Source organism: Halocynthiibacter sp. SDUM655004, assembly GCF_026015885.1.
Classification (GTDB): domain Bacteria; phylum Pseudomonadota; class Alphaproteobacteria; order Rhodobacterales; family Rhodobacteraceae; genus Falsihalocynthiibacter; species Falsihalocynthiibacter halioticoli.
Genome location: NZ_JAPDUG010000001.1, coordinates 560,168 through 675,510 on the forward strand (window position 1 = coordinate 560,168; position 115,343 = coordinate 675,510).

Annotated in this window: 102 protein-coding genes, 1 tRNA gene and 1 riboswitch; of the genes, 43 read left to right on the top strand and 60 right to left on the bottom strand. The window is 55.1% G+C overall.

Annotated elements, in window-relative coordinates; all coding sequences use genetic code 11:
* Window positions 1-170: 170 nt before the first annotated feature.
* The 6 genes from N9C89_RS02800 (at window position 171) to N9C89_RS02825 (ending at window position 6,780) form a co-directional block, all read left to right on the top strand.
* The gene (locus tag N9C89_RS02800; RefSeq protein ID WP_263952318.1) at window positions 171-1,754 is read left to right on the top strand and encodes an ABC transporter substrate-binding protein; all 1,584 of its coding nucleotides are present in this window, start codon (window positions 171-173) and stop codon (window positions 1,752-1,754) included.
* A gap of 78 nt (window positions 1,755-1,832) precedes the next feature.
* Window positions 1,833-2,927: a M24 family metallopeptidase gene (locus tag N9C89_RS02805; protein ID WP_263952319.1), complete on the top strand. Its 1,095-nt coding sequence runs from the start codon at window positions 1,833-1,835 to the stop codon at window positions 2,925-2,927.
* Entirely contained in the window at window positions 2,927-3,937 is a 1,011-nt protein-coding gene (locus N9C89_RS02810; protein ID WP_263952320.1) for an ABC transporter permease subunit, read from the top strand. Before N9C89_RS02805 ends, N9C89_RS02810 begins: the two co-directional genes overlap by 1 nt.
* Complete coding sequence (locus tag N9C89_RS02815; protein WP_263952321.1) at window positions 3,934-4,848, top strand: ABC transporter permease subunit; 915 nt, start codon at window positions 3,934-3,936, stop codon at window positions 4,846-4,848. Before N9C89_RS02810 ends, N9C89_RS02815 begins: the two co-directional genes overlap by 4 nt.
* Window positions 4,849-4,852: 4 nt before the next feature.
* On the top strand, window positions 4,853-5,830 hold the full coding sequence (locus N9C89_RS02820) for an ABC transporter ATP-binding protein (protein ID WP_263952322.1): 978 nt from the start codon (window positions 4,853-4,855) through the stop codon (window positions 5,828-5,830).
* Window positions 5,827-6,780: an ABC transporter ATP-binding protein gene (locus N9C89_RS02825; protein WP_263952323.1), complete on the top strand. Its 954-nt coding sequence runs from the start codon at window positions 5,827-5,829 to the stop codon at window positions 6,778-6,780. The genes N9C89_RS02820 and N9C89_RS02825 overlap by 4 nt, the downstream gene beginning before the upstream one ends.
* A 99-nt stretch (window positions 6,781-6,879) precedes the next feature.
* Here the strand turns inward: N9C89_RS02825 and N9C89_RS02830 are convergent, their stop codons facing one another.
* The 5 genes from N9C89_RS02830 to N9C89_RS02850 form a co-directional block, all read right to left on the bottom strand.
* Complete coding sequence (locus N9C89_RS02830) at window positions 6,880-7,092, bottom strand: hypothetical protein (protein WP_263952324.1); 213 nt, start codon at window positions 7,090-7,092, stop codon at window positions 6,880-6,882.
* Window positions 7,093-7,244: 152 nt separating this feature from the next.
* Entirely contained in the window at window positions 7,245-8,354 is a 1,110-nt protein-coding gene (locus N9C89_RS02835; RefSeq protein ID WP_263952325.1) for a fumarylacetoacetate hydrolase family protein, read from the bottom strand.
* Window positions 8,351-9,187 (bottom strand): amidohydrolase family protein, encoded by an 837-nt coding sequence (locus N9C89_RS02840; protein ID WP_263952326.1) that lies wholly within the window; start codon window positions 9,185-9,187, stop codon window positions 8,351-8,353. The genes N9C89_RS02835 and N9C89_RS02840 overlap by 4 nt, the downstream gene beginning before the upstream one ends.
* Window positions 9,188-9,189: 2 nt before the next feature.
* On the bottom strand, window positions 9,190-10,212 hold the full coding sequence (locus tag N9C89_RS02845) for an aldo/keto reductase (protein WP_263952327.1): 1,023 nt from the start codon (window positions 10,210-10,212) through the stop codon (window positions 9,190-9,192).
* The gene (locus N9C89_RS02850) at window positions 10,209-11,018 is read right to left on the bottom strand and encodes an IclR family transcriptional regulator (RefSeq protein ID WP_263952328.1); all 810 of its coding nucleotides are present in this window, start codon (window positions 11,016-11,018) and stop codon (window positions 10,209-10,211) included. The genes N9C89_RS02845 and N9C89_RS02850 overlap by 4 nt, the downstream gene beginning before the upstream one ends.
* 212 nt (window positions 11,019-11,230) lie before the next feature.
* On the opposite strand from N9C89_RS02850, the gene N9C89_RS02855 reads away from it, so the two are divergent.
* The 4 genes from N9C89_RS02855 to N9C89_RS02870 all read left to right on the top strand — a co-directional run bounded on the left by N9C89_RS02855 (window position 11,231) and on the right by N9C89_RS02870 (window position 15,452).
* Complete coding sequence (locus tag N9C89_RS02855) at window positions 11,231-12,325, top strand: ABC transporter ATP-binding protein (RefSeq protein ID WP_263952329.1); 1,095 nt, start codon at window positions 11,231-11,233, stop codon at window positions 12,323-12,325.
* Between the two features lie 26 nt (window positions 12,326-12,351).
* Window positions 12,352-13,620 carry an ABC transporter substrate-binding protein gene (locus N9C89_RS02860; protein ID WP_263952330.1) on the top strand — a complete coding sequence of 423 codons (1,269 nt, stop codon included), beginning with the start codon at window positions 12,352-12,354 and terminating at the stop codon, window positions 13,618-13,620.
* 71 nt (window positions 13,621-13,691) lie between these two features.
* Window positions 13,692-14,573, top strand: coding sequence for a carbohydrate ABC transporter permease (locus N9C89_RS02865; protein WP_263952331.1), 882 nt, complete (start codon window positions 13,692-13,694; stop codon window positions 14,571-14,573).
* A gap of 3 nt (window positions 14,574-14,576) precedes the next feature.
* Entirely contained in the window at window positions 14,577-15,452 is an 876-nt protein-coding gene (locus N9C89_RS02870) for a carbohydrate ABC transporter permease (protein ID WP_263952332.1), read from the top strand.
* Between the two features lie 122 nt (window positions 15,453-15,574).
* On the opposite strand, the gene N9C89_RS02875 is transcribed toward N9C89_RS02870, so the two are convergent.
* Both N9C89_RS02875 and N9C89_RS02880 read right to left on the bottom strand, forming a co-directional pair.
* On the bottom strand, window positions 15,575-16,585 hold the full coding sequence (locus tag N9C89_RS02875; RefSeq protein WP_263952333.1) for a GntR family transcriptional regulator: 1,011 nt from the start codon (window positions 16,583-16,585) through the stop codon (window positions 15,575-15,577).
* Window positions 16,586-16,589: 4 nt separating this feature from the next.
* Window positions 16,590-17,867, bottom strand: a complete 1,278-nt coding sequence (locus tag N9C89_RS02880) for an alpha-L-fucosidase (protein WP_263952334.1) — start codon at window positions 17,865-17,867, stop codon at window positions 16,590-16,592.
* A gap of 133 nt (window positions 17,868-18,000) precedes the next feature.
* Between N9C89_RS02880 and N9C89_RS02885 the strand changes: the two genes are divergently transcribed.
* A complete protein-coding gene (locus N9C89_RS02885) occupies window positions 18,001-19,101 on the top strand; it encodes a mandelate racemase/muconate lactonizing enzyme family protein (RefSeq protein ID WP_263952335.1) in 1,101 nt (366 codons plus the stop codon).
* A 133-nt stretch (window positions 19,102-19,234) separates the two neighbouring features.
* Here N9C89_RS02885 and N9C89_RS02890 read toward each other — a convergent pair whose 3' ends face one another.
* Together N9C89_RS02890 and N9C89_RS02895 are read right to left on the bottom strand one after the other, a co-directional pair.
* Entirely contained in the window at window positions 19,235-21,226 is a 1,992-nt protein-coding gene (locus tag N9C89_RS02890) for an alpha-amylase family protein (RefSeq protein WP_263952336.1), read from the bottom strand.
* 169 nt (window positions 21,227-21,395) lie between these two features.
* On the bottom strand, window positions 21,396-22,424 hold the full coding sequence (locus N9C89_RS02895) for a LacI family DNA-binding transcriptional regulator (protein WP_263952337.1): 1,029 nt from the start codon (window positions 22,422-22,424) through the stop codon (window positions 21,396-21,398).
* 314 nt (window positions 22,425-22,738) lie between these two features.
* On the opposite strand from N9C89_RS02895, the gene N9C89_RS02900 reads away from it, so the two are divergent.
* From N9C89_RS02900 to N9C89_RS02930, 7 genes are read left to right on the top strand one after another with little or no spacing between them, the layout of a single operon-like run.
* Window positions 22,739-23,689 (top strand): 3-hydroxyacyl-CoA dehydrogenase, encoded by a 951-nt coding sequence (locus N9C89_RS02900; RefSeq protein ID WP_263952338.1) that lies wholly within the window; start codon window positions 22,739-22,741, stop codon window positions 23,687-23,689.
* Complete coding sequence (locus tag N9C89_RS02905) at window positions 23,682-24,611, top strand: 3-keto-5-aminohexanoate cleavage protein (protein WP_263952339.1); 930 nt, start codon at window positions 23,682-23,684, stop codon at window positions 24,609-24,611. The genes N9C89_RS02900 and N9C89_RS02905 overlap by 8 nt, the downstream gene beginning before the upstream one ends.
* Entirely contained in the window at window positions 24,611-25,486 is an 876-nt protein-coding gene (locus N9C89_RS02910) for an SMP-30/gluconolactonase/LRE family protein (protein WP_263952340.1), read from the top strand. The genes N9C89_RS02905 and N9C89_RS02910 overlap by 1 nt, the downstream gene beginning before the upstream one ends.
* Before the next feature lie 13 nt (window positions 25,487-25,499).
* Complete coding sequence (locus N9C89_RS02915) at window positions 25,500-26,279, top strand: oxidoreductase (protein ID WP_263952341.1); 780 nt, start codon at window positions 25,500-25,502, stop codon at window positions 26,277-26,279.
* Window positions 26,280-26,325: 46 nt separating this feature from the next.
* The gene (locus N9C89_RS02920; RefSeq protein WP_394358467.1) at window positions 26,326-27,369 is read left to right on the top strand and encodes a substrate-binding domain-containing protein; all 1,044 of its coding nucleotides are present in this window, start codon (window positions 26,326-26,328) and stop codon (window positions 27,367-27,369) included.
* Window positions 27,370-27,420: 51 nt separating this feature from the next.
* A complete protein-coding gene (locus tag N9C89_RS02925) occupies window positions 27,421-28,632 on the top strand; it encodes a sugar ABC transporter permease (RefSeq protein ID WP_263952342.1) in 1,212 nt (403 codons plus the stop codon).
* A gap of 13 nt (window positions 28,633-28,645) precedes the next feature.
* Window positions 28,646-29,428 (top strand): ATP-binding cassette domain-containing protein, encoded by a 783-nt coding sequence (locus N9C89_RS02930; protein ID WP_263952343.1) that lies wholly within the window; start codon window positions 28,646-28,648, stop codon window positions 29,426-29,428.
* A 193-nt stretch (window positions 29,429-29,621) separates the two neighbouring features.
* Here the strand turns inward: N9C89_RS02930 and N9C89_RS02935 are convergent, their stop codons facing one another.
* From N9C89_RS02935 to N9C89_RS03000, 14 genes are all read right to left on the bottom strand, one after another.
* Complete coding sequence (locus N9C89_RS02935; protein WP_263952344.1) at window positions 29,622-30,317, bottom strand: RraA family protein; 696 nt, start codon at window positions 30,315-30,317, stop codon at window positions 29,622-29,624.
* Window positions 30,317-31,009: an alpha/beta fold hydrolase gene (locus tag N9C89_RS02940; RefSeq protein WP_263952345.1), complete on the bottom strand. Its 693-nt coding sequence runs from the start codon at window positions 31,007-31,009 to the stop codon at window positions 30,317-30,319. The genes N9C89_RS02935 and N9C89_RS02940 overlap by 1 nt, the downstream gene beginning before the upstream one ends.
* The gene (locus N9C89_RS02945) at window positions 31,006-32,130 is read right to left on the bottom strand and encodes a cobalamin-independent methionine synthase II family protein (protein ID WP_263952346.1); all 1,125 of its coding nucleotides are present in this window, start codon (window positions 32,128-32,130) and stop codon (window positions 31,006-31,008) included. Before N9C89_RS02945 ends, N9C89_RS02940 begins: the two co-directional genes overlap by 4 nt.
* Window positions 32,131-32,148: 18 nt before the next feature.
* Window positions 32,149-33,111 carry a cupin domain-containing protein gene (locus N9C89_RS02950; RefSeq protein ID WP_263952347.1) on the bottom strand — a complete coding sequence of 321 codons (963 nt, stop codon included), beginning with the start codon at window positions 33,109-33,111 and terminating at the stop codon, window positions 32,149-32,151.
* Between the two features lie 152 nt (window positions 33,112-33,263).
* Complete coding sequence (locus N9C89_RS02955) at window positions 33,264-34,238, bottom strand: ester cyclase (protein ID WP_263952348.1); 975 nt, start codon at window positions 34,236-34,238, stop codon at window positions 33,264-33,266.
* On the bottom strand, window positions 34,235-35,251 hold the full coding sequence (locus N9C89_RS02960; RefSeq protein WP_263952349.1) for a LacI family DNA-binding transcriptional regulator: 1,017 nt from the start codon (window positions 35,249-35,251) through the stop codon (window positions 34,235-34,237). The genes N9C89_RS02955 and N9C89_RS02960 overlap by 4 nt, the downstream gene beginning before the upstream one ends.
* On the bottom strand, window positions 35,248-36,015 hold the full coding sequence (locus N9C89_RS02965) for an SDR family NAD(P)-dependent oxidoreductase (RefSeq protein WP_263952350.1): 768 nt from the start codon (window positions 36,013-36,015) through the stop codon (window positions 35,248-35,250). The genes N9C89_RS02960 and N9C89_RS02965 overlap by 4 nt, the downstream gene beginning before the upstream one ends.
* A complete protein-coding gene (locus tag N9C89_RS02970; protein WP_263952351.1) occupies window positions 36,015-37,064 on the bottom strand; it encodes an ester cyclase in 1,050 nt (349 codons plus the stop codon). Before N9C89_RS02970 ends, N9C89_RS02965 begins: the two co-directional genes overlap by 1 nt.
* A 51-nt stretch (window positions 37,065-37,115) precedes the next feature.
* The gene (hisD, locus tag N9C89_RS02975; RefSeq protein WP_263952352.1) at window positions 37,116-38,444 is read right to left on the bottom strand and encodes a histidinol dehydrogenase; all 1,329 of its coding nucleotides are present in this window, start codon (window positions 38,442-38,444) and stop codon (window positions 37,116-37,118) included.
* Between the two features lie 4 nt (window positions 38,445-38,448).
* On the bottom strand, window positions 38,449-38,985 hold the full coding sequence (locus tag N9C89_RS02980; RefSeq protein ID WP_263952353.1) for an ester cyclase: 537 nt from the start codon (window positions 38,983-38,985) through the stop codon (window positions 38,449-38,451).
* Window positions 38,986-39,114: 129 nt separating this feature from the next.
* Window positions 39,115-40,269 (bottom strand): carbohydrate ABC transporter permease, encoded by a 1,155-nt coding sequence (locus N9C89_RS02985; RefSeq protein WP_263952354.1) that lies wholly within the window; start codon window positions 40,267-40,269, stop codon window positions 39,115-39,117.
* 1 nt (window position 40,270) lies between these two features.
* Complete coding sequence (locus tag N9C89_RS02990; protein ID WP_263952355.1) at window positions 40,271-41,293, bottom strand: carbohydrate ABC transporter permease; 1,023 nt, start codon at window positions 41,291-41,293, stop codon at window positions 40,271-40,273.
* Window positions 41,294-41,368: 75 nt separating this feature from the next.
* Window positions 41,369-42,574 carry an ABC transporter substrate-binding protein gene (locus tag N9C89_RS02995; protein WP_263952356.1) on the bottom strand — a complete coding sequence of 402 codons (1,206 nt, stop codon included), beginning with the start codon at window positions 42,572-42,574 and terminating at the stop codon, window positions 41,369-41,371.
* An 82-nt stretch (window positions 42,575-42,656) separates the two neighbouring features.
* Window positions 42,657-43,712, bottom strand: coding sequence for an ABC transporter ATP-binding protein (locus N9C89_RS03000; RefSeq protein WP_263952357.1), 1,056 nt, complete (start codon window positions 43,710-43,712; stop codon window positions 42,657-42,659).
* 127 nt (window positions 43,713-43,839) lie between these two features.
* On the opposite strand from N9C89_RS03000, the gene N9C89_RS03005 reads away from it, so the two are divergent.
* Window positions 43,840-44,838: an ester cyclase gene (locus tag N9C89_RS03005; RefSeq protein WP_263952358.1), complete on the top strand. Its 999-nt coding sequence runs from the start codon at window positions 43,840-43,842 to the stop codon at window positions 44,836-44,838.
* 30 nt (window positions 44,839-44,868) lie between these two features.
* On the opposite strand, the gene N9C89_RS03010 is transcribed toward N9C89_RS03005, so the two are convergent.
* Window positions 44,869-45,636, bottom strand: a complete 768-nt coding sequence (locus N9C89_RS03010; RefSeq protein WP_263952359.1) for an IclR family transcriptional regulator — start codon at window positions 45,634-45,636, stop codon at window positions 44,869-44,871.
* Between the two features lie 151 nt (window positions 45,637-45,787).
* Between N9C89_RS03010 and N9C89_RS03015 the strand changes: the two genes are divergently transcribed.
* From N9C89_RS03015 to N9C89_RS03030, 4 genes are all read left to right on the top strand, one after another.
* Window positions 45,788-47,044, top strand: coding sequence for an ABC transporter substrate-binding protein (locus tag N9C89_RS03015; RefSeq protein ID WP_394358468.1), 1,257 nt, complete (start codon window positions 45,788-45,790; stop codon window positions 47,042-47,044).
* 95 nt (window positions 47,045-47,139) lie between these two features.
* Window positions 47,140-48,072 (top strand): carbohydrate ABC transporter permease, encoded by a 933-nt coding sequence (locus N9C89_RS03020; protein WP_263952360.1) that lies wholly within the window; start codon window positions 47,140-47,142, stop codon window positions 48,070-48,072.
* A gap of 1 nt (window position 48,073) precedes the next feature.
* Window positions 48,074-48,922, top strand: a complete 849-nt coding sequence (locus tag N9C89_RS03025) for a carbohydrate ABC transporter permease (RefSeq protein ID WP_263952361.1) — start codon at window positions 48,074-48,076, stop codon at window positions 48,920-48,922.
* Window positions 48,919-50,268, top strand: coding sequence for an alpha-glucosidase/alpha-galactosidase (locus tag N9C89_RS03030; RefSeq protein WP_263952362.1), 1,350 nt, complete (start codon window positions 48,919-48,921; stop codon window positions 50,266-50,268). The genes N9C89_RS03025 and N9C89_RS03030 overlap by 4 nt, the downstream gene beginning before the upstream one ends.
* Before the next feature lie 150 nt (window positions 50,269-50,418).
* Here N9C89_RS03030 and N9C89_RS03035 read toward each other — a convergent pair whose 3' ends face one another.
* From N9C89_RS03035 to N9C89_RS03080, 10 genes are all read right to left on the bottom strand, one after another.
* Entirely contained in the window at window positions 50,419-51,609 is a 1,191-nt protein-coding gene (locus N9C89_RS03035) for a polysaccharide pyruvyl transferase family protein (protein ID WP_263952363.1), read from the bottom strand.
* 178 nt (window positions 51,610-51,787) lie between these two features.
* Entirely contained in the window at window positions 51,788-52,627 is an 840-nt protein-coding gene (locus tag N9C89_RS03040) for a sulfotransferase family protein (protein ID WP_263952364.1), read from the bottom strand.
* A 331-nt stretch (window positions 52,628-52,958) separates the two neighbouring features.
* Window positions 52,959-53,789 carry an NmrA family NAD(P)-binding protein gene (locus N9C89_RS03045; RefSeq protein ID WP_263952365.1) on the bottom strand — a complete coding sequence of 277 codons (831 nt, stop codon included), beginning with the start codon at window positions 53,787-53,789 and terminating at the stop codon, window positions 52,959-52,961.
* 135 nt (window positions 53,790-53,924) lie between these two features.
* A tRNA-Gln gene (locus N9C89_RS03050) sits at window positions 53,925-53,999 on the bottom strand.
* Between the two features lie 137 nt (window positions 54,000-54,136).
* The gene (locus N9C89_RS03055; protein WP_263952366.1) at window positions 54,137-55,633 is read right to left on the bottom strand and encodes a phosphomannomutase/phosphoglucomutase; all 1,497 of its coding nucleotides are present in this window, start codon (window positions 55,631-55,633) and stop codon (window positions 54,137-54,139) included.
* Between the two features lie 132 nt (window positions 55,634-55,765).
* Complete coding sequence (locus tag N9C89_RS03060; RefSeq protein WP_263952367.1) at window positions 55,766-57,301, bottom strand: capsule biosynthesis protein; 1,536 nt, start codon at window positions 57,299-57,301, stop codon at window positions 55,766-55,768.
* Window positions 57,285-57,944: an ABC transporter ATP-binding protein gene (locus tag N9C89_RS03065; RefSeq protein ID WP_263952368.1), complete on the bottom strand. Its 660-nt coding sequence runs from the start codon at window positions 57,942-57,944 to the stop codon at window positions 57,285-57,287. The genes N9C89_RS03060 and N9C89_RS03065 overlap by 17 nt, the downstream gene beginning before the upstream one ends.
* A gap of 199 nt (window positions 57,945-58,143) precedes the next feature.
* On the bottom strand, window positions 58,144-59,403 hold the full coding sequence (locus N9C89_RS03070; protein ID WP_263952369.1) for a Na+/H+ antiporter NhaA: 1,260 nt from the start codon (window positions 59,401-59,403) through the stop codon (window positions 58,144-58,146).
* Window positions 59,404-59,512: 109 nt separating this feature from the next.
* Entirely contained in the window at window positions 59,513-60,550 is a 1,038-nt protein-coding gene (locus N9C89_RS03075) for a permease (protein ID WP_263952370.1), read from the bottom strand.
* Entirely contained in the window at window positions 60,543-60,890 is a 348-nt protein-coding gene (locus tag N9C89_RS03080; RefSeq protein ID WP_263952371.1) for an ArsR/SmtB family transcription factor, read from the bottom strand. Before N9C89_RS03080 ends, N9C89_RS03075 begins: the two co-directional genes overlap by 8 nt.
* A gap of 74 nt (window positions 60,891-60,964) precedes the next feature.
* Here N9C89_RS03080 and N9C89_RS03085 point away from each other — a divergent pair, with 74 nt between their 5' ends.
* Together N9C89_RS03085 and N9C89_RS03090 are read left to right on the top strand one after the other, a co-directional pair.
* On the top strand, window positions 60,965-61,579 hold the full coding sequence (locus tag N9C89_RS03085; protein WP_263953271.1) for a uracil-DNA glycosylase family protein: 615 nt from the start codon (window positions 60,965-60,967) through the stop codon (window positions 61,577-61,579).
* The gene (locus N9C89_RS03090; protein ID WP_263952372.1) at window positions 61,557-62,351 is read left to right on the top strand and encodes an SseB family protein; all 795 of its coding nucleotides are present in this window, start codon (window positions 61,557-61,559) and stop codon (window positions 62,349-62,351) included. Before N9C89_RS03085 ends, N9C89_RS03090 begins: the two co-directional genes overlap by 23 nt.
* Here N9C89_RS03090 and N9C89_RS03095 read toward each other — a convergent pair.
* From N9C89_RS03095 to N9C89_RS03130, 8 genes are all read right to left on the bottom strand, one after another.
* Window positions 62,348-63,280, bottom strand: coding sequence for a 2-hydroxyacid dehydrogenase (locus N9C89_RS03095; RefSeq protein ID WP_263952373.1), 933 nt, complete (start codon window positions 63,278-63,280; stop codon window positions 62,348-62,350). The genes N9C89_RS03090 and N9C89_RS03095 overlap by 4 nt on opposite strands.
* Window positions 63,281-63,289: 9 nt before the next feature.
* Window positions 63,290-64,429: a rod shape-determining protein RodA gene (rodA, locus tag N9C89_RS03100; RefSeq protein WP_263952374.1), complete on the bottom strand. Its 1,140-nt coding sequence runs from the start codon at window positions 64,427-64,429 to the stop codon at window positions 63,290-63,292.
* The gene (gene mrdA, locus N9C89_RS03105) at window positions 64,426-66,345 is read right to left on the bottom strand and encodes a penicillin-binding protein 2 (RefSeq protein ID WP_263952375.1); all 1,920 of its coding nucleotides are present in this window, start codon (window positions 66,343-66,345) and stop codon (window positions 64,426-64,428) included. The genes rodA and mrdA overlap by 4 nt, the downstream gene beginning before the upstream one ends.
* The gene (locus N9C89_RS03110) at window positions 66,342-66,881 is read right to left on the bottom strand and encodes a rod shape-determining protein MreD (protein ID WP_263952376.1); all 540 of its coding nucleotides are present in this window, start codon (window positions 66,879-66,881) and stop codon (window positions 66,342-66,344) included. The genes mrdA and N9C89_RS03110 overlap by 4 nt, the downstream gene beginning before the upstream one ends.
* Window positions 66,874-67,803 (bottom strand): rod shape-determining protein MreC, encoded by a 930-nt coding sequence (mreC, locus tag N9C89_RS03115; RefSeq protein WP_263952377.1) that lies wholly within the window; start codon window positions 67,801-67,803, stop codon window positions 66,874-66,876. Before mreC ends, N9C89_RS03110 begins: the two co-directional genes overlap by 8 nt.
* A gap of 18 nt (window positions 67,804-67,821) precedes the next feature.
* Window positions 67,822-68,859, bottom strand: coding sequence for a rod shape-determining protein (locus N9C89_RS03120; protein WP_263952378.1), 1,038 nt, complete (start codon window positions 68,857-68,859; stop codon window positions 67,822-67,824).
* A 326-nt stretch (window positions 68,860-69,185) separates the two neighbouring features.
* Entirely contained in the window at window positions 69,186-70,763 is a 1,578-nt protein-coding gene (locus N9C89_RS03125; protein ID WP_263952379.1) for a 2-isopropylmalate synthase, read from the bottom strand.
* A 277-nt stretch (window positions 70,764-71,040) separates the two neighbouring features.
* A complete protein-coding gene (locus N9C89_RS03130; RefSeq protein WP_263953272.1) occupies window positions 71,041-72,462 on the bottom strand; it encodes an MORN repeat-containing protein in 1,422 nt (473 codons plus the stop codon).
* A gap of 273 nt (window positions 72,463-72,735) precedes the next feature.
* Here N9C89_RS03130 and N9C89_RS03135 point away from each other — a divergent pair, with 273 nt between their 5' ends.
* From N9C89_RS03135 to N9C89_RS03150, 4 genes are all read left to right on the top strand, one after another.
* The gene (locus N9C89_RS03135) at window positions 72,736-74,388 is read left to right on the top strand and encodes an NAD+ synthase (RefSeq protein WP_263952380.1); all 1,653 of its coding nucleotides are present in this window, start codon (window positions 72,736-72,738) and stop codon (window positions 74,386-74,388) included.
* A gap of 60 nt (window positions 74,389-74,448) precedes the next feature.
* Complete coding sequence (locus N9C89_RS03140) at window positions 74,449-74,874, top strand: DUF1801 domain-containing protein (RefSeq protein ID WP_263952381.1); 426 nt, start codon at window positions 74,449-74,451, stop codon at window positions 74,872-74,874.
* Between the two features lie 79 nt (window positions 74,875-74,953).
* Window positions 74,954-76,276, top strand: coding sequence for a glutamate--tRNA ligase (gltX, locus tag N9C89_RS03145; RefSeq protein WP_263952382.1), 1,323 nt, complete (start codon window positions 74,954-74,956; stop codon window positions 76,274-76,276).
* Window positions 76,277-76,381: 105 nt separating this feature from the next.
* Entirely contained in the window at window positions 76,382-77,803 is a 1,422-nt protein-coding gene (locus tag N9C89_RS03150; RefSeq protein WP_263952383.1) for an MATE family efflux transporter, read from the top strand.
* Here N9C89_RS03150 and N9C89_RS03155 read toward each other — a convergent pair.
* On the bottom strand, window positions 77,787-78,341 hold the full coding sequence (locus tag N9C89_RS03155) for a gamma-glutamylcyclotransferase family protein (protein WP_263952384.1): 555 nt from the start codon (window positions 78,339-78,341) through the stop codon (window positions 77,787-77,789). The two genes, N9C89_RS03150 and N9C89_RS03155, sit on opposite strands and share 17 nt — an antisense overlap.
* Before the next feature lie 72 nt (window positions 78,342-78,413).
* A riboswitch (glycine riboswitch) is annotated at window positions 78,414-78,510 on the top strand.
* A 158-nt stretch (window positions 78,511-78,668) separates the two neighbouring features.
* Between N9C89_RS03155 and gcvT the strand changes: the two genes are divergently transcribed.
* The 3 genes from gcvT to gcvP are packed head-to-tail and all read left to right on the top strand — an operon-like array spanning window position 78,669 to window position 83,047.
* Window positions 78,669-79,799 (top strand): glycine cleavage system aminomethyltransferase GcvT, encoded by a 1,131-nt coding sequence (gcvT, locus tag N9C89_RS03160; protein WP_263952385.1) that lies wholly within the window; start codon window positions 78,669-78,671, stop codon window positions 79,797-79,799.
* 14 nt (window positions 79,800-79,813) lie between these two features.
* Window positions 79,814-80,173: a glycine cleavage system protein GcvH gene (gcvH, locus tag N9C89_RS03165; protein WP_263952386.1), complete on the top strand. Its 360-nt coding sequence runs from the start codon at window positions 79,814-79,816 to the stop codon at window positions 80,171-80,173.
* A 9-nt stretch (window positions 80,174-80,182) separates the two neighbouring features.
* Complete coding sequence (gene gcvP / locus N9C89_RS03170; RefSeq protein WP_263952387.1) at window positions 80,183-83,047, top strand: aminomethyl-transferring glycine dehydrogenase; 2,865 nt, start codon at window positions 80,183-80,185, stop codon at window positions 83,045-83,047.
* On the opposite strand, the gene N9C89_RS03175 is transcribed toward gcvP, so the two are convergent.
* The 10 genes from N9C89_RS03175 to N9C89_RS03220 form a co-directional block, all read right to left on the bottom strand.
* Window positions 83,048-84,034: a siroheme synthase gene (locus N9C89_RS03175; protein WP_263952388.1), complete on the bottom strand. Its 987-nt coding sequence runs from the start codon at window positions 84,032-84,034 to the stop codon at window positions 83,048-83,050.
* A 10-nt stretch (window positions 84,035-84,044) separates the two neighbouring features.
* A complete protein-coding gene (locus tag N9C89_RS03180) occupies window positions 84,045-85,028 on the bottom strand; it encodes a glycosyl transferase family protein (protein ID WP_263952389.1) in 984 nt (327 codons plus the stop codon).
* On the bottom strand, window positions 85,025-87,631 hold the full coding sequence (locus tag N9C89_RS03185; protein ID WP_263952390.1) for a nitrate reductase: 2,607 nt from the start codon (window positions 87,629-87,631) through the stop codon (window positions 85,025-85,027). The genes N9C89_RS03180 and N9C89_RS03185 overlap by 4 nt, the downstream gene beginning before the upstream one ends.
* Window positions 87,628-87,963, bottom strand: coding sequence for a nitrite reductase small subunit NirD (nirD, locus tag N9C89_RS03190; protein WP_263952391.1), 336 nt, complete (start codon window positions 87,961-87,963; stop codon window positions 87,628-87,630). Before nirD ends, N9C89_RS03185 begins: the two co-directional genes overlap by 4 nt.
* On the bottom strand, window positions 87,960-90,410 hold the full coding sequence (gene nirB, locus N9C89_RS03195; RefSeq protein WP_263952392.1) for a nitrite reductase large subunit NirB: 2,451 nt from the start codon (window positions 90,408-90,410) through the stop codon (window positions 87,960-87,962). Before nirB ends, nirD begins: the two co-directional genes overlap by 4 nt.
* The gene (locus N9C89_RS03200) at window positions 90,410-92,080 is read right to left on the bottom strand and encodes an ABC transporter ATP-binding protein (protein WP_263952393.1); all 1,671 of its coding nucleotides are present in this window, start codon (window positions 92,078-92,080) and stop codon (window positions 90,410-90,412) included. Before N9C89_RS03200 ends, nirB begins: the two co-directional genes overlap by 1 nt.
* A gap of 5 nt (window positions 92,081-92,085) precedes the next feature.
* Window positions 92,086-93,168: an ABC transporter permease gene (locus N9C89_RS03205; RefSeq protein WP_263952394.1), complete on the bottom strand. Its 1,083-nt coding sequence runs from the start codon at window positions 93,166-93,168 to the stop codon at window positions 92,086-92,088.
* 76 nt (window positions 93,169-93,244) lie between these two features.
* Window positions 93,245-94,615: a CmpA/NrtA family ABC transporter substrate-binding protein gene (locus N9C89_RS03210; protein WP_263952395.1), complete on the bottom strand. Its 1,371-nt coding sequence runs from the start codon at window positions 94,613-94,615 to the stop codon at window positions 93,245-93,247.
* 260 nt (window positions 94,616-94,875) lie between these two features.
* A complete protein-coding gene (locus N9C89_RS03215; RefSeq protein WP_263952396.1) occupies window positions 94,876-96,042 on the bottom strand; it encodes an ABC transporter substrate-binding protein in 1,167 nt (388 codons plus the stop codon).
* A complete protein-coding gene (locus tag N9C89_RS03220; protein WP_263952397.1) occupies window positions 96,039-96,623 on the bottom strand; it encodes an ANTAR domain-containing response regulator in 585 nt (194 codons plus the stop codon). Before N9C89_RS03220 ends, N9C89_RS03215 begins: the two co-directional genes overlap by 4 nt.
* A gap of 275 nt (window positions 96,624-96,898) precedes the next feature.
* Here N9C89_RS03220 and N9C89_RS03225 point away from each other — a divergent pair, with 275 nt between their 5' ends.
* Window positions 96,899-97,255 (top strand): BrnA antitoxin family protein, encoded by a 357-nt coding sequence (locus tag N9C89_RS03225; protein ID WP_263952398.1) that lies wholly within the window; start codon window positions 96,899-96,901, stop codon window positions 97,253-97,255.
* 211 nt (window positions 97,256-97,466) lie between these two features.
* On the opposite strand, the gene N9C89_RS03230 is transcribed toward N9C89_RS03225, so the two are convergent.
* Entirely contained in the window at window positions 97,467-97,859 is a 393-nt protein-coding gene (locus N9C89_RS03230) for a hypothetical protein (protein ID WP_263952399.1), read from the bottom strand.
* A gap of 146 nt (window positions 97,860-98,005) precedes the next feature.
* Here N9C89_RS03230 and N9C89_RS03235 point away from each other — a divergent pair, with 146 nt between their 5' ends.
* Window positions 98,006-98,620 (top strand): hypothetical protein, encoded by a 615-nt coding sequence (locus tag N9C89_RS03235; RefSeq protein WP_263952400.1) that lies wholly within the window; start codon window positions 98,006-98,008, stop codon window positions 98,618-98,620.
* Between the two features lie 124 nt (window positions 98,621-98,744).
* Here the strand turns inward: N9C89_RS03235 and N9C89_RS03240 are convergent, their stop codons facing one another.
* Window positions 98,745-99,581 carry a hypothetical protein gene (locus N9C89_RS03240; protein WP_263952401.1) on the bottom strand — a complete coding sequence of 279 codons (837 nt, stop codon included), beginning with the start codon at window positions 99,579-99,581 and terminating at the stop codon, window positions 98,745-98,747.
* Between the two features lie 124 nt (window positions 99,582-99,705).
* On the bottom strand, window positions 99,706-101,361 hold the full coding sequence (gene ettA / locus N9C89_RS03245) for an energy-dependent translational throttle protein EttA (protein ID WP_263952402.1): 1,656 nt from the start codon (window positions 101,359-101,361) through the stop codon (window positions 99,706-99,708).
* Between the two features lie 259 nt (window positions 101,362-101,620).
* Between ettA and mgrA the strand changes: the two genes are divergently transcribed.
* The 4 genes from mgrA to N9C89_RS03265 all read left to right on the top strand — a co-directional run bounded on the left by mgrA (window position 101,621) and on the right by N9C89_RS03265 (window position 104,443).
* Window positions 101,621-102,646, top strand: a complete 1,026-nt coding sequence (mgrA, locus tag N9C89_RS03250) for an L-glyceraldehyde 3-phosphate reductase (RefSeq protein ID WP_263952403.1) — start codon at window positions 101,621-101,623, stop codon at window positions 102,644-102,646.
* Window positions 102,647-102,783: 137 nt separating this feature from the next.
* Window positions 102,784-103,131 (top strand): hypothetical protein, encoded by a 348-nt coding sequence (locus tag N9C89_RS03255; protein WP_263952404.1) that lies wholly within the window; start codon window positions 102,784-102,786, stop codon window positions 103,129-103,131.
* Between the two features lie 70 nt (window positions 103,132-103,201).
* A complete protein-coding gene (locus tag N9C89_RS03260; RefSeq protein ID WP_263952405.1) occupies window positions 103,202-103,723 on the top strand; it encodes a YcnI family protein in 522 nt (173 codons plus the stop codon).
* 117 nt (window positions 103,724-103,840) lie between these two features.
* On the top strand, window positions 103,841-104,443 hold the full coding sequence (locus N9C89_RS03265; RefSeq protein WP_263952406.1) for a nicotinate-nucleotide adenylyltransferase: 603 nt from the start codon (window positions 103,841-103,843) through the stop codon (window positions 104,441-104,443).
* Here the strand turns inward: N9C89_RS03265 and N9C89_RS03270 are convergent.
* A complete protein-coding gene (locus N9C89_RS03270; protein ID WP_263952407.1) occupies window positions 104,440-105,279 on the bottom strand; it encodes a DMT family transporter in 840 nt (279 codons plus the stop codon). The two genes, N9C89_RS03265 and N9C89_RS03270, sit on opposite strands and share 4 nt — an antisense overlap.
* A 161-nt stretch (window positions 105,280-105,440) precedes the next feature.
* Here N9C89_RS03270 and dacB point away from each other — a divergent pair, with 161 nt between their 5' ends.
* Window positions 105,441-106,868, top strand: coding sequence for a D-alanyl-D-alanine carboxypeptidase/D-alanyl-D-alanine-endopeptidase (gene dacB / locus N9C89_RS03275; RefSeq protein WP_317134922.1), 1,428 nt, complete (start codon window positions 105,441-105,443; stop codon window positions 106,866-106,868).
* A 17-nt stretch (window positions 106,869-106,885) separates the two neighbouring features.
* On the opposite strand, the gene N9C89_RS03280 is transcribed toward dacB, so the two are convergent.
* Window positions 106,886-107,308: a tellurite resistance TerB family protein gene (locus N9C89_RS03280; protein WP_263952409.1), complete on the bottom strand. Its 423-nt coding sequence runs from the start codon at window positions 107,306-107,308 to the stop codon at window positions 106,886-106,888.
* Between the two features lie 118 nt (window positions 107,309-107,426).
* Between N9C89_RS03280 and N9C89_RS03285 the strand changes: the two genes are divergently transcribed.
* From N9C89_RS03285 to N9C89_RS03300, 4 genes are all read left to right on the top strand, one after another.
* Window positions 107,427-109,082: a lysine--tRNA ligase gene (locus tag N9C89_RS03285; protein ID WP_263952410.1), complete on the top strand. Its 1,656-nt coding sequence runs from the start codon at window positions 107,427-107,429 to the stop codon at window positions 109,080-109,082.
* 65 nt (window positions 109,083-109,147) lie between these two features.
* On the top strand, window positions 109,148-109,570 hold the full coding sequence (locus tag N9C89_RS03290; protein WP_263952411.1) for a DUF4864 domain-containing protein: 423 nt from the start codon (window positions 109,148-109,150) through the stop codon (window positions 109,568-109,570).
* A 171-nt stretch (window positions 109,571-109,741) separates the two neighbouring features.
* Window positions 109,742-112,036 carry a glycosyl hydrolase family 28-related protein gene (locus N9C89_RS03295; RefSeq protein ID WP_263952412.1) on the top strand — a complete coding sequence of 765 codons (2,295 nt, stop codon included), beginning with the start codon at window positions 109,742-109,744 and terminating at the stop codon, window positions 112,034-112,036.
* A 104-nt stretch (window positions 112,037-112,140) separates the two neighbouring features.
* Window positions 112,141-112,458, top strand: coding sequence for an antibiotic biosynthesis monooxygenase family protein (locus N9C89_RS03300; RefSeq protein WP_263952413.1), 318 nt, complete (start codon window positions 112,141-112,143; stop codon window positions 112,456-112,458).
* Here the strand turns inward: N9C89_RS03300 and N9C89_RS03305 are convergent, their stop codons facing one another.
* Both N9C89_RS03305 and uvrB read right to left on the bottom strand, forming a co-directional pair.
* The gene (locus N9C89_RS03305) at window positions 112,459-112,836 is read right to left on the bottom strand and encodes a hypothetical protein (RefSeq protein ID WP_263952414.1); all 378 of its coding nucleotides are present in this window, start codon (window positions 112,834-112,836) and stop codon (window positions 112,459-112,461) included. It lies immediately after the preceding gene.
* Between the two features lie 72 nt (window positions 112,837-112,908).
* Window positions 112,909-115,080: an excinuclease ABC subunit UvrB gene (gene uvrB, locus N9C89_RS03310; protein ID WP_263952415.1), complete on the bottom strand. Its 2,172-nt coding sequence runs from the start codon at window positions 115,078-115,080 to the stop codon at window positions 112,909-112,911.
* Window positions 115,081-115,343 lie beyond the last annotated feature (263 nt).

The following is a 115,343-nucleotide window of genomic DNA, read 5'->3' on the forward strand; positions in this document are numbered from 1 at the left end:
TGTTGGTCGAGTTGTGTTACCCTAGGAGTGCTTGACTGTAGATTCTGAATATGGATATTGTATCCAAAATCTAGAATTCAGACCCGCCCGTGCATTTTAACGTGACCGTTCGACGGGAGGGGCGCTCTGAAGCATCTGAAAAAACGAACGGATCCATTTGGGAGATAATCATGAAATCAACCTTGACCATGGCTACCGCTGCATTGGCGCTTTCCGCGTCAACAGCATTCGCCAGCAATCTGGTTTACTGCTCGGAAGGTTCGCCTGAAGGTTTTGACCCTGCGCTGTTTACAGCCGGTACAACCTTTGATGCATCCTCGCACCCGATCTATAACCGCCTGCTGGAATTCGAAACCGGCACAACCAACGTTGTTCCTGGCCTTGCCGAAAGCGTAGAGGCGAGCGAAGACGGTCTGGAGTATACATTCAAACTCCGTAAGGGCGTTAAGTTCCACTCCAACGAAGACTTCACGCCAACACGTGACTTCAACGCAGATGACGTGATCTTCTCGTTCCAGCGTCAGGGCGATGAAAATCACCCTTACAACAGCTACTCCGGCGGTACTTGGGAATATTACCAAGCGATGGGTATGCCAGATCTTGTAGAGTCCATCGAGAAAATCGACGACTACACAATCAAAGTTACTCTGACCAAGCCAGAAGCGCCGTTTGTTGCAAACCTCGCAATGGACTTTGCTTCGATCGTTTCGGCTGAATACGGTCAGGCAATGCTTGACGCTGGCACGCCAGAAAAAATGAACACAGCGCCAATTGGTACTGGTCCGTTCAAATTCGTGGCTTACCAAAAAGACGCGGTTATCCGTTATGCGGCGAATGCCGAGTACTGGAAAGAGCCTGCTGATGTTGAAAACCTGATCTTCGCGATCACACCAGATGCCTCTGTTCGTTACCAGAAGCTGAAGGCTGGCGAATGCCACATCATGCCATACCCGAACCCAGCTGACATCGAAGCGATGCAAGCAGATGGCGACATCACCATGATGGAGCAAGAGGGTCTGAACGTTGGCTATTTGGCTTACAACACAACAATGGCTCCGTTTGACAATCCGAAGGTCCGCAAGGCCCTGAACATGGCGATTGACAAAAACGCGATCATCGACGTTGTTTTCCAGGGGTCCGGCGAAGTTGCTAAGAACCCGATCCCACCAACAATGTGGGGCTACAACGACGCAATCGTTGACGATGCTTACGATCCGGAAGCTGCAAAAGCGATGCTTGAAGCTGAAGGCGTAACTGATCTGAGCATGAAGGTTTGGGCGATGCCTGTTCAGCGTCCTTACAACCCGAACGCACGTCGTATGGCCGAGCTGATCCAAGAAGATTTCAGCAAGATCGGTGTTGATGTAGAGATCGTATCCTACGAGTGGGGCGAGTATCTTGACCGTTCCAAAGACCTCAACCGTGACGGCGCTGTTCTTCTCGGCTGGACTGGTGACAACGGCGACCCTGACAACTTCCTCGCAGTTCTTTTGGGCTGTGACGGTGTTGAAGCGTCCAACCGTGCACAGTGGTGCCACGAGCCATTCGAAGAACTGATTCTCAAGGCCAAGCAGGTCACAGATCAGGCCGAGCGTGCTAAACTTTATGAAGAAGCTCAGGTTATCTTCAAAGAGCAAGCTCCTTGGGCAACAATCGCTCACTCGGTTGTTTACATGCCAATGCGCAACGAAGTTAAAGGCTACAAAGTACACCCACTCGGTGGCCACATCTTCTATGGCGTAAGCGTAGAGTAATCACTCTCTTGAAATCGCCGGAGCCGCCCTTTTAACGGCGCGGCTCCGGCTTTTGCTGTTTCTCGTTAAGAGGTTCCGATGTCGTCTTTGTCCGATTACCGTCAGGTTGCGCGCGACCTGTCTGTTGATGCGGTGGCCCTTGTGCCAGGACCGAATTTCAACCGCGCATTCAAAAAGCCATTCATGTCGCATGAGCGACCGTTTCTCGCAGTTATTCCAGCGAACGGCCCCGAGGCCGCTCTTGTTCCGAACCTGGAGTTGGGAAGCTGGGCGCTTGTCGGATTTGAGGGCGAGGTTTTTGATTGGCGCGATCAGGATGGATATCACGCGGCGTTTTCCGCGTTGACCAAACATCTCAACATTCGATCCCTTGCCGTCGAAGGGCAGGTGATGCGGTTCTTCGTATCAGACGCTCTGAAAAAGGCGCAGCCGGATCTTGAGATCATTGACGGGGAAAAGGCAATCTCGGGCCTTCGGGTTATCAAAACCGAAGAAGATATCGCCGCGCTTCAGGTTGCGATTGAAATCTCCGAACGCGCTTTGGCCCGCGTTCTGGAAGGCGTTGAAATCGGCCAAACAGAAAAACAAATTGAACAGGCGCTGGTGCAGGCCTTGTTTGCCGAAGGCGCAGACGATCAGGCCTTCGCGCCGATTGTTGCTGCTGGTGATAACACCGCCCGCCCTCACGCAAAGGCTCGCGCGGACTACCGCGTTAAGAAAGGCGATGCGCTGCTCTTTGACTTTGGAGCGCGCAAGAACGGATTTGCCGCTGACATCACCCGCACATTCTTCGTTGGTGACGTGAGCGATGAGGGGCGTGCTGTTTACGAAACTGTGCTTGCCGCCAACCTCAAGGGTTTTGACGTCACCAAGCCAGGCGTGACGGCGCATGACATTGATGATGCCGTGACCGGTGTGCTTGAGGCGTCGTCTTTTGCAGACCGTATCCGCACGAAAACAGGCCACGGTCTAGGTCGCGAGGTTCACGAGGCACCTTATATCATGCGCGGCAATACAGAGGTCATGCGCGAAGGCATGGTCTGGACCAACGAGCCTGGCCTCTATCAACTCGACAACTTTGGTGTTCGCATCGAGGATGACGTGCTTGTAACCGAAACCGGATGCAGGTCTCTGACCTCCTTCCCCAAAACTCTGACCATCGTGGGGCGCTAATGCTACGATTCTTACTGAGTAAATTGGCCACGTTCGTTCCGACGTTTATCGGCGTGACCCTTATTTCGTTTATGTTCATCAGGGTGCTTCCTGGCGATCCGATCATTGTTATGGCCGGTGAGCGCGGAATGACCGAGGAACGCTATCAGGAAATGGTCGTGAAGCTGGGCTTTGATAAGCCCGTGATCGAGCAATACTGGAGCTATCTGACGGGCGTGCTGCAAGGCGACCTTGGTGAATCTTTCATCACCAAAAAGCCGGTGTGGGACGAATTCTTTGCCCTGTTCCCGGCTACGCTTGAGCTTTCAATCTGTGCGATGATCTTCGCGATTGTCCTTGGACTTCCGGCGGGTGTTATCGCAGCTGTGAACCGCGGCAAATTCTTTGACCGTGCTCTAATGTCGTCTGCGTTGATCGGGTATTCGATGCCGATCTTCTGGTGGGCGTTGCTGCTGATTATCGTCTTCTCCGGCAACCTTGGCTGGACGCCGGTTTCGGGACGCATCAGCTTGATGTTCTTCTTTGACGATGTGACGGGCTTTATGCTGATCGACAGTTTGCTGTCCGGTCAGAAAGGCGCGTTTGCTTCGGCGGTGCATCATCTTGTGTTGCCAACCATTGTGCTTGGTACCATCCCGCTAGCGGTGATTGCGCGCCAAACGCGTTCTGCCATGCTTGAGGTTCTCGGCGAGGATTACATCCGGACCGCCCGCGCCAAGGGCCTCGCTCCTGCGCGGATCAACGGCCTTCACGCGCTGCGCAATGCGCTGATCCCCGTTGTTACAGTGATCGGCCTGAGTGTTGGTACGCTGCTTGCGGGCGCTATTCTTACCGAAACCATCTTTAGCTGGCCGGGTATTGGTAAGTGGATGGTAGATAGCATCTTCCGCCGCGATTACCCTGTTGTGCAAGGCGGCCTATTGATGATCGCGGTTATTGTGATGATCGTAAACCTGACTGTTGATCTGCTCTATGGCGCGATCAACCCTAAAATCCGGAGGCGGTCATGACAGATCAAGTGGCCAACACCACCGAACCCGCAGAGGTCAAGGAGATTCGTCCGAGTGCCCTGCGTGAATTCTGGTACTATTTCAGCGAAAACCGCGGTGCTGTTATCGGCATGTGGGTGTTTCTTGGGTTTGCATTTTTGGCGGTCTTTGGCCCTCTGATCGCACCCTATGACCCGACAGAGCAGTTCCGTGACCATATCCTGCAACCGCCGTTTTGGCAGGAGGGTGGAAGCTGGGCGTTCCCGCTTGGAACTGACCCGCTTGGCCGCGATATGCTTTCGCGGCTCATCAACGGCGCGCGATATTCCTTCTTTGTTGGTATCGTTGTTGTGTCGGTTGCGGCGTCGGGTGGGATTATCATCGGTCTGCTCTCGGGCTTTGCGCCCAAGATCATCGATACCATCATCATGCGTGTGATGGACATTATCCTTGCTTTCCCATCGCTCCTTCTTGCGCTTGTGCTGGTGGCGATCCTTGGGCCGTCGCTGACCAATGCGATGATCGCGATTGCGATTGTGTTTCAGCCTCACTATGTGCGCCTAACGCGGGCGTCTGTTTTGGCAGAGCGTCAAAAGGACTACGTGACCTCGGCGCGTGTTGCTGGGGCCGGAAAATCGCGGCTGATGTTCATCACCGTACTTCCAAACTGTCTCGCACCGATTATCGTTCAGGGCGCGCTCAGTTTCTCGACCGCGATCCTTGATGCGGCGGCGCTCGGTTTCCTTGGTATGGGTGCGCAACCGCCTACACCAGAGTGGGGCACTATGCTCGCTGAAGCACGTGAATTCATCCTGAGGGCGTGGTGGGTTGTGACCTTCCCGGGCCTTGCAATTCTCGTCACTGTTCTGGCGATCAACCTGATGGGCGACGGCTTGCGCGACGCTCTTGATCCGAAACTCAAGCGGAGCTGATGATATGAGCCTGCTGAAAATCCGAAACCTCTCGGTCGATTTCGCAACGGCCTCTGGCCAGTTCCGCGCGGTTGATAGCGTTGATATGACCGTCGAGAAGGGCGAAGTCATGGCAATTGTTGGCGAAAGCGGCTCGGGCAAATCCGTGTCAATGCTGGCGCTTATGGGCCTCTTGCCGTGGACTGCAACAATCACCGCGGACGAGTTGAGCTTCGAGGGCATTGATCTTCGTAGCATCACTCCGCGTGCGCGGCGCAAGATTATCGGCAAAGACCTTGCCATGATCTTTCAGGAGCCGATGTCCTCGCTCAACCCCTGTTTCACAGTTGGTTTCCAGATCAAGGAAGCACTGCGGTTGCATATGGGGCTAAACCGTGCGGATCGTCACAAGCGCGCAATTGAGCTGTTTGAGCATGTGGGGATCCCCGCGCCGGAAAGCCGATTGAATGTTTACCCGCACCAGATGTCTGGCGGGATGAACCAGCGTGTTATGATCGCGATGGCGATTGCCTGTAAGCCCAAACTCCTGATCGCGGACGAGCCGACAACCGCGCTCGACGTGACTATTCAGGCGCAGATTCTCGATCTACTTGTCTCGCTTCGCGATGAAACGGGTATGGGGCTTGTGCTGATTACGCATGACATGGGCGTTGTGGCTGAAACCGCCGAGCGCGTAAGCGTGCAATACGCGGGCCAACGGGCCGAGGAACAGCCAGTTCGCGACCTGTTTGAGCATCCGTATCACCCTTACACATCTGCGCTGTTGAACGCGCTTCCGGAACGGGCAACGAGCAAGCTTCTGCCAACCATCCCCGGCGTTGTTCCAGGGCAATTCGACCGGCCCAAAGGATGTTTGTTCGCGCCACGTTGCGCTTACGCTCAAGAGAAGTGTCACACGACGCCACCTGTCCCAAGTGGTGACGAGTTTGGCCGTGCGCTTTGCCACTTCCCCCTTGAAAAAGAACAAAGAGGTGTCTCATGAATGCTCCGATTGTAAAGGCAAAGGGGCTGGCCCGTCATTATGAAGTGGGCGGCGGACTTCTGAGTAAAGGCAAAATCGTGCGCGCCCTTTCGGGCGTCGATTTTGAGCTAAGTCCTGGCAAGACTCTTGCGGTTGTGGGCGAGTCCGGCTGTGGTAAGTCCACGCTCGCGCGGCTCATTACGATGATTGAAGAGCCGACGGAAGGCACGCTTGAGATCGACGATAATAATGTGACGCCTGACAACTGGGCCTCGCTTCGAAGCTCGGTTCAGATCGTGTTTCAAGATCCATATGGCTCGCTCAACCCGCGTCAGAAAGTCGGTTACATCCTTCAGGAGCCGCTGATCATCAATCGCCCTGATATGTCCAAGCAGGAACGCGAAGCCAAGGCGCGGGAAATGATCGAATTGGTGGGCCTACGTGCGGAACATTACGACCGTTACCCGCATATGTTCTCCGGCGGGCAGCGTCAGCGGATTTCGATCGCGCGCGCGCTTATGCTTGAGCCGCGCGTTGTTGTGCTCGATGAACCTGTTTCAGCGCTCGACGTTTCCATCCAGAGCCAAATTCTCAACCTTCTGGTGGAACTGCAGGAGCGCCTTGGGTTAGCGTATCTGTTCATCTCTCACGACCTTTCGGTTGTGAAGCATTTCGCCGATGAGGTGATCGTGATGTATTTGGGGCGTGCCGTTGAGCGCGCAAGCAAAGAGGAAATCTTTGCCGCGCCAAAGCACCCTTATACCAAGGCCCTGCTCTCAACCACGCCGCGGGCCGATCCTACAGCCACGAAGGAGCGCATTAAGCTTGAGGGCGAATTGCCTTCCCCGCTTGATAACCTTCCCGGATGCGCATTCGCGCCACGCTGCTGGAAAGCAACCGAGGAGTGCCGCACAGGCCGCCCCGCGCTTGAGGGCGATGCGCATGGCGTCGCCTGTTTCCATCCGGAATAAGATCTGAAAGAGCAAGAAAGGGCCCCTGCGAAATTCACAGGGGCCCTTTGTGTATTATCAGGGTCAGTTTTGCTTGTTCGAATAGACGGAAACTGAAACTTACTTAAGAACAAGACCGCCTTTTGTTACGGCGTTGACCAAGCCTTTGCTGGCCTTGTCTGTCTTACCTTTTCCGCCATTGTTTTTCCCGGCGGGTGGGCTCAGGCTATCAACAGTCCAAACAGTTTTGCCGGATTTAGTTTGAACTTCTGCAGCAGTAGCAGGGAGTGCAAGCGCAACGAGCGAAGCGGCGGTAAGTGCGATGATTTTCATAATATCCTCCAAAATGTGTTAACGTAGGGTAGTACGAGGACGAATTCGCTACGGATCAAATCATCACGAAGCTGTGAACTCTGGACTGCTGCTAGCAGTGTTTTTTAGCGCGGGCGAAGTGAAATTGAACCCTGCCCACACCAATCTAAGAGCTAAAGCAACCCGCGTCTTGCGAGGTTGGTCATGAGTGCGCGGGCGCCAAATGTCCACTCGGGGCATTCGGTCGAGAGTTTCACCGTGTTGGTGAGCGCGCCAAGATCATCACAGGAGATTGTCACGACGTCGCCGATTTTGTGGGTGAAACCACCACCGGGTGTGTCGCGGTCTTGGGTCGGAGCAAAGAGCGTGCCGAGGAACAACATGAAGCCGTCGGGGTATTGATGGTGACGTCCGATTGTCTGTTTGACAAGATTTGCGGGATCGCGGCTGATCTGGTTCATCGAAGAATGGCCTTCGAGCAGGAAGCCATCCTCGCCCTCAACACGCAGATCAACTTCGGCATTACGAACGTTGTCGAGCGTGAAGCTATCGTCAAAGAGGCGGATCATCGGGCCGATGGCGCAGGATGCGTTGTTGTCCTTTGCTTTGGAGAGCAAGAGCGCGGAGCGACCTTCGACATCGCGCAGGTTCACGTCATTGCCGAGCGTTGCGCCCTTAATCTCGCCTCGGGAATTCACGGCAAGCACGACCTCTGGTTCTGGGTTGTTCCAGTTGGAGATGGGATGCAGCCCGATATCTGCGCCATGGCCGACCGAGGAGAGGACCTGTGCCTTTGAAAACACTTCTGCGTCTGGGCCGATACCAACTTCGAGATACTGGCTCCACAACCCTTCGGCAATCAAGGCCTGCTTCACAGCTTCGGCTTCTTCCGATCCGGGTGTGATATTTGAAAGGCTGTCGCCAATTCGCGCGCCGATCCGAGCGCGGATGTCTTGTGCTTTAGAAGCGTCGCCTGCGGCCTGCTCTTCGATTACGCGCTCAACCATCGAGCCGGCGAATGTTACGCCGCATGCTTTGACAGATTGCAAATCGCAGGGTGCAAGCCATGTGTGACTGTCATCCAAAGAGCCAACTAGCGAGCCTTTTGCGGATTTCACATAGGCGGCAGCGTCCTCGCGTTCGAGGATATCACGCACGGTCGGGGCTTCTTTGCTGGTGATGTCAAAGAGTTGGCCGTCGCGAAGCGTCACGATAGCTGGGCCAATACCCGCGCGTTCGATGCGCCCGAGCCAAATACCGTCGGGAAGGGAGAGTTTTGTCATGATTTGTCCTTTAATTTGTAGGCGCGTTGGGCGTTGCCACCCATAATCGCGGCTCGCTCTGCTTCAGAGAGCGAGGCCAGAAACTGTTCTGTCATTCCGACCCATTCCTGATAGGTCGTGGCAAGCGTGCAGACCGGCCAGTCGCTTCCCCAGATGAGGCGCGTTGGTCCGAATGTTTCGAGTAGCTGGTCCACATAGGGCTTCACCGCTTCAAACGACCAACGATCATCGGCCTCGGTGGCGAGGCCCGACAGTTTACAAAAGGCCGTGGTGTCGTTGGCGATCTTGGACATACCGTTGGCCCAATCGTCGAATTCCGCGTTGCGGATTTGAGGTTTGGAGGCGTGGTCGATCACACAAGTCAGTCCGCTGTGGCGCGTGAGAAGCGTGTGTAGGTTGTCGAGATGGATTGGGAAGGTCAGCGCATCAAAGGCAAGATTGTGTGCCTGAAGCGCGTCAAACACAGATGTGAATTGCTCAGTTAGCATCCAGTCAGGGTCCGGAATGCTCTGGATCATCGGCCGAACACCCACAAGATGCGGGTCACGGGCGAGCTTCTCAAGCGTAGCGATTGCGTCTTTGGCTTCAAAATCAATCCAGCCGACAACGCCGCTGATCATCTCGTGGGTTGCAGCCAACTCCAGAAGGTACTCTGTTTCGGCCACTGTTGGTGCGGCTTGAACTGCGATTGTTCCGTCTATTTTTGCTGTCTCGAGCATTGGTGCGAGATCGGCCGGGAGAAAATCCCGATAGATATCCGCCAATTCCGGTGTGAGCCAATCATAGTCGCCACGGGCGAGCGCCCAGAAATGCTGGTGTGCATCGATCCGCATATCTATCCCTTCTTGTATGGCGTTGAAGTGGGTGTTGGAGCTTGCTCGTGAAGCAAGCCTTGCGCACGGAGATCAGACCAAAACGCTTCGGGAATGTCGGTAAAGGCCCATTCGAGAGTCTGGTCGAGTTCAGTTGTATTGCGCAGACCAGGGATAACGGACGCCACAAGTGGATGCGCGAGAGGGAACTGAAGCGCTGCTGCAGCGAGCGGGACGCCGTGATCCTGTGCGGTGGCCTTTAGGCGCTTTACGCGGGCGACAACATCTTCAGGGGCCGCGCCATAATTCCATGTATCTCCGCCAGCAAGAATGCCGGAGTTATATGGACCGCCGAGGATGATAGAGGTTTTCGCTTCCTCACATTCGGGAAGCAGATCGTCCAGAGAACCTTGTTCCAGAAGGGTGTAGCGACCCGCGAGGAGAAACGCATCCCAATCACCAATCTTTAGGCAATCGCGGCAGACCTTCGTTTCGTTCACACCGATGCCGATTGCTTTGATCTGACCGTTCTTGCGCAATTCGTCGAGCGCGCGATAACCGCCCTGTTCGAGGTCTTTGAAATGGCGAGCATTGTCCTCGCCGTGGGTCATTTCACCAATGTCATGCACCAACAACATATCGATCCGATCAAGACCAAGGCGCTGAAGGCTATCTTCGAACGAGCGCATAATGGCGTCATACCCATAGTCAAACACTTGATGGAAGGGCAGCGCATCAGGCCAGCCAAGTGCTCCTGCATCCGCAGGGAGACCTGGTTTCATAAGCCGACCGACTTTGGTTGAGAGGATATAGTCTGTATCGCGAATGGCATCGCCGACCATACGTTCCGAGCGGCCAAAGCCGTAAAATGGCGCGGTATCGTAATAGCGATAGCCAACGTCACGTGTTCGGGCCATCATTTCGCGCGCTGCGGTATTGTCGTTCGCTTGCAACAGACCACCAAGCGGCGCGCCGCCAAAACCGAGGACTGGCAAGCTGAGGGCGCCGCTGGCTAAAGTGCGTTCAGGGAGAGAGAGTTTGGTCATTTGGTTTCCATTCCGGTTAAGTGTTCGCCACGGAAATAGGCGCTGAGTTCTTCAGCGATCTTTGAGATTTCGCGTGCGGCGTCTTTGCGCGAGGCGGCTTTGTGGCCGTCAACGCGCTCAAGATAAGGGCAGGTTAGGGCGGCAATAGCATTCCCCGATGGGTCGAATATCGGGTATGTTAGGTTGGTCACGCCATAGAGCGTTTCGGATTTCTTATTATAGTAGCCGCGTCGTTTGACCTCGGCGACTTCGGTCAAGAACTTGTCGCGGTCGAGGGGCGGTTCGCCAGATACCGGCGCATGCCCGCTGATAAGCTCCTCGCGCTCGGCCTCGCTTCTGAAGGCCGCAAGAACACGACCTGCGCCCGAGTTCCAGAGCCCAAGGACAGCGCCGGTTCGAATCATCAGCCCCCAATTGCCAGGTGCCTCTACGGAGAGAATCACAACGATCGCTGCGTCGTTCTCCATGACGATATGACAGGACTGGCGAATGCTGCGCGCGAATTGCCGCATAAGAGGCTGCGCAACCTCCAGAACACGCTCGATTGGTGCGTGCTGCTGGGCCGTGGAAAATAGCTTCAAGCTCAACGAATATTGGTCTTTTGCAACACGCGAGACATAGCCGCGGCGCACCAAAGTCGAGAGCATCCGGTAGATTTCGCCCTGTGATTTATCGAGCGATTTCGCGATTGCGGACTGCGTCATCCCGCTCTCGTGCGCGGCCAGCAACTCAATAATGTCCAACCCTTTCTCAAGGGCTGGAGCGCGATATTTTACTGGGTCTTCGAGCTTCTTTTGCTGGGCCATGTGCCTTCCTTTTGGCCGGACGGTAGAGGGGGCAGGATATTGGGTCAATACAAAATGCAAATAAGAATTATCTATTCATATATGACGAAGCGACCTGTGCCTTGTTTTTGTTGAATAATCGAAAAAAATGTCGATTTCAACAAAAATGCATATTGCATACAGTAATCATTTATGGAAACCTAGTGAGCATCGAAACGACGGATGGAACGAACATGGCTCGAGTCAAAATTGATGCTCTGAGAAAAAGTTATGGCTCTGCACAGGTCATTCACGACATTGATCTTGATGTGCGTGACAAGGAGTTTGTGGCGCTTGTTGGTCCTTCGGGATGCGGTAAGTCGACGACCCTTCGTATGCTGGCCGGACTCGAAGATATTACAGGCGGGACCATCTCGATTGATGATCAGGTGATCAACGATCTTGACCCTGCGGACCGTGGTATCGCGATGGTGTTCCAATCCTACGCGCTTTACCCGCATATGTCGGTTGCCAAGAACATGTCGTTCGCGCTTCGGGTGGCAGGTAAGCCGAAAGCCGAGATTGATGCGCGTGTCAAAGAGGCTGCGCGTATTCTGCACCTTGAAGAATACCTTGATCGCCGCCCTGCGGATCTTTCGGGCGGTCAGCGCCAGCGCGTTGCAATGGGGCGGGCGATTGTGCGTCGTCCGGATGTATTCTTGTTTGACGAGCCGCTGTCCAACCTCGACGCCAAGCTGCGCACCCAGATGCGCACAGAGATTAAGCGGATTCACCAAGAGGTCGGCGCAACAACTGTTTACGTGACGCACGATCAGGTCGAGGCGATGACCTTGGCGGATCGTATTGTCATTATGCGTGGCGGACACATCGAACAGGCCGGTGCGCCTGACGAGGTGTATAACCACCCAGAGTCTGAATTCGTGGCGTCCTTCATCGGCTCTCCGCCCATGAACCTCACGCCTGCTGAGGTCGCCGATGGCGGCCTTGTTCTTGAGGATGGTACCAAGCTCCCTGTCAATCTGGCACGGTTCGAGGGCCTCTCTGCTGGTGACAAGGTGACATTTGGCCTGCGTCCCGATGACATTGTTCTAAGTGGGCACGGTATGGACGTTAACGAGCCTTGGAACAGCAAGGGGACCGTCAACCTATCTGAGCCTTTGGGGGGTGAAACGCTTGTATTCTTCCCCTTCGCCGGAAGCGAGTGGATCGCAAAAATGCTGAAACCACGAGCACTTAAGGTGGGCGAAGCCATCGACCTGCAATTCGACCTGTCGCGCTGTCACCTCTTTGACCGCGCCTCGGGCAAACGCATCAACAACACGAAATAACAGCACGTTCAACGGAGGAGGAACTCATGATTAAGAACGGACTATACGCAACGGGCATCGCTATGTCTGCGTTGCTGGCTAATGTGGCCACTGCGGAAACAACAGTTGTTTTCCAAGGAATGGGCGCAGAGCGCGAAGCCTTTAACAAGGAAGCGATCCGCCTGTTCGAAGAGCAAAACCCAGACATCAAGATCGACTATAGCTGGGTTGCAAACGAGCCATATAAGACCGGCATCAAAGTGATGCTTGAGTCTAACTCTCCGCCCGATCTTTACTTTGTTTGGGCCGGTTCCTTTGCAAATGATTTCGTGGATAGCGGCGTTGCCGAGAATATCCTCGACAGCTATGAGCGTGGCGATGCTTGGGGCGAAGCGCCCGCAGGCGTTGTGGACCAGTTCCGCTATAAAGACGGCCTCTATGGCGCGCCTGGCCAGCTGTACACAAAGTACTTCTGGAAGAACGATGCGTTCTTTGAGGAAAACAATCTAACAGCTCCAGAAACAATCGACGAGCTGATCGGTATGTGTCACCAGATCCGCGAAATCGATCCGCTGATGACGCCCGTTTCTTTCGGTGCATCGGAAAGCTGGACGATCAACCACTACCTGACCATCTTGTTCCAGCGTCATGTTGATCTGGAGACGATGCAAGGTGACTGGCACCTGACCAACGACGAAGAAAACCTTTGGGCGCATCCTGGTTACCTCAACGCGTTGAAAGATTTCAAACGTTTGGAAACCGAAGGCTGCTTCAACGACGGTATCAACTCGGTTGATCCTGGCGTGTCTCGCACAATGTTCGCTACAGAGCTTGCAGCGATGACATTCTGCGGTAGCTGGTGCCCACCGATCTTCAACTCCGAAGGGTTCGAAGGCAAATACTCTGCATTCCCGTTCCCGAAAGTTGAAGGCGGAGCAGGAGACCAAACTGGTGCGCTCGTAGGTGTTCAGGGGTATCAGGTCTCTGCAGCGACCGAAGAGCGTGAGGCAACTCTCAAGTTCCTCAGCTGGTTGCTGAGCCCAGAGATGCACGCCCTTCAGGCGCGTCTTTCCGGTCAGCTCTCTGCGAACGCAACAGCGCTCAAAGAAGGTGATCTTCCGAAAGAGTCGGTTGACCTGCTGAACCGTGTTGCTCAGGCAAACGTATCGGTGCCACCGCTCAACACAATCGTTGAGACTTCGGTAAGCGATGTGATCCTCAAGTCGGGTCAGGATCTGGTTGCCGGAACGGTCACACCAGAAGAGTTCATGGAACGCGTGCGTACTCAGGCTTTGGAAGCAAAGTCGCGGATGTAATCGCGTAAACAGGCGGCGCAGTATCCCTTTATGCGCCGCCACTTACCCCAATTCCCCCAATTCGGAATACGATGATGATTTATAACCGCAAAGTACACGGAACCTACTTCGACCTCGTGATGGTTTTGCCCGCGTTGTTGCTGTTTTCAATCTTCATTGTCTGGCCCGCAGTCGAAGCCATTTTCACGTCGCTTTATGCCTCCCCTAACCGTGGCGGAGATTTTGTCGGCCTTGCAAACTACCGCGAGATGGTTGGCGATCCTGTGTTCTGGATCGCGATGAAAAACAACCTGTTGTTCATCCTCTGCAACCTTGTGTTTCAGGTCGGGATAGGGACGATCTTCGCCGCCCTGCTTGACCGTGGCGTGCGTCGGTTCTCCACAACGATGCGGACAATTATCTTTGCGCCGCTTGTGATTGCGCCCGTAGCGATTGGTGTGGTGTGGTCCATGCTGCTTGAGCCGAACTTCGGTATGGTTCGTCAGCTGGCGAATACCGTCGGTATCAAATTGCCGTCCCAAGGGTTCCTAGGAAATCCAGACCTCGCGTTCTACTCAATCGTGGCTGTTGGTGCGTGGAACTACATCGGTTTCATGATGACAATCATGTTGGCCTCGATGCAGGCGATCCCGCGCGACCTCTATGAAGCTGCGCGCCTAGATGGCTCCTCTGCGATCCAGACGTTCTTTCACATCACATTGCCCGGCGTTAAGGGCGCGCTGATCCTCTGTTCGCTCATCGTGATTGTTGGGTCGTTCAAAACCTTCGAGATCGTCTATGTCCTGACCCGCGGTGGCCCAGGTAACACGACACAGGTCCTTGGTACCTACATCGTCGAGAGCGCCTTTACACTGTTCCGACCAAACTATGCCGCCGGTATGTCAGTGGTCGTGCTCATCGTCGCAATCTTCTTCGGATCCCTTCAGGTCCTCACGTCACGCAAACGGAAATAACCCATGTCAGCAGTCACACACACCGACCGCGCCGTTGTTCGCGCAAGCCACAAGAGCCACCCTGTCGTGCGCTGGCTCCGCCGGAACGTGCCCTATGTTATCCTCGTGTCTTACTGCGTGGTGGTTCTGGTTCCGATCGTTTGGGTTATGTTGGCCTCGGTCAAAACCCGCCGTGAGGTGTTCCTTTCGCCGCTCGGATTGCCAGACAGCATCCAATGGCAGAACTATTTCAACATCTTTGAAAGCGGCTTTCAGCACTACATCTGGAACTCGCTGGTGGTGACGATTGGCTCTGTGGTGCCGATGGTGATCGTGTCGATCATGGCCGCCTATGCGCTGGCGCGGCGTGTGTTTATCGGCCGTAAAACGATCTATCTCTTGATCGTTTTGACCTATGCGATTCCGATCCACTCTATCTTGATCCCGCTTTATCGGATCGTGGATGACTTCGGCATGCTCAACACCTATGCGGGCTTAATCTTGCCGCATATAGCGATTGGTATCCCGTTCTCTGTGGTGATCTTGTATTCGTTCTTCCTCGATTTCCCCGAGGAGTTGGAAGAGGCTGCGCGGCTGGATGGGTGTTCTCCTTGGCGCATCCTGTTTAGCGTAGTCCTTCCGCTTTCTGCTCCTGCGGTGTTGAGTGTCGTGATTTTTCAGACCGTGAGTGTTTGGAACGAGTTCCTTTGGGCCTCTATTGCCACTAGCGGTGAAGAGCGCCGTCTCTGGACCAATGGCATTATGCAGTTCCAAGGCGAATACAGCAGCGATTGGCCCAAAATCCTCGCAGTCGTGAACCTGATGATGGTGCCGCTTCTCGTGATCTACGTCCTGGCCCAGAAGCACTTTGTGCGCGCCTTTGCTGGAATGGGAAAATAGAATTACCTCCCCTAACTGGCCCCCTTTTTTGGAAGGGGGCCATTCTTTTGGGTGACAGTCAGACAACACAAAAAAACGGCGCTCCTATTGGGCGCCGTTTTTTTGTGTTTCGATTTTCAGAGTTAGGAAATCCGCTTCATATAGGGCGGAATGAGCCCTTCAGGTGGTGTTGGTTCTTCTTCGAAATACTCCAGCGTGGCACGCTCCGCCTGTACAAGGTGCGCGCGCATCATGTCCGCGGCCTCATCAAGCCGCCCTTCGCTCAGAGGAAGCAAGACGCGGTAGTGATCGCTGATCAGGCGGTTCATCTCGTTGCGACGCAGGTAACGATCGGTGACGCTGTGCGGAGCAAGCAAGAGGAGCTGGCTTCGATAGAGCGTCTCGCTCATGTGGCGGTTGGGGCAGCCCAAGACCAGCTTGCCGTGCAGGTCGTCTTCAAGCGTCGTAATGTCTTCTTTCTTTGGGCGTACGCCGCTTTGCAGAAGGCGGTCAACAAACTCGAACGCTGGGCCAACCACATCGGGCCCAAGCTCTTTTGCCGCTTCAACGAGCGCAACAGGCTCAAGCAGGCGGCGGATCTGGTAATAATCGCTAACGTCTTTGGACGTGAGAGCAGGGGCGCGCCAACGGCCGTTTGCGCCTTGCTCGATCAAGCCGACCCGTTCCAGGCGGCTTAGCATTTCATGGGATGTTGTGCGTGAGAAACCATAGTGCTCGGCAAGAGCGGTGCTGCCGATCGAAAACGTGCCATAACGCACACAGCCGGCAACAGTGATTTCAACAGTTGGATAGAGTGTGTCGCGCCACGAACGGTTGACCAGCACCTCTCCCTTGTCGACAGGGCTTTTGAGGTCTGTCTGGTCCATTTCCATTCGGATGGGTTTGTCGCGGCCTTTTCCGACCATAAACCCACGGCCGTCAAAACGGCTGATTAGACCAGCCTTTTCCATGCGTTCCAGCGCATCGGCAGCGGGCGCGCGGCTTACGCCGAAAAAGCGCCCGATGCTACTTTGTGTGAGGACAAGCCCCTTGGGTAATGTGCCATCTTTGATCGCTTCGCAAAGGGTGTCGAATACCATTTGGTTGCGCCGCGTGGGTGCATAGGTTTCGGCCTTATCGGAACGATCTGACATAAAATTAACCCTTAAATACTGGGAGCTTATCAAACTCCAGCTTGACGATATTGTCCAGCCCGTCTTGATATTTTAACGGCAAAACAAGGTGGAGATATTCACCTTCAACCGACCAGTTTACGGTGCCGGGTGTTACCATCTCAACAGACTTGACGTTACAGCCGCCGAGATGAAGCTCCAGAAGGTCGCCTTTTTCCGGCCAACGCTTCACGTGAAGGTAAACGGTTGTCCCCGTGTGGGTCGAGCCGCCCCATGTCCAGCGTGGGTATGGGCCGCCGCGTGTGCCATAGATTGTGTGACCGTATTTCTTCATCCAGTCGCCAACGGTGTTGAGCACGCGTTCTTGTTCGGGGGGAACAATGCCGTGCCGATCTGGGCCGATGTTCAGAACAAAGTTGCCGCCGCCTGTGGCGCAATCAACGATGTTGTTGATGCATGTTTCGGGTGTTTTGACGACTTCATTGAAGGAATAGGCCCACTGGTCACCAAGCGTGATTGTGGCTTCCCATGCCTCATCAGGGTTGTAGTCCCCAACGCGCTGCTCTGGTGTATAGAAATCGCAGGGCATTGCGCAACGGTCATTGATAACCATGTCTGGCTGCCATTTGCGCATCTTTTTGATGAGGTTTTCAGCGTCCCAGAGGGTTGGGTCGTGCGGCTTGTAAAACGGCTCTGGCGCTGCGCGACCTGTTACGTTGCCTTCTCCACCAAGGCCATCAAACCACCATGCCGCGATCTTCCCGTATTTGGTGCAAAGCTCTTCGACCTGCGCGTGCAGATAGTCGATGTAGTTTTGGTGATTTTCGGTCCGGTAATCGGGGTGGTGCCAGTCAGGCTGTGAATAATAAACAGCAAAAGCCATACCCGCTTCGTGGCAGGCATCCGCGAGTTCTTTGGTCAGGTCACGACCAGCGGGGCATTCAGGCGCAGTCACCTTGTAGGAGTTGTGCGCGGTATCGAAGTTCGAAAAGCCGTCGTGGTGTTTGGTGGTGAGGTAAATGTACTTGAAACCCCAGTCCTGCGCTTTGGCCACGAGAGCGGGCGCGTCGAAATCGCGAGCGTCGAAATACTTATAGAGCGAATCATATAGCTCGGCGGGAATCATCACGCGTGGAGATACATCGCGACCACGGGTTTTCAGGTAAATTTCGGGCTTATCGCCTTCACGCGACCAGCTGATTTCGTGTCCTGCAACGCTTGACGGGTTCCAATGAAGGAAGAGGCCGTAGCGCATGTCCATAAATTGATCGACTTGGGGGGTGGCCCCGAAAGTATTGGGCATTTTTTTGATCCTGTAGTGTTGTCTGGCAAAAACAGGATAGACTAATATGCATATTGCATGCAATAAGCATAAATGAGCTGATGCCAGAAAATTTGGATCAGCAGCTTTGAATTTAGATGCCTGGAAACGAACTATGCCCAAAATCGAACGTGTCGAGATAACGATGGTGAATCTTGCGCCCAAAACGCTGCGCGAAGATGCCATTCAAACCTTTACTTGTCAGGAAACTCCGCTGGTTACGATCACCGACAGCGACGGTGTCTGCGGAACCGGATACTGCTATACCATCGGCACCGGGGGCCCCTCGGTTGTGGCGCTTCTTGAGAAGAGTTTCGCGCCTGCGCTCATTGGCAAAGACCCTGAGCGAATCGGCGGAATTTGGCACGAACTTCTACTTCAAACGCACGCGACGTCGGTCGGGGCGATCACATCGCTCGCGCTGGCTGCAGTAGACACGGCGCTTTGGGATATGGCGTGTAAACGCGCGAAGTTGCCACTGTGGAAAGCTGTTGGTGGCGCGCGCGAAAGCATCCCTGTTTACTCGACAGAGGGCGGTTGGCTTCAGATCGAAACACCTGCTTTGGTCGAGGATGCGCTGGCGAAACAAGCCGCGGGATTCGGCGGGGCAAAATACAAAGTCGGCCACCCGCATGTGGCAACAGATGCCAAGCGTCTGGCTGCTGTGCGTGAGGCCGTAGGTGATAATTTCGACATCATGACCGACGCGAACCAGTCCTTCTCGCTCTCGGAATCCATTCGCCGTGCGAAAATGCTCGAAGAGCAGGGCATCGCTTGGTTCGAGGAACCCCTCAAGGCCGATAACGTAACGGCTCACGCCGAACTTGCGCGTTCGACATCGGTTCCGATTGCTGTTGGTGAGAGCATCTATTCCCTTAGCCAATTCAAGGAATATCTGGTGCATGGCGCGGCCAGCATCATTCAGGTTGATGTTGCGCGGATTGGCGGGATCACACCGTGGCTCAAGGTTGCTGCATTGGCGGAAGCACATGGCGTTGTAGTATGTCCGCACTTCCTCATGGAGCTGCATTTGCCGCTCGTATGTGGGATCAACAATGCACAGTGGCTGGAGTATATTCCGCAGCTTGATCTGATTACAGAGCACGGCATTACAATGAAAGATGGGCGCGCTTATCCATCAGATGAAGCCGGGCTTGGCATCGCTTGGGACTGGGACGCCATTCAGAAGAATGCTTCCTACGGCGCAGAAATCTAAGTTACTGAAAAGAATTTACTAAAATGAAGGGGCAGCATCCGTGCTACCCCTTTTTTTGTTTGGTATCGCAACACAAAAAAACACCCGCTGGAGTGGAGGCCAGCGGGTGTTTGATTTGACCGTATTGCCGTTGTTAGGCTCGGGTCAACTCGATCATGGCATGTCCTTTTAGGACAGGCACAGTGAATTTCACACGACCGTCTTTGGCCTCGAACGGAAGCTCGCGACCCTCCGGTACGATTTTAACAGCGGAGATATCGTCTGCTTCGACGTCGACTTCGATGTCATGCAGCGGGATGATGTCCTGAATGGGTTGGATCGCATCGCCGCGCAAGTTGCCGCGCTGGACCGGTGTCGCGAACAGCATATGCAGTATATCGCGCCCCTCTTGCGCGCGCAGTGTCGCACGCCCCGCAGTTGGGAGAGATGTCTGGATCATCTGTGGTTGGCCAAGCGCCTGACGCACGACGTTGCCGATAATCTGCAAGAGCGCAACGGCACCCGTTTGGTGATAGATCGAGAATACGGGGTGCGCCAAACGCGTTACCGCCCCATCGCTCGCACCAAATACAAACCCGCTTGGCTCCGGCCGTGCTGGTGTGTGTAGGTGGCCGCTAAAGTATTGTTTCTCGCGGTTAAAGTACGGGTTGAACAGCATTCCGAGGCTTTTCGCATCGTCCGCGGCCAAAAGCTGCGGCGCTTGATACATAAACATCGGATCATTCACGAACTCCGCGCGCAGGCTTTCGATTGGAAGCGCATAATCGCCGCCCGTGAATTTGGAAACACCGTGATGCGTTGCGCCAGCGGGGTATAGCATGCCGTCGTCCGAAATGCCGCTTGCGCCGGTCAACAATAGACGTCCACCGTTTGCGATAAAGGCATCAAGTCGCGTTTTCAGATCTTCTGAAACAGGGATCGCATCGGGCAGGATGATCAGGCGATAAGGTGAGAAATCAGCATCGTCATCCAACAGATCGAACGTAAAGCGGTTTTCCAGAAGCGCGCGCACAGTTCCATCATCCACATTGCTGTGGTGGCTTGGCACGTCAGAGAACAGCGGGTGGCCAACAGCCTCGTGCGAGATTACGCCGATTTCTGCTTTGTTGGTGCTGCCGATCGCCCAAGGCTCACAAGCCTCTACATGGTCATAGGCTTCGCCGATGATTTTATAGGTTGAATGGTCGACGCTGCCAGACGGGTTCAGGTGATCGCCGATGCAAATCCGCGCGCCCTGCGCAAGCATTGCGCCGCATTCATACACAAGCGCTTCAGGCTTTTTATATCCGCCCATTTCGCCCCACATATGGTGGAATTTGCCTGTCATTCCGAGGAATGGCATGCCCAAAGGCTCGACATAACGCGCGGAAACGGGGAAGTGCTCATAGCCCCATTGTCCTGTAGGCAGGCTCTCGATTTCGATGTGGCTAAAGTATTTGCGCAGAACCTCAGAGCGCCCGCGGCGGATGTGACCAAGGTTAAAGAACAGCGGCACATCGCCTTTGTCTGCAATGGCTTTCACGCGCTCAAAGAACCGCATCGATGTCAGTTCGGCGAATTGGTCGCGATGTTCGGCGTCAGTCCAGTCTAGACCTTCGGCCTCCATCCCTTGCTGCGCCCAAACCGAAACCGATGGCTTCTGGAAGCAGATATCGATCCACAATCCATCCATCTGTGGGTAGTGAGTGACGGCTTCGTCGATTTGGGCGCAGAGGTAGTCAGTGTAGGGCGAGGACAGGTCCAGATACTTCCAAACACCTTCGTGTTTATTGTCACCTGGGAACTGAAGCGGGCGGCTGAAATCCGGTGCGACGACGCGCCATTCAGGGTGGCGTTGCGCAGCGAGTTCGTCCCAGATTGCAGAAAGGTAAACCGGTGTCTTGATCCCGACGCCTTGCAACGCTTCGATTTGCGCGCCCATCAGATCGCTGTCCAAATGGGGGTGCATCTCGCCGACTTTGGTCGGGTGATAGGAGTATCCGTGGTGGCATTTGGAGAAAACATTTACCGAATCCACCTTCGCATCACTGAACGCCTTGGCGAAGTCGGCAGGATCAAACTGCGAACCGATATCTGTAATTTGAGGGGCGGTGTGAAAGTCGAGGTGTATTTGGCGAAAGCGCATCTCGTAGTCCTGATTGAGTGGGTATGCCTTTTGCTTACGAATATTGCATGCACTATGCAATAAGTTTCTTCACATGATTTTTCGAATGCCCGAATTCCGCAGATGCGAAGGGGCTAAACAGGTATCGGAGAAATGGCTCTAGGCTATTGGAATGACTTGAAAACGAGCGCTAGGCGCGTTGGATGAGCTCGTACGGCAAAAGTATTTCGCGCGCTGCGCCATTGCCGGTCAGAGTCTGCATTTGCTCCACCGCAGTGCGCGCAAGCTCGACATGTGGAACGCGCACCGTGTTGAGCCACGGGGCAAGCCATTCGTTCATTGGGTTGTCATCAAACCCGTAAATCCGAAGTTGATCCGGAACGGCAATGCCGCGCTCCAAGCAGCGCCGGTAAACGCCATATGCGATCTGGTCGTTGCCGCAAAAAATCGCATCGAGATTCTTGTCATCCAAAAGTGGGCCTGCGCAATCATAGCCGCTTTCCATCGACAGGCGCGCTTCTTTTATGGCATTTGGCGCGATATTCGCGCCCGCATCGCGCGCGGCGTCAAGCATACCACGCAGCCGCCTTGCGCTTGTATCGGAACTTTCTGGCCCGTGAATGATTGCGATGTTGCGAAGGTCTCTTCGTGCGCCAGACCGCATCTGCGCGCGGGCGGCGGCCTCATCATCAATGCCGACGAACGAAATCTCAGGGCAAGACTGAAGTCGGCGGTTGATAAACACAACTGGGTCGTTCTTCGTCAGAGTGGTTAAGCCTGGGCTATCTACGGCGCAGAGAAAGAAAACACCGGAAACCTGCCGTGATCGAATGTCTTCAATGCAGCGGTCTTGCGTCTCGGCATCTTCATTTGACGTATAGACAAGAAGCGCGGACTTTTCGGCAGAGAGAAGGCGCTCCAACTCCCATGCAATTGCGGCATAAAAGTTGTTTTGAATGTTTGAATTGATCAGCGCAAAGGTGTTGGTCGATTGCGATCTTAGCGCGCGTCCTGCCTGGTTCGGGCGATAGTTGAGGGCTTGTGCCGCCGCCGCAACTTTCTCCTGCGTTGCTTTTGATACGCTGCCTGAGCCGGAGTTGAGTGCACGCGAAACGCTGGCAATCGAAACGCCCGCGCGCTTGGCAACATCGCGAATAGAAACCGCACCAGATTCTGACTGGCGTGGATTTCTCGATTTGTCGTCGCGGGATGCTCCCATACGTCCTCCTGTTTAGGCAAAAGAAACGGCGCGGCAGAACAAGTCAAGTGATCAAAGTCTGCGCCGAACGATTCGCCCGTATTTGGCTCCCGACATGTAAATCATATTGGAAACGTTTACAATTGCGAGTTGGTGCGCAAGTGATTGTGGCGCAGCAAGCAGCCTCCAGCTATTCGCCTTATTTTTATGCCAATAATATGATTTTGATTAATCAATATAGGGGCTATGAGGCGACCATCTCTTCATGCGGTAAAGAAAATCCGTTGACAAGTGTAAACGTTTCCTTTGATCATACCGTCAACTGAGGAGGAGCTGTGACAGGTGTTGTTGCGATCATAGGAGCGGGAATTGTCGGCCGATCTTGGGCGATATGTTTTGCGCGTGCGGGCATTTCGGTTCGTTTGTTTGATGCTGCCTCCGGAGTGGCCGAAGCGGCGATTTCTGAAATTGCGCAGCAACTCGTTGGCCTCGAGGAAAAAGGGCTGCTTGGAAGCAGATCCCAATCTGAAATCCTTGAAGCGATTGTTTCCACGGAGGCGTTGGCAGAAGCAGTGGCGCCAGCCGACTATATTCAGGAGAATGGCCCGGAACGCCTTGCGGTCAAACAGGCGCTTACCCAAGAAATTGATGCTTTAGCGCGCTCCGGTGTGCCGATTGCCAGTTCGACCTCTGCGATTTTACCGTCTGAGATCGCGCGGAATACTGCGGGCAAGTCGCGCTGTCTTGTTGCGCACCCGCTTAACCCGCCTCATCTGATCCCCGCTGTCGAGATTGTTCCCTCAACGGACACGGATGCTGAAATTGTTCAGCAAGTTGCAGCCCTCATGCAGTCGATTGGCCAAACGCCAGTCGTGGCGCGGCACGAGGCCGAAGGGTTTATCATGAACCGCCTTCAAGGGGCTTTGCTTGATGAGGCCGTCAAGCTGGTTGCTGAAGGGATTGCTGATCCTGCCGATGTTGACCGCGCAATGAGCGCAGGGCTTTCGCGGCGCTGGTCCTTTATGGGGCCGTTTGAAACCATCGATTTGAATGCGCCCGGTGGCATAGCCGAGTTCTTTGACCGCTACGGAGAGGCTTACCGCGCAATCGGACGCGAACGCCCTGCGCGTTACGATTGGAACGGGCCCGTGGCTGAGCAGCTTGTAGCATCGCGCCGAAACGAACTCCCCGCCAAAGATTTACAAGACCGCCAGAACTGGCGCGACGACAGGCTTGCTGAGCTTGCGGCGTTCTGGACGAACAAAGGAACCGAGATTCATGGCTAAGCCAAGAAAAGTTATCATTAGCTGTGCATTGACCGGCGCGATTCATACGCCTTCTATGTCGCCGCATCTGCCTGTCACGCCTGATGAAATAATTGCGGAAGGACGTCGCGCGGCCGACGCTGGGGCGAGCATTCTGCATGTTCACGCACGCGATCCGGAAACAGGTCGGCCAGATCAATCCGTCGAGGCTTTTTCGCGCATTTTGCCTGCGCTCAAGGAAACCGGAGCCGTCATTAATGTAACGACGGGCGGCAGCCCTTTTATGGATGTCTCCGAACGCGCTGCGCCAGCGCTTCATTATAAACCGGAGCTGGCGTCGCTCAACATGGGGTCGATGAATTTCGGGCTCTATCCGATGCTCGACCGGTTCTCCGAGTTTGAGCATGACTGGGAGCGCTCGCATTTGGAGAATTCGAAGGATGTGATCTTTAAGAACACCTTCGGCGATATCGAATATATTCTTGGTGGCGGCCTTAAGAATGGTACGCGCTTTGAGTTCGAATGCTATGACATAAGCCATCTCTATTCGTTGCAACATATGGCAGCGCGAAAAGGGATCGAAGGCACGCTGTTTGTACAGTCGGTTTTCGGTCTCCTTGGGGGGATCGGCGGACATCCCGAGGACGTTCAAATGATGCGCCGCACCGCGGATCGGCTTTTGGGCGACCGATATGAATGGTCGGTCTTGGGAGCTGGAGCCAACCAGTTGCGCATCGCGGCCATGTCGGCGGCGATGGGAGGGCACATTCGCGTTGGTCTAGAGGACTCGCTCTGGGCTGGACCGGGTGAGAAGGCCACGTCATCCGCACAGCAAGTAGAGCTTGTTGGCCAAATCCTCGCTGGTGTTGGAGCCGAAATGGCAACTCCTGATGAAGCGCGCGATATCCTTGGGCTTAAAGGTGCATCGGAGGTTAATTTCTGATGCAGATTTCCGTTTTCGCAGATGTGAAACCGCTTCTTGGCGAAAGCCCCCTGTGGGATGCCGAGACGCAGCGCCTCTATTTCATAGATGGGCTGGGTAAGCGGATTTTTCGCACAGACGGAAACGGCGCAAACATAACGTCTTGGATTATGCCGTCGGAGATTGGCTCAATCGCACTTGCGCGCGAAGACCGTTTGCTTGTTGCGCTGCGCGACGGATTTCATTGGCTGGACCTTGAGAGCGGAGAGTTGACGTTCATCGCCAACCCTGAACCAGATGCCGCGAAAAACAGGTTGAATGACGGTAAGGTTGATCCCGCTGGCCGGTTTGTTTGTGGGTCAATGGATACGGGCGAAGAGAGCCCGACGGGCATGCTCTGGCAGCTGGGCTCGGGCATGTCTCTTCGCAAGCTTGATAACGGAATAATCTGCTCCAACGGCCCATGTTGGTCGCCCGACGGCACAACGTTGTATTTCGCTGACAGCTTCCAGAGCGAGATTTACGCCTACGACTATGACGTCAAAACAGGCAGTGCCACCAACAAGCGCGTTTTTGTCGAGATGGATAAGTCACGCGGCGGCGCGCCCGATGGAGCAACTGTTGATGCAGAAGGTTTTATTTGGTCGGCGGGCGTTTTTGACGGCAGGATTTTCCGTTACGCGCCAGATGGTTCGGTTGATCGCATTATTGAAATGCCAGTTTGTAAAATCACCAGCCTGAATTTCGGCGGCGCTGATCTAGACCGTCTTTTCGTGACCTCAATGGCCGAACCGCCACTGCCGAAATATCCCGGCGATGGCCCGCTTCGTGGCGCTGTATTCGTGATTGACGGTTTGCCTACGCACGGCATTGCCGAACCACGGTTCGCAGGGTGAGGAGGGGCAGAACGTGACACATCCGAAAACAGCGATCGTAACAGGAGCCGCACAAGGCATCGGCGAGGCGGCAGTGCTTCGGCTCAAGCAAGATGGCGTGAAGCGGTTTTTGTTGATCGATTGGCAATCAGAACCACTTGATGCACTTGCCGCCAAACTCGAAAGCGACGGCGCAGAGGCTCAGAGCCTAAGCATCGACCTGCGCGACATCGATACAGTAACCAGCCAAATTGGCGCAGCGATTCAAAAGCTGGGCGCGGTCGATATTTTGGTGAATGCGGCGGGCACAACCGAACGCGGCGGCCTGGCTGATACAACGCCCGATGCCTTTGATCGCATCTTTGCGCTCAATGTGCGTGCGCCGTTTTTCCTAATGCAGACCGTTGCGCCCGTAATGCGGCGTGGTGGTGTAATCGTGAATATTTGCTCCATGCTTGCCTATGGCGGCCCGCCCTTCCTTTTGGCGTATTCCTCTTCGAAGGCTGCGCTAGCAGGGTTGACCAAGGGCGCTGCAAACACGCTCAAGCGTGATGGTCTGCATGTTTTTGGCATCAATCTCGGCTGGACATGGACGCCTGCCGAACAAGAGGTGCAAACCAAGGTGCATGGCCTGCCGGAGGACTGGGCCGACACTCTCGGGGCAAAACAACCCTTCGGGCGTTTGTTGATGCCCCAAGACCCCGCCGCCCTCATCTCTTTCCTCGCCTCTTCGGACGCGGCGATGATGACGGGGGCAATAATCGATCTTGATCAATACGTTGCAGGCACTGTGGACGACAATCCCGGCGCCTAATGCCAATCGGGGCGGAAAATCCGCCCCTACAATAGGGAGAGAGAAGATGAAGAGAAGATCTGTAATGAGCCTCTTGGCTGGTTTGAGCCTGAGTGCGTTGATGACCGCGCCTGCTTTGGCCGCGGATATCACGGTCGGCATGAGCTGGGCCAACTATCAGGAAGAGCGCTGGAAAATCGATGAAAGCGGGCTGCGCGCCGGACTTGAGGAAGCCGGAGCGGAATTGGTAACCGCAGACGCCCAGAGTTCTAACGAGCGTCAGGCATCCGATATCGACGGTTTGTTGGCACGTGGCGTTGATGTTTTGCTCATCGTTGCTTGGGATTCCGAGGCGATTATCCCATCAGTTGAACGCGCGCTTGCCGAGGGTGTTCCGGTTATCGCCTATGAACGTCAAATCGAGTATCCGGGCGTTTACTATGTCGCGTTCGACCCTGTCGAAGTGGGCCGCATTCAGGCGCGTGAGCTTGTCCGTGCGCAGCCCAAAGGCGATTACGTTATTATCAAAGGCAGCCCAACAGACCAATACGCCCACTATGTTCTGACGGGCCAGAAAGAGATTATCGATCCACTTATCGCAAACGGCGATATCACAATTGTTGGCGAGCAATGGACCGATGGCTGGGTGCCGGATAACGCGCAGAAAAATATGGAAAATATCCTCACCGCTGTGAACGACAAAGTAGATGCTGTTCTCGCGTCTAATGACGGGACTGCAGGCGGCGTAGTTGCTGCGCTTACATCCGTTGGCCTTGAGGGCATTCCTGTGTCTGGTCAGGATGGGGACATCGCGGCGCTTAACCGTATCGCACTCGGCACGCAAACCGTGACCGCGTGGAAAGACGCCCGCGAACTTGGCCGTCTTGGCGCGAAAGTTGCGCTTGAACTGGCCAAGGGCACGGCGCCTGAAGATATTGAAGGCTCTGTTGTTTGGGACAAAGGCCCCAAAGGCACGGCGCAAAACGCATCGGTTCTCGCGCCGGTAACAATCACCCACGAGAACCTCGATGTGGTGGTTGATGCCGACTGGATCTCCAAAGAAGACCTCTGCGCGGGCGTCACGGAAAACGCACCTGCTGCATGTAACTAAACCCCTTGGGTCGGCCTTCAGGCCGGCCCGTTCTGAATTTTGGGAAACGCCATGACCACCGAGACCCTAGAGCCGCCATCGTTGGCAGAACCGACAAACAAACGCGGGTTCAACGTTCGCACGTTGTCGCTTGTTGGTCTGCTCGTCGTTATTGCCGTGACGTTCCATTTCTTGTCAGGAGGTTTGTTCCTCTCGGCGCGGAACCTTTATAACCTCGTTGTGCAGACCAGCGTGGTCGCCATTTTGGCATGCGGCATGACGCTGGTCATTGTGACCCGCAATATTGACCTCTCTGTGGGGTCCGTATTGGGCTGCGTCGGGATGGTCATCGCGTTGCTCCAGATCGAGATTTTCCCACAAGATGCAGCATGGAACTGGCCGCTCACGGTTGCTATCGGCATCGGGCTTGGCGCCTTGATTGGTGCGTGGCACGGTGTTTGGATCGCCTATTTTGGTGTGCCTTCTTTTGTTGTGACGCTTGGCGGTTTGCTTATCTTCCGAGGGGCCGCCTTCGAGGTTGCTCAGGGCAAAACCCTCGCGCCGTTTGATCCCGTTTATCGGCTGTTTGGTGGCGGTATTGATGGCGCGCTCGGCGTTGGCCCGAGTTGGGCGTTGTTTGCGATTATTATGGTGCTTTATGGTCTTGGAGAAGTTCTCGTCCATCGTCGCCAGATGCGGCTTGGGTTTGACTCGACCGTTCGCACCAAATTGCTGCGCTTCCTGGCTGTATTCGTGGTTGCTGCCGCATTCGTTGCCACGATGAACTCCTATATGAAACCTCGGAGCGATATCGGGCGCGGCATTCCGGTTCCTGCACTTGTGCTTCTATCAGTTGTGCTGTTCATGGAGTTCGTTACCCGCTTCACCACCTTCGGCCGTTACATTTTTGCTATCGGTGGCAATATCGAAGCTGCGCGGCTTAACGGCATTCCAACACGTCGCACAGTACTCAAGGTCTTTATCGCGATGGGGGTTCTCTGTGCGATTGCCGCTGTTGTGACCACCGCGCGCCTGAACGCCGGAACGTCAAGCACTGGCGAATTGTTGGAGCTTTCAGCCATCGCGGCTGCGGTGATCGGGGGGGCGTCCCTCTCTGGTGGTCGCGGAACAATCGCGGGGGCGGTTGTCGGGGCGTTGATTATTCAGAGCCTCGAAAGCGGAATGGTGCTGATTGGCGCTTCGAGTTCGCAGCGGATGGTCGCTATTGGCCTTGTCCTGATGGTCGCTGTTCTGGCGGATAAATATCTGTCGGGCGAAGAGTGAGGAGGGCACAATCATGAAACCACTTATTGAAATGCGCGGCGTGTCCAAGGCTTTCGGCGGCGTCCATGCTGTTGAAGATGTAGATGTCGATCTCTATCCAGGCGAGGTTGTTGCTGTTTTGGGGCACAACGGTGCGGGTAAATCCACTCTGATGAAAATGCTCGCAGGAGCCTATCGTCGAGATACGGGCACCGTGTTGGTTGACGGCAATCCAGCAGAGCTATCGTCCCCGGCAGAGGCTTTCGACTTGGGCATTGAAACCATCCACCAGACCTTGGCGCTTGCGGACAATCTCGATGCATCCGCTAACCTGTTCTTGGGGCGTGAAATCGCGTGGAGGGTTGGGCCGTTCAAGATTATGGACAGCGCGCAAATGCGCGACCATGCAGCCAAGGTTATCAACCAGCTAAATCCGCGTTTTACCAACCTGAACACCCCGTGTCGTGATCTGTCTGGTGGACAACGCCAAACGATTGCAATCGCCCGAGCGATCCACTTTGAGGCGCGCGTTTTGATTATGGACGAGCCAACCGCCGCGCTTGGCCCGCATGAAACCGCAATGGTTGGCGAGTTGATCCGCGAACTCAAAGCCAAAGGGATCGGCATCTTCCTCATCAGCCACGATATGCACGATGTGTTTGATCTTGCCGATAGACTCGTCGTTATGAAGAACGGGCAAGTGGTGGGGTCAGCCAAAAAAGATGACGTAACTCAGGACGAAGTGCTCGGTATGATCATCCTCGGCAAGTGCCCTCCCAATGCCGAACCAGGGCCTGGGGCGCGTGTGAGCCAGTAGGTAGATTTTGCAAGCTCGGACTGTTCGGATGTGCCGGAGTAGAAGTTCTATGACAACGGTCTTCGCTGTATTGGTAGCGTGCAGCCGCGGTATGATTTGTATGTCGTCAACAACGGCAACTTACATTGATCAACACAAGCGGTGCCAGATTTGTTGGTGCCCTCAAGTAATCGCGAGGTATTGAAGCGGCGTCCTAAGTTCTCGCGGCTTCGAATTCTGCCCATGCGGCTTCGAAGGCTTCAAAGTCAAAACCCTCTTTGCGCGCGGGTTCAAGGATGAGGCTTTCTGTGTCGAGCAACTTGCGAATTGCAGCTTCCAATTCGGGAATTACTTCTGGTGGGATCACCAGTGCGCCGTGTCTGTCTGCGTGAACCAGATCGCCATCGGCAACACGCATTCCAAAGATTGTTACTGGCTCGCCGATCTCTTTTACATGGACAAATCCATGGCTCGGACCGATGGACCCTGCAACAACTGGGTATCCATCAGGCACATCCCCAAGATCGCGCATAACCCCGTTTGTAAGCGTTCCGGATAGGCCGAGCCCCTTGTGGACGGTGGTGTTTATCTCGCCCCAGAAGGCGCCGATGCAATGTGGGAAATCCACGTCTTCAACCACGGCAATGGCGGGGCGCGGACCTTCTGACATGTGACGATAATAGTCCATGCGCCGTGCTTTTATCACCTCTGGCGCTTCGGTGGGCGGAGCAACTGCGGCAATTCGTGCGGTACGCGCATAGCCGACCATCGCGGGAGCATCCGGATGTGACGTCAACATTGTACTGCGCGTGAAATCATTAAAGCCGCGTTTGCCTTGAGCCACCTCAATGGCGTTGCACACTGTGGGCGTATCGACCTGCTTAAGCAGCTTTAGAAGAGTGTCGTTCATTATGCCTCCAGCCAGCGGGCCAGTGCCGCGTTGGTTTTTTCGGGTTGTTCAAGCGTGGGCAAATGCCCCGCGTTTTCTATAATTTCCAGATGCGCGCCCTCGATCAGATCCGCCATCATTTCGTGTCGCTCAACAGGGCAGAGGATATCTTCTCTTCCGCAGAGAACGAGCGCGGGAATCTTGGCGTTACGCAATGTTTCTGTTTGGTCTGGCCGGTCCATCAACGCGCGCGATTGGGTCAGGAACACATGCGGCCCCAGATCAAGAGCCATATCCATGCAGAGATCGAGCGTTTCATAGCGACGCGGGCCGGAGCTTAGATAGTTAGGCTTCATTTCGTCGCGCATTACGGTTGCGAGCCCACCGTCGCGCACCGCCATCATCTGGGGAAAACGGCGCGCCTTAACCTCCTCAAGTTCGGCAAGCGGGTTGGTGTCGAGAAGCGCTATGCGTTCAACGCGCTCGCCCCCTTGCCGAAGAACCTCCATGGCCACGATCCCGCCCATCGACAGCCCTGCTAGGGCAAATCGGGGTGGGGCGTTGGCCAGAATATCGCGTGCAAGCCCCTCGACGGTGACGCGTTCAACAAGTGGCGCGCAGGCCACCATACGTTGACCGGAAAACGCGGCAAACTGCGGCGCAAAGAGCCGCGCATCACACATCATACCAGGGAGCATCACAAGCGGTGTCATTTAACCAGCGCAGCCCCCTCGGATAGTGCCGCGAGCTTGGCATAGGCAATGTCCGGATCAATGGCACCAAAGCCCGCAAATGTCCCAAACCCACAGTCGCTTCCAGCAATGACCCGCTCCGCGCCAACGATATCGGCAAACCGACCGATGCGCTCTGCGACGAGTTCGGGGTGCTCAACGAAATTGGTGGTTGTGTCGACAACGCCTGGCACGAGGACTTTATCGTCAGGAATATCACCGCGACGGTCACGGAACGTTGTCCATTCATGTCCATGGCGCGGGTTCGAAGTTTCAAACAGCACGTAGCGCGATTTGGTGCTCATCAAGGTATCAAACATCTTGGCCATCGGAATATCGCAGCAATGTGGCCCTTCGTAATTACCCCAGCAAATGTGCACGCGCACCTTTTCTGTAGGTACATCAGACAGCGCGTGATTGAGCGCTTCGACGTGCATATCGGCAACTTTGATAAACTCGTCGTCGCTTAAATCGGTAAAGAGCATATGTCGCGACAAGGCCAGATCAGGGCAGTCCAGTTGCAGATCAAGCCCTGAAGCCACGATGGTTTCGTATTCGGCCTTCATCGCATCAGCTAGAGCCGCAAGATAAGCCTCGCGCGACTTGTAGTAGTCGTTCTGAAGGAACAGAGAGATCACCCCGGGGCTTGCGGCATTCATAAATCCGCGCTCCGCTCCATGTTCTTTCATTGCGGCTTTGAGATTGGCGATGTCTTTTTCGAGTTCGCCCTGACCTTTGGATCGTACCTCGCCAACGCACATAGGGCGTGCGTATTGCGGAGTTCCGCCATCATCGGCCAACCGCTTCAGGAAACCGGGGAACATCTTGAGGTCCGCTGGCGGATTGCGCGGGCTGTCACCGTCAAAGCCGGTGTAGCGATCTTTGACGTATGTGGCGTAGGATATCTTGGATGTCTCGCCGTCAGAGACGATATCAATTCCAGCCTCGACCTGCTTGCGAACCGTTTCGGAAACGGCCTCCGTCATGCAGGTGTCAAAGGCATCTGTGTCAAAGGGCTTGCCATTCTCGCGTGCGAAAATGAAATCGACTACATCCTGCGTGCGCGGCAAGGAGCCCACATGGGTTGTTTTGATACGGGTCATAATGGGCTCCTCTTGAGGTTAGCTTCCGGTCCAGGTCAGGCCGGCGGGATCATCGGTGGTGCGAACGCGGTAGAGGCTCGCTTCGCCGGTCATCGATGGGGCGAGTGCGTGTTCTTCTCCTGGGTTAATCAGGCACGTATCGCCAGGATTAAGAACGGTTTCGCCCCCCTGCCACCGGAGCTTCCAGTGTCCGCGCATTGGCATCAAAACTGTTGGTTTGTCATGGCTGTGCATCTCGTCTGGAATTGAACCTCGGGTTAAGAAATCAATCTCAAAACCCGGCTTGTCCTTGAGCAATGCATCCTCGCCGATCACCTTGGCGGGTTGCTTGCCGGCAAGCGCCATCAGGTCCCAATACCGCGCGACATAATCACGGATGACACCATCGACAGGAACTTCGGGAAATGCCTTCAGCTCTTCTTCCGTCAAAAGCGGCATCGGGTTTACGCCTTGGGGTAATGTCTCGCCTTTTTTAGTGTCGTACAGTGTGCCGTTCTCGCCGAGCACAAGCCCGTGGTTGCTCGCGTCTTCGATAACTTGTGGCGCCCAAGTTACGCCGCCGCCCGCGTCATCTCCGCCGAGGACGGCCATGATCATTCCGTAGTCGGTTCCGATGTTCTCGAACCCGCGGAAAATGCCGGTTGGAATGTTGAAAATGTCACCTTCCTCGGCCACGAATTCACCCGCAGTTCCATAGCGGCCCCAGAAGAACCGCCAGCGGCCCTTGAGAACAAAGAACACCTCTGCCGTTGTATGGGAATGAAGCGAGTTTCGGCATTTGGGCGGCTGACCTGCAGCGCCGATGTTGAAGCCGATTTGGTCGGTGATGTGTACGTGTTGATCGGGGCTTTCGCTGACGCCGCCGCCAATAATGGTGAAGTTTTCCTTTTGATCGGAGCCTGGTGTGTGGGCGTCGATAAAGGCTGTTTTACAGGGGCGCAGATCGCCATAACGTACGATGCGGTCTTGAATAGTTGTCATTGTTTTGTCTCCTATTGGTTCTGATTTGAGCGGGTCAAACCAGAAGGCCGGGCGGACGATTGTTCAGGCGTCGCGCGCGACGCGAAGCGCGAAAGGCATGGAACCTCCGGCTGCCCTGACTTGCGTCTAGATATGGCGTGCGCGCGAGCACCTTAGAGCTCTCCTGTTTGAAGCAGGATCTGCTTCCAGACGGCGGTTTCATCAAAAAGTGTGTATTCGCGGCGCAGCCCCCAAGGGCCAAACTCTGCATGGCTCGCACCAAGGATATATACATCGGCCCCGGTCGGCGCACCAAACACGCCCCAGCCGTCATGCTTGCCATGGAGTGTCCAGCGCAACGCAGCGCGCGGCGGCATCATCGGGTCGTCTCGACCGATTTGGTGCTCGATGGTGAACTTTGCGTTCGGGAATGAGGCACGTAACCCCATCCAGAAGCGATCAACTGGCCCCCAGCTATGCCCCGTCATGCCGCCGGGGTATTCCGATTGCACGGCGCGGTCGTATTCGCGCTCAATGACCGACATGTCTGCATTCATGATACGGTTGAGAATGTCCGCGTATTTAGCGCCCCATTCGTTGTCATTCCCTTTGCCTTTATAAGGGCCGGGCTTGTCGTTGGCGGGGGTGAAAGGCTTTACGCATTTCTCAGGTCCACCTTCGCGCGTAATCAAATCGCGTGCAAAATCCTTGGGGGCCCATCCCATTTGCGCAACGATTGCGCCCTGATCTCGAATGAGCCATTCGTCGTTGATCTGGTTATTGATAGCATGGCAATCAGCGATGATCCGATACGTCAGCGTTTTGCCTGTAGCCTTGCCATATACCCCGTGGCCCAGATGCGTTGCTGTCGACAAAAGGCGGTGCGAAGAGAGCATGCCTTCTTCTGGAGTGCCGGACCAAATCACATCCTCGCCAAGCAGCGTTCTATCGGGAAATTCCGCAAGCGTCGCCATCGTTGCACCGATCACATCTTGATTGCCGACGACAACAGAGGCTGGCGACCGGACGATGATATCCGGTGCGTAGTAATCATGCAGCGTAGCGATGCCGCGATCTTCCCAAATCTCCTTGGTTATCCCGATGATATAGTCGGGAAAGTCCTTGAACTTGCTGTCAAATCCCTTCATGTGCTCCATCCTTCCGGTACACGCGCCGAACCGCGCACGATGAGCGGTCCGTCAATCTCTATTTTCTGTGGTCCTTGCCCCGTTGCGTCGATCTCGGCGAGCAATAACTCGACGGTTTCTGAAACCATTCGGTTTGCGGGTTGGCGGACCGTTGTGAGGCTGTAGGCAGGCCATGCGGCAATCGGCACATCGTCGTATCCAACAACCGAAACATCACCAGGAACAGACAATCCAAGCTCAAAACGCAGCACATCCATAACCGCGAAGGCCATGTGGTCGTTACAAACGAAAATGGCGTCTGGGCGGTCTTCGCCTTGGCACATATTGCGGGCGGCTTCGGCGGCTTTCTCTGATTTGAAATCGCCGTCAGCGCGGGCGAATAGCGAAAGACCGTGCGCGGCCAATCCCGCACAGAACCCTGTTTCACGGTCGCGCTGAGTCGATGCGCCTTCCCACCCTGCGATATAGCCAATTTTACGGTGTCCCCCAGCAATCAGGAATTCCGCAACTTTGCGCCCGCCCTCAACGTTGTTGGATGCCACGGACGAGAGGTCCGGGCCATCTTGCGAGCGGTTGAAAAGGACAATCGGAATGCCTGCTTTGCGGCACCGTTTGGTCAATTCCGATGACATGGCAACAGAAGCCGTGATGATGCCATCGACTTGATAATCAAGAATTTCCTCGACCACAGAGTTGATGTTCTCGGCATTGTTTGACGCCATGAAAATCAGAACGTGATATCCTTGTTCCTGAAGTGCATTTGACAGTTTTTCCAGCGCTTCAGGGTAGAAGTGGTTTTCCAGATACGCGACGACAAGGCCAATGATGCGGCTCTTGCCTGAAACCATCGCGCGGGCAAGTGAGTTTGGGCGATAGCCAAGCTCCTCGGCGGCTTTCTTGACCTTTTCAACGGTCCGTTTGGAGGCCGATGCGCCAGGTGTGAACACGCGGCTAACTGCGGACTGGCTTACGCCTGCGCGCTCTGCGACTTGGGAGGAGGTGACTTTGCTCATTCCGCTGTCCACCCTCCGTCGATCATGAGCGATGTGCCGGTTACAAGGCTTGAGGCATCAGACGCGAGAAACTGCACGGCGCCCATGATGTCTTCTACCTCACCAACGCGGTTGAGCTTGATCTTGTCTTCGATCCACGCGCGTTTTTCAGGCTGCTCAAATGTGGTGCGCGTTAAGTCAGTCAGAATGAACGTCGGACAGATCGTGTTGACCCGAATGCCCGCTTTGCCCCACTCGATCGCCATGGATTTGGTAAATCCCTCAACTGCGTGTTTCGTTGCGCAGTAAACAGCGCGATCTAGCCCGCCCACATGGGCCATCTGCGAGGATATGTTGATAAGGCTGCCGGGTTTTCCGGCCTTGATCAGCCCTTTTGCAACGGCTTGTGTGAGGAAATACGCGCCTTTTATGTTGAGGTCAGCGACCGCGTCAAAATCCGCTTCTGTTGTGTCGATCGCGGGGCTGTGGCGGGCTAATCCTGCGGAGTTGACGAGGATGTCAAATGGGCCGCTCTCCTCAATCGCGGCTCCCGTGCTTTCGATATCAGAGACATCAAGCGGCAGCGCATGCGCCTTCATGCCTGCGTTTGTCATTTTCTCGACCAAAGCCTCTAGCGTTTCTACGCGCCGCGCGGCGAGGGTGACTTCGGCCCCCGCTTCACCAAGAGCCGCAGCACAGGCAAGGCCGATTCCGGCGCTGGCTCCTGCGACGAGGGCGCGTTTGCCATCAAGGCGAAACGAAGGGGTTTTGGGCAATTGCTGCATCAACTCATTCCATCTGGGATATTCAGGCGCTGCATGTGCCGCACCTTGTTGAACTCTCGCAGACGCGCAAACACGTCCACACCGAGTTGATGATACGCATCCAATAGATCAACCAACACCCAATTTTCGCGGATTTTGCCGTTTTCGATGCGCCAGAAATCCAGACTGCGCATGGTGATTTTCTTGCCCGAGGGGGCAATGCCGAGCCAGCCACCGTGAGTGACGGTTTGGATCATGTCCGGCCAGCCAGTGACGGCAGCGTAGTCGCCATCGCCAAAGAAATGATAATCGATCTCGTCCACATATTGACCACGATCCGGCATGCCGGACAGAAAAGGGATTTGGTGCCAGTTGCGGAAACCCCGAATGCCGCGCCCTGTTCCGATGCCAGAAGGGCCATACCAACTCATCTTTTCGTGCCAGAACCGCTCCATCTCCATGACTTCCGGGCCGCCCTCGCTTGGATGGCGCTTCATGTGTTCGAGCATATCGATAATGTGCTGACGCGCTTGGGTCCCTTTTTCCATGTCATACGGGCCTTGCACGATGCCATCGTTTGTTGCAGGGCCCGGAATATGCCATTCGCGCCCAAGAGATGGGGCAAGTGGCCAAGCATTTGCTTGCATCATGACTTCGGGAATGTCCCACAGCGCCTGAAATTCGACGATCTTGCCGTTTTCGACACGGAAGAATTCGTGAAACCGCATATGGACCTGATGACCGGTCGGGGGAATATCAAGCCAAGGGGCCTCGAAGGTTCCGGTGTAGTATCCACCGCATCCAACCCACTCCGCGCCATCTTCGTCTGGGCCAGCCATGACGATGTAGTCGCGCCGCTCAAGGTCTGGCCACGCATCCAATAAATCTCTGTAGGCGGTGTCATAGAATGCGTCACTGCCGACGCTGTCGCCAAAGGGAAAGCACAGATGGAAGACTGCGTCAGGCGCCGATGCATTGGCGAGCGCTTTGCGCACATCGGCTTCGTTGAAATCATACATCGCCGCCCGAATTGGCGCGATCAGCTCTTTGTTCTTGGTTTGAACATCCATTTTAGTTGTCTCGTATCGTTCGGAAGCACGCATGGCCTTCCGGTTGCAATATTAATCTGATGTGTCCTGATGCGGTGCGCCTTCGCCATAAGGTACGTTCACACCGCCATAGCGACGGACACGAAGGTTGCATTGCTCAGCGTGGCCGACGAACCCTTCAAGCATACAGAGCCGAGAGCCATAGGCGCCAATCTCGGCGGCGGCCTTGTCGGTTGTGACCTTCTGGTAGCTGTGTGTTTTAAGGTATTTACCAACCCAGAGCCCGCCGGTGTAGCGACCCGCCTTTTTGGTGGGGAGCGTGTGATTGGTGCCGATCACCTTGTCGCCATTGGCCACATTGGTGCGCGGGCCAAGGAACAGAGCACCGTAGCAGGTCATGTTTTCAAGGAACCAGTCGTCGCGGTCGGTCATCACTTGAACATGCTCTGATGCAATATCGTCGGCAACCTCGAGCATCTCTTCATACGTGTCGCAAAGGATCACTTCGCCATAGTCCTCCCAGCTTACACGCGCGGTGCCGGCAGTTGGGAGAATTTCAAGGATGCGGTCGATCTCGGCTAATGTCTCTTCAGCGAGTTTGCGTGAATTGGTAACGAGAACAGCAGGGGAGTTGTATCCATGCTCTGCCTGACCCAGCAGGTCGGTGGCACACATCTCTGCGTCAACTGTCTCATCGGCAATCACCATAGTTTCGGTCGGACCTGCGAAAAGGTCGATCCCGACGCGGCCGAAAAGCTGCCGTTTGGCCTCGGCGACAAAGGCGTTGCCCGGGCCGACCAACAGATGCACAGGGGCGATGCTTTCCGTGCCGAGCGCCATTGCGCCAACGGCCTGTATGCCGCCAAGTACATAGATTTCATCTGCACCGCCTAAATGCATAGCCGCGATAACTGCCGGATTTGGTTCGCCGTTGAAGGGCGGGGTGCAGGCAATGATCCGCGGAACACCTGCGACCTTGGCGGTTGCCACCGACATATGCGCGCTGGCGACCATCGGGAATTTACCGCCCGGCACATAACAGCCAACAGATTGCACCGGAATATTCTTGTGGCCAAGGATTACGCCGGGAAGGGTCTCGACTTCGATATCTTTCATGCTGTCGCGCTGCGCCTGCGCGAAATTCACAACCTGCTCTTGAGCGAACTTGATGTCCTCCAAATCACGCGGGCTTACCTTGGCGATTAGCGCTTCAATCTCATCTTGCGTCAGGCAGTAGCTCTCGCGGTCATAACCGTCGAATTTGTTGGCCAACTCGCGCACCGCAACGTCGCCGCGCGTTTCGATGTCCTTCAAAGTCGCGGCCACAACCTCTGCGGTTTTCGCGTCATCTTCGGCGCGGTCTGCAGCGGGTTTGCCGTTTTTGAGGTGTGTGATTGTCATAGCTTTATCCTTGCTGGTCTGGCCGTGGGGCAAGACGTTCACCCCGGTCATAGGCTTCCCAGCCTTCTCCGTTAAAAAAATCCACGCCGAGTTGTGCGGCGACATGTGCGAAATCCACGTTCACCCAGTTGTCGACGATTTTGCCGTCCACGACTTTCCAGAAATCCATATAGCGGATTTCAACGCGCTTTCCTGTGGGCGCGATGCCCATAAACGTGCCGGAATGGGTGGCCTCTTGTCGTCCGAAGGCGGCGGCCCATTCGCCCATGTAGAGGCGGGCTTCGTCGATACAGGTCTTGTCGGAAAACGCCGCCTGAAAGGGGCGTTGCCAATTGTCCTGAAACTCTTTCAGGCCTGTTTTCGTGCCGCAGCCTTGATTGCCCATCCATCGAAAACCGTCAGCGAAAAACTCGCCTATGTCGTTGATGCGGTGATCGTTCAACCCGTCGACCATACTCTCGATGACGCGGCGGGTTTCGTCTGTTTTGCTCAAGTCCGTGTCTCGGGTCAGCACCGCTTGTTCGGGGCGGGAACCTTTCATCACTCTTCTCCTGTCAATGTTCCTTGGAATTCTGCTGGGAGAAGGTCACCGAGCAGAAAATCCCGTGGCATCCGGTTTAACGCGGGATGCCGTGACAGGGCGCTATGTCGGGCAACGCGGCTCATCTGATCACCCTTTCACGGCGCCTGCGGTCAGGCCGCTGACGATCTGACGCTGGAACAGCATCACAAGGAAGAACAGTGGAGCGGTAATTGAAACCGCCGCCGCAACCGCCACAACCTGATCGGTGGTGGTTGTTTCGCGGCTGAACATGCCTGCGATTGCGGGCACCATGGTTTGGTTTTGCGCATCAAGCAAAAGCGACGTTACAAGGAAATCGTTATAGCCGAGCAGGAAGGAAAACAGCCCGGTTGTAATCACACCCGGCCACATCACCGGCATAATCACACGGCGGAAGGCCTGAAAATGGCTGCAGCCGTCAACGCGCGCAGCTTCGTCAAGCTCGGCCGGAATGTTTTGGAAGAACGAGCGCAGCATCCAGATGGTGAAGGGTTGGTTGATGGCCACCAAAACCGCGATAACCGCGAATGGCTTGCCGTAGAGGGTCGGGGCGTTTTCACCAAGGATCGGCGCAAGCCATTCTGAAGAGCTGATGAATACGGGAAGATAGCCCGCCACCAATACAGAGTGGGGCAGGGCGCGGAAAATCAGCGCTGTAATGAGGATGGCAAAGGCCAAGCGTGAGCCGGAGCGCGCGAGACCATATCCCGCAAGCGTTCCGAACGTAAGCGAGACGACGACAACGCCGGTGGTAACGATCATCGAATTCTTGAAGTTATTTGAGAACCCGCGTTCCACCCAGACCGTTTTGTAATGTTCGGTTGTAAGGCCAATAATGTCGCGTCCGAGCGGCCCGAGCATCGGGTTAAGAACGTCAAGAATCGCGGGAAGAATTGCAAAGAACGTCACGAGGAAGCCCAGAACCAAAGCAAGCCCGCCGATTACCCAACCGACCCATTTTTGCCCCGCTGGAGAATAGGCTTCGACCATACCTGGCAGCTTCTTGGTTGCGATCCGCACGGTGGCCCAGATCACGATGATGCCGAAGATAATATCAAGCAGCGAAAGCCCGTTGCCGCCCGCTCTGGTGCTTGGTCCGAATATAACATTCAGCGGGTTCGACGAGAACGCATCGACTGGCGATTTGAAGCTCATCACCATGATCCAGAAGATCGGGAAGGCAGCGACAAGGCACCAAACGGCAAGGAAGGTCGCGGAGGTAATTCTTAGGACCAGTGGCTGACGAAGCGCGCGTGATGACATCTTAGTGGCCTCCTTTGTGGTCGTTCCATGTGCGGCGGAGCAGCGGCACCAGAAGTATGGCAATCCCGATCATTGTAATCATCGCGGAGGCCGATGCGCGGCTTACGGAACGGTTGCCCGCTTGGTCCGGCACGAGGAAATCATAGGTGAGCCACTGCAAGCTGATCACGTAACCCTGACTAGAGAAGCCAACGACCTCTTCGAATACTCGATAGGAATCCATCAGGTGGATCATCGATACAAAAACGATAAGTGGCGTGAGGTGCGGAATGACGACGTATTTCAAACGCTGCCAACGACTTGCACCATCGATCACGGCGCTTTCAAGCGCGTCCGTGTTGACTGTCTGAAGCCCTGCATAGAAGACGATCCCCGCGAACGGTGCAACGTGCCAGACCCGATAGAGCATCATCAATAGTTCGATGGTCCAAGCCTGCGCAAATAGGGATACATCGCGCCCGAGGTACCACTCGATGAAAGCAGTCAGAATGCCGTCTCCACGAAAGAGCCAGTTGATGCTCAGCGCGCCAATGACCGGCGTAATGATAAACGGCAGGAGCGAGAGAAAAATGACAGGGCCTTTGATCGCGCTCGTTGCGTTGTTGATCATTAAGGCAATGCCAAGCCCGCCCGCAAGAACGAGCGGCAGGGTGATAAGCGTAAAGGTGAGTGTGAAACGAAGGGCTTTCCAGAAATCAATCGACTGAAGCGCAATCAAACCATCGGTCTTTACCGCGTTCCATGCGCGTTCGAGTTCAAGAACATTGGAGTAGCTTTGCAGCCCGACGAATTCGGTTGTTTCAATAATATTGCCTTCGTCGTCCAACTTCGGGACGGATTTCTTTTCGGTGACACAGATCTGGTCGGGGAATCCCGGAGAGCAGGATTCAACCTCGACTGTCTCGTAAATCGGCTTGGTATTATAGAAGCTTTGCTTCAGGACGCTTGCGAGAGGGAAGGCGATGAAGAGGATCATCATAATGACAGAGGGCCCGACGAAAGCTGCGAAAGTCTTGAAATTCATGGCTCTGCCTTTCTGGTGATCCTAAAGTTTCGTTAAAGCCGGGGGAGGGCCGAAACCTCCCCCCGACAGGGAGTGTTATTCCACCAGACCGGATTCTTTGGCGGCGGTGATGTAGGCAGCTTCGATGTCAGAGAGAGTTGTCTCTGCATCTTTGGCGCCTGTCAGATAGTCGGAGATGCCATTGCCCAGAACCGTGTGCATGATGCCCATCGGGCCAGAGCCAGGGTATGGCGCGGTGCCAGCTTGGGCGGTTTCATAGGCGCCTTTGGCCAGCGGACCAGCGGTAAAGCCATCGATCAGCCACACAGCGGCATCGTTGTTGGCTTGGACCATCTCTGTGTCCATGCCCTCCATGGCAACCTGAAATGCCGCTTCGGCTTCTTCATCGGTCATGTTGGCGGCAAAAACGACGCCATCCCACCATAGCGAAGACGCTGGGCGCTCCGAACCCATCGGTGCAGCGGCCATCACAACCTTGCCAACGACTTGGCTCTCGGCTTCATCATCCATCGCGGCGGCACGGCTGGCCCAAAGGTTCGCCATGGCAATCTTGCCTTGCTGGAACTGCTGCTGAACATAGGTCGAGTCCGACACGAGGTACTCTGGATCCATGTACTCTGTGAGCGCCTTCATAACCTCGAGAGCGGCAACGCCTTTCTCGTTGTTGATGTTGGGCATGTTTCCGTCGGTAAAGAACTCGCCGCCTTCACCAAGGTAGTTGTTGATGAACTCTTCGCCGAGGTTCCAGCCTGTCTTGAAGGTGCCGCCAATCGGGTAATCTACCACGCCCGCTTCTTTGATCTTCTTCGCAGCTTCAATCATTTCGGCGTATGTTGTTGGGACCTCAATGCCCAGATCGTTCAGGATATCTTCGCGGTACATCAGATGTTGAAGGTTCACCATCATCGCGATTGCGTATGTCTTGCCGTCAACTTTGATGAGCTGGTTCGGAGCAAGGTGTTGGCCGTACTTCGCAACAAGATCATCAAGCGGGCGGATTGTGCCTGCATTCAAAAGTGGGATCATGGTCGAGTTGGCAACGCCGCCAATCTGGTATAGCGCGGGTTTCGCGGCAAAGGCTTCGGGCTGTTTCTCGCGGAATTCCTGATCGAGGGATGCTTGGAAATTCCCGCATTCCGCCATGGCGTCTGTGACGGCTTTCCAAGCTTCAAAACCAGCTGAAAGTGATTTCAGAGGTGTCGTGTTTTCATAGGCACATGCTGCCCATGCGCCGCTTGTCATCACCGACAACGCGCCGGCCAGTGCAAGTTTCTTTAACATTGATTATCTCCCTGTTGTGTCAGGTCCGCCGTCGACACACGGACCCCGGTTGTATCGCGCAAGGGCGAAAGAAATACGGGGGTCAGCCCCCGATACGTTTGCCATCTTCGGTTGCTTCAAAGAGGTGGCAGGCTTCGCTTGGCACCGAGATCGAGACCATGTCCCCGATTTCGGCGCGATAGGATTTGTCGGATTTGACAGAGACAAGCGCACCGTTGATCCGCACGGAAATCATCGTTGCATCGCCAAGCAGCTCGAGTGTGTAGATCGGCGCTGTGATCTGGCCTTGGCCGTCAAGGGCAAGAGCGGCGTCCTCGGCACGGAAACCAAGGGTCACAGGGCCATCCGGCACGCTAAGCCCTTGAATTTCGGTATTTTGGGTGCGGAAGGTGCCGCCTTGTATCTCGCCATCCATCAGGTTCATGGCAGGTGAGCCAATGAAACTCGCAACAAAGGTATTGGCGGGTGTGTCATAGATATCGGTGGGGCTGCCAACTTGCTGCACGATTCCGCGCTTCATCACAACGACACGATCCGCAAGAGTCATCGCTTCGATTTGGTCATGGGTCACATAGATGGTCGTCGCCGCAAGATCGTGGCTCAGGTTCTTAATCTGGGCGCGGGTTGAAACACGCAGCTTTGCATCGAGGTTGGAGAGCGGCTCGTCCATCAGGAACACCTTCGGACGACGAACGATGGCCCGAGCAAGCGCAACGCGCTGACGTTGTCCACCCGAGAGCGCCGCCGGTTTACGCTCAAGAAAATCAAGAAGCTCAACGCGTTCGGCCGCTTGCATCACTTGGTCGTGGTGCAACGCCGTATCAACACCGCGCACTTTCAGTGGAAAGCGGATGTTCTCATAAACGTTCATGTTGGGATAGAGCGCGTAGCTTTGGAACACCATCGCAACATCGCGATCTTTGGGTTCCTTGTCGTTCACGCGTTCGCCATCAACGATAATATCACCCTCAGTTGCGTCCTCGAGGCCAGCGATCATCCTCATCGTCGTGGTCTTGCCACAGCCGGATGGACCAAGCAGTACAAGAAACTCCTTGTCGGCGATTGTCAGGTCAAAGTTGTCGACGCCGACGAATGTACCCCAGCGCTTGCTGATATTGCGCAGTTGGATCTCTGCCATCGGGCCTCCTCCCATTCGATTATTTTGCATACGAATGCAAATAGGTTAGACTTAGCTGCGACAATCTGGCAAGACATATTTGCAAGCGTATGCAAAAAACGGCTTAACCCTTTGTAAAGAGAATGAAATGCAGGAACTACAGTCAGCCAAAGAGCTGGTTAAACGCTATTATGCCATGCTGGATGCATCGGGAATCACTGCGCAGGAGACGCTAGAGGCGTTTACCGCCGATACCTATCTTTGGCGCGGTTTCCATCCATTTGGAGAGCTGAATTCAGCCGAGGAAGTTGCTCACAAATTCTGGGGTCCACTTCACAAAAGCCTGACGTCTTTGCAGCGTCGTGAGGATGTTTTCTTTGCGGGATTAAACCAGATCGACGGCTTTAACGGTGTGTGGGTTGTCTCGATGGGTCATTTGCTTGGCCTGTTTGATGAACCGTTCTTGGGTATTCCGCCCACCCAGAAGATTGCGATGCTTCGATACTGTGAATTCAACAAAGTTGAGGATGGGAAGATCGTCGAGACAGCGATGTATTTTGATCTTCCTGATCTGATGGTTCAGGCGGGTTTGCGTCCGTTCCCGAACCAGACGGCGGCGCAATTGGTGCAGCCGGGGCCCAAAACGCACGATGGGTTGCTGACACATCCGCAAGACAAGAGTGCAGGCGAGGCGACCTTGGCGCTTATCAACCGAATGATCGGTGACCTTGGCCAATGGAACAGCGGTTTGAGCCTTGAAGATGAGCTTCGTCAGACATGGGCCGAAGATATGCTTTGGTGGGGGCCTACGGGCATTGGTGCGACATTCACGATTTCGCGCTATGCGAAACAGCATTCCGGACCATTCCGTGCCGCATTCTCCGAACGTTCAAAGACCAATCATATCGCGCGGCTTGCCGAAGGGAACTATGGCGGATTCTTTGGGTGGCCTAATTTCACAGCATGCTTGTCAGGGCCGTTTATGGGGCAGGTTCCCACAGGGAAAACCGGTGAATTTCGCGTGATTGATATCTATCGGCGCGAGGGCGAAAAGCTTGCTGAAAACTGGGTGTTCATCGATTTACTGCATTTCTGGAAATCGCAAGGGAACGACGTATTGCAGCGCCTTGCGAGCGGCGATCTCTAGCCTTGAACGGAGCAATGTTTGCTTGAAGCGTTAACTCGGGAACTGCCAATTTGACGCTTCGGTCGAAATTTGAGCAGCGGTCTGTTTCAACACCGGTTTCAACTGTTCAAGGTCATCGAGCGATCGGCGCGAAGTAGAAGTCGCGATCGAAATTGCACCGATAACAGTATCATTCGCCGCGAGAATCGGCGCGGCGATGCTGATGATGCCCTGTTCGTGTTCTTCGCGATCAAACGCAACGCCTTCAGATTGGACCTGTTTTAGCTCCTTGTTGAGCGTCGCGGCCAGAATGTGCGTAGAAGGTGTATACGCCATGAAACTCTGTTGTTTTAACGCGCGTTCGCGACGGTCTTCGCTCATAAAGGCCAACATAGCTTTGCCAACTCCTGTGCAATAGCTTGGTGCGACCCGACCCGCGCGCGCGAGCGTATCGAATGAGCCGTTGGATTGGCGTTTGTCGACAAATAGAACCTGCCCGTTATCAAGCTGCGCGAGGTGAATCGTTTCGTGCACCTTCTCTGCGAGCTTGTCGATATGAGGCCTGGCAATCGGTGCGAGAGAGGCCTGAGTCCATGCGGAATGCGCGAGACGCACGAGGCGAACTCCCATGGAATATGTCTGGGCATCTTTGTTGTAGGTTAGCATGCCCTGATTGCTCAGGCTTTGCAGAATGCGATAGAGCGTGGCCTTGGGAAATGGGCTGTTTTCAAGGAGTTCGCTATAGCGCACCGGCCTCTGAAAGGCCGCCACCTGATCCAGAACCGCACAGGCTTTTGCTATTGTTCCTTCTCCTGACACAGAGAATGCCTCCCTCAAAATCTCCTGACGTCATTCAGGAATCTGTTGACATGTTAAGCGCGCTGAGGTGTAGTTTTCAATATGTAAAACCTGTTTTCACTATGTGGAAACAAAAATTACACGATAATTGGGAAGCAAAGGGAGGAAAATTATGCGTTCCATGATCAAATGCGCCGTTGCGGCGCTTGTTACCTCGACGGCACTGGCAGGACCTGTCAGCGCTGAACTGAACGGGGATCTAAAAATCTTCCTCGACACATCGAACCCAGCGCCACGGGCGACGATGGAAGCGATGATTTCGCGTTTTCAGGAGCAGCATCCTGACCTCAACATCGAAACCACTGTGATCGACCGTGAGGCCTATAAAACCCAGATTCGCAACTTCCTCACCGCCGATACGCCGGACGTTGCAACTTGGTACGCGGCCAACCGGATGCGCCCATATGTAGAAGCGGGTCTCTTCGAAGATGTGTCTGATCTTTGGGCAGAGCCCGAAATCGCCGAGAACCTTGCTTCCACAAAAGGCGCGATGACGATCGATGGTAAACAATGGGGCGTGCCTTATACCTACTACCAGTGGGGTGTTTACTACCGTAAGGATATCTACGAAGAGTTGGGCTTGTCCGAGCCTTCGAACTGGGAAGAGTTCAAAGCAAACTGTCAGGCTATCGTTGATTCGGGCCGCGCTTGCTTCACAATCGGTACAAAGTTCCTCTGGACGGCTGGCGGATGGTTTGACTACCTGAACATGCGCACCAACGGCTTTGATTTCCACATGGACCTCGCTGCTGGCAAGGTATCCTGGGAAGACGAGCGCGTTAAGCAAACGTTCATGAACTGGAAAGAGCTTATCGACATGGGGGCTTTCGTTGAAAACCACCAGACGTACAGCTGGCAGGAAGCGCTACCGTTCATGGTGAATGGCGAAGCTGCGGGCTACCTGATGGGTAACTTTGCTGTGGCGCCTCTCCGCGAAGCTGGCCTGACTGATGATCAGCTTGATTTCTATCAGTTCCCAGCCATCAATGCAGACGTAGAACTGGCAGAAGATGCGCCGACAGACACCTTCCATATCCCGGCAAATGCTTCGAACAAAGAAGCCGCACGCGAGTTCCTTCGCTTCGTGGTTTCTGCGGATGAGCAAACCGAGATTAACAATGGTGCAAACCTTGGTCAGCTTCCAGTGAATGCGAAGTCCTCTGTAGATGATGACAAGTTCCTAAACCAAGGTTTTGAAATGCTGTCGTCCAATTCGCCAGGTGGTGTCGCTCAGTTCTGGGATCGCGATGCACCAGCAGAGATGGCTAAAGTCTCTATGGAAGGTTTCCAAGAGTTCATGGTTAAACCAGATGAACTTGACAAAATCCTTGCCAAACTCGAGCGCGCACGCGGTCGTATTTATAAGTAAATACCAAGAGGAGGCTCAGAAAGTCTGGGCCTCCTTTTCGTCGATATTGAATTAAAGGGCGGGCAACTGCGCGCCATATCAAAAGAGACACCCCTATGAGCGTCACGCCCACCACCCCAACCGAAACGAGGAGCTGGTATTATCGCAACCAGCAAGCGATAACACCGTGGCTGTTCCTCGCACCCGGAATTTTGTTTTTCGCAGTCTATGTGATCGTTCCGATTTTCCAGTCCTTCAGCATTTCGCTTTATGAATGGGATGGGCTTGGTACTGCGGAGTATGTCGGGCTGCGCAATTACGAAGACCTGTATTGGGAGTTTGTTGACCGCGACGCTTTCTTTGTGTCTCTCAAGAACAACGTCATTTGGCTGGTAATGTATTTGCTGGCCATTCCTGCAGGCTTGTTCATTGCGCTGTTCTTGAACCAGACGGTGACAGGCATCCGCCTTTATAAATCCCTGTTTTTCTTTCCTTTCGTGATCAGCCAAGTTGTGGTGGGCCTTGTCTTCAGCTGGTTCTACGATCCGACGTTTGGTCTGTTGAACAGCTTTCTCGGCGTGTTTGGGCTTGGTCCTGTAAATGTGTTGGGGAACGAAAATCTGGTGACATATGGCATCATTTTTGCGGGTCTCTGGCCCCAAACCGCATATTGCATGATCCTCTATCTCACGGGCCTGAATGCCGTTGACCCCGAGCAGATCGAAGCGGGCCGTCTGGATAATGCAAAAGGGCTTAAGATGCTCTGGTATATCATCCTTCCACAACTTCGCCCCGCAACATTCATTGCTTTTGTCGTTACGATCATTGGCGCGCTTCGTTCGTTTGACCTGATTTCGATCATGACGGGTGGTGGTCCGTTCGGCTCAAGCCGCGTGCTGGCTTACTATATGTTCGAAGTTGCCCTGAGCGAATACGGATTCCGAATGGGGTATGGCGCTGCGATTGCCGTGGTTCTGTTCGTAATCATGATGGGGTTCATCGCCTATTTCCTCTGGTCGATGTACCGCGAAGAGAAGGGGGCACACTAAGATGTTTCCGACACCAATTGAAAAACAATCCGCAGGTGCGCAGGTCGCCTATAAAACGCTTCTTCCTGTTGCATTGCTTATGTGGCTCGCCCCGTTGCTTGCGGTTGCCCTATTCTCGATCAAGCCAGACACTGACTTTACCAATGCGAATTATTGGGGGCTGCCGTCTTCGTTTGAGTTTGCCCACAATTACGGCCAGGTGTTTTTTAACAGCGACATGCCGCGTTACTTGCTCAACTCCTTTCTGATCACTGTTCCAACTGTGATTGGCGCTGTCGCGCTTAGCGCGATGGGTGGCTTTGCACTGGGCATCTATAAATTCCGCGCAAACTTGTGGATATTCTTCATGTTCGTTGCGGGGAATTTCGTGCCGTTCCAAATCCTTATGGTTCCTGTGCGCGATCTGACGCTTGGCCTTGGGCTTTACAACACGAAAACAGGCTTGGTGCTTTTCCATATCGCTTTCCAGACCGGTTTTTGCACGCTCTTTATGCGTAACTTTATCCGCTCGCTCCCTTACGAGCTGATCGAGGCAGCGCGGGTTGAAGGCGTGGCAGAGTGGCGTATCTTTTGGTACGTTGTTCTTCCGTTGATGAAACCCGCGCTTGCCGCGCTTTCGGTGCTGATCTTTACGTTTATCTGGAACGATTATTTCTGGGCGGTGGTCCTGACACAGGGCCCTGAAAGCCAGCCAGTAACCGCTGGCATCACCAGCTTTAATGCGCAGTTCCGCGCGGCCTATCACCTGATGAGCGCCGGAAGTATTGTCGCTGCCTTGCCACCTGTTGCGATGTTCTTCCTCATGCAGAAGCACTTCATCGCAGGCCTCACTCTTGGAGCTGTTAAATGACAAAAATCACCTTTGTTGGTGCCGGCTCGACGATCTTCATGAAGAACATTGTCGGAGATGCCTTACTCACGCCTGCACTTGCCGATAGCCACTTTGCATTGATGGATATTGATCCTGTGCGCCTTGCCGAAAGTGAAATGGTTGCCAAGGCAATGATCCAGACCACGGGAACAGGCGCCCGCGTAACAACGCACACGGATCGGCGCGAGGCACTTGAGGGCGCGGATTTCGTTGTCACCACCTTTCAGGTTGGTGGATACGACCCTTGCACAGTGACGGATTTTGAAATTCCCAAGCAATATGGGCTACGCCAAACCATCGCCGACACGCTTGGCGTGGGTGGTATTATGCGTGGGCTTCGCACCGTTCCGGTTCTGTGGGATATCGCTCGCGACATGGCAGAGCTTTGCCCAGACGCCACCATGCTCCAATACGTTAATCCCATGGCAATCAACACTTGGGCGCTCGCAGAGCGTTATCCAGCGCTAAAGCAGGTTGGCTTGTGCCATTCGGTGCAAAACACCGTTCAGGAAATGGCCCATGATCTGGACATTCCAGAGGGCGACATCCGCTATAAGGTGGCGGGCGTAAACCACGTGGCGTTCTTCTTGCGCTTAGAGCAGGAAAAAGATGGGGCTCTGCATGATCTCTATCCAGCGCTTCGCAAAGGCTATGCAGATGGCAGCTTGCCCAAACCGCCACTGCTGATGCCGCGTTGCCCGAATAAAGTCCGCTATGAGGTCATGAACCAGCTTGGCTATTTCTGTACCGAAAGCAGCGAGCATCTGGCCGAGTATGTCCCTTGGTTCATTAAAGATGGGCGCGAGGACTTGATTGCGGAATTTGGCATTCCGCTGGATGAGTACCCGGCGCGTTGCATCGAGCAGGCCGCAAGCTGGAAAGACCAAGCTAAGGCACTTGAAAGCGCAAGTGAAATCGAGGTTTGCAAGAGCCACGAATTTGCCGCCGAATTGATGAACGCTATCGTCACTGACACGCCCTATGTTGCCTATGGCAACCTGCCCAATACGGGGCAAGTCCCGCAATTGCCGTTGGGAGCAGCCGTTGAAACGCCCTGTCTCGTTGATGCCAATGGCGTGCAACCAAGCGTGGTCACAGACATCCCACCCCAGCTTGTTGCTGTGATGCGTAGCCAGATCAACGTTCAGGAACTGACGGTTCGCGCGCTCGTTGATGAGAACCCCGAACATATCTACCACGCAGCAATGATGGACCCACATACAGCCGCCGAACTCGACATGCGCCAGATTCGTTCGATGGTGGATGACATGCTCGCCGCGCATAAAGACTGGCTTCCAGATTGGTGCCAATCAAGTCGGGCCTAACGACCGAAGAAACACTGCTGAAGTTGGCCGAATAATTGTATTCTAGGCCCCGTGAAAAAAAGAGCCGCCTCGTTTTCGAAGCGGCTCATTGCTTTTATTTCGGTCAGCTTTCGCCTTAGGTGACGCACCCTGTAAGTGGGGAGCGCCGGCTTAGCGTTCCAAAGCGTTTACGGCATCTTGAATAACAGAAGTTTCCTGGAGCTTCTCCAACTGTTCGAGGATGCGCTGGGATTCCTGTTCGTAGTTCTTGCCCATCATGTCGATCTTTTCGATGATCTGATCAACGCCCGGGTTTCTAATGTCGAACACGTAATCTTGCTGTTTGAAATGCTCGGCGAGGTCGATGTATTTGCTGGCCCAGCCGAGTGTGATTACCGGAACACCACTTCTGTAGGCAAAAACCACCGAGTGATACCGCGACGCAACCACGTATTTGAACCTTGCGATGATGTCGATCAGTTCCGGGCTTGCGTATTCTTTGGTGATTACCGTTACCTTGTCTCTGTTCTTTGTTTTGCTCAGAACCTGCTCAACAAGGTGAATATCCGCTGTGGACGTGCAGAGGATGTAGACATTTTCGCCGTTGTCCACGACCCTGTCCAAGCTCTTTGCGTAGAGATCAAAAACAGCACCGGAGTCGCCAATACGGAACACGTTTTCATTTATGATGAAGCCAACTGAGCCTTTGACAGGGTAGTTTGCCTCGTCATTCGTGTAGGACGCATAAATCTCGTCTGCCGTCGGAAAGAGCTTCTCGCGAATTACCATATCGGCCGATAATTCGACATTATCCAGATCCAGAGATTTCAGGCAGGCGTATCCTTCTTTCTCGCGGGCATAAATCTTTGTGGCGTAGGTCAATTCCTTTTTCACTTTCTTAAGGAATTCCTCATTGTCGCCATCGTCATCCCAGTCGAATGGCCCAAAGCTTTGGGGCATCAGGATGACTTTTTTCTTATAGCGCTTCGCGATTTGAATCGTCTGAAGCAGCAACTCACCACCACCTTTTGGCCAGCCGGAACCAAGTGTGTAGCCGCTTGCATCAAGAATGGCGTCCGCTTCTCGCAGCGCTTTATCCATTTCCGAAACCTTGCCGTTCCACTTGTCTGTCTTTCGCGACTTCCCAGCGAGGCGCGTTATAAGCGGCTCCAGCAACGGCACTTTGTTCAGGTTATATTTGAACACCAGACGCGTGTAGTTGTCGTACGGCAATAGCTTGAAGGCATATTGCTCCGGGTCGTCAGTTTTGTTCGCAAAACCAATAACTTCGCAATCCTTGTAAATGGCCTTTAAGCCATAGCAAAGCGATAGAAACATAGCCTGAGAGCCTTTGTTTCTCATCTGTATTCCGGTAATAATAAACTTTTTCATACTAGTTAGCGAAAAACTTACACTTCCGCTTTTCCTCCTTGGATTTCCGAAATGTCGTGGTGTCTGTCCTGATTAGTCTTTGGTCATCAAACGCGGCAAGTGATGGTCTTGGGCTTAGTTTTTGTGCCTAAAGAATGAGAGTGTTGCATCAATTGGCCCGATCCGATGGTTGATACCAGTGGCTAAGAGATTGCCCGCTCATTTTCTCAAGAGCTTCGATCGATGGATGGTAATAGTCGTTCAAACGATTGCGCAGCTCGTCTGTTAGTTTCGGGTACTTAGGCTGCGCGGCAACCAATCCTCGGACGGTCTCGAAAGCGGACGTCCCGCGAAGGGGGCGAACGATCGGTTTCATCCATGCCAGGCTACGGCGCAACCCGGGAGGGACCGTCTCTGTTGTCTTGTCCTTAACTTTCTTGGTTCCGTTCACCAAAATCTGGCGGGGCGGAAGGCCAAGGTGCGAACGGACCTGTGAGATTTGTGTCTCCGGATCGCCCGCGACACCTTCGAAAAATAAGATCAGTAGCTTTTCGTGACCATAGAGATCTATGTAGTCTTGAAGGAGCGCTGCATATTTACCAGAGATCAGGTATTTGAGGTTTTCGCCCTGAGAAGGATCCAGATATGTTTCAATATCTTTGCCAACCTCGCCGCGTCTAAAGCGCATGCAATAGCTGGAATACGCCCGTTCAACCGGATTGCGCAGCTGGGCAATCAGCTTAACGTCTGGCAAGTCGTTGTGAAGACGTGCCGCGGACTCGGGCTCATAGAGATAGGAGTTGGATTTCTCGCCAACGATCTTGTCGCTCATTTGTGAGTCAAACTGCGAAAAATACCAGTCCGGCCCCCGACTGTACTCTCTAGAAAAATAATGTAGCTCTGGATCAGGCATATAAACTGCCGGATCCATCTGTAATTGCTTTTGAAGCCATGTCGTCGCTGACTTGGCGGCGCCGATAATGACGAAATCGATATCTTTAAATTGCATTAGCTGGTGGAGTCTCTGATCTGTGCGCTGGAAATTAGCGGTAAATACCGACGATACCACGCAAATGTTAAGTCTAGCAAATGAGAATTAGGTTTCTTGGAGGCCACTCCCCCAGTCTCGATCGAACGTTCTCCTCATTAATCATGTCAGCTTTGCTGAGCTGTCAAGGAATGTAAGTAAACTCCCATAGATTTATGCGTATTTGATGACAATGATGAGATTTCGCATCAATTGTGCATTCTGTGGTCGAGCACGGGAAAGTAAGCCTGAACCGCCATAATGGATCAATGTACGGCTGTAATCGCGACCGTAGATTTTTTGGCTATTGGCGTTAGCGCAATTGCCTAAACCGATCTTCGTTCCGACGGACAAAGTCTTCCAGCGTTTCAAACTCATGCGCAGGGAGCTTAGGCGATGCGGGGAGGGGTTTCGCTGCAGGGCCTAGTCGAGGAAGAAAATGCAAGAGCAGCATAACCGCAATAAATGGCCAATCATTTCCCTGTTTCCGCATGTACCGGATGTAGCCAAACAGGCGCGCGGGCTCATATGTGATGCTTGTTCCTGCAATCTCGTTGATCGTTGAGCAAACGTCCGAAAACCCTGCATAAACGCCAGCGTTAACCAAAACGCCGCGATCGCTGATCTGGCCTGTCAGCGCCGCAACGGAGACAGAAGCCACATCGCGAACCGACACCCAGTTCAATATCAACTTCCCCGATGGGAGATACACGCGATTGTTTGCGTCCAGTTCTGGCCAGAGCGTTGTCAGAAGGTTCTCCATGAAATAGGTCGGCCGAATGAACACGTGTTCAAATCCCATCTCGGCGATCTTCTTTTCGATTTTTGCATGCGGTAGGTAGGATTTCGTGTCTGCGCCCATTACCGAAAGAAACACAATCCGCGTTGAGCGCGCGTAGGGTTGCAAGAAGCGTTCGAAGATATCGGGGTCGGTTAATTGCGGCGGGCGCATGAGAAAGATTGCGTCAAACGTGCGCTCCGGCTTAATGCCCTGCTCAAAGTCAACCACTGTAGGTATTACGTTATCATTTTGCCCATAAGAGCCAGATCTCGTGCCGGCAAAAACATTGTGCCCATGAGAGAGCAAGAGGTTAACAATCTCGCTGCCCACATTGCCGCTCGCTCCGGTAACCAGAATATCCATTTTGACGGCCTTTTGACGCAAGTGTTGAACAAAGCATTGAATTCAAACTTGGTGCCACCTGAAACGTGCTGATGCAACAATTTCGCGCGCTAAAGCAACGTGTTCGGATGTGAGCTTGGATTGTGGGAAAGTTTGTGGCTGGGGTGGTAGGATTCGAACCTACGGTACACGCTACCAAAAAGCGTTGCCTTACCACTTGGCTACACCCCAACTGTGAGCGGCTGTTTACGACGAGCGTTGCGAGTCTTCAAGCCCTGAAATGCCGCTATTTGCGATTTTTTTGGTCACGCCCGTATCGTCGGTGCGGCGTGCAGCAGGGCACGCCACACCGCGTTGATTTGCAGAGATTAAATCGTTTGGTCGTAGTCTCCAACCGAAGGCTCTGTACGGATAACCTCGTCAATCTCTTTGAAAATCTGTCGCAATTCCGCGTCAGATTCGGGGCTTTCACAGACGACCACAAGGTTAGGTGTGTTGGAGCTCGCGCGCACCAACCCCCAAGCACCGTTCTCAAGGATGACGCGCGCGCCGTTGACTGTAACCACCTGTTTGATGCCATGGCCGGCAATTTTTTCGCCCGCGGCTTCTTTTGCGACGAGTTTCTCGACGATGCGGTCTAGCACCTCGTACTTCTCGGTATCGGCGCAATAGGGAGACATGGTGGGCGTTGACCAAGTTTGTGGCAAAGCCTTGCGCAGGTCAGACATCTTCTTGTCGGGGTTGCGGTCCATAAGCTTGCAAATCTCGACCGCCACGCGCATCCCGCAATCATATCCGCGCCCAACAGGCTCCGCGAGGAAGTAGTGGCCGGACTTTTCAAACCCTGCCAATGCCCCGATTTCCTTGACGCGGCGCTTCATATAGCTGTGGCCAGTTTTCCAATAATCCGCCGTGACTCCGTTTTTTATTAGCTCTGGATCGGAGGCAAATAGCCCCGTGGATTTCACATCGGCCACGAAGGTTGAATTCGGGTAAAGTTTCGACAAATCGCGCGCCATGATGACGCCGACTTTATCGGCAAAAATTTCCTCACCTTCGTCATCTACAACGCCGCAGCGGTCCCCATCGCCATCAAAACCAAGCGCGAAATCCGCGCCGGTTTCGCGCACCGTGTCCGCCATATCGTGAAGCATTTCCATGGCTTCGGGGTTCGGGTTGTAATGCGGGAATGTATAATCAAGGCGGTTGTGGCTCTCGACCACTTCAACGCCCATTCGCTCGAACACCTTGGGCGCAAACGCAGATGCCGTTCCGTTGCCTGTGGCGCAGACAACGCGTAGCTTGCGAGACATTTTGAAATCGCCAACGAGATCGTCGATATAAGCGTCCATCACGCCATCAATGAATTCGTAAGAGCCTCCTTCTGCAGCAACGCCTTCGCCATTCAGTACGATCTCGCGAAGTTCGCTCATTTCGTCCGGACCATGGGTCAGGGGGCGCTCGAAGCCCATTTTTACGCCGGTCCAGCCATTGGGGTTGTGGCTTGCCGTGACCATGGCGACTGCGGGCACATCAAGGTGAAACTGTGCGAAATACGCCATCGGAGATAGTGCGGGGCCAATATCCTTGACCTGAATGCCAGCCTGCATCAGCCCAACAATCAGCGCGTTTTTGATCGAAAGGGAATAGTCGCGATAGTCATTTGCCACAGCGATAACAGGCTCGATCCCGCGCTTTCGCATTTGCGTACCAAGGCCAAGACCAAGAGCTGTAATGCCGGGCAGATTGATTTCGTCTGGATATTTCCAGCGTGCGTCATATTCGCGAAACCCTGTGGGTGTGATCATCGGATCGCGCAGGAAATCCCAAGTGTTTGGCGTAACGGTGGAGAGCGGCTTTTTCATAATATTCATGTGTCCTGTACAGGCGAAATAGTTAAAAACTAATAAATATTGTCGCAAATGAAGCTGAGGCTTCGTCGGTGTTCGGGGCGATCATAACTGTTGCGCAAGGCGATTTCATGGCGTTCGAGAAGTTTATGCAGACACTTGCTCCCTTAGAATTGAGGCAGTCAACGAGCAGAGCAAGTAGATTCCGGAGAAAATCAGGAATGCCAGCACAGTGTTTTCAAAAGCACGAGGATAAGCGGCCTCATCAGGTGTGATCGGTGAAACGGCAGTCACAAGGTATCGTGTTTGGCGCGCGGCTTCGGCACGGGCGAGTTCCATATTTTGTAGCGCGGCCTGCAACATGGTCACACGGGTCAACAGGTCGCTTTCGGCGATCTGGAGTTCGCCCTGAATGCGCGCGAGCGATTTGCCGCCTGCAATTCCTTCGGTGAGTTGGGCGCGCAAATCCTCGATCACAATTTTGCGGCTGGCAATGCCACGCTCAAGTGTCGCAACTTTGGTTCGGTTCGGGCGCGGGTTGGCGTTAAGCTCCTGTAGGGCGATTTCATCTTCGGTTACACGCAGTTCAAGCGCTGAAATGCGGTTTGTCAGAAGCGAGACTTCAAGCTCCGTACTGATCACGTCGTACAGCTCCTTGAGGTCAATCACCCTTTGCTGCGCGTTGGTGACAGCGAGTTCAGCCTCGTCATAGCTTTCGCGCGCGCCCTCAACCTGATCGTCTCGTACGCGTTGCGAGAGGCTGTCGACCTGTTCTTCGGCAATCGAAATCAGGAACTCTGCGTATTTGGTGGCCAGTTCTGGGTCCGCAGCGATCACCTCCATCTGGATGATCCCTTCGGTCGGATCATAGCCGATTTTCACGTTCTTTTTGTATAGCTTATAGGCTGCTTCGTTGGTGGCGTCAGGATCAAGGCGTTGTACGGGATCAATGCTTTCCTGACTGAAATGTGATTTAAAACCGAGCGCTTCATCAAGGCGCAGCATGGCTTCGCGGGATTGGAGATAATCCTGTACAACAATACTGTCTTCGGACGTTGCGAACTGTGTACCCGCAAGGAGACCCACCGGCGCGCTTGAGGGGCTTTGGGCCTGTTGCACCTTCATTTCGGAGAAGGTCGCGTACATGGGGGTCGCGATGCTGTAATAGTAATATCCCGCAATGGCAGTGGGCAAAAATACGAGCAGCAACAGTCGAAGTGACAGCATGAAAAGCCGCCGACGCCGACGTTTTGCAATGTCTTTCTGGATGCGCTCAAGCTCGCCAAATCCGCCATCAGCAGGGATAAACGGCGTGGATGGCAGCGGCGATGTTTCAGCTTGAGGCAGGGTGTTTGTCTGATTGTTGCCGCCAGTTGGGCCAACGATATCAAGCATGTTCGAGCGCTTGAACGGGTCGATGCCCTGTTCGCGCAACATACGGACAGCGTCAAAATCCGAGATTGGTGTAAGCCCATGCTTTTGCGCGACACGCCGCGCTGTGCGCAGTTGGCGGCCGGTCAGGCCTTCTTCTCGGATCGCGGCAAGTGCTGCTTCTTTGCGCGCGTTGATTTCGGCTTCGTTACGTTCTTGTGGAGTGGCGTCCTCTTTCGCAGCGTCTCCGAGCGGAGATGCCTTCTGGGTTGCGCTCTTGCGGATGTTAAAGCGCCTAGCTCTGGTCGTCATAGTCATAGAGCCTTTTTGCCTCTTCCAATGTGTCGAACATATGCAGCTTACCGCCTTTTAACACCGCTGCGGACCTACAGAATTTCTCAAGCGTGCGCGCCTGATGCGAAACAATCACAACTGTGGATTTCTGCAGCCGATCACGAAGGATGCTGCCCGCCTTACGGTTGAACTCAACATCGGTTGTTGAGGGCATGCCTTCGTCGATCAAATAGATGTCAAACTCCAGCGCAAGAAGCAGAGCAAAACTGAACCGCGCGCGCATCCCTGAACTATAGGTGCCGACGGGCATTTCGAAGTATTCCTCAAGCCCGCAGAGCCACCGACAAAAGGCTTCGATGTAATCTGGATCGAGCCCATAAAGCCGCGCGATATAGCGTGAATTTTCAACCGCCGTATGTTTGTTCGAAACGCCGCCCATAAAGCCAAGCGGGAAGGACACGCGGCAATTGCGGTTGATTATTCCCTCGTCAGGTTTTTCTAGGCCAGCCATCATGTTGATAATGGTGGTCTTACCCGTTCCGTTGGGGGCCAGAATGCCCATGGAATTGCCAAGCTCAACGCGAAATGTTGCCTGATCAAGAATGACCTTGCGCTGTTTACCGGTCCAGAAGGACTTGCTGACATTCACAAATTCAAGCATTTCCGTGCTGATTGCGCTCTTTCCATTGCCTCAAATGCTGTGTTCGGGCGTTGTTTTATTGCTGTTCACCCAACCTTAGTATGGCGAAGTTGATCATTGGTTTACAATGGTTTTTCTGTGGCCGCACCCAGAAACGCAAAACCCCGATACATTGGCCGGGGCTTTGGTTGAGTAGGGCGTCCAAATGTATGGTCGCCGCCTAGAACTCTTTTTTCTCCACCCTAAGCAGGATCCCCGCAATGTAGGAGACGATCGCGGCACCAAAGCTAAAGAGTGCGCCCATTTTAGCGGCATCCTGCACAGGGCCCGGTTCAAACGCGACAGCGGCAATAAAGAGCGAAACGGTAAAGCCAATGGCGGCCACACAGCCGATGATAAAGAGGTCAACCGTGCGCATGCCTGCTGGAAGCCCAAGCTTCAAGATGTGCGCGCCGAAATAGCCGAAGAGTAGAACGCCAAATGGCTTCCCGATCATCAGGCCTGCGAGGACGAGCCAAGTTGCATCACCGATCGCTCCAAACTGTACCCCTGCGTTCAGGAGTCCGAAGAAGAAAAGGATAACCTCGACCGGATGCTCAAGCAGGTGCTCGCAATGGTTCAATAGATCTTGCAGGTGTTCCTCCGCTGCGGCGAAAATGCCGAAAGCGCGGTCTGCATGCGGGATTGCTGGAATGACGGGCAATAGGCCTAGGGATGGGTGTAGACCCGCTTCCTGAAATCCATACCACGACAGACATCCGGCAATGAGATAAGGCCAGAAACCAAGCTTCTTGCGCACCCATGTTGAGTTTTTGCGCAGCTGATCTCCCCGATCAAGGCGGCGGGGGAGATAGTTGAAAAAGAAGAACGCCGCGAGCGCAGCCCCAACAGATAGGCCAAGCCATTGCAGCGCCAGATCGCCCGTTGGGTAAAACACTGCCAGAATAATGAGACCCGCTGCGTCATCTGCAATCGCCAAAAGCAACAGGAACCGAACCGCTGGGTGCCCCGCGCCGAAAATAAGGCGCCCAACAAGATAGGAAAACGCAATGTCAGTCGCGGTTGGAACGGCCCAGCCGTTGGCCACAGCGTTGAAGGTTGTGCTGCCCATGACATAGGCAACCCCAAGGTAAACTGTTATCGGCCCAATCATCCCGCCGAGCGTCGCAATCAGCGGTGTTGCGGCCTTTTTCCCACGTAGGCTGCCGTTCTTGAGGATGACGGCTTCCCAGACTTCCTTTGCTGCGATGGCAAAGAAAAACGCCATCAGCACGTCATTCACCAGATAATGGAGCGTGAGTGTGCGGACGATATGGCCGTCATGTTCATGGGCGTGGCCGATAAAGAAATCGTCGATCAAAACAAGATGAACGAGCGCGTCGTAGCTTTTGGGGTCGATGTTTGCCCAGAGTAGCGCCGTCAGGGCACCCGTGATCAAAAGGATCGAATAATTGGTAATAAAGTCCCAAACGCGATACATACCGTCTCCTGCCCTGTCGAAATATTTTTAGGAAAGGGATAGTGGAATCGGGGCGGCCAAGCAAGCGCTCGGCCGCTGGAAGCTGTTTCAAGGAATAGCGTAAGCTGGCTTAAGCAACGAGACTCCAGCTTAGTCCAGCCAGAAACGCGCCGACCATTGCGATACCGATATAGGCCGCAAATACGCGCGGTTTGACCAGCGCCCAGACCGCGAGGGCGGCCGGAATGCAGCTCACACCACCAGCGAGCACAAAGGACATGGCTGCGCCGTTACTCATCCCTTGCTGTAGCAGCGCATCAACAAGCGGTACGGCGGCGAATCCGTTGAGATAGGCCGGTGCGCCAATCAACGCCCCAAGCAGGATCGGCATAACCCCGTCGCCGCCAAGTACACCTGCGATCTTTTCCGCAGGAATGTAGTTCAGCATCAAAGCTTCGATCATATAGGCCAGCAAGAGCCACTTCCCGAGGAAGAGCGCATTATCCAGTACCGTTCTCCCAAAGACCGAGCGGCGGTCAGCGTGAGGCAGGATGTTCCATACAGGCTTCCCCTTGAAGGGGGAGGGGCCGCATCCGCATCCTGATGCCGTCTGCCGTTGCTTTAGAGGGTCAGCAAATACGGCGGAGTTGGCAAAGAGGCGCACTGTAAAGCCGCCGAAAATGCCGAGTGCGATAGCCGCGATACCCTTCGCGATTGCAAAGTCAAAGCCGAGCGTGCCTGCTGTGACGAAGAACATTGCAGGATCCATAAGAGGCGAAGCCAACCAGAATGCCATCACAGCAGAAAGAGGCGCGCCGAGAGCAAGCAATGCCGCAATGAACGGGATAACCTCGCAAGAACAAAACGGAGATAATCCGCCAAGCGCTGCGGCCATAAAAATCATCTGCGTTTCGCGCCCTGTGAACGCTTTGGCCAAGAGCGCCTCGGCACCTGATGCCTTTAGGTATCCAACCGTTAAAACGGCGAAAACGATGAAAATCCCCGTGTGTGCAATCGCGCCGCCAGCAAATGTGATTGTCGGAACAAATTGTGCCGGATCAAAGATGGCAACCAGCAGCGGAATTATAACAATTGCCGCCCATGCGCCGTCAATGCGGCGCCAGATTGGAGGGGTCGCCGGGGCGTGGGTATGGGGTGTGTCAGTCATGATGATGTTCCGAATCTGGGCAATCGGCGCAGCATTCCCGCAAAAGATAATCGGCAAGGTCGCGCATTTCTGTGTAGTCGGCGGTGGCGCAAATGATACTGCGCCCTTGTTTGCGTTGAACCACCAGCCCTGCCTGCGTCAGGATCTTGAGGTGATGGGTCAGGGTCGATCCCGTAACGCCGCTGCGTTCACCAAGGGTGCCGATGGTCGTGCCCTCTGGTCCTGCGCGCACCAACACGCGCAGCACTTCAAGGCGTTGTTCGCTACCAAGCGCTGCAAACCGCGCAGCGGCGGTCAGAAGGTCGAGCTTGGACTGGGATTCGATCTCTGTATTTTCCATATTTCTACAATTATAGAAATATAGAAATGAGTCAACAGGTTTTGTTTTCCAGATCAGAGCGGCATACTGCAAGCATGACTGCTCTCGGGCCATTGATTGCCGAAATTCAATCCTGCCGAATTTGCGCGGACCGGTTCGCCGCAACCGAAACGGCCCATAAGCCACGCCCTGTTGTTCGGGTGCGCAAACATGCACCGGTCCTGATCATCGGGCAAGCTCCAGGTGCGCGGGTATATGAAAGCGGAATCCCGTTTGATGACCGCTCCGGTGATCGCCTACGCGACTGGCTTGGGGTAGAGCGCGACGCATTTTATGATCGTGATCTCTTTTCTATCATGCCTATGGCGTTTTGCTTTCCGGGATACGATGCCCGAAAATCCGACCTGCCACCGCCGCCAATTTGCGCAAAGACATGGCACAAGGAATTGCGCGCGGAGCTTGCTCCAGAAATCACTTTGCTGGTTGGTGGGTATGCACAGAAACGGGAGTTCGGATCCGCAGCAAAAGGCGGGGTAACGGCCACAGTTTCCGCATGGCGCGATCATGCGCCGCGCCGCTTTCCCTTGCCTCATCCGTCATGGCGCAATACAGGCTGGATCAGGAAAAATCCGTGGTTTGAGGCCGAACTCCTGCCCGAGCTGCGCCAGCGCGTCAAAGAGGTGCTATATGCCAAACGAAACTCCGATTGATCTGGCCTTTGCCGCGATGGGCGCAGCCCAAAACGACGAGGCCGCGCGGCTTGTGTATTTCGAGCGGCTGGCCGATGCAGAATTGTTCCTTCTGCTTGAAGAGGAAGCAGAGGGAGAGCGCATCAAGCCAGAGGTTTTTGAAACGCCAGCGGGGCAGTTCCTTCTCGTTTTTGATCGCGAAGAGCGGCTTTCGGCGTTTACCGGCAAGCCTGCGCCCTTTGTTGCGCTCTCTGGCCGCGTGATCGCCAACCTTATTCAAGGGCAGGACATTGGCCTTGGCGTGAACCTTGGTGTTGAGGGAGGAGAAAACCTGATTACACCCGATATGCTCGACTGGCTGCTGCAAACGCTGGAACACGCCCCAGAGGAAGCGGCAGAATTGCCGGTTGAGGTGGCCCGTCCAAAGGCGCTGCCGGACGCACTTTTGAACGCACTTGATCGCAAATTGCCAACGGCGGTTGGCCTTGCCAGCAAAGCGTTTCTCGCGGAAGTAACCTATAAATCAGGACGCAGGGGGCACCTGTTGGCGTATCTTGACGCCAAGCTTGGGGCGCAAGAAGCGCTGGCAAAAGCGACGAACGAGGCGCTGGTGTTCTCTGGCATTGATGCGGGGGAGCTTGATGTGGTGTTCCTGCGCAGCGACGATCCAATCGCCGAGCGGTTAGCGCGTGTGGCGCTTGTATTTGATTTTCCCGAACCGGCCGCCGCGCCGGAACCAGCCGCCGCCAAAGCGCCTGGCACCGATCCGAACAGCCCGCCGATCCTGCGTTAATACCCTGCGCTTCGATCTACGAGAAATCGCATAGGCTCGCCGTTTTCATTTCGGTGAATATTGTCAGCGATGATCTCACTCGCCGTTTCGGGGCGCGTTTCGGAAGCGATGTGCGGCGTCACGGTAACTTTGGGATTGTGCCAGTATGGATGCTCCGCGGGCAGGGGCTCTTGGCGGAACACATCAAGCGTTGCGGCGCCGACTTGCCCCGAACCGAGCGCTGCAAGCAGTGCGTCATCATCTATCAAAGCGCCCCTGCCGGGATTCACAATCGCCGCCCCTTCTGGCAGCAGCGCGAGGGTGTCGGCATTTAGAATATTCGCCGTACCATCAGTTAGCGGGAGGAGCAGAACAACGATGTCACTCTTGCTCAGTACTTCGCGCAATCCATCCTCGCCACAGAAACAAGAGACGCCGTCTAACTTTTTCTGGCGGCGGCTCCAGCCCAGCACGTTGAAATTAAGCGTTGCAAGTTGGCGCGCGCAAGCTTCGCCCAAGGCGCCGAGTCCCAGAACGGCAACCGTTCGATCACGTGCGAGCGGAGGAATAACAACGTCCCAAACGCCGTTTTGGTTCAAAACCTGACGGTCGGTATCAAGATGATGGCGCAAGACATGCGCGGTCACATATTCCACCATGCCCTCGCGCAAACCAGTGTCGACCATCCGAGTAAGTGGGATCGTGAGCGTCGGATTTTTTACCAGCCGCTCGACACCGGCCCAGAGGTTCAACACAGCTTTCGCGTTAGAATAGGGGGTAAAATCCTGCAAAGGGCCAGTCGGCCCATAGACGATATAATGCACCAGTTCCGGATCAGAAAAGTCCGGCTGGAGATTGATACTCAAATTCCGTGACGCAAAAGCCTTGCGGAGCGGCTCTTCGTAAACGCCCCAGAGCCCATCTCTGGCCGAGAACAAAACGTTTAGCATGGTGAATTCCTATCTTGGGCGGTGTATGTGGGCGCTTTGAACAAGGCCGAAAGCGGCGAGCAAAACAAGCATCGCCGACCCGCCGTAAGATACCAGCGGCAAAGGAACACCAACCACAGGCGCAAGCCCCATGACCATCGACATATTCACCGCAAAGAACAGGAAGAACGTACCCGCGATGCCAAGCGTCAGGAGCGCGGAAAAGCGGTCTTTGTTCTGAAATGCGGAGACCATGCAGAAGACAATCACAAGCAGGTAAACACCCAACAAGCTAAACCCACCGACAAAGCCGAATTCCTCGGCGAGTGTCGTGAAGATAAAGTCTGTGTGTTTTTCGGGAAGGAAATTCAATCGGCTCTGCGTGCCTTGCATAAAGCCGCGCCCTGTCCAGCCGCCAGAGCCGAGCGCGATCTTGGATTGGGTGATGTGATACCCCGCACCGGACGGATCGGCCGACGGGTCAAGGAAGGTATCAATTCTGCGGTACTGGTAGTCTTTGAGGAACTGATAAGGCGTACCACGGAACTGGAATACAGCAGTTACTGCGCCAACCACCATGGCGATCACTGCGCCGAAATACCACCAACTCACGCCAGCGAGGAACATCACAATTGCCCCGCCTGCAATCAATAGGATCGAGGTGCCAAGGTCAGGCTGCCTCAAGACAAGCGCGGTCGGGATCAGGATTATGATCACAGGCAGCAAGACCCACAGAGGGCGTGAGGTTTTTTTGATGTCGAGCCAGTCGTAATAAGCCGCGAGCAACATGACGAGCGCGATTTTCATCAGTTCGGAGGGTTGAAGCTGCATGAAACCAAGGTTGATCCAACGCTTTGCCCCCATATTGACCTCGCCAAACTGGTCGACCACCACCAAGAGAACTAGCCCGAAGATATAGGCAAGCGCGGCGATATTGCGCCAAAACCAGATCGGAACCATCGCAATAACAAACATCATTGCAACGCCAAGGCCAAAGCGCTTCATCTGGGCTTCGGCCCATGGGGTCATCGATCCACCCGCAACCGAGTAGAGCATCATGAACCCAACGCAAGACACCGTTGCCAGCAACACCAAAAGCGGCCAGTTGAAATAGAGGATCTTACGAATGCCGCTTGGGACGGTTTTGACGTTGTATTCTAAATAGCTCATGCGCGGTCCGACTTCTGTTTGAGGAAGGGCGGGATATGCGCTTCGTAGTCTTCCTGTTGGGCGCTGATGCGGGCGCGGTCTTTGGCGGGATACGCAGACAAGGGCGGGTTACCGCCATAAAACGCTTGAAGCGCAATATCGCGCACGACCGGCGCCGCCGCCGATGATCCGCCACCGCCGTGTTCAACCACAACCGCGACCGCGATACTTGGGTTTTCATAGGGGCCAAAAGCGGTAAACAGCGCGTGGTCGCGTTCTTCCCAAGGGGCATTTGCGTTGTTCACAACGCGGCTTCGTGTCTGCGAGGTTCCGGATTTTCCGGCCATGCGATAGGCGTCTTCGACGATGCGAGAGCCATACCCCGTTCCGCCGGTTTCATTACAAACACCAAACATCGCTTTGCGCACATAGCGCAGGTGATTTTCGTTCAGGCCAAGAGGCTCACCGCTGCGTGGAGGTTCCTGCACGCCGTTGACCGACGCGATAAGCCGTGGAGAAACAGAGCGCCCCGTTGCCAGACGTGCAGAAAGCACAGCAACCTGAAGCGGTGTTGCCAATACAAACCCCTGACCGATGGAGGCATTGAGGCTGTCGCCGATCACCCAAGGCTTTTGATATACCCGCTGCTTCCACTCTTTGTTGGGAGCTGTTCCAGACGATACCGCAGAGAGCGGAACGTCAAACTTCTGGCCAAACCCGAAGAGCTTTGCCATCTCGGCGATTTTGTCGATCCCAACTCGCTGCGCAAGTTCGTAGTAGTAGACGTCGCAGGATTTTTTGAGCGAGTTGTGAAGATTGACGTTTCCATGCCCGCCGCGCTTCCAGCAATGGAACCGTCGGCCGCCCATCTCGATGTGGCCGCGGCAACGTATCGTCTCCTCAGCACTGATCACGCCCGCATCAAGTGCTGCAAGCAACGTAATCATCTTGAACGTCGAGCCAGGTGGGTACCGGTCTTGCACGGTTTTGGAGGCGAGCGGGCGGTATTTGTCTTCGGTTAGCTCGCGGTAATCGGGGACCGAAATGCCTTTGACGAATTTGTTCGGGTCAAACGACGGCGCGGATGCGCAAGCGAGCAAATCGCCATTGCGCACATCCATAACGATGGCCGACGCACTTAGCCCCTCGAGGCGTTTATGGGCATAGTTCTGGAGCCGTGCGTCGATCGTAAGCTGCAGCGCATTGCCTGGATCGCCTTCTTTGCGGTCAATCTCGCGGATGATCCTGCCCGTGGCGTTAACCTCAACGCGTTTTGTGCCCGCAGTGCCGCGCAGTTCCATTTCGGTCTTGGCCTCGACTCCGAACTTCCCGATCTGGAAGCGCGGAATACGCAGGAGCGGGTCCGGGTCTTCGAGTTTGGAGAGATCGTAATCGCTCACCGGCCCGACATATCCCACCACATGGGCCAAATCGCCCTTGAGCGGATAGAGCCGCGACAGCCCGACATCGAGCGTAATTCCGGGAAGGGCAGGGGCGTTGATCGCGACTTCTGAAAATATCTCCCAGCTCAGGCGGTCCGCAATTGTAACCGGAACCGATGGCCCCGCACGGCGCAGCTCTTTTTGAATGCGATCAATGTCTTCCTGTGTGAGCGGCACAATATTGGATAGCCGCAGCAGCACATTCTCAAGGTCGCGCGCGTCTTCTCGGCGTACAACGACACGGTAGTTCTGTTGGTTCTGGGCCAGCGGAACGCCGTTGCGGTCATGGATCAAACCACGCGCAGGCGGCAGCAGGTGTATGTTGATGCGGTTCTCTTCGGCCAAAAGACGGAACTGGTCGGCCTGATCCACCTGAAGATAACGCATCCGGAGGCCGAGCAGCCCCATAAATCCGATCTGGCTCGCCCCGAGGATCAACCCGCGGCGGGTGATCATGCGGGCGCTTGCTTCTGTATCTTTGGGAGGCCGTTTCATGCGCGCTGCCCTCGTGCATCAAGATCGCCAGGCGATGGTTTGCGCACGCCGAGCAATCGCGTTGAGAGGATTACGACAACGGGATACAGCAGAACCGTTCCAGCGAGATGTTGCAACGTTAGCGACAAAGAGGGCAAATCGCTGCCCACGAGGAACAGGATAAACCGCCCGCCAAGCATCACGCCAACCATAACTGATGCCACAAGGAGCCATTCGATCAAGAATGGCAATTCGTGGTTAACTTGCGCGCGGTTGCGCAAGAATTCAGCCCCTAGGATGATCAAAGCGGTCTGCAATCCGGGCGGGCGCATGAAAAAAAGGTCCATTGTCAGAAACACGACCGCCAGCAGAAAGACAGGAGCATAGTCCGGCCTGCGTAAAACCCATGCATACGTAATGCAAAGCATCAGGTCCGGTGCCGCGCCACCGGTCTGCGCGGGTTTAAACGGCAGCAGGTGGAGAAACAGCGTACAGAAAGCAACAACAACAAAAAGCAGGTTAAAGAACCACGCACGTGAAATCGGCAAGCTATCCATCGCCCGCCTCACTCTCTTCGGACTCGGTTGCCTCTTCTGGTTCGGCTTCGGTCACCGCTGGTGCTACTGGAAGGATCAGCGCGCTGTCTTCGTCAATCACGCGGGTTGGGCGGCTGCGCAGCACTCGAAGGAACTCGAGCCGCTCGTAGTCTGCCGCAAGTCGCACGCGCAGGCGACGATCCGCGCCCTGAACAACTTGGCCAACAAGCAGGGACGCAGGAAACACGCCGCCGTCACCCGAGGTCACAACGCGATCACCTGGGCGAACAAGCTCGGGGTTTTCAAGGTATTCAATTAGCGGAGCCGCGGAGTTCTCGCCCCGCATCAACGCACGTTGTCCCGATGGTTGGATTGTTACAGGAATGGCGCTGTTGCTGTCCGTCAGGAGGATAACCCGTGAGGTTTCGCTTCCCACGCCCGAAATACGCCCCACAAGGCCGATGCCATCCATCGTGGCCCAGCCGTCCTGTACCCCATCGCGGGCGCCGACATTCACCAAAACCGATTGGCGAAACGGGCTGCCGCTGTCGGCGAGAACAACGCCCGTGACGTGCGTGAGTTTCGGATCAAGGCGCACCTTGTTGAGGTCGAGCAGTTTGGCGTTGCGTTGCTCAAGCTGAAGTGCAGCCTCTTTCCACGCTTTCATCTGCTGTAGTTCGCGGCGCAACTCTTGGTTCTGTTCATAGAGTTTTGCGTAGCCCTGAAAGTCATCGACCATATTGCCGAAGGCCGTGACCGGCGCCAGCGCCCAACCGAAACTTGGCATGATCGTGTCGATTACCTGCGCGCGGAAACGCTCCACGCGTGGGCTATCAATCCGCCAGACAAGGAACACCGCCAGCAGCACAAGCACAAGAAGGCCAACCAGCACCCGCCGGATTGGCCTTGTATAATTTTCGTTGTTCGTGCGTTCGCTTGCCACGGTATCTCCCGTGTCTAATTAGCTGTCGTAGTCGATGACGTGACGCAGTTGCTTTTCGTATTCGAGCGCCTTGCCAGTGCCGAGCGCCACACAGTTGAGCGACTCATCCGCAACCGAAACAGCAAGGCCAGTTTGTTCACGTAGGGCCAGATCAAGCTCGCCCAAAAGCGCACCGCCACCTGTTAGCATAACGCCGCGATCTACGATGTCGGCCGCGAGGTCTGGCGGGGTTGCTTCAAGCGCGGTCATCACGGCTTCGCAGATTTGTTGTACCGGCTCTGCAAGGGCCTCGGCCACTTGCGCTTGGTTGATCTCAACTTCTTTTGGCACACCGTTCAAAAGATCGCGTCCGCGGATTTGCATGGAGGAGCCGCGCCCGTCGTCAGGCATCCGCGCGGAGCCGATAGAGGTCTTGATACGCTCGGCTGTGCTTTCCCCGATCAAGAGGTTCTGCTGGCGACGAAGGTAGCTGATAATCGCTTCGTCCATCCGGTCACCACCAACGCGAACCGAGCGCGCATAAACGATATCGCCAAGCGACAGTACCGCCACTTCGGTTGTCCCGCCACCGATGTCGACAACCATGTTGCCTGTCGGGTCCGTGATCGGCATTCCCGCGCCAATCGCAGCGGCAATCGGCTCTGCAATCAATCCGGCGCGGCGTGCGCCTGCTGACAGAACCGACTGGCGGATCGCGCGTTTCTCAACCGGTGTCGCACCGTGGGGTACACAGACGATGATCTTTGGCTTGGAGAACGTGGTGCGTTTGTGGACCTTACGGATGAAGTGTTTGATCATCTCTTCGGCCACGTCGAAATCGGCGATCACACCTTCGCGCATCGGGCGGATGGCCTCGATGCTTCCCGGCGTCCGGCCAAGCATGAGTTTAGCATCTTCACCCACGGCGAGAACCTGTTTGCGCCCGTCTTTGACGTGATAGGCAACCACGGAAGGTTCGTTCAGAATGACACCCTTGCCCTTGACGTAAACGAGCGTGTTCGCCGTCCCAAGGTCAATCGCCATATCCGACGAAAACAATCCTGCAAATCCTGCCATAGCCCACTGTCCCAATTCTTCTGGTTTTTGCCTGTCCGACTCTCGGATTACAGGCCATTCACACTTATAATCGGCCCTTTGCAGATTATAAAGAGAACATTAGGGGGCCAAAGGCGAGTTTTTGCCGCTTGCAGATATCTGACATTTTTGTGCGCGGAATTGCCTTGATTTTCCGCAATTATTTACATTTTGCAACATTTGCGCTGTCCGAAGGCACCATTCCATAGCCGTAACGAACTCGCTCTCGGGGGTTGGGCTATGCAAAAGGGGCGCCAATTTAATGTGGCGCCCCTTTGGTCTTAGAGGTGGATTCTCTTGGCAAAGGCCTATGAGACATCCTTGTAGTTGATCTCTTTCACGTCTGAATTCGGCGCGACTTTTGAGCGGCGCGCGATCAGGCGATTGAGCGCGTTGACATAGGCTTTGGCGCTGGCAACGACAGTGTCGGTATCAGCGGATTGGCCAGTGGCGATGTTGCCATCCTCTTCCATCCGCACGCTGACGGTGGCCTGCGCGTCTGTGCCTTCGGTTACGGCGTGAACCTGATAGAGTTGAAGATGCGCGCTGTGGTCATAGAGAGCCTTAACAGCGTTGAAGGTGGCATCAACGGGGCCATCTCCGGTTGCGGTGACGGATTTCTCCTCACCGTCAATAGTGAGGGTCAACGCGGCCTCCTGCGGACCATCGGTGCCGCAAACCACGCGCAAGGATTTTACCTTGAGGTAGTCGTTCTGTTCGCTTGCGTCAGAGTCCCGCATGAGGGCGATGAGGTCATCCTCGAAAATCTCTTTCTTGCGGTCGGCCAACTCTTTGAAACGAACGAACACATCCTTGAGTTGGTTGTCGGCCAATTCAAAGCCGAGATCCGCCAACTTCGAGCGCAATGCAGCGCGACCGGAGTGTTTGCCCATCACGATATTGGTTTCGGTGAGGCCCACGTCTTCGGGGCGCATGATCTCGAATGTCTCTGAGTTTTTGAGCATCCCGTCTTGGTGGATGCCGCTCTCATGTGCAAAAGCGTTCTTGCCAACGATGGCTTTGTTGTACTGCACAGCAAACCCAGAAACGGAGGCAACGCGGCGGCTGATCTGCATGATCTTCTTGGCGTCGATCCCTGTTTGGTAGGGCATGATGTCATTGCGGACCTTGAGCGCCATCACCACCTCTTCGAGAGCGGTGTTGCCGGCCCGTTCGCCAAGGCCGTTGATCGTGCATTCGATCTGGCGGGCACCAGCTTCAACCGCGGCGAGGGAGTTGGCTGTCGCCATGCCGAGGTCGTTGTGACAGTGCGTCGCAAAGATGATCTCGTCAGCACCCGGCACATTCTCGATCAAGCGCCGGATGATGTCCGCACTCTCGCGCGGGGCGGTATAGCCCACAGTGTCAGGGATGTTGATTGTCGTCGCGCCTGCTTTGATCGCGATCTCTACCACACGGAAGAGATAGTCTTCCTCGGTGCGGGTCGCGTCCATCGGGGACCATTGCACGTTGTCACAGAGGTTGCGCGCATGGGTCACGGTTTCGTGGATGCGCTCCGCCATCTGGTCTTTGTTGAGTTTCGGGATGTCGCGGTGAAGTGGCGATGTTCCGATAAATGTGTGGATGCGTGGGCGAGCGGCGTGTTTGACGGCCTCCCAACAGCGATCGATATCTTTGAAGTTCGCACGGGCAAGGCCGCAAATCTGGGCGCTCTTTGCGCGGCGCGCAATCTCGCTTACGGCCGCGAAATCACCTTCTGATGCAATCGGGAAACCGGCCTCGATAATATCAACACCCATATCGTCGAGCATCTCGGCAATTTCGAGTTTCTCGTCGTGGGTCATTGTTGCGCCGGGGCTTTGTTCGCCGTCGCGCAATGTGGTGTCAAAAATCAAGACGTGATCTTGTTTGGCTGTATCGGTCATTTTGAAATCTTTCTTATGTCTTAGCTGTGCTGGTTACGGGCGATTTGTTGCCCTCTCTTGGCGCGGTGTCCTCCCCTGAGCGCTCGCGCCAGAAATGGCACGCTCAGAGGCAGCTAAGTAGCAGCAGTGCGCATAGGCCAGCGCCACGACCGGAAACCGGCGCGGCTGCAATAAGAGACATATGTGCGTTTGCGTTCATGGGCGCGATCATACGCAGCCCGCCTCGAAAGAAAAGAGGATTTTCGCAACAAACCGCGAAAAGGTAGATTTTCAGTATCTAGCCGTCGTTTGCCGGGGCTTCGGGTGTTGCGGAGTCTTTGGTGTCTGGCGCTGGGTCTGTCTCGTTGGCTTCGGTGCTGTCTTCGGTGCCATCGGTTAATGCACCGTTGCGCCAGATTCCCTCTTTTTCCTCGCCACTGGCAAAGGCCATCGTGCCCTTACCTGCACGTTTCCCTTGTTTGAACTCACCAGTGTATACATCTCCATTGGCATATGTGGCGACGCCTTCGCCGTCGATCTGGCCATCTTTCCATTGACCGAAATACTTGAACCCGTCCGGCATCGTGATTTCGCCGATGCCTTCGCGCTTGTTGTTTACGAACGCGCCTTCATAGATCGAACCATCCGCATATTTCGTGGTGCCTTCGCCGTGACGTTGGCCATTTTCCCAAGCCCCCGCGTATTCATAGCCGCTTGAATAGGTGATTTTGCCGATTCCATGGTACTGGGCGTTTTTGAACCCGCCTTCATAGACCATGCCGCTTGATTGAGTTGCGCGGCCTTCGCCTTCGATGACGCCCGCTTTCCATCCGCCCTCATAGGTTCCCCCGTCGGCATATGTGATTTTTCCGGTTCCATCGGGCAAACCAGCCGCGAAAGTGCCTGTATAGACCGCACCATCAGGGTATGTGATTTCGCCTTCGCCTTCGATTTTGCCGTTTACCCAGTTGCCGACGTATTTATACCCGTCCGCCCCGTTGAATGTGCCTTGGCCGTGGCGTTCGTCATTGGTGAACTGGCCTTCATAAACATCGCCGTTCGCATAGGTGACTTTGCCCGAGCCCGCGCGTTTGCCATTTTCGAATTGGCCGGTGTAGACATCGCCATTTGATTGGGTCAGCACGCCTTCGCCGTGAAATTGTTCGTTGAGCCATCCGCCCACATAAGAAAGCCCGTCTTCCATCACGAGTTTGCCGGAGCCGCTGCGGGTGCCGTTTACAACGTCGCCCTTATAGGTTGCGCCGCCGGGAAATGTGATTTCGGCCTGACCTTCTTTGACCCCGTCAACCCACTCTCCAGCATAGATATAGCCGTTGGGGCTCTCGAGCGTCCCAACGCCGTGGTGTAGCCCGCCTTTGAACCCACCCTGATAGGTCGTACCGTTTGCATAGGTCACGATGCCATTGCCGGTAATCTCGCCATCAAGCCAGTCGCCCTCATAGACACCGCCATCGGCAAAAGTCATTTTGCCAAACCCATGCGGCTCGCCTTGGTCGAACTGTCCTTCATAGACAGCGCCGCCAGGGAACTCGGCTTTGCCACGCCCTTTTATCTGCCCTTCGACCCATTCGCCCTCATAGCGATAGCCGTTAGGCAGCGTATAGGTGCCGCGCCCGTGTTGTTTGCCGTCTTGAAACGTGCCTTCATAGACGCCGCCATTGTCGTATTCTTTGGTTAGAGTGTCCTGCGCGAATGCCATAGACCCGAGCAAAATGAGTGCGCTTGTGCCGAAACCGAGGGCAAGCGTCTTTGCCGTGGTTTGTGTTTCGGCCTTGACTAGTATCGCTTTTGGCACCGTAACCCCCGAGAATCCAACGAAATGCTATGGCAGCTTATGGGACAGAATTTGGGGTGACAACGCTTTTGCGTTCACAAGCAGTTAATGAGCGTCTAATTACCTGTGCCCCCTTTCCCTTGGGCAGGGGCTTGGGTAGATAACTTCGGTAAACGTATCGAGAGGACAGGACAGCTCGTGACATTTCGATTAACTCTGGCGCAGCTTAACCCCACTGTTGGGGATATCAACGGAAATATCGCCAAAGCGCGCGCCGCTTGGGAAGAAGCCCGCGCCGCCAAAGCTGATATGCTGGCCCTGCCGGAAATGTTCTCTGTTGGCTATCAAACGCAGGATCTTGTGCGCAAACCCGCGTTTTTTCGCGATGCGATGGCGGCCATCGAAGGTTTGGCCAAAGACTGTGCGGATGGGCCGGTCATCGGGATTGGCGGTCCGTACTTTGATGGCGAAAAGCTGTTTAACGCCTATTACATTCTTTCGGGTGGTGTGATCGCGCATCGGGCGCTCAAAACCAAATTGCCGAATGAAACCGTGTTTGACGAAAAGCGGCTGTTTGCAGCCGGAGAGGTTGGCGCTCCCTATCAAGTTGGGCCGCTCAAGATCGGCAGCCCGATTTGCGAGGATTCATGGCACCATGGCGTTGCCGAAAGTTTGGCGGCGCAGGGCGCGGAAATCCTGCTGGTACCTAATGGATCCCCTTATTATCGCGATAAATTCCCAACGCGCCTTGAGCGGATGCGCGCTCGAGTGAACAACACGGGTTTACCGCTTGTTTACCTGAATATGGTTGGCGGACAGGACGATCAGGTTTTTGACGGTTCAAGTTTCACCCTCGGTTCGGATGGTGCGCTTGTGGATCGGATGGGCGTATTTGCCGAAGAGCTACGCCACCTCGATTTTAAAAAGGGTGAAAACGGTTGGAGCGTTGTGAACGGCGAAGTCGCGCCGCGCCCTGATGCTTGGGAGCAAGACTATCACGTGATGGTGCTCTCGCTGCGCGATTATATGGCCAAGACGGGGTTCAAAAAGGTTCTGTTTGGGTTGTCCGGCGGAATCGACTCTGCGATTGTTGCGACGATCGCCGTGGACGCGCTGGGCGCGGAGAACGTGCGCTGTGTTATGTTGCCCAGTGAATATACGTCGCAAGGGTCGCTTGATGATGCGGAGGCCGTGGCGAAGAACCTTGGGTGTCACTATGACTATGTGCCAATTGCCGAGGGGCGCGCCGCGATTACAAATACGCTCGCGCCGTTCTTTGAGGGGATGGAACCGGGCCTGACCGAGGAAAACATCCAATCGCGACTACGTGGGCTTCTTCTCATGGCGATGAGCAACAAGTTCGGCGAGATGCTCCTGACGACGGGCAACAAAAGCGAAGTCGCTGTGGGCTATGCCACGATCTATGGCGATATGGCGGGCGGCTATAACCCGATCAAGGACCTTTATAAAACCCGTGTGTTTGAGCAGTGTCGCTGGCGTAACGCCAATCACCGTGACTGGATGAAGGGGCCAGAAGGCGAAGTTATCCCTGTCTCAATCATTGATAAGCCACCAAGCGCCGAACTTCGACCTGATCAGAAAGACGAAGACAGCCTACCGCCCTATGAGGTTCTGGATGCAATCTTGCACGGGCTGGTGGATGAGGATTTGTCTGTGGCTGATCTGGTTGCGCAAGGGTTTGAGCGCGAAACCGTGAAGCGGGTGGAACATCTGATCTATATCTCAGAGTACAAGCGCTTTCAGTCCGCCCCCGGTGCGCGGTTGACCAAAGGCGCGTTCTGGCTTGATCGTCGCTACCCGATTGTGAACCGCTGGCGCGACGGCTCCTAAGCCAGAAAAGCCTTGCCACTGACGTTCGGTCTGCGAAAACTGAGCGCTAGGAGGTGCGCCATGGCCAACAAGACCCAACCCACCGAACAGGACGTTCACGCCTATCTTGCAGCGATTGAACACGAGGGCAAACGCGCGGATGCGCTCAAGCTGAATGATATATTCAAGCGTGTCACTGGATATAATCCGGTGATGTGGGGCGAGGCGATTGTTGGCTACGGGCAATACCACTATCGCTATGAAAGTGGGCGAGAAGGGGACTTCTTGGCAACGGGCTTTGCCCCACGTAAGGCAAATTTCTCTGTCTACATCATGCCCGGTTATAGCGACTTTGGCGATATTCTTGCGCGGCTTGGCAAGCATAAACTCGGCAAGGCGTGTCTCTATTTCAATAAGCTGTCGGATATCGATACGGATGTGCTTGAGGAGTTGATCGGTGCGGGTCTGCGCGATCTTGAGGGTCACTGGCCCGTTAAGCCGACATAAACGCGGGAAATCCTGCGGGTTACTTGCCTGCCGTCGCAGGGCAGCGTAAGAGGGGCCAAACCATCCAAGAGGCCCTGCCATGACAACCACCCGCTTTGCCCCAAGCCCGACAGGCTATATCCATATCGGGAACCTTCGGACCGCGCTTTTCAACTATTTGATCGCGCGCGCTCAAGGTGGTGAGTTTATCCTGCGGATTGACGATACCGATCCGGAGCGAAGCAAGGAAGAATATGTCGAGGCCATCAAAGAAGACCTCACATGGCTTGGCCTAACGTGGGATCGGATCGAGCGCCAGTCCACACGGCTTGAGCGCTACGAAGAAGCCGCAGAGCAGCTGCGCAAAGATGGGCGGTTTTACGAGTGTTTTGAAACACCTGTGGAGCTTGATCTCAAGCGTAAGAAACAACTTAACATGGGCAAGCCGCCGGTTTACGACCGTTCGGCGCTAAAGCTGTCCGAAGCCGAGAAAGACGCTTTGCGCGCGGAGCGTGGCGGCCATTGGCGGTTCAAGCTCGATCAGGAACGTATTGAGTGGCATGACGGCATTCTTGGCGATCTGTCGATTGATGCGGCCAGCGTGTCTGATCCTGTTCTCATCCGTGGTGACGGGCAGTTCCTTTATACGCTCGCGTCGGTTTGTGACGATATTGATTTTGGTGTGACCGATGTTGTGCGCGGCAGCGACCACGTGACCAACACCGCCACACAAATCCAGATCATCGAAGCACTTGGCGGCAAGGTTCCAAACTTCGCGCACCATTCGCTTTTGACGGGCCCGCAGGGCGAGGCGCTGTCAAAACGGCTCGGCACATTGGCGCTTCGTGATCTGCGCGCACAAGGGATTGCCCCAATGGCGATCTTGAGCTTGATGGCGCGGCTTGGCTCTAGCGACCCTGTTGAACTGCGCACAGAAATGGATGACCTGATCAAAGGTTTTGACCTGAGCAAATTCGGGTCTGCGCCAACCAAATTCGACGTTGAAGACCTCAAACCTCTGACCGCGCGCGTTCTGGCCGAGCAGCCCTTTGCCGATGTCGCCGATCAAATCGCGGCACTTGGCGTTCCGGACGATCAGGCAGAAGCGTTTTGGGAGGCTACGCGCCAGAACATCTCGACCATGGCTGATCTTGAAGGCTGGTGGACTCTGTTCCGCGATGGTGCGGACCCTGTGATTGATACGGATGACGCGGAATTCGTTACCGAGGCGCTCGCGCTTCTGCCGGATGGTCCATATGACGCGACAAGCTGGAAAGAGTGGACCACCGCCGTTAAATCAGCGACAGGTCGCAAAGGGCGGGGGCTTTTCATGCCGCTGCGCAAGGCTCTGACTGGGATGGAACACGGACCAGATATGAGCGCGGTGCTGCCGCTGCTTCAGGTGATCCGCGCCAAAGGCTAGATCGCGCGACCGTTTTTGCGGTTCCCATTCGGGTTTTCGTCGCTATAGTCAGCCTTCCTGCACATGTGCCCGCGTGTATTTCTGCGCGGCGATCAGGGAGGTTGCATGTCAAATTCCGAACCCGCCAAACCCGCGAACGCGCAGGCTAAGTTCCTAACCGGCAATCTATTTCGACATGTCACTGTCATGTCGCTCACCGCGTCTATTGGGTTGATGGCGGTGTTCATTGTTGATTTCGTCGACATGATATTCATCTCGATGCTGGGCAAAGCCGAGCTTGCCGCCGCTGTGGGATATGCGGGCGCGATCCTGTTTTTCACCAGTTCTTTCGGCATTGGCATGTCCATCGCCGCGGGAGCGCTGGTCGCCCGTGCTTTGGGGCAGGGCGACGAGGATATGGCGCGCCGCCGCGCAACAACCTCGCTGTTTTATGGGGTTTTGTTCGGAAGTGTCTTTGCTGCGACGGTCTGGATATTCGTACCGACGCTCGCGGGGTGGATGGGGGCAAAAGGCGATGTCTTGCCGCTCACGGTATCCTACCTGCGTATTATCGTGCCAAGCCTGCCGCTGCTGCTTGTTGGCATGGTTGGCGGTGCGATTTTGCGGGCGCATGGCGATGCCAAACGCGCGATGTTTGCGACCATTCTTGGCGGCGTTGTTAACGCAGTGCTCGATCCCATCCTGATCTTCGGGCTTGATCTGGAACTGACGGGCGCAGCGCTTGCTTCGGTGGCGGCGCGAATAGCGATTGCCAGCTATGCGCTGATCCCGATTTATAAACACTATGGCGGCCTGCAAAAGCCAACTTCAGAGGAGTTCGCGCTTGATTTTCGGGCGATTTATACGCTTGCAGTTCCTGCGGTTCTGACACAGCTTTCAACGCCCATCGGACAGGCCTATGTGACACGCGCGATGGCCGAATATGGAGAGGATGCCGTCGCCGGAATGGCGGTGGTGTCGCGGATGGTACCGATTGCTTTCGGTGTGATTTTCGCGCTCTCAGGGGCCATCGGACCGATCATCGGCCAAAACTATGGCGCGCAATTGCATGACCGCGTGCAGCGGGCCTTCAAAGATGGGCTGCTGTTTATCGCGGGCTACGTGCTGATTGTGGCGCTGATCCTCTTTGCGCTGCGCGGCCCTGTGCTTGCACTATTCCGTGCGGATGGGGTGACGGCGGATATTATCTTGCTGTTCTGCGGGCCTTTGGCGCTCTTGTGGTTCTTCAACGGGGTGATTTTCGTGGCGAACGCGTCCTTTAACAACCTTGGCCACCCGTTCTATTCCACCATGGTAAACTGGGGCCGGAACACACTTGGGACGATCCCGTTCGTGATATTCGGCAGCATGTTATACGGGGCCGAAGGGGTGCTGATTGGACAGGCGATTGGCGGCGTCGTCTTTGCGGCGATTGCACTTGTGTTGGTGGCGCGGGTCATGCGCGACATCCGCGCCGAAAAACCGGTTGCTCCAGAGGCGTTTCGAAGCCAGAGCCGCTGGATGTCTCTGTTTAGTTTCCGGCGTTGACCTTGGCCACATAAGCATCAACCAATGCGGTTTCTGAGGGGCTCAACTCTTGGGCGCGCGGATACTTGGGCGCGAGGCGGTCATTTAGAATGGGAATATCCCAGCCATCTGTTGTGGCAAAGAAATCCGCAACGCCCTCCTCGCCGAATTCACGCAAATACCCCTGAACCACAACGTCGAGATAACTGAGCAGAATGCCTGGTCCTTCGTCTGCATCAAACGGCTCTTGCTCGGGAACGGCATAGATCGCGATTTCGGGTGTGAACGCTAGCGGGTGGCGCACAGCGTCGGTGACATGTCGATTGTATCCGCTTTCGCGCTCATCAAGGGCCGCCCAGTCCGCGCCGGGAACTTCGGCGATTAATCCGTCAATGCTGCTCTCGTCACATCTGATCGCCGTCAAAAGCGAGACGGGATGATGCGGTGTGAAGCGCCACGTGCGCCGCCAGCCGGTAACATGGGCGCGATGGGCGTTGGTGTAGGTGTGGGTCGATTGGTTCACGAGCGAACCATAGCCAAAGAAGAAAGGGTTTTTCATGTAACCGGATTTAACCTGTATACCGGCGAATACAACCCCTTGCCCAAAAGCGCACAGGTGGGTACATAATGCGACATCCAAGTGGGAGAATCTGCGGGGCGAATGCCTTTCAGTGCCGAAGGAGCAACCGCCCCGGTAAACTCTCAGGCTTCAGGACCGCTCGGATACCAAAACTCTGGAGAGTGGCCATTGGCCCGCCGAAGGGATAACGATCTCAGGCGCCGCAAGGCAGAGACAGAGGGGGCATCAGGAGAGCGCGCATGGGGCGGGCTTGTTTTGGTGCCGCGCTGAATATCCAGTGTTGTACCGGTGATGAGGAGAAGGCAAATGGCCAACCCACACCTCGACGCGGATCTGGCGCAGACCGTATTCCATGACCTCCACGTAGAATTGGGCGCCAAGATGGTGCCATTCGCGGGCTATTCCATGCCCGTGCAATATCCGCTCGGCGTGATGAAAGAGCATTTGCACACACGCACCGGCGCGGGGCTCTTTGATGTGAGCCATATGGGGCAAGTGATCCTGCGCGGTGATAATCCCGCAACGGCGCTTGAGCGTCTGGTGCCGGTTTCGATCGTTCCGCTCAAAGAGGGGCGTCAGCGCTATGCTCTTTTTACCAACGAAGACGGCGGCATTCTCGACGATCTGATGGTGGCCAACCGTGGCGACCACCTGTTCCTCGTGGTCAACGCGGCCTGTAAAGAGGCTGATGTCGCGCATATGAAGGCGAACCTTGCTGATTGTGAGGTCGAGGTTATCGAAGATCGCGCATTGCTTGCGTTGCAAGGCCCGAAAGCCGAAGCAGCGCTTGCTGCATTCGTACCATCTGCGGCCGATATGGTGTTCATGGATGTTGCTGTTGTGGAATCGGATTTCGGCGAGCTTTGGATTTCGCGCTCTGGGTACACTGGCGAAGACGGCTACGAGATTTCAGTGTCCAGCGACAGCGCGGTTGAATTTGCCCGTGCGCTTCTGGCCCAAGATGGTGTGGAGCCAATCGGCTTAGGTGCACGAGATAGTCTCCGCCTTGAAGCGGGGCTGTGCCTTTACGGTAATGATATCGACGAAACAACAACGCCGGTCGAGGCCGCGCTTGAATGGGCGATGCAAAAGGCCCGCCGCACAGGCGGCGAACGCGAAGGCGGCTTTCCCGGGGCCGAACGAATTCTCGCAGAGCTTGAAAAAGGGGCAACCCGCCGCCGCGTAGGCATTCTGCCTGAAGGGCGCGCGCCAATGCGAGCCGGAACCCAGCTTTTCGCCAGTGCCGACGCCACAGAGCCGATGGGGCAGGTGACATCGGGCGCATTTGGCCCCAGTATCGAACGGCCCATGTCGATGGGATATGTTGCTATCGACCACGCGGAAACCGGCACCGTTATCTATGCCGAAGTGCGTGGCAAGCGGCTCCCCGCAACCGTGGCAGATATGCCTTTCCGGCCATCAACCTATAAACGTTAAACAGGAGACTCCCCATGAAATACACCGAAGAACACGAGTGGCTGCGCGTCGAGGACGACGTTGTTGTTGTTGGCATTACCGAGCACGCCGCAGAGCAGCTTGGAGATGTTGTCTTTGTTGAACTGCCAGACGTTGGCACAACAGTCTCCAAGGACGACGAGGTTGTGGTAATCGAGAGTGTGAAAGCCGCTTCCGATATCCTCGCGCCAATCGACGGCGAGATTGTCGAAGTGAACGAAGCAATTGTCGACGAGCCAGGTAAGGTAAATGACGATCCAGAGAACGACGCTTGGTTCTTTAAGATCAAGGTCGAAGACCTCGGCCCAATGGACGACATGATGGACGAAGCCGCTTATAAAGCCTTCATCGGGTAAGGACACAAAATGCCCTATCAGACCACTGGTTATAACACCTATGATTTCGCAAACCGCCGCCATATCGGCCCGTCGCCAGATGAAATGGCCGAGATGCTCAAAGCAATCGGCTACGCGTCGCTCGATGAGCTGATTGACGACACAGTTCCGGGCAGTATCCGTCAGGCCGAAGCCCTGCCTTGGGCGCCAATGACGGAGCATGCGCTTTTGGAAAAAATGCGCAAGGTGGCCAAGAAAAACAAGGTTATGACCAGCCTGATCGGGCAGGGGTACTATGGCTGTGTGACCCCGCCGGCAATCCAGCGCAATATTCTGGAAAATCCGGCGTGGTATACGGCCTATACGCCCTACCAACCCGAAATCGCACAGGGGCGTCTTGAGGCGCTGCTGAACTTCCAGACTATGGTAAGCGACCTGACCGGCCTTCCTGTTGCCAACGCATCTCTGCTGGATGAGGCTACCGCTTGTGCCGAGGCAATGGCAATGGCGCTACGTGGGTCGAAATCCAAGGCAAAGGCGTTCTTTATCGACGAGAATTGCCACCCGCAGAATATCGCGGTTATGCAAACGCGGGCGGCACCATTAGGTATCGAAGTTATCGTTGGCAATCCTGACGATCTCGTTGCCGAAGAGGTATTTGGCGCGATCTTCCAATATCCTGGAACCTATGGCGAAATCCGCGATTTTGCGGCTGAGGTCGAGGCGCTTCATGCCGCCAAAGCCAGCGCGATTATGGCGACTGATCTGCTCGCCCTGACTATGCTCAAAGAGCCGGGCGCGATTGGTGCTGATATTGCCGTTGGCTCTGCGCAGCGCTTCGGTGTTCCGCTTGGTTTCGGTGGCCCGCACGCTGCGTTTATGGCCTGTGCTGACAACTATAAGCGCACCATGCCAGGCCGGATTGTTGGTGTGTCTGTGGATGCGCAGGGCGGGAAGGCCTATCGCCTGTCGCTGCAAACGCGCGAGCAGCACATCCGCCGCGAAAAAGCCACTTCCAACGTTTGTACCGCGCAAGCGCTTTTGGCCGTGATGGCGAGCTTCTTTGCTGTGTTCCATGGGCCGAAGGGTCTGAAATCCATCGCGGAAATGGTGCATTTCAACACGGTCGCGCTGGCAAACGGGCTGCGTGATGGTGGCTTTGAGGTCGAGACAGAGGCGTTCTTTGATACGATCACCGTTGAAGTGGGTGCATTCCAGAAAGCGATCCTTAAAAATGCCGAAGCCGAGGGCATCAACCTGCGCGCTGTTGATGACACCCGCGTTGGCATTTCGGTTGACGAGACGGTTGATGCGGGGTTGATCGAAGCGGTTTGGCGCGCCTTTGGTGTGAATAAATCCGCGCATGAATGGCTTGCGGATACCCCCGAAAGCCTTGAGCAAAGCTTCCCAGCTCCCTTCCTGCGTGAGAGCGATTACCTCACGCATCCGATCTTTCACATGAACCGCGCCGAAGCCGAGATGATGCGCTATATGCGCCGCTTGGCAGACCGCGATTTGGCGCTGGATCGGGCGATGATCCCGCTTGGCTCATGTACAATGAAGCTCAATGCAGCCGTTGAAATGATGCCAATCACATGGCCCGAATTCAACACAGTGCACCCCTTCGCGCCCAAAGATCAGACCGCTGGATATGCAGAGATGATCGAAGACCTTTCCGCGCGCCTCTGCGAGATTACGGGCTATGACGCAATGTCGATGCAGCCCAACTCCGGTGCGCAGGGTGAATATGCAGGGCTTTTGACAATTGCCGCCTATCATCGGTCGCGTGGCGAGGGCCATCGCGACGTCTGCCTCATTCCGGTTTCGGCTCACGGCACAAACCCAGCCTCGGCACAGATGTGCGGCATGAAGGTTGTTGTGGTGAAATCTGCGGAGAATGGTGACATCGACGTGGAAGATTTCCGCGCCAAAGCCGAAGCTGCGGGCGAAAATCTCGCGGCTTGCATGATCACTTATCCGTCGACCCACGGCGTGTTTGAGAAAACCGTTAAGGAAGTCTGCGAGATCACCCATGATTTCGGTGGGCAGGTTTATATCGACGGGGCGAACCTCAACGCGATGGTTGGGCTTTCTCAGCCGGGCAAACTGGGCGGCGACGTGAGCCACCTGAACTTGCACAAAACCTTCTGCATCCCGCATGGCGGCGGCGGTCCAGGCATGGGGCCAATCGGTGTGCGCGCGCATCTTGCGCGGTTCCTACCTGGGCACCCCGAGACGGGCGGAGAAGAGGGGCCGGTTTCGGCAGCACCCTATGGCAGCGCGTCGATCCTGCCGATCAGTTGGGCTTACTGCCTGATGATGGGCGGCGAAGGGATTACGCAGGCAACCAAGGTTGCGATCCTAAACGCCAACTACATCAAAGCGCGGCTCTCTGGTGCGTATGACGTGCTGTTCACCGGTAAAGGTGGCAATGTTGCGCATGAGTGCATTCTTGATACACGTCCGTTTGCCGAAAGTGCGCATGTGACCGTAGATGATATCGCCAAGCGCCTGATGGACAGCGGCTTCCACGCGCCGACTATGAGTTGGCCGGTTGCCGGCACCCTGATGATCGAGCCGACGGAGTCTGAAACCAAGGCCGAGCTTGACCGTTTCATCGACGCGATGTTGTCGATCCGCTCCGAAATTGCAGCGATTGAAAGCGGCGAAATGGACGCGGAGAACAATCCGCTGAAACATGCGCCGCATACGGTTGCGTCGCTTGTTGGTGAATGGGATCGCCCCTATAGCCGCGAGCAGGGATGCTTCCCTCCGGGCTCCTTCAAGGTTGATAAGTACTGGCCGCCCGTTGGCCGCGTAGATAACGTCTTTGGCGACAGAAACCTTGTTTGCACATGCCCGCCACTTGAGGAATACCTCGACGCAGCAGAGTAATTACCCGCGCGGGAACACACCCGCGACGGTTTCAAAACGGATATTGGCGGCGGAACATTCTGCCGCCAATTCTTTGCAGAACGTAGAGGCTTCGGTATCTGCGTTGGTCAGCCAAACGACACGCTTACCGGCCTGCGCAGCGTCAAGAAGCTGTTGAAAAACATCATTGCTTTCAGTGGTTTCAACGCGTTCGGCGTCCCTGCGGGCAAGCTCAAGAACGGTCATGTCTTTTAGGGGTGCGAAATAGATCGCGTCTGCTTCCTGCATCCGCTTTACCGCACGCAAAGTCATCATATCACGGCTGTCTGCACCCGTGGAAACAACGCAAACACCCGGCAAATCTTCGGTTGGTGCGCCGCCGTTTGCGATAGCCTCTTTGATCGCAAGGGCTGCTGGGCGCTCGCGCCCCGAGGTGAAATCTGCGCGCGGGCTTGCGGAAAACACCCAACGCCATAGATCGCGTCGCTTGATTGGGCCAAGGTTTTGTTCCGCGCTGTTGCGAAGCCGCCCAGCGAGGGCCGCAAGCCCGCCGAGGTTTGGCTCTAGAATTTCTTCCATCCGCGTTTTGATCTGGCGAGCCAGAACCGGTGCGGTTCCTTCGGTGCCGATGGCTACAACAACGGGGTCACGGTCCACGATCGAGGGGGTGAAGGCATCGCACAGGTCGGGCTGATCCACCACATTCACGGTGGCGCCAACGGATTTGGCAACGCCGTGAATATGGGCGTCGGTTTCTTCGTCTCCGGTCGCGACAAACACAAGCGCGGACCCTGCGAAGATTTCGGGTGTGATCTCGCCTGCTATGCGCTCTGCGCGGCCTTCGTCGATGATGTCGGCAAGCTCCGCGTCGATCTCGCCCGAATGAACGATCACGATCTGAGCCTCTGTCTTAAGGGCAAGGCGGCATTTCTGCGCGGCCTGCTCGCCACCGCCGACAATCACAATGCGGCGGTCGGTCATTTTGAGGAACATCGGAAAGGTTTTCACGGGGTGTCCTTTATTTGGTGCTGTGTCGTGCGGCCCAAAGTGCGCGCGCCTGTTCGTCGGCGGCTTCTATGCTGTCGGCCTGCCCTGTGGTCAAGAGCGCAAGCCCTGCTGTGCCGATCACAACGGCTTCTGCAAACTCGTCTGAATGCGTTCCATTCCAGAGGTTTGCAAGGTCTTCGGGCTGGGATTCTTTCGTAGCGAGGCGGCGCGTTTCGTCAAGAAGCGCGGGCGCGGTGCCCGTCCAAGGGTTTGTGTCGCGCAGACCAAAACCGGCGATGTCTTTGGAGGGATGGCGCTCAAACTCGCCGCCGCCGCCTTTGATAACCGTCAGCCGCGCAAGTCCGAGAAGCGCGCCGGCGTCGGCCTGTAGTTCGCGATAAGATGGATGAAATACGCCCTGAACCGAAGCGGGTGCAAGCGAGGGGTTAAAGACCCGCAACGTGGTATTCACCGCCGAGCGTAGACCCAGCACATCGCGCAATTTTAGAATGCGGAAGGCATCTGGCGCGATTTCCTCAAGCGGGACATAGGCGATACCGCCGTTCTTAAGCGCTTTTGTTGCGGCCTCAGCTGTTTTTGCAACGGGGATTTCAACTGCTGAAAGCTGATCGCGAACCGAGGCAACAGGATTTTGGTGCGAGTTCCAACCGTGTAGCAAAACAGGTGTTCCGCTTGCGGCAATGAGCTTGGCGGACAACAGGTAAAACGGAAGCCCGCGCGTACGCCCTGCGGCATAAGTGGGCCAATCAAGCCCAGCGGGAACATTCGTCCAATCCGCATCAACATGTGCACGAAGCGCCCGAACGAAACCCGCAATTTCAGGGGCAATCTCACCACGGAACCGCATGAGCATCAGCAGCGCGCCAACGGCCTCTGGTGCTGCATCGCCTTGCAAAATTAAGGTGAACGCCTCAAATGCTTCTTCTTCGGTAAGTGATCTTGAACGCCCCGGTCCCCGCCCAAGAATTCGGACATAGGGAGCAAGTTTGTTCATTCGGCAGCCACTTTCATTGAGGGTATATCTTTCAGTAATGCCTGAAGTTCCGGCTTGCAAGAGCCGCAGTTGGTTCCCGCGCCTGTGCATTCGCCAAGAGCTTCGACCGTGCGCGCCCCATCGGAAATCGCCGCTTTGAGGGTGTTGATCCCGACGTTCATGCAGGAACAGACCGTGGCGCCGGGGTCTGGTTGATCAGCCCCTGGAACTCCGGCGAGCACTTGCGCTGATGCCTCACTCCCAATCAGGTCACAGACATAGCCACGCGCAACGGCAACTGGTGTGCGGGCGGCGAAATAGACACCGCGAAGGCGGCCCTCCTCAAAGATCGCAACGCGGGCAATCCCGTTTTGTGCGTCCTCCAGCATAACGGCTTCACCGCCATCAAGGTCAAGTGTTTCGCGTGCTTCTTTTTCCCAATCTTTCGGCGCGCGCTGCCCTGAAATTTCGGCTTTCCATCCAGTTGTGGTTTTGGATTTGGCCACATAGGGGCGGGCGCTTTCAATCGGCTGATCACTTGCGGCGAAGGCATAGAACGCGGCCTCGAATGGCGCGACGGTTACGTCTGCCCCTTTGAGCGCGGGTTGTCCTGACACGGGATCGGTCACGGGTGCAACTGCGTGGTTCACGCGGCCAGAGGCAGCAAATTGCGCGGTCCAATGCATCGGAACAAATATGGTGCCGGCCTGTACCTTGCTGGTAATCATTGCCCGCACAACAGCGCTGCCATGTTCGCCCGAGATACGCAGCAGGGTCGCGTCTTTGATACCAAGGCGCAGCGCGTCAGTTGGGTTGATTTCGGCGAAAGGTTCGGCAAGGTGCTGGTTTAGGCGCGGTGCGCGCGCAGTGCGGGTCATCGTGTGCCACTGATCGCGGATACGACCGGTGTTGAGACGGAAGGTTTCGCCGTTTTCCGCGTGTTTCGGCGGTTTTACGGGAAGCATTTTCGCCTTGCTGTCCGCATGGAAGAAGCCGCCATCTGCGAAGAAGCGCTCGGTTGTGGACCCATTGGCGCGGATCGGCCATTGGGTTGGTTTGAGCGCGTCGTAGTCGGCCTCATCCAAGCCAGCGAGGCCGCTGATGTCGAAATCCTTACCGAACTTTGCGGTTGCTTCGGAAAGGGCGGCGTATTCGGCGAAGACCTCGGCAGGAGAGGTAAACTCAAAGGCTTCCCCGAACCCCATTTTTTGCGCCACGTCGCAGATAATTTGCCAATCCGGGCGCGTTTCACCGGGGAGGGGTAGGAACGCGCGTTGGCGGCTGATGCGGCGTTCGGAATTGGTTACTGTGCCCGATTTCTCGCCCCAGCCCGCAGCGGGGAGCAAAACATCGGCAAGCGCGCCAGTATCTGTGTCTTTGAGGATGTCGGAAACAACGGTAAACGGCACGTTTTCAATGGCCTGCGCTACGTTTGCGGCGTCTGGCATCGATACAGCAGGGTTTGTCGACATGACCCAGAGCGCTTTGATTTTGCCATCTGCACAGGCTTGGAAAAGGTCTACTGCCTTAAGGCCTGCGTGATCAGCGATAACTGGGGCGTTCCATGCGGTTTGTACTGTGTCGCGGTGGTCTGGGTTTTCCAGATCAAGGTGGTTGGCCAGCATATTCGCCAACCCGCCGACCTCGCGCCCGCCCATGGCGTTTGGCTGTCCAGTGACGGAAAACGGCCCCATCCCTGCGCGGCCGATACGTCCCGTTGCAAGGTGGCAATTCAGGATCGCGTTGACTTTGTCGGTGCCGACGGCGGATTGGTTCACGCCTTGGGAATAAATGGTGACCACGCGCTCTGTGTTGATCCAGAGTTTGGTGAAATCTTCGATCTCGGCGGCGCTTAGGCCGGTGCTGCTTACGTCGCTGTCTTGTGCGGCGGCGAGTGCATCGGCAAAGCCATTCACGTTTTTGGCGACATAGTCGTCGTCAACTGCGCCGCGCGATGCGATTTCGGCGAGCAGGTGATTAAACAGGGCCGTGTCGCTATCGGCGTTGATGGCAAGGTGAAGATCAGCGAGATCGCTTGTCGCTGTGACACGCGGGTCGATGTTGACCACGCGCATGTCCGGGCGCGCTTGCTTGGCCGCGACGAGGCGTTGGAACAGGATCGGATGGCACCACGCGAGGTTGGACCCAACGAGGACAACGAGGTCGGCCTCTTCAAAATCCTCATAGGTGCCGGGAACTGTGTCTGTGCCAAATGCGCGCTTGTGGCCCGCCACGGAGCTGGCCATGCAAAGGCGCGAGTTAGTGTCTATGTTGGCGCTGCCGATGAACCCTTTCATTAGCTTGTTGGCCACATAGTAATCTTCGGTCAGGAGTTGGCCGGAAACATAGAATGCAACGCTGTCTGGGCCGTGTTCCTTGATCGCGGCGCTGAACTTCTCTGCGACGAGGGCAGTTGCCTCCTCCCAGCTTGCGCGTTGCTTATTGACCATCGGCGCGAGCAAGCGCCCTTCGAGCGTGATGGTTTCGCCCAGTGCCGAGCCTTTGGAGCACAACCGCCCGAAATTGGACGGGTGGTCCGGATCGCCCTTGATGGTGCCGTCAGCGCTCGCGAGAACGCCACAGCCGACACCGCAATAGGGGCAGGTTGTGCAGGTCATGCTCATGCGGCGGACCGTGCGGAGAGGCGGTTTACGTCAAGCAGGATACGCCCGTCGCGTACGTCGATATCATAGGTTGCGACCTGTCCTTCGTCGGCTCCCTGCGCTTGGCCGGTGTTCATGTCAAACACCCAGTTGTGCAATGGGCAAGTAACGGACTCGCCATGCACGATCCCCTCGCTCAGCGGCCCCTTTTTGTGGGGGCAGGTGTCGTCCATGGCAAATACGCGGTCTTCTGCGGTGCGGAACACCGCGACGCATCCAAGCTGTGTTTTTACAAGGCGCGCCCCGCGTTGGGGGATGTCGTCAAGCGCGCCGATATCAATCCAGTCACTCATTCTGCGGCCTCCAAGCTCAGGTCAGCCATCGGCTGCCATTTTTTGCGGTTGTATTCGGGGGTGGCCTGTTCGGCCCATGGGTCTTTGCGATAGATGGTCTGTGATAGCTCGAAGCGCTCCACCAATTCGGCGCGTTGGGCGAGGTCATCAACGATCTGTTCCTTGACCCAATCCAACCCGACCTTGGCGACCCATTTGTAAGCGCGATCAAGGTATTTCGCGTTTTCACGGTAGATCTGCATGAACGCAGTCGTGAGGGCGATGGCTTCCTCTTCGGTTGCGACTTTGGCAAGCAATTCGGTTTCCCGAACGTCCATACCCGCAGCACCACCAACAGAAACCTCGTAACCCGAGTCGACGCAGACGATGCCGATGTCCTTACAGGTGGCTTCCGCGCAGTTACGCGGGCAGCCCGACACGCCCAGTTTGACTTTATGCGGTGTCCAAGAACCCCAGAGGAGCTTTTCGAGTTTGATGCCGAGGCCCGTTGAATCCTGCGTTCCGAAACGGCAGTGATCCTTGCCTACACATGTTTTGACTGTGCGCAGACCTTTGGAATAGGCGTGGCCCGAAACCATGCCCGCTTGGTTCAAATCGTACCACATTGCGGGAAGGTCTTCTTTCTTCACGCCCAGAAGGTCGATCCGCTGTCCGCCAGTTACCTTAACGGTCGGAACGTTGTATTTGTCGGCGGCATCCGCAATGGCGCGCAGTTCGTCGGGCGTGGTGATCCCGCCCCACATACGCGGCACAACCGAATAGGTGCCGTCTTTCTGGATGTTGGCGTGGTTGCGCTCGTTTACAAAACGGCTCTGTGGATCGTCCTGATATTCAAGCGGCCAATCAGCGAGCAAATAGAAGTTGAGCGCAGGGCGGCAAGAGTGACAGCCGCAGCTTGTTTTCCAGCCACATTCCTGCATGACCGCGGCCATGGATTTCAACTCTTGCGATTTGATCATCCGGCGCACGTCTTCGTGGCTCAGATCTGTGCAGTTACACATACCTTGAGCGGCGGGAATAACGAAGTCATCGCCCAGCGTTACCCCAAGAACCTGCTCAACCAGACCCGTGCATGTCCCGCAGGAGCCGGAGGCCTTGGTGACCGCGCGCACGGCGGCGAGGTCTGTTGCCCCGTCGTTGATCGCAGAAACAATCTCGCCTTTGGAAATGCCGTTACAACCACAGATTTCTGCATCATCTGGTAAGGCTGCAACGGCCGCCATAGGGTCCAGGGGGGCACCCCCCTGAAAGGCCGGTCCAAAGATCAGGGTCTCGCGCATTTCGCTGATGTCTTCGCCGGATTTGATCATGCCGAAGAACCAGTTGCTGTCGGCGGTATCGCCATACATCACGGCGCCGACGATCTTGTTGTCTTCGAGTACGAGGCGCTTGTAGACCCCACGTGCCGGATCGCGGAACACGATATCTTCGCGGGTGTCGCCCTCTGCGAAGTCACCAGCAGAGAAAAGATCACAGCCCGTTACTTTGAGCTTGGTTGAAATCTCGCGCTGAACGAATGTTGCCTCTTCACCGATCAAGGTTTTGGCAACGACTTTGGCTTGATCATAGAGCGGAGCAACGAGGCCAAAGATATTGCCGTCGTGTTCCACGCATTCGCCCACTGCGAGGATGTTCTCGTCCGAGGTTATCATTTGATCGTCAACATGAATGCCGCGCCCAACGGAGAGGCCAGCATCGCCAGCAAGGGCCACATTCGGGCGGATGCCCACGGCCATCACGAGGAGGTCGCAGGGCAGTTCGGTGCCGTCATCCAACATAAGCGCTTTGACATGGCCGTCTTCGCCAACGATCTCTTTGGAGTTGGCCGAGCACATTACTTTGATGCCCTTGTCGAGCAACGCCTTGCGCAAAAGGTATCCTGCAGCTTCGTCAAGCTGGCGCTCCATCAGGTGGCCCATGATATGCACCACTGTCACGTCAACGCCGCGCAGCTTAAGCCCAGCCGCAGCTTCAAGACCAAGCAAGCCACCACCGATCACAACCGCTTTCGCATCCGGCTTTTCGCCGAGGGCAATCATGCGGTTGGTGTCTTCAAGGTCACGATAGGCGATTACGCCCTCAAGATCATGGCCAGGGAGCGGAATGATAAATGGGTTGGACCCCGTTCCAAAGAGCAGCTTGTCATAAGGCACTTCGTCGCCATTTTCGGCGATTACGACTTTGCGCTCGCGGTCTACTTTGGCGACCTTTTCGCCAAAGCGGCATGTTACACCGTTTTCTTCGTACCAATCGGAGGTGTGGATGATGATGTCGTCAAACTTCTTATCACCCGACAGAACCGGAGAGAGCATGATGCGGTCATAGTTGCCGCGAGGCTCTGCGTTGAAAAGGGTCACGTCATAGGCATCGGGCGCCTGCTTGAGCAGTTCTTCGAGCGCGCGGCCCGAGGCCATGCCAGCGCCGATAATTACCAGTTTCTCGGTCATTATGCGGCCTCCTCTTTCTTGGATTTGGGGTTTTTGCCGTGTTCGTATTCCTCAAGGAAATCGAGAACCTCGGCGCGGAATTTGTAATAATCCGGATGCTCCAGCAGCGCTTTGCGGGTGCGCGGGCGGGGCAGATCCACATCAACGATCTTGCCGATTGTGGCTTGTGGTCCGTTGGTCATCATCACAACGCGATCCGCCAGAAGGATGGCTTCGTCCACGTCGTGGGTGACGCAGATCGCGGTGACTTTCGTGCGGCTCCAGACTTCCATGAGAACTTCCTGAAGCTCCCAGCGGGTGAGGCTGTCGAGCATGCCGAATGGTTCATCAAGCAAGAGGAGTTTGGGCGAGAGCGCAAAGGCGCGGGCAATCCCGACACGCTGTTTCATGCCGTTGGACATGGAGTTCGCCATTTTGTCCATGGAGTCCGCAAGGCCAACGCGCTCAAGGTAGTATTCGACCACATCCTGACGCTCGGCCATAGAAGCGGTTGGGTAGACCTTGTCGACACCGATCGACACGTTCTCCTTGGCGGTGAGCCACGGGAAGAGGTTGGGCGATTGGAACACAACCGCACGCTCGGGGTCTGCGCCCTGTACGTGGCGACCATCAAGGCGGATACCGCCTTTGGAAATTTCATTAAGGCCCGCCGCCATTGTCAGCACTGTGGATTTACCACAGCCCGAATGACCGATCAGTGAGATGAACTCGCCACGGTCAATCTTGAGGTTGAAATCTTCAACCACAGTCAGCGGACCTTTCGGCGTTGGGTAAACCTTGTGAAGCTGCGAAAAATCGAGGAAACGCTCGTCGATCAGCCCTTCTTGTGCCTTGGCAACCGCAGCAGGAACGCCGTGGATTGGCGTTACATTTGGCAAGTTGCGGGTCTCTTCGACCTTAGCGGCGATGCCCACATCCATGAGGTATTTTGTGACCTCGGCGCGGAGTTTTTTGAACGATGCATCGTCGTTCATCGCCATCCGGTCGCGGGGACGAGGGATGCTGACGTTGAACTCCTTGGTGATGGTGCCATCAGGGTTCAGGGCGATGATCCGATCCGCCATAATGATGGCTTCGTCCACATCATTGGTGACGAGGATCACGGTCTTTTGGTCCGCATTCCAGATGTCGAGGATCTCGTCGGCCAGATTGGCGCGGGAGAGGGCGTCGAGCGCGGAAAGCGGTTCGTCCAGAAGCAGCATCTCTGGGCTCATCGCAAGCGCGCGCGCCACAGAAACCCGCTGACGCATGCCCCCAGAAAGTTCCGCAGGGCGACGGTCTGCGGCGTGGGAGAGGCCAACCATGGCGATATACTTCGCCACCAGTTCGGCGCGCTCTTCCTTGGATTTCTCCTTGAAGACACTGTCAACGGCGAGAGCGATGTTTCCCTTAACCGTCAGCCACGGCATCAAAGAGTAGCTTTGAAAGACCAGCCCGCGTTCAGGGCCAGGACCAGAGATTTCAGCGCCTTTGTATAGCACTTCGCCCTGATCTGGTTGGTGTAGCCCTGCAACCAAGTTGACGAGGGTGGATTTGCCTGTTCCGGAGAAGCCGAGGATCGCAACGAACTCGCCTTCTTCCACTTTGAGGTTGATGTCGGAGAGGACGGGCGTGTGCTCTGTTCCTTCGCCGAAACCCTTGTAAACGTTATTGAATTCAAGAACTGACATAGGGATCACCGATTAGCCGAGAAGGTAAAGAAGGATTGGATCACATACATCAGGCGGTCGAGCATGAAGCCGATGATGCCGATGGTGAACACAGCAACCATGATCTTGGCGAGGGATTGGCTGGAGCCGTTCTGGAACTCGTCCCAAACGAATTTACCAAGGCCGGGGTTCTGGGCGAGCATTTCCGCCGCGATCAGCACCATCCAGCCAACACCGAGCGAGAGGCGCAGACCGGTAAAGATCAGCGGCAGTGCGGAAGGCAGAACCAGCTTGGTGATTTTGGTCCATGTGGAGAGCTTCAGAACCTTGGACACAGAGATCAGATCTTTATCGATGCTTGCCACACCCAAAGACGTGTTGATGAGCGTTGGCCAAAGCGAACAGAGCGTCACTGTGATGGCGGAGTTAAGAAAGCTCTTGGAGAACATTCCGTCGTTCGTGGTGTAAACCGCCGAGACAATCATCGTCACAATTGGGAGCCAAGCGAGAGGAGAAACGGGTTTGAAAATCTGGATCAACGGGTTGATCGCGGCATTGACCGAAGGGGAGAGGCCCGCCGCGATCCCCAGTGGGACAGCAACTGCTGTGGCCAGTAGGAAGCCGAAGAATACGGTCTGGATAGAGGTCCAGATCTGGTCGTAATAGGTTGGTTTGCCGGTATAGGCGCGCTCTTTGATCTTGTCTTCTTTGCCGTCCGCGAGGAGCTTCGCGTTGCGAGCGTCCTGACGTTCATAGAAGGCTTCTTCTTTTTCGCGCTCACGAACGTGATCTGCATGAAGAACGCCAACCTGTTCCCAAACTTGTGCAGGGCCGGGAACCGCGCCAAGAGATGTTTGAACCTTAGGTGCCAAAGCGCCCCATGCGGCGATGAAAAGGAAGATCGAGAGAAGCGGAACACCGAGCAAAAGCCAGATTTGTTTGACCTGAGCGCGAGGGTTGTCGCCGGCGAGCGCTTTCAGGATCGGGGTCATCCATGACATACCGATAACTTTGAACCAAGTGTCGGCTTTGTTGATACGGGTGAACAAGCGCGCGCGTCTGGCTTCTTTTGCCTCGTTTGCGGCGAATTCGGGATCGACTGTGGTCATCTGACCTTCTCCAATCTGGCGGGGTGTTAAGGGTAGTGGTGACCCCACCCGCATAAGCAGGTGGGGAGTGGGATGTTTAATTTGTGACAATGTCGCTATTGACGGTTTGGTCGCCCTTCAGACCGATCGGCAGGCTGTCGAGATAGGCGTTCGGGGTGCGACCGTCGTATGCGATGCCGTCGATGATATCCTCAGCTGGGGTAACTTCGCGGTAACCGTCTGTATCCCAAGGGAAATCAGCTTCGCTTGCGATGCCTTCTTCAACAAGTAGACGGGCGGCTTCGAGGTAGATTTCCGGCTTGTAAACGCTCTTGGCAGTTTCATCGTACCAAGCGTCTGTTTTGCCTTCAGGAATTTGGCCCCAGCGGCGCATTTGGGTCAGGTACCAAACAGCGTCAGAGTAGTAGGGATATGTCGCAAAGTAGCGGAAGAACACGTTGAAATCCGGAACGTCGCGCACATCGCCTTTTTCATACTCAAACGTGCCGGTCATAGAGGCCGCGATCACGTCATAGTCCGCACCCACATATTCAGACCGAGAGAGGATTTCTACGGCTTCTGGGCGGTTGGCGTTGTCGTTCTCGTCAAGCCACATAGCCGCGCGGATTAGCGCCTTGGTCAGGGCAAGCGTTGTGTTCGGATACTCTTCGGCAAACTCTGCTGTGATGCCGAAAACTTTCTCTGGGTTGTTCTTCCAGATTTCATAGTCGGTCACCACTGGAACGCCGATGCCCTTAAAGACTGCGGCTTGGTTCCAAGGCTCGCCTACGCAATAGCCAAGGATAGTTCCGGCTTCGAGCGTTGCAGGCATTTGTGGAGGAGGTGTTACCGAAAGAAGAACATCGGCCGCGATCTGACCGGACACATTCTCTGGGGAATAGTAGCCAGGCTCGATACCACCAGCAGCCAGCCAGTAGCGCAACTCGTAGTTATGTGTGGAAACAGGAAAAACCATGCCCATGTTGAACGGTTTGCCTTCGTCGGCGAATTCTTCAACAACGGGTTTCAGAGCCGACGCGGAAATCGGGTGAACCGGCTTACCGTCCGCATCTTTGTCGATGTGTGGCAGCATCTTTTCCCAGATTTCATTGGAAACGGTGATGCCGTTGCCGTTCAGGTCCATCGAGAAAGGCGTAATGATATGCGCTTCGGTGCCGTAGCCGATTGTTGCGGCGATGGGCTGACCTGCAAGCATATGAGCGCCGTCAAGCTGGCCGTCGATCACGCGGTCAAGCAGCACTTTCCAGTTCGCTTGCGGCTCTAGTGTTACGTAAAGCCCTTCGTCCTCGAAATAGCCTTGCTCATATGCAATGGCGAGCGGGGCCATATCAGTTAGCTTGATGAACCCGAGTGTGAGTTCGTCTTTTTCAACGTCGAGCATCTCGGCCCACGTTGGAGCGGCAAGTGCAAAGCTCGTCGCCACGGCCATGCTGATTGCGTTTTTCATCGTTCAGTCCCTTTTGTTGCGCCCCCGATGTTCGGTATGGGGCAAAAGAAAAAGCCGCTCGATTCAACTGCACGGGGAGGCGTACGGTGAATCGAGCGGCTTTGCTCATGTCACCCGATCATTCGGGTGTTTCTGGCTGGGCGTCGTTGCCTAGCATTAAGGCTTTTATAGAAGGTGCGCCGCAGCGCAGCGAGAGTCGTAGTGGGGCTCGGCGGAGAAAATCAGAGGTTTTCTGCGACTGCACATTTTTTGGGCGGAATTCACCGCGTCAGGTCAAAGATTTCGCCATTAAAGAAGGCATCCGGCCCGAGAATCATCTCGCCGCGGGTGGATGCAACGGCCGTTGGATGAGACAGCGCACCCTCTAGTTTCTCGGAGGCGCCGGGGAGGTCGATGCCGAGTCCGGCGAGGTTTTGGCGATATAGATCGCTGCGGAAACTGGCTTTGCCGACCTCGAGCGCGTGCGTGCGATCCAAGCCATTACGTGCGGCGAGCCGCGTAGCAATCCATGCGGCCTGACTGCGCCACGGGAATGTCGCTGCGGAACTAAAGAAGCGCTGAAACTCAGGAACATGAACAGGCGCACCGTTGTGGCGTGTCACGATCCGGCGGCTAAGGGCGCGGTCGATGATCTGTTCGGAGAGGTTCAGGTACTCCTGCCGTGCAAGGAGGTTTGCGGCCATCATGCGATTGTGATCGTCATGAAGCCACTCTGCCGCATGATAAACGGCACGCATGAGCGCCCGCACAGCGTTGGGGTTTTCATCAACCCAATCGCGCCGCGCGGCGAGGGTTTTTTCGGGTGCGAAACTCCAGATAGAAGAGCCGGGCAGCACCAGTTCGGCATGCCCGTTTTCAACCGCAGACGACCCCCAAGGCTCGCCGACACAGAAGGCATCAATCTCGCCCTTGGCCATGGCCGCGGGCATATGCGGAGGCGGGACAATGCGGATGTCGAGCTCTTCCTCGGGCATGCCGAGGGCGGTCAGCCAATGACGTAAAAGCTCTGTGTGCATGGCGAACGGAAAAGGCGAACCTATCCGCAGCTTTCCGCCCGTAACGGCAAGTAGAAACTCACCTGTCTCGCGCGGTGTCGTGAAGCTACCATCCCAGCCGATTGCACGCATTTTCCCTGCAATATCAGGGTGAACGCCAATGCTGTTGCCATTTACGGACAGGACCATCAGCGTGTCGATTTGAGCGCTGAAGCCGCCGAGAGACAGTGACATGGCAATCGGCGTTGGCGCCAGCATATGCGCGGTGTCGATCTGGCCGAATGCGAGCATGTCCCGAAGCGTGGACCAGCTTGGGTAGCGCGAGAGGCGAAGGTCTATGCCCTCGCTGCGGGCAAAGCCGAATTCGCGCGCCACAACCAACGGCACACAGTCAACCAAAGGAAGGAAACCGCAGGTGATCGTCGCGTTCATTTCAGAAGCTCCGAAGCCGTGACCAAAGCAGTTGCCACATCGACAACTTTGCGGCCCTGATCCATCGCGGTTTTGCGCAGTAGCGAATAGGCTTCGTCCTCGCTGATGCCTTTGGCGGCGATGAGTAGTCCTTTGGCGCGGTCGATGGTTTTTCGGTCGGCGAGAGCGGCTTTGGCTGCGTCGCGTTCATTGCGGATTTTGGCGACCATATTGAAACGCGCGATGGCGGCGTCGATCACAGGTTTGATGCGATTTTTGTGTAATCCATCTACCACATAGGCGGAAAGACCGGCCTCAATCGCGGCTTTGGTCAGGTCTGGATCAGAGCGGTCAACGAACATTGCGACGGGGCGAGAGGCAGCGCCAGATGCAAGGGAAAGCTGCTCTAGAGTGTCGCGGTTCGGGTTGGCGATATCAACAAGAACCACGTCCGGATTGAGTTCGGACAGGCGCTGGTTGAGGGAAGTCTCGTCGCCGATAATCGTGATGGAATAATCGCCTGCATCGCATAATCCATCGACAATCATCCGTGCCCGTTCAGGGTCGGGCTCAAGGATGGTGATGCGGAGCTTGCTGGCCATGAACAGGGTCTAAAGTGGCGCTAATCCGGTGACCAGAGAGGGCGGAATTTTGCAGGTGCAGCAATGGTGGGCTGCATTCGAATTGGGCGGAATATGCTGCGCATGCATAATAAATGGGCATTGCGTTAACTGTTCCTGACGAGGCGAAAACGGCGATGTGAAACGCATATGATTTCCATATGTTTTGCATATGCGCGGGATATGCGTACGGTCTGGCGGCTGTCTGTTAACTTTTGAGGGCTAGGTTTGCAAAATCTTAACCAAGTGGAGGCAGCATGGCCGAGCCGTATAACTTTGACCCAAGCAAGACATTCGAAGCACCGGAAGGCCGCCGCCGCCGTTCGCGGGGCGAGCATCTGGCGCGGCTATCACTTGAGCGTACCATCGCGCGGCTGGCAACAGAGATGTACCCGTCTTCAACGCGCGAAAGATTTGTGCCGGACGCGTGGGAGGATTTGGCCGATGCCTTTCCCGTTCAACCCCGCCGCGCGCGGGTGACGCTTTTGTTGGAGGAGCCGGTTCTCAAATTTTACCGGTCATATGGCAGCGGCTATCAGCGGATTATTAACGATGTGCTGGCGCTCTATGCGGAGCTGCGAATTGCGAAAGTTATTGAGGCGCGGGAGGATTAGAAGCGCTCCATCTCCACCGCGCCGATGCAACAAGTTTAGTTGATGTGCAAAGTCACGCGGCTGCGCATTATGATAAAGACGAGCCTTCGACGGCGCTGTTCGCTTTGGGGCGCAATATTTGTACAATGAATTGGCAACACTGACGAAAGGTGTCTGACGCATGAAGCGAGTTTTCAATCTGCATCGGTATCACTGGTTAGCCGTCTTGACCTTAAGCGGGGTGTCTTTCGTCGGCTTTGCGTATTCTTCTTACAGCCTCTTCCACCTTTCGATGGCCAATATCGCGTTCCTTCGGAAACATGGTGCCAGCGCGATCATGGAGGGCGCTCTGTTGCAGTTGTTCGAGATTTTTATCGGCGGGTGTTTCGCTCTGGTTTGCTACCTCGGTTTTAAGATTTGTGAAACAGAACTTGTCTCGCGCTATCACCGCTGGGCGGATAGGTGAGGTTTGGGAGGGCGCAGAGCAATTGACGAGCGTTTGTGACATGTCCGGCCTGACGTGGATGCTTGCATTGGTTTGCGCGAAGGGCAGTTTTTTGCGGCGCTGCGAATTGCGCAGGTTAGCGTAGCGCAGGTGGATTGAGGGAAGCGGGTCGTTGAGCAAAGGATTAGCGACTGCGTTTTAATCGAATTTATGTTAGTATCACCAAATCCTGCCCCGTGAGTAATGGCGGCGGGTCCCTTGGGGAAGGTCACGGCAGAATCCGCGTGCGGTTGAAAGCGTAAATTTCAATTAGCCGAGGTATTATCATGACTACTCCACACTATATGATGGTTACAGTAGCCGCTTGCGATCAATCTTTCGTCGGCCAAGCATTAAAGAACCTTTCCCAATTATGCGAAGATTTGAAGAGCGGAGCGGGGGCCGTAACCACCCGATACGGCATTATGGCGACGGGTGAATACACGGGGCAATTGATCCTGTTCCAAACCTATGAAGAGATGAACGGCATTGGCGCCGCCTTTGATGTTTATTCAAATTCGGATGCCTATAAGACGATTGTTGGGAGCGGGCACGTTTCGGTGACGCTGCGCAATGTTATGAAAATCGAAGATGTGGGTTTGCCCAATCCGTCAACCGATGTTCCCGCCTATGGCGTTGTGTCACGTTGGGGAGCGAGCGATCTGAAGCTCGATGCGATCAGGGATCACGTTCCGCATTTTGCCGACAATGGCGCGATGATCTTTCGCTATTGTACAATTCTGACAGGCCTCGCCGCAGGCCGCCGACTTATGGCCGTTGGCTATCCTTCGATGGACTCCATTCAGAAAACGTATGAAAGCCTGCGCAGCAGCAAAGGCTATGCCAAAATGTTGGAGGAAATCGATCTCGACTGGCGAAATGTCGTCCGCATAGAGGGGTGAATTTGCCGCTACGTTAGTGATGCGCGCGCTCCCTCTCGGGAGGGCGCGTTGTTTGAAAGTGAGTTTGAAGATCCGCGTCTGGGGGGGAGGCTAGTTTCTACAATAATGCCTTCGCCAATATTCTTCAGCTTTCTTGCGCTTCAGAATAGCGTTTCACGACAAGGTCCCCCAATTGTCCGGGCACTTCAACTACAGTTTCAAGTGTAAGAATAACAAACTCACAGAGATCATTGTCGGGGGCGTTTTCGGGAAATTTGGCAGCTTCCAATAGTTCGTCTCCATTCGCGAGTTGTTCGAGTTTAGTCGACAACACGTTACTGATTGCCGTGTCCGCTGATTGTTTCTCGAATTCAGTCAGTGGAATATATTTTGGCGAGTCATTTAACTCCGCAAAAATCGAGGCACGCTCCAATGCAAAAATGTTGGTCAAAACTTGCAAGTCGGACTCAATAGATGCATTTTTTACCACAGATTCAAGCCTGTTTAGCGGAGTATGCCCTTGAACAAATGCGACGCAATCCGCTGCGGACAAGTTGGTAAGGAATTTTGCATTTGAAAGGTGGAAATTCCGTTGCTCATCTAAAGGCAATCGCTTGATACCTTGAGCAGTTTTTACCTGAGACCAGCTCATCAAAAAGTCGCTAAAAAACCTAGATAGCTCACTCTCTGGAATGTTATCTATGACTCGGGCGTTTTTTCTGATCTCTAACGCCAAAGCATCCGCAAACGGCTCTGAGGAGAAAAGGACCTCTAAGTGATGGTTTGTGACTTCGGAAAGCGCTCCATCTAAGGTGGAAGTTTCAAGGATTTTTTCTATATCATTTGGATTTTCCGGAAGGCCCCGAATGAAGTCTTCTAGACCTTTAGATGCGGTTTCGTTTGTATCCAAAAGATCAAGGCTTGAGACCGCGGCCACGATTGTGAGGCCTAAACCAATTGCTACAATTTTGAATCTATTCATTTTCGGCCATTTTATTTTATTCAAGTTAGTTAGCAGATAGGTTTAGTATCAAACTCAAGGGCGCACGCAGGTTTGCTATGCAAACCCGCTGCCACGCCCACCGCCTATTGCCATCGGCAATAGGCTAGCGAACGAATTTCTTATGCTTCAACCGCTTCGGTTCTAGGGCGTCTGCACCCAGTCGGCGTTTTTTGTCTTCTTCGTAGTCCTCGAAGTTGCCTTCGAACCACTCCACATGTGCGTCGCCTTCGAAGGCGAGGATGTGCGTACAAATCCGGTCGAGGAAGAAGCGGTCGTGGGAGATCACCACGGCGCAGCCTGCGAAATCCACGAGGGCGTCTTCCAAGGCGCGGAGGGTTTCGACGTCGAGGTCGTTGGTCGGTTCGTCGAGCAGGAGCACGTTGCCGCCGGATTTCAGCAGTCGTGCCATGTGGACACGGTTGCGTTCACCGCCCGACAGCATGCCGAGTTTTTTCTGCTGATCGCCGCCTTTGAAGTTGAACGAGGAGCAATAGGCGCGGGCGTTCACTTCGGCGTCGCCCAGTTTGATGATGTCGCCACCGTCGCCAATCGCTTCGAATACGGTTGCGTTATCGTCGAGATCGTCGCGGGATTGGTCCACGTAGCTGAGTTTGACGGTGTCGCCATATTCCACGGTGCCTTCGTCGGGCTGTTCTTGGCCTGTCAGCATGCGGAAAAGCGTGGTTTTACCCGCGCCGTTGGGGCCGATCACGCCGACAATGCCGCCAGGGGGCAGGGAGAATTCGAGGCCCTCGACGAGGAGTTTGTCACCCATCGCTTTTTTGAGGCCTGACACTTCGATCACCTTGGCGCCAAGACGGGGGCCGTTTGGAATGATGATCTGGGCGCGGCCAACCTTTTCGCGTTCGGACTGTTCGGCCATCTCGTTATAGGCGTTGATCCGCGCTTTGGACTTGGCTTGGCGGGCCTTGGGAGATTGCCGCATCCACTCGAGTTCGCGCTCAAGGGTCTTCTGGCGGGATTTGTCTTCGCGCGCCTCTTGCTCAAGGCGTTTGGCTTTCTGTTCCAGCCAGCTTGAGTAGTTGCCTTCCCACGGAATGCCCGCGCCGCGGTCAAGCTCCAGAATCCAGCTTGTGATGTCGTCGAGGAAGTAACGGTCGTGGGTGACACAGAGGATTGTGCCTTTGTAATCAATGAGGTGCTGTTGCAGCCACGCGATTGTCTCGGCGTCGAGGTGGTTGGTCGGTTCGTCGAGGAGGAGCATGTCGGGCGCTTCGAGCAGCAGTTTGCAGAGGGCCACGCGGCGCTTTTCACCACCAGAGAGGGTTGTGACATCGGCGTCATCGGGTGGGCAGCGCAGGGCTTCCATCGATACGTCGATTTGCGCATCGAGATCCCAGAGGTTCTGGCTGTCGATCTCGTCTTGAAGTTTGGCCATTTCCTCGGCTGTTTCTTCGGAATAGTTCATCGCCAACTCGTTGTAGCGATCAAGAATAGCCTTTTTCTCGGCCACACCAAGCATCACGTTGCCGCGCACATCAAGGCTTGGGTCAAGCTCTGGTTCCTGCGGGAGATAGCCGACCTTGGCGCCTTCGGCGGCCCATGCCTCGCCCTGAAAATCCTTGTCGATACCGGCCATGATCCGCATCAGGGTTGATTTACCCGAGCCGTTCACCCCGACCACGCCGATTTTCACACCGGGCAGGAAGTTCAGGCGGATGTTTTCAAAGCACTTTTTCCCACCGGGGTAGGTCTTGGAAACGCCGTCCATGAAATAGACGTATTGATAAGCAGCCATGGGTCTCTCCGCAGTGTGAATTGGGTTTGGGTGGATTTAGCGAGTCTGGCGGCTATGTGCAATCATTGTTGGGGGGAGGGGGCTCAAGACTTGGAGTTGCCGATGTATCGTACGTGAACGGGACGCCCATTTTTTGGCACAAGTTCAAAGACGTCAAATTGAGAATAACTGCGACGCTTGGTAACTTTCAAAAACCGCCTTGCAGAGCGCCGCAGTTTTCCAGAGACTTGCGCGCGATACCGCTAACAGGAGGCGCGTGATGCCTTATACCCCCGCAGAGAACCGTTACGAGAAAATGAAATACCGCCGTTGCGGGAATTCGGGGCTGATGCTTCCTGCGATTTCGTTGGGGCTTTGGCATAACTTTGGCGGTGACACGCCGCATGAAACCAAGCGCGCGATTTGTCAGGCGGCGTTTGACAGCGGAATTACGCATTTTGACCTTGCCAACAATTATGGCCCGCCTCCCGGTTCGGCGGAAACGGCGTTTGGCGAGATTTTGCGGACGGATTTTGCCGGATTGCGCGATGAGTTGATCATTTCGAGCAAGGCTGGATACGAGATGTGGGATGGTCCATATGGCGAGTGGGGGAGCCGCAAGTATCTGATTTCGTCATGCGATCAAAGCCTTAAGCGAATGGGCGTTGATTATGTCGATATCTTTTATTCGCACCGGTTTGACCCTGATACACCGCTTGAGGAAACTATGGGCGCGCTGGATCATATCGTACGGTCGGGGCGTGCGCTTTACGTGGGGATTTCCTCGTATAATTCGCAGCGGACCCGCGAGGCCGTGGCGATCTTGAACGATCTGGGCACGCCGTGCCTCATCCACCAGCCGTCTTACAATATGCTCAATCGTTGGGTCGAAAACGACGGGTTGAAGGATACGCTCAAGGAATTGGGTGTTGGCTCGATCGCGTTCACGCCGTTGGCGCAGGGGATGCTCACCAACAAATATGTGGGTGGAATTCCAGAAGGAAGCCGCGCAACGCAGGGCAAATCGCTCAACCCAGACACATTGAATGAGGCAACTCTGGCCAGCATCAAAAGCCTGAACGAGATGGCCAAGGAGCGTGGTCAAACGCTGGCGCAGATGGCGATTGCGTGGGTTCTGCGCGAGGGTGGCATTACCACGGCGTTGATTGGTGCTTCAAAGCCATCGCAGGTTTTGGATTGTGTTGGCGCGATTGAAAACCTTGAGTTCAGCGACGAAGAACTGGCCGAGATTAATCGCCTGTCTGTCGAGGCGGACATCAACCTATGGAAGAAATCCTCTGCCTAGAAATTGGCGTTGCAAATCGGAAATGGTCGTGAAATGACTGCGCCGGAATAATGGTTTCGACCTGAATTGATTTCGATCAATGTTTTGCTTCTCATGAGCGTTAGGGTCGCAGCCATAACAACAGGTTTAATTGATTCATGCGCACGCTTCGCCACACATTCGGACAGATGACCAGCCTCGTCGCTGCTGTTCTGTTCTTGTGGCTTGGCGCGATGCATGGTGCGGCAAAGCTTGAATTTGCGACCTCGCCAGAAGCTCTGGGCTATGCCGCGTTCGAGATTTGCGGCGATGGCGATGAGACGGGCGCGACGCAGCACTGTCCGCAATGTGTTGTGGTGCAGTTCGCCGGTTTTGAGCCTGAGATCACCGCGCCTGTTCCTGTTCAATCTGTTGTTCTAGCTTCGTTTTCCGAGCCTGACAGCAACTCCCATTCCAAACGCCTTTGGCTCCGCGCGCCTGTGCGCGGACCACCTGTCCTTACCTGACGACCAAACTTTTCTTGGCTGCGCTGTGTTTGGCGTAGCGAACCACTCGTCATGAATAAGGACTATCTAAATGACACTTAAATCCGTTTTCACCGGAGCCGTTGTTGCTGCTCTCACCACAACTTCCGCTTTTGCCCACGCCACTTTTGAGGCCAAAGAAGTTGCAACCAACACCACCCATAAAGCAGTTGTCCGCATTGCGCATGGGTGTGATGGCGAGGCGACCTTGAAGGTACGCGTGACCATTCCTGAGGGTGTGATTGCCGTGAAGCCGAAGGCGATTGCCAACTGGACACTTGAGACCGTTAAAGGCGACTACGCGGGCAGCTATGAGTATCACGGCACACATACATCCGGCGTCAAAGAGATCATCTGGACCGGCAATCTTCCGAATGATCACTATGAGGAGTTCATCTTCCGTGCGCGGTTTACTGATGCGCTTGAGGCTGGCGAGAAGCTCTATTTCCCTGTGGTGCAGGAATGCGCCAACGGAGAGAACGCGTGGGTTGAGCTGCCAAACGGTGACGAAAAGCTGAAGTCGCCGGCACCTGGCTTGATGATTACAGAGGGCCACGCCGCCCATACGCATTAACTCATTCGGTTAATAATGTCCTTACTTGGCGTGTCTTCGGGCACGCCCTTTTTGTTTCTGTAAGATGCTATTGCGATTTAGCTTTTATTTGGCGCGGGTTCTGGCTAGGGCTAACCGATGCGTTGTGAGCTTCCATATGCCCGCGCCGGTATGAAAATCGGCCTGTTGGGAGGGTCGTTTGACCCGCCGCATCGTGGGCATGTGCATATCTCGCAGGCAGCGTTGAAGCGGTTCGGGCTGGACGAGGTCTGGTGGCTCGTCACGCCGGGAAACCCGCTTAAGGAAAACGGCCCCGCTCCGATTGCAAAGCGCATGGCGGCGGCGCATGCCCTCGTGGATCACCCGCGCATAAAGATCAGCGATTTCGAGAGCCGGATGCACACGCGGTATACGGCGGAAACGCTTGAGGCGTTGTTCAAGACCTATCGCGGTGTGCGGTTCACGTGGCTGATGGGGGCGGACAATCTGGCTGAATTTCACCGTTGGGATCGTTGGACGTGGATCATGGAAAATATCCCCGTGGGTGTACTTGCCCGACCAGGCGACAGGATTTCGGCGCGCATGTCTCCGGCGGCGAAGCGGTATGATTTCGCGAGATTGCGCGGTGCGAGCCGACGACTGTTGCCGCTTGCAGAGCCAGCGGCGTGGTGTTTTGTAAACCTGCCGATGACCTCTATTTCCTCAACAGAGTTGAGGGCAAAAACCGGCTGGGGCAGTTAACGCCGCAGGGCCAGTGTTGCAAAGCCAGAGGCGGTAAGTAGCGTGAGCCCAAGAATGCTTATGAAGTCGGGAATGACACCAAACACGCTAAAACTAAGCGCAGTTGCTGCGACGAGTTGGAAATAAACCAGTGGCGCAAGACGCGTCGCGGGGGCAAGTTTATAGGCTGTGATCAGCAGAAGATTTCCGACCAAGGACGCGATGCTCGAAAGCGCGGTGTAGAGTATGACGGTTGGCGTGAGCTCTGGCCAAGCCGAATGAAAGAGCGCAGAGGGTGTGAGCAGGGTTGTTGCGATAACAAGCTGTGTCATCAATAGCGTGCGGGGCAAGGCCAGATCGCTTAGCCAACGGTTTGCGGTGAGGAACAGGCCATAGAACACACCTGAGAGGACCGCGAACATCATTCCGGTGGTCATGCCGAAGCCGGGTTTTACTACGAGAAGTACCCCACAGAAACCAAGCATCAAAAGGATCAGGCGCGGCAGGGTTGTTTTCTCTTTCAAAAACCAGACCGAGATCAGATATGACACGATCGGGGCCACGAAAAACGCGCCGAATACGTTGGCGATGGGCTCGGTTTTGAGGGCGGTCAGGATACAGAGGATCGCAGCCAGTTGAACCAGACTGCGCAGCCAGATTTGCCATTTCAAGAAAACGCGGAAATCAAGGTGCCGTCTTTGAAGAAAAGGCAGAAGCAGGATTGCGCCGATGAGGAAGCGGGTCCATGCCACATATGACTGGGATGCGTTGTATTGCTCCATTAAAATCTTGCCCATTGTATCACCCAATGGGATGAGCGAGACACCGATCAGCATGATGGGAACGGGGTGGAGCATCTTGCGCCTTTCAAAGCTGTGTGCGGTACATCACTTCTTTGGCACCGGATTCCGGCACGCTTGTTTTGAGCGCAACCACAAGGTTATATGCACCTATGACTCAGAGGATATCAAGACGTTTCGTGCTTGGCGCATTGCTTGCGAGCAGTGCGGAAATTGCCTTGGCGGGAGCTCCACAGACGTCGTTGAGGCCTCCGATCAAACCCAAGGGCATGGCGCAGTTGGCCGCCAATCCGATGTCGCAGGTCTTGCGCGATGCTGCGTTTTCGGGAGAGGCGAGTATTCTGGTTGCGGATGCCGAAACGGGGCGTGTGCTCGAAGGCTTTAACCCGTTTGTAAAACAGCCGCCCGCTTCGGTCGCCAAGGCTGTTACGGCGCTTTATGCGCTGCGGCAACTGGGGCCAAAGCATCGTTTCAAAACGCGATTGCTGGCCACAGGAGAACTTCGTAACGGCATCTTGGAGGGGGATTTGATCCTCGCGGGTGGCGGCGACCCGGTTTTCGCGACCAACCCACTTACCGACTTGGCTAAGGCACTGAAAAACAAGGGAATTCGAGAGGTTCGCGGGCGGTTCCTGATTTATGGGGGGGCCTTGCCATTCGTCTGGTCGATTGACGCGGGACAGCCCGATCATTTGGGCTATAACCCCGCGATCTCTGGTATGAACCTCAATTTCAACCGTGTGCATTTTGAATGGAAGCGGGCGCAGGGCGAATATTTAGTGTCGATGGATGCTCGCTCTGACAAATATCGCCCAGAGGTCCAGATGGCGCATATGGCCGTAAAGCCGAGATCTGCGCCGATCTATACCTATGAAGAGGGCGAGGCGGAGGAGCATTGGACGGTTGCACGCGCAGCGCTTGGTGATGGGGGGAGCCGCTGGTTGCCGGTTCGCAAGCCCGAGCTTTATGCCGCCGATGTGTTTGCAACTATGGCGCGTGCGCATGGAATTGTTTTGCCCAAGGGGGCTGTGATTGACAGTTTGCCCGAGACTCGCGAGATCGCGGTGCATAACAGCGAGCCGTTGACGGATATTCTGCGCGGGATGCTTAAATATTCGACCAACCTCACGGCGGAAACGGTTGGGTTGAGCGCAAGCCAGCAAATGGGTCGGGTTGAGACCTTGGCGGAGTCGGGTAACCGTATGAGCGTCTGGGCAAAGAACGCGCTTGATATGACGACCTGCGAATTTGTGGATCACTCGGGCCTTGGCGATGCTTCTCGGATTGCGGCTCGTGATATGGTCCGCGCTCTTGTGGCGGCGGAGGATGATCCGGTATTTCCGGGGCTTTTGAAAGAGATCAAGCTTGCCGATCGGAATGGCCAACCGATCCCTGAAAGTGACATAAGGGTGCGGGCCAAGACCGGCACGCTTAATTTTGTTAGCGCGCTTGCGGGATACATCACCACGAAATCAGGCCGTAAGCTGGCCTTTGCGATATTCACGGCCGATATGGAAAAACGCGCTGCGATTGCTCCGGCGGACCGAGAAAGACCGCAGGGTGGCAAAGCATGGGCGCGCCGTTCGCGCAAGATGCAGATGGAACTGCTTGTGCGCTGGGCAGCCATGTTCGACACGCCTGCCTAGCGTTTCTCATTCGAAGACTAGAGCGTTTGGTGACGCGCGCGGCTTCCGCGTTCTATGGCGGCGGCGTGCAGGCGATCAATATTGAGCTCGTACCGGATTTCTTCGAGCATTCGCGATTCTTGCTCGCCGATGATCCCGTCTGATGCAACCACGTCGCACGCGAGCGCATAGGCCGTTTCATAGAGTTTTTCGGGAAGGTTTTCGCGAATGAGGCCAAAGAGCGCGTCCAGCCCGTCCTCTTCGGTGAAGAGTTCCAACACCGTTGTCGAGATGACGCTCATGCGGTCCTGATCGAAATCGGCAAACACAGGCAGGTGGTTCACGACCCGCTGGATTGTCACCAATTCGGAGGTGCGCATGTTTTCATCGCTCGCCGATGCTGCGACCATCATGGCCACGAGGCTGTCTTGAGGGGTCCACGGGTGGGGAAATTGCGGCATTTTGCTCTCCGGTCAGGCATGTTTTCCCATGCAGAATATTGACGTGGGGCGGGGCGCGCAATAGGAGACAGGGCACATGGGGCATTGGGCCTCATGGTTTAACAGATAGAGTGAAAACATGTCCGATCTGCGTGATGCTGCGATGAGTTCGAAAGCCTGGCCCTTTGAAGAGGCGCGCCGGGTTTTGAAACGCTATGAAAAGCAGCCGCCGAAGAAGGGATATGTTTTGTTCCAAACGGGCTATGGGCCCTCTGGTTTGCCCCATATCGGAACCTTCGGCGAAGTTGCGCGCACAACCATGGTGCGCCGTGCGTTCGAGATGATTTCCGACATTCCGACAAAGCTCTTGTGTTTCTCGGATGACATGGACGGGTTCCGCAAGGTTCCGGGCAATGTTCCGATGCAGGAAGAGTTGAAAGAAGACCTCAATCTGCCGCTGACACAGGTGCGCGACCCATTCGGCACGCATGAGGGCTTTGCCCAGCATAACAATGCGCGGCTCTGTGATTTCCTTGATAGCTTCGGGTTTGACTACGAGTTTGCGAGTTCGACCGAGTACTACAAGTCTGGCCGTTTCGACGAGGCACTGATCAAGGCCTGTGAGGTCTATGACAAGATCATGGCGATCATGTTGCCGACCCTAGGCCCAGAGCGTCAGGCGACGTATTCGCCGTTCCTGCCGATCTCTCCCAAAACTGGCCATGTGCTTCAGGTGCCGATGGTCGAGGTGAACGCGGACAAGGGAACAGTTGTTTACGACGAACCCGATGGCGAGCGCGTTGAAATTCCAGTGACAGGCGGCAACGTCAAAATGCAATGGAAGCCTGATTGGGCGATGCGCTGGGCTGCTTTGGGCGTAGATTACGAGATGTCGGGCAAGGACTTGATCGACTCTGTGACGCAGGCAACCAAAATCTGCCGCGCGCTGGGTGCTGTTCCTCCTGTGACGCTGACGTATGAGCTGTTTAATGACGAGCTTGGTCAGAAGATTTCGAAATCCAAAGGCAATGGCCTTTCGATGGAAGAATGGCTGACCTATGCGGCGCCAGAGAGTCTTTCATATTTCATGTACCAGAAGCCTAAAACGGCCAAGCGTTTGTATTTCGACGTGATTCCGAAGGCGGTTGATGAGTATCACCAGCAATTGCGCGCTTATCCGGATCAGGACCTGAAGGGGAAACTCGCCAATCCGGTGCGGCATATTCACGGTGCGGACGTGCCGGAATCGGACATGCTTGTGCCGTTTGCGATGCTTCTCAACCTGGCCTCTGTTTCGGCAGCAGAAGACAAGGCGCAGATGTGGGGCTTTATCCAACGCTACGCTCCTGATGCAACGCCGGAAAGCAATCCGGGCATGGATGCTGCGGCAGAGTTCGCGGTGCGGTACTACAATGATTTTGTAAAGCCAGCTCGTGTGTTCCGCGCTCCGACAGAACAAGAACAGAGCGCGTTGGCTGACCTTGCAGCGGCACTTAAAGATGTGGACGTTGCCAAAGCGATGATCGCCAAGAAAAACGAAGCGATGGGACAGGACGCAGATCTTTCCGACTTTAGCTTTGACAGTGCAGAAGACCTTCAGTCGCTTGTTTTCGCCGTTGGCAAAAACCACGGTTTCGAGAACTTGCGCGAGTGGTTCAAGGCGCTCTATGAGGTGCTGCTTGGTGCGAGCCAAGGTCCGCGCTTTGGCGGGTTTATCGCGCTGTATGGTGTCGAGGATTCGATCAAGCTCATTGAAGACGGTTTGGCGGGGAAACTTGCCAATTCTGCAGAGTAACAAAAAGAGCACTTGTCAGTTCCCCTACGTTGGTCTCAAAATAGGACCAGCGTAGGAGGGATATTATGCATAGATTTCTGTTTGCAATCCTTGGTGCTGTTTTGCTGAACCTGTCGGTCGTAAGCGGCCCTAAAGCGCAGGGTTCGCCCGATGGCGCGCTTGAATCCACCGTTTTGGGACAGATTGAGGCGCTAAAGCTTCGCGACTATGGGGCGGCATTTGAGTATGCGTCTGATGGTATCCAAGCCTATTTCGGTACCCCCGAAAATTTTGCGATTATGCTCAACAGTGGCTATCAAATGGTGCTTGATCCTGCCGAGGTCGAATTTCTTGAAAACCGCCCAGACGGGCTTGCTGTTTGGCAGCGTGTGATGGTTACTGCGCCGAGTGGCGAGGAATATTTTCTGGATTATCAAATGGTTCCCGATCATGAGGGCTGGAAAATCAACGCGGTGGTTCATGTAGAGCCGACCATGCTCGCGGTTTAAACAACAAGTTTTCAAGGTGATGCCGCCGAGGCGGTGTTCCAATTTTCGTATTTCTGCGTTCGCTACTCTAGCGGGCTGTTAAAGCCTGTTTGGTAGCTCTCTTTCCTGTGTTTCGCGCGCTCTTTTCGTCATTCGGCGAGGCGCTGCATGTGGATGTGGAAAGGGATTTCAATGAATAAAGCAATTACCGAGGGGCTGCTCCTCATGCCGCCAGCATTTTCGAATGGGCTGGATCAATGGTCATCACAGGATGGCACGGTTGGATCAGATACCTATGACGGGGCGGTCAATGCGGCCTTTGTTGCGGCAGATCAGGATTTCGGTGGTTGTCTTGAATTGCTGAAATCAGAAACAACACAGAAGCTGCGCGCAATGGTTCAGACGCCGCTGCACCCTGGATGCTATCTTCAGATCAAAGCGCGGGTGAAGGCCATTAGCGGGAACCTTCCGAATGTCGAAATTGCCGGTTGGGCCGGTGGTGCGGGCGATGTGCATGTTTTGGACGTTGTGGAGGCGGGTCCATCTGTTGCGCTGACGTCGTATGGCGAAGTTGTTGAGGTGTCGGCGATTGTGGGCACAGGGGCGCGCAACGGTGTTGATATGCCATGGGGCCAAGACGCGCTTTATGGGCATTTCGGCTTGAACCTAACGGGGGCAAATGGCGGTGTCGTTCGGATCGATGATATCCAGATCACCGATGTGACCAATGTGTTCCTGCGGGACATGATGGACTGGGTGGATGTACGAGATTATGGCGCAATCGGGGACGGCGTTACGGACAATGCCGCCGCGTTTAACGCCGCCGATGCCGCAGCGAATGGGCGGCAGGTGCTTGTTCCTGAAGGAGTTTATGCGCTTGCGAGCAACGTTACGTTTGAAAGTCCTGTGCGGTTTCAGGGGCAAGTCACGGCGCCAAAAGAGGTGCGTCTTTCGCTCACTAAGAACTTTGACTTCGGCAGTTATGTTGATGCGTTCGGGGGCGACGAGGTTTTGGCGCTTGAGAAGGCGATACAGGCGCTTTTCAATTTCACCGACCATGAATCGCTTGATCTGCAGGGCCGACGGATTGAGTTAACACGCCCGATCGACGTGCAGGATGTGGTTAACAACATTTCGACATATGCCATCCGCCGCGTCATTCGGAACGGGCAGTTTAATGTTCTGGCGGACCCCGCATGGGACACTGATGTTGTGACCTCGACCGCAAGCTACTCGGCCAGCACCTCCACAGAACTCACCAATGTGGCCAATATCGCGAATATCCAGCCCGGTTCGCTGGTAGAAGGCAATGGGGTGGGCCGTGAGGTCTATGTGAAATCTGTGAATGTCGGGGCGCAGACGCTCACGTTAAGCCAACCTCTTTTCGGCGCTGCGAGCAATCAGAGCTATACCTTCAGCCGGTTTAAATATGCGCTTGATTTCAGTGGGTTCTCTGGGCTGGATAAGTTCGTTCTGGATGACATCGAATTCCAGTGTAACGGCATCTCTAGCGGGATTTTGCTTGCACCTGAGGGGCTGATATTCCATGTGCGGGATTGTTTTATCACCAAACCCAAAGATCGCGGGATCACCTCGCACGGGCGCGGATGTCAGGGCATGCTGGTTGACCGTTGTCAGTTCATTTCGAATGAACAGCCCATGCGTGCACAGGACCGTACGACGATCGCGATGAACGTCAACGCAAACGATACCAAGATGCGCGACAACCGCGTCATGTTGTTTGCTGCCTTTGGTGTTTGGGCAGGTACAGGACACCTGTTTTCCGGCAACCACTGGTTCCACGGCGACGGTGAAACAGATGGTGTACGCCGTGCGGGCGTGATCTTTACAACGCCAAACCCGAAATCAACCGTGGTTGGGAACTACATCGATAACAACTTTATCGAGATGACTAACGAGCATGACGCCACGCCAGATTGGAACAACCAATATTCCTTCGGAGGCATCACGATCACGGGCAATATTTTCACGGTTAATGATGTTGCACCGTGGTTCAGTTGGATCGTGGTCAAGCCATATGGCAGCGGTCATTACCTGCATGGGTTTAACCTTTCGGGTAACGTGTTCCGAGCGCTGAACGGCAACATTGAACGTATCGAACGTGTGGATGAAACATACGCTGGATTGGATATGTCAAAATCGCGAAACGTGGTCGTACAGGGGAACGCGTTCAATTCCGTAGATACGCCGATTTTCAACCCGTTGATGGTGCGTCATACGGAGGCTGCAAATGCAACGACATGGGAGATCCCGACCGACGGCAAGCTCCCGTTCGGCGGCAGGGCGCGCCGTGTGGAAGGATTCGTGATGGATCAGCAGGTTCTGCGCGGAAGCAATACGGCGCATTACGAGTTTCCCTATGTGTCGCTTCAGCAAGGTGCTGATCAAAGTGAAGCTCATCTGAAATGGTCGCAGGCCTGTCGCGGGCGTGTGCAGATAACGCTTCGTATGGATAATGCAACCTAGCAAGTTTCGGAAAGGCTCCTGTGATAGCAGGGGCCTTTTGCTTTTGGGAATAGCGGGAATGTGGCGTAAGGTAAGGGGAAAGCTATTGAAAAAGGAGATTGCCCATGCCTCGGATCACCAAGGATGCCACATCGCAAACCGTTGTCACGACGTTTGAAATGACGCCGGGCACCTGTCAGGATTTGTTGGATGCGCTGACGGATGCCTATGACTCCTTTATCAGCAAACAACCCGGGTTCATTGCCGCTGGACTGCATGTAAATGATGCGCAAACCCGCATTGCGAACTATTCACAATGGGAAAAGCGCGAAGATTTTCAGGCCATGCTTCGTACCGATGAAATGCGGAAACGCAATCGCGCGATCAACGAGCTTTGCAAAAGCTTTGAGCCGGTTATGTACGAAGTTGCGGCTGTTTTCTGATTATTCGGGATATAGCGCCAAACATTGATCAACGCCTGCTTTAGCGCGTTTCTGTTCCTCTGGAAGGCGTTGTTTCAACTGCGCGAGCTTCCTCTTTTCTGCATCAAGATCAACCGTGACCGGAGTTGTGACGGTTCGGTAATATGTCTCTGGGCAGGAATAGGAGCGGATCGAATAGGAATCATAGCAGCGGCCGTAAACCGTGTAGGGCACGCGCTGGACATTGACGCCATAGCCGCGATTGATATTCGCTTCGGTGACCGCGATAAGTTGGGCAATGTTGCGCTGGTTTGCGGTCACTGAAGAAATGCAGCGTTGCTGTTGCGTGGCGCAGGCGGACAACGCGAGGAGGGTGCCGAGGGCGATAAAGGGCTTCATGTGCAAATCCGCTAACAGTCAGAATAAGTGTTTAATCACAATAGGTGCCGACGCGATTGAAAGCAATTCCGACTAGAATTTTGATTGCGATTTGCCACGATACGTCCGCGTCCCGGCTTTGCCCGCTGTGCTGCGCCCTCGTGATTTCACTGCATCCCGCGAGGCAGCTTCAACGGCGGATTGTCGTGCCAACGGATCATCGGCAATTGTAAGCTCGACGCTTTCAAGCCGTTTGACCTCGTCGCGCAGGCGCGCGGCTTCTTCAAACTCAAGGTTCTCTGCAGCTTTGCGCATATCGTTTTTGAGCGCTTCGAGATGAGCGGCAAGGTTTGCGCCAACTTTGGGTGCATCGATCTTGGCGGTGACACGGTTCATATCCACATCGCCATCGTACAATCCGGACAATACATCCTCGACATTTTTGCGCACGGTTTGCGGCGTGATGCCGTTGGCCTCGTTATAGGCGATCTGTTTCTCTCGGCGGCGGTTGGTCTCGCCGATTGCGCGCTCCATGCTTCCGGTAATCTTGTCGGCATACATGATCACGCGACCATCGGCATTCCGCGCGGCGCGGCCCACGGTTTGGATGAGCGAGGTTTCGGAGCGCAGAAAGCCTTCTTTGTCGGCATCGAGAATGGCAACAAGCCCACATTCAGGGATATCCAGCCCCTCTCGCAACAGGTTGATCCCGATCAGAACATCAAACGCCCCAAGCCGCAGATCACGCAGGATTTCGATGCGTTCAAGCGTGTCGATATCGCTGTGCATATAGCGCACTTTGATGCCCTGCTCGTGCAAGTACTCGGTGAGGTCCTCTGCCATGCGTTTGGTTAGTGTCGTAACCAGCGTGCGGAAACCGTTTTCGGTGACGCGGCGAACTTCATCAAGCAAATCATCCACTTGCATCTCGACCGGACGCACTTCGATCACAGGGTCAAGAAGGCCTGTCGGGCGAATAACCTGTTCGGCAAATACACCACCGGATTGCTCAAGCTCCCAGTCCTTGGGGGTGGCAGAAACGAAAATCGTCTGGCTCCGCATGGCATCCCATTCCTCGAACTTAAGAGGGCGGTTGTCCATGCAAGAGGGCAAGCGGAAGCCGTGTTCCGCGAGGGTGAACTTACGGCGGTAGTCGCCTTTGAACATCCCGCCGATCTGCGGCACCGACACATGGCTCTCATCGGCAAAGACGATTGCGTTGTCGGGGATGTATTCAAACAGGGTGGGGGGCGGTTCGCCGGGCGCGCGGCCGGTCAGGTAGCGAGAATAGTTCTCGATCCCGTTGCAGAACCCTTGCGCCTCCAGCATCTCGAGGTCAAATCGGGTGCGTTGTTCAAGACGCTGGGCCTCAAGAAGTTTGCCCTCGTCTTCAAGCTGTTTGAGCCGGACCGTGAGCTCGGCCTTAATCGACTGGATCGCCTGAAGCAGGGTCGGGCGCGGAGTTACGTAGTGGGAGTTCGCATAGACACGGACCTTTTCCAGTACGTCGGTGCGCTCGCCTGTGAGTGTGTCAAATTCCGTAATCGCTTCTAGCTCATCACCAAAGAACGACAAACGCCATCCGCGATCTTCGAGGTGGCTTGGCCAGATTTCGAGACTGTCGCCCCGGACACGGAATGTACCGCGCGAGAAGGCGTTGTCGTTACGGCGGTATTGTTGTGCTACGAAGCCAGCCATGATCTCACGCTGGTCATAGGTTTCGCCCGCAATCAGATCCTGCGTCATCTCATTATAAGTCTCGGGCGAGCCGATGCCGTAAATGCATGAAACAGAAGCAATAATTATTACATCATCCCGTTCGAGCAGGGCGCGCGTCGCGCTGTGGCGCATGCGGTCGATCTGTTCGTTGATCTGGCTTTCTTTCTCGATGAATGTATCAGAGCGGGGCACATAGGCTTCGGGCTGATAATAGTCATAGAAAGAGACAAAATACTCGACGGCGTTGTCTGGAAAGAAGCCTTTGAACTCGCCATACAGCTGCGCAGCGAGCGTCTTGTTGGGTGCGAGGATAATCGCGGGGCGTTGGGTTTCTTCGATGACCTTGGCCATTGTAAAGGTTTTACCGGTACCTGTGGCACCAAGCAGAACCTGATTTCGGTCACCTTCGTTTACACCTGCGGAGAGCTCTTTGATCGCTGTCGGCTGATCGCCCGCTGGTTCAAACTCTGTGTTCATTACAAAGCGCTTGCCGCCTTCGAGTTTCTCGCGGCGGATCGGGGCTGGTTTTGTCACGGGTGCGGTCATTGGCGAATCCTCATCCGGTTAGATTTGATCACTTTTTGTTCTTCTTCAAGGGGCGTGACCGACTCTGTGCGAGAAGTTAACGGGTGCTTTCTGCTTTAGGGAGAGTTTTAGCTATAAACAATCAGCTTAAGTGCGATTTCCCTTTGTGTTTGCGGTTTGTTCGGCCCTAGACTGAACTGGTAAACAGAAGGCCGGCTGCCGACCTGCCCGCACCACCCACCCCACCCCTCACTCCAAGGGCCGGTCGGCAGCCAAATTTACAT

Bases quoted from the DNA above. Each gene is read 5' to 3' on its own strand.
- N9C89_RS02800 (WP_263952318.1), top strand. From the start codon at position 171: ATGAAATCAACCTTGACCATGGCTACCGCTGCATTGGCGCTTTCCGCG.
- N9C89_RS02805 (WP_263952319.1), top strand. From the start codon at position 1,833: ATGTCGTCTTTGTCCGATTACCGTCAGGTTGCGCGCGACCTGTCTGTT.
- N9C89_RS02810 (WP_263952320.1), top strand. From the start codon at position 2,927: ATGCTACGATTCTTACTGAGTAAATTGGCCACGTTCGTTCCGACGTTT.
- N9C89_RS02815 (WP_263952321.1), top strand. From the start codon at position 3,934: ATGACAGATCAAGTGGCCAACACCACCGAACCCGCAGAGGTCAAGGAG.
- N9C89_RS02820 (WP_263952322.1), top strand. From the start codon at position 4,853: ATGAGCCTGCTGAAAATCCGAAACCTCTCGGTCGATTTCGCAACGGCC.
- N9C89_RS02825 (WP_263952323.1), top strand. From the start codon at position 5,827: ATGAATGCTCCGATTGTAAAGGCAAAGGGGCTGGCCCGTCATTATGAA.
- N9C89_RS02830 (WP_263952324.1), bottom strand. From the start codon at position 7,092: ATGAAAATCATCGCACTTACCGCCGCTTCGCTCGTTGCGCTTGCACTC.
- N9C89_RS02835 (WP_263952325.1), bottom strand. From the start codon at position 8,354: ATGACAAAACTCTCCCTTCCCGACGGTATTTGGCTCGGGCGCATCGAA.
- N9C89_RS02840 (WP_263952326.1), bottom strand. From the start codon at position 9,187: ATGCGGATCGATGCACACCAGCATTTCTGGGCGCTCGCCCGTGGCGAC.
- N9C89_RS02845 (WP_263952327.1), bottom strand. From the start codon at position 10,212: ATGACCAAACTCTCTCTCCCTGAACGCACTTTAGCCAGCGGCGCCCTC.
- N9C89_RS02850 (WP_263952328.1), bottom strand. From the start codon at position 11,018: ATGGCCCAGCAAAAGAAGCTCGAAGACCCAGTAAAATATCGCGCTCCA.
- N9C89_RS02855 (WP_263952329.1), top strand. From the start codon at position 11,231: ATGGCTCGAGTCAAAATTGATGCTCTGAGAAAAAGTTATGGCTCTGCA.
- N9C89_RS02860 (WP_263952330.1), top strand. From the start codon at position 12,352: ATGATTAAGAACGGACTATACGCAACGGGCATCGCTATGTCTGCGTTG.
- N9C89_RS02865 (WP_263952331.1), top strand. From the start codon at position 13,692: ATGATGATTTATAACCGCAAAGTACACGGAACCTACTTCGACCTCGTG.
- N9C89_RS02870 (WP_263952332.1), top strand. From the start codon at position 14,577: ATGTCAGCAGTCACACACACCGACCGCGCCGTTGTTCGCGCAAGCCAC.
- N9C89_RS02875 (WP_263952333.1), bottom strand. From the start codon at position 16,585: ATGTCAGATCGTTCCGATAAGGCCGAAACCTATGCACCCACGCGGCGC.
- N9C89_RS02880 (WP_263952334.1), bottom strand. From the start codon at position 17,867: ATGCCCAATACTTTCGGGGCCACCCCCCAAGTCGATCAATTTATGGAC.
- N9C89_RS02885 (WP_263952335.1), top strand. From the start codon at position 18,001: ATGCCCAAAATCGAACGTGTCGAGATAACGATGGTGAATCTTGCGCCC.
- N9C89_RS02890 (WP_263952336.1), bottom strand. From the start codon at position 21,226: ATGCGCTTTCGCCAAATACACCTCGACTTTCACACCGCCCCTCAAATT.
- N9C89_RS02895 (WP_263952337.1), bottom strand. From the start codon at position 22,424: ATGGGAGCATCCCGCGACGACAAATCGAGAAATCCACGCCAGTCAGAA.
- N9C89_RS02905 (WP_263952339.1), top strand. From the start codon at position 23,682: ATGGCTAAGCCAAGAAAAGTTATCATTAGCTGTGCATTGACCGGCGCG.
- N9C89_RS02910 (WP_263952340.1), top strand. From the start codon at position 24,611: ATGCAGATTTCCGTTTTCGCAGATGTGAAACCGCTTCTTGGCGAAAGC.
- N9C89_RS02920 (WP_394358467.1), top strand. From the start codon at position 26,326: ATGAAGAGAAGATCTGTAATGAGCCTCTTGGCTGGTTTGAGCCTGAGT.
- N9C89_RS02925 (WP_263952342.1), top strand. From the start codon at position 27,421: ATGACCACCGAGACCCTAGAGCCGCCATCGTTGGCAGAACCGACAAAC.
- N9C89_RS02930 (WP_263952343.1), top strand. From the start codon at position 28,646: ATGAAACCACTTATTGAAATGCGCGGCGTGTCCAAGGCTTTCGGCGGC.
- N9C89_RS02935 (WP_263952344.1), bottom strand. From the start codon at position 30,317: ATGAACGACACTCTTCTAAAGCTGCTTAAGCAGGTCGATACGCCCACA.
- N9C89_RS02940 (WP_263952345.1), bottom strand. From the start codon at position 31,009: ATGACACCGCTTGTGATGCTCCCTGGTATGATGTGTGATGCGCGGCTC.
- N9C89_RS02945 (WP_263952346.1), bottom strand. From the start codon at position 32,130: ATGACCCGTATCAAAACAACCCATGTGGGCTCCTTGCCGCGCACGCAG.
- N9C89_RS02950 (WP_263952347.1), bottom strand. From the start codon at position 33,111: ATGACAACTATTCAAGACCGCATCGTACGTTATGGCGATCTGCGCCCC.
- N9C89_RS02955 (WP_263952348.1), bottom strand. From the start codon at position 34,238: ATGAAGGGATTTGACAGCAAGTTCAAGGACTTTCCCGACTATATCATC.
- N9C89_RS02960 (WP_263952349.1), bottom strand. From the start codon at position 35,251: ATGAGCAAAGTCACCTCCTCCCAAGTCGCAGAGCGCGCAGGCGTAAGC.
- N9C89_RS02965 (WP_263952350.1), bottom strand. From the start codon at position 36,015: ATGCAGCAATTGCCCAAAACCCCTTCGTTTCGCCTTGATGGCAAACGC.
- N9C89_RS02970 (WP_263952351.1), bottom strand. From the start codon at position 37,064: ATGGATGTTCAAACCAAGAACAAAGAGCTGATCGCGCCAATTCGGGCG.
- hisD (WP_263952352.1), bottom strand. From the start codon at position 38,444: ATGACAATCACACACCTCAAAAACGGCAAACCCGCTGCAGACCGCGCC.
- N9C89_RS02980 (WP_263952353.1), bottom strand. From the start codon at position 38,985: ATGAAAGGTTCCCGCCCCGAACAAGCGGTGCTGACCCGAGACACGGAC.
- N9C89_RS02985 (WP_263952354.1), bottom strand. From the start codon at position 40,269: ATGTCATCACGCGCGCTTCGTCAGCCACTGGTCCTAAGAATTACCTCC.
- N9C89_RS02990 (WP_263952355.1), bottom strand. From the start codon at position 41,293: ATGAATTTCAAGACTTTCGCAGCTTTCGTCGGGCCCTCTGTCATTATG.
- N9C89_RS02995 (WP_263952356.1), bottom strand. From the start codon at position 42,574: ATGTTAAAGAAACTTGCACTGGCCGGCGCGTTGTCGGTGATGACAAGC.
- N9C89_RS03000 (WP_263952357.1), bottom strand. From the start codon at position 43,712: ATGGCAGAGATCCAACTGCGCAATATCAGCAAGCGCTGGGGTACATTC.
- N9C89_RS03005 (WP_263952358.1), top strand. From the start codon at position 43,840: ATGCAGGAACTACAGTCAGCCAAAGAGCTGGTTAAACGCTATTATGCC.
- N9C89_RS03015 (WP_394358468.1), top strand. From the start codon at position 45,788: ATGCGTTCCATGATCAAATGCGCCGTTGCGGCGCTTGTTACCTCGACG.
- N9C89_RS03020 (WP_263952360.1), top strand. From the start codon at position 47,140: ATGAGCGTCACGCCCACCACCCCAACCGAAACGAGGAGCTGGTATTAT.
- N9C89_RS03025 (WP_263952361.1), top strand. From the start codon at position 48,074: ATGTTTCCGACACCAATTGAAAAACAATCCGCAGGTGCGCAGGTCGCC.
- N9C89_RS03030 (WP_263952362.1), top strand. From the start codon at position 48,919: ATGACAAAAATCACCTTTGTTGGTGCCGGCTCGACGATCTTCATGAAG.
- N9C89_RS03035 (WP_263952363.1), bottom strand. From the start codon at position 51,609: ATGAGAAACAAAGGCTCTCAGGCTATGTTTCTATCGCTTTGCTATGGC.
- N9C89_RS03040 (WP_263952364.1), bottom strand. From the start codon at position 52,627: ATGCAATTTAAAGATATCGATTTCGTCATTATCGGCGCCGCCAAGTCA.
- N9C89_RS03045 (WP_263952365.1), bottom strand. From the start codon at position 53,789: ATGGATATTCTGGTTACCGGAGCGAGCGGCAATGTGGGCAGCGAGATT.
- N9C89_RS03055 (WP_263952366.1), bottom strand. From the start codon at position 55,633: ATGAAAAAGCCGCTCTCCACCGTTACGCCAAACACTTGGGATTTCCTG.
- N9C89_RS03060 (WP_263952367.1), bottom strand. From the start codon at position 57,301: ATGACGACCAGAGCTAGGCGCTTTAACATCCGCAAGAGCGCAACCCAG.
- N9C89_RS03065 (WP_263952368.1), bottom strand. From the start codon at position 57,944: ATGCTTGAATTTGTGAATGTCAGCAAGTCCTTCTGGACCGGTAAACAG.
- N9C89_RS03070 (WP_263952369.1), bottom strand. From the start codon at position 59,403: ATGTATCGCGTTTGGGACTTTATTACCAATTATTCGATCCTTTTGATC.
- N9C89_RS03075 (WP_263952370.1), bottom strand. From the start codon at position 60,550: ATGACTGACACACCCCATACCCACGCCCCGGCGACCCCTCCAATCTGG.
- N9C89_RS03080 (WP_263952371.1), bottom strand. From the start codon at position 60,890: ATGGAAAATACAGAGATCGAATCCCAGTCCAAGCTCGACCTTCTGACC.
- N9C89_RS03085 (WP_263953271.1), top strand. From the start codon at position 60,965: ATGACTGCTCTCGGGCCATTGATTGCCGAAATTCAATCCTGCCGAATT.
- N9C89_RS03090 (WP_263952372.1), top strand. From the start codon at position 61,557: ATGCCAAACGAAACTCCGATTGATCTGGCCTTTGCCGCGATGGGCGCA.
- N9C89_RS03095 (WP_263952373.1), bottom strand. From the start codon at position 63,280: ATGCTAAACGTTTTGTTCTCGGCCAGAGATGGGCTCTGGGGCGTTTAC.
- rodA (WP_263952374.1), bottom strand. From the start codon at position 64,429: ATGAGCTATTTAGAATACAACGTCAAAACCGTCCCAAGCGGCATTCGT.
- mrdA (WP_263952375.1), bottom strand. From the start codon at position 66,345: ATGAAACGGCCTCCCAAAGATACAGAAGCAAGCGCCCGCATGATCACC.
- N9C89_RS03110 (WP_263952376.1), bottom strand. From the start codon at position 66,881: ATGGATAGCTTGCCGATTTCACGTGCGTGGTTCTTTAACCTGCTTTTT.
- N9C89_RS03120 (WP_263952378.1), bottom strand. From the start codon at position 68,859: ATGGCAGGATTTGCAGGATTGTTTTCGTCGGATATGGCGATTGACCTT.
- N9C89_RS03125 (WP_263952379.1), bottom strand. From the start codon at position 70,763: ATGACCGATACAGCCAAACAAGATCACGTCTTGATTTTTGACACCACA.
- N9C89_RS03130 (WP_263953272.1), bottom strand. From the start codon at position 72,462: ATGGCATTCGCGCAGGACACTCTAACCAAAGAATACGACAATGGCGGC.
- N9C89_RS03140 (WP_263952381.1), top strand. From the start codon at position 74,449: ATGGCCAACAAGACCCAACCCACCGAACAGGACGTTCACGCCTATCTT.
- gltX (WP_263952382.1), top strand. From the start codon at position 74,954: ATGACAACCACCCGCTTTGCCCCAAGCCCGACAGGCTATATCCATATC.
- N9C89_RS03150 (WP_263952383.1), top strand. From the start codon at position 76,382: ATGTCAAATTCCGAACCCGCCAAACCCGCGAACGCGCAGGCTAAGTTC.
- N9C89_RS03155 (WP_263952384.1), bottom strand. From the start codon at position 78,341: ATGAAAAACCCTTTCTTCTTTGGCTATGGTTCGCTCGTGAACCAATCG.
- gcvT (WP_263952385.1), top strand. From the start codon at position 78,669: ATGGCCAACCCACACCTCGACGCGGATCTGGCGCAGACCGTATTCCAT.
- gcvH (WP_263952386.1), top strand. From the start codon at position 79,814: ATGAAATACACCGAAGAACACGAGTGGCTGCGCGTCGAGGACGACGTT.
- gcvP (WP_263952387.1), top strand. From the start codon at position 80,183: ATGCCCTATCAGACCACTGGTTATAACACCTATGATTTCGCAAACCGC.
- N9C89_RS03180 (WP_263952389.1), bottom strand. From the start codon at position 85,028: ATGAACAAACTTGCTCCCTATGTCCGAATTCTTGGGCGGGGACCGGGG.
- N9C89_RS03185 (WP_263952390.1), bottom strand. From the start codon at position 87,631: ATGAGCATGACCTGCACAACCTGCCCCTATTGCGGTGTCGGCTGTGGC.
- nirD (WP_263952391.1), bottom strand. From the start codon at position 87,963: ATGAGTGACTGGATTGATATCGGCGCGCTTGACGACATCCCCCAACGC.
- nirB (WP_263952392.1), bottom strand. From the start codon at position 90,410: ATGACCGAGAAACTGGTAATTATCGGCGCTGGCATGGCCTCGGGCCGC.
- N9C89_RS03200 (WP_263952393.1), bottom strand. From the start codon at position 92,080: ATGTCAGTTCTTGAATTCAATAACGTTTACAAGGGTTTCGGCGAAGGA.
- N9C89_RS03205 (WP_263952394.1), bottom strand. From the start codon at position 93,168: ATGACCACAGTCGATCCCGAATTCGCCGCAAACGAGGCAAAAGAAGCC.
- N9C89_RS03210 (WP_263952395.1), bottom strand. From the start codon at position 94,615: ATGAAAAACGCAATCAGCATGGCCGTGGCGACGAGCTTTGCACTTGCC.
- N9C89_RS03215 (WP_263952396.1), bottom strand. From the start codon at position 96,042: ATGAACGCGACGATCACCTGCGGTTTCCTTCCTTTGGTTGACTGTGTG.
- N9C89_RS03220 (WP_263952397.1), bottom strand. From the start codon at position 96,623: ATGGCCAGCAAGCTCCGCATCACCATCCTTGAGCCCGACCCTGAACGG.
- N9C89_RS03225 (WP_263952398.1), top strand. From the start codon at position 96,899: ATGGCCGAGCCGTATAACTTTGACCCAAGCAAGACATTCGAAGCACCG.
- N9C89_RS03235 (WP_263952400.1), top strand. From the start codon at position 98,006: ATGACTACTCCACACTATATGATGGTTACAGTAGCCGCTTGCGATCAA.
- N9C89_RS03240 (WP_263952401.1), bottom strand. From the start codon at position 99,581: ATGAATAGATTCAAAATTGTAGCAATTGGTTTAGGCCTCACAATCGTG.
- ettA (WP_263952402.1), bottom strand. From the start codon at position 101,361: ATGGCTGCTTATCAATACGTCTATTTCATGGACGGCGTTTCCAAGACC.
- mgrA (WP_263952403.1), top strand. From the start codon at position 101,621: ATGCCTTATACCCCCGCAGAGAACCGTTACGAGAAAATGAAATACCGC.
- N9C89_RS03255 (WP_263952404.1), top strand. From the start codon at position 102,784: ATGCGCACGCTTCGCCACACATTCGGACAGATGACCAGCCTCGTCGCT.
- N9C89_RS03260 (WP_263952405.1), top strand. From the start codon at position 103,202: ATGACACTTAAATCCGTTTTCACCGGAGCCGTTGTTGCTGCTCTCACC.
- N9C89_RS03265 (WP_263952406.1), top strand. From the start codon at position 103,841: ATGCGTTGTGAGCTTCCATATGCCCGCGCCGGTATGAAAATCGGCCTG.
- N9C89_RS03270 (WP_263952407.1), bottom strand. From the start codon at position 105,279: ATGCTCCACCCCGTTCCCATCATGCTGATCGGTGTCTCGCTCATCCCA.
- N9C89_RS03280 (WP_263952409.1), bottom strand. From the start codon at position 107,308: ATGCCGCAATTTCCCCACCCGTGGACCCCTCAAGACAGCCTCGTGGCC.
- N9C89_RS03285 (WP_263952410.1), top strand. From the start codon at position 107,427: ATGTCCGATCTGCGTGATGCTGCGATGAGTTCGAAAGCCTGGCCCTTT.
- N9C89_RS03290 (WP_263952411.1), top strand. From the start codon at position 109,148: ATGCATAGATTTCTGTTTGCAATCCTTGGTGCTGTTTTGCTGAACCTG.
- N9C89_RS03295 (WP_263952412.1), top strand. From the start codon at position 109,742: ATGAATAAAGCAATTACCGAGGGGCTGCTCCTCATGCCGCCAGCATTT.
- N9C89_RS03300 (WP_263952413.1), top strand. From the start codon at position 112,141: ATGCCTCGGATCACCAAGGATGCCACATCGCAAACCGTTGTCACGACG.
- N9C89_RS03305 (WP_263952414.1), bottom strand. From the start codon at position 112,836: ATGAAGCCCTTTATCGCCCTCGGCACCCTCCTCGCGTTGTCCGCCTGC.
- uvrB (WP_263952415.1), bottom strand. From the start codon at position 115,080: ATGACCGCACCCGTGACAAAACCAGCCCCGATCCGCCGCGAGAAACTC.